The sequence below is a fragment of the Bacillus sp. RC251 genome, from assembly GCF_044908765.1.
Classification (GTDB): domain Bacteria; phylum Bacillota; class Bacilli; order Bacillales; family Bacillaceae_G; genus Bacillus_A; species Bacillus_A wiedmannii.
Window position 1 is genome coordinate 1 of the sequence record NZ_JBIYDP010000014.1, and the last position, 115,343, is coordinate 115,343.

The following is a 115,343-nucleotide window of genomic DNA, read 5'->3' on the forward strand; positions in this document are numbered from 1 at the left end:
TTTTTTAAGTTTCCTAGAACCGAGCTACTTGTATTCGCCGCACTTCTTACTCGTAAGCTTGTCGCGTTAATTGTTCCTACTTCTTGCGTTCCATTCGTAATGTCTTCCGCTGGCTTTTCTTCTTGTTTTCCTGCTTCTAACTTCACAAACTCTAACGACACATAGCCTTCTTTTCCTTGGTAGCTGATTTTCGCCCAGCCGTTTGCTTTTCCTAGTACTGTTACTTTTTCTCCATTTTTTAAGTTTCCTAGAACCGAGCTACTTGTATTCGCCGCACTTCTTACTCGTAAGCTTGTCGCGTTAATTGTTCCTACTTCTTGCGTTCCATTTTTAATCGTTGCATCTGATGTTTTCGGTTGTTCCGGCTTTTTTATCTCTTCTGTGTTGCCATCAATTTTCACAAACTCTAACGATACATAACCTTCTTTTCCTTGATAGCTTATTTTCACCCAACCATTCGCTTTTCCTAGTACTGTTACTTTTTCACCATTTTTTAGGTTCCCTAAAACCGAGCTACTTGTATTCGCTGCGCTTCTTACTCGTAAGCTTGTTGCATTGATTGTTCCTACTTCTTGCGTTCCATTTTTGATTGTTGGTTGCAGTTGCTTTTGGCCAGAAGTGTCAGGTGTTTGAATTGCATCTCCAAATTTTAAAAACTCTAAAGATACATATCCCTCTTTTCCTTTATATTCAATCTTTGCCCAGCCGTTCGCTTTTCCTAATACCGTTACTTTTTCATTTTTTTGAACATAGCCAATCATTGAACTACCTAGAGCTGGACTATTACGTACATTCAAACGAGTTGCCGTAACAATTCCCTCTTCTTTTTGTCCATTATTAATCGTTAATTGTTGTTTTTGTTCAACGTTTGGATTTCCATTCGAAAATCCTAAAAATTGTAATGTGACGTACCCCTCTTTTCCATCATGAGAAATTTTAGCCCATTCTTTTTCCTTACTTAAAACTTGTACATTTGTTCCCTTTTTTACTGTTCCTATAACTTTCCCTTGAGTTGTAGGTTGTTCACGTATATTTAAGTTTGTTGCATTTACTGTCGCTAAATTATCACTTTCTGCAAAGGCATGCGTCGAAATAAAAGATGTTGCTGTCGCTAGAAATGTACCTGTTATTATTTGTTTTGTTGTTTGTTTCATAATTTTTTATAAGAATATAAGAAATCCTATATTCTTCAGCCCTCCCTTTTTTATTCTTCTTACTATTAATCTTAACATATCATTCCGAAATATTTATTTTGAATATCTAAATATAACCATAAAATTTGTGAACATCTTATCTATATAGTTTTTTGCATAAAAATATATCTCCTATGAAATATTACAAAGGGATGTATTTTAGATGGAATATTAATTTTTCAGGAGGAAATCAATGACAAAAATCTTCATTTTAGCATCAACTCTTTCTTTATCTTTTTTTAGTGGTTTAAATATCGGTAATGCAGCAACAGACAACTTCTCTCCAGTAACAAACGCGATTGTACAAAATAACGATCATTTAGCAGAAGGCAACTCAAAAGATAATAATAAACCACCAGGAAACAATGGTTCTCAGGACGATAGTGGCTCGGGCGGCAATGGCTCTGGTGGCAATGGCTCTGGCGGCAGCGGTTCTGGTGGCAACGGTTCTGATGGCGGTGGTTCTAGTGGCAACAGTTCCGGTGGTAACGGTTCTGGCGGCAACGGCTCTGGTGGCAATGGTTCTGGTGGCAGTGGTTCTGGTGGCAGTGGTTCTGGTGGCAACGGTTCTGGTGGCAACGGTTCTGATGGCGGTGGTTCTAGTGGCAACAGTTCCGGTGGTAACGGTTCTGGCGGCAACGGCTCTGGTGGCAGTGGTTCTGGTGGCAACGGCTCTGGTGGCAATGGCTCTGGTGGCAATGGCTCTGGTGGTAACGGTTCTAGTGGCAATGGCTCTGGTGGCAATGGCTCTGGTGGTAACGGTTCTGGTGGCAGTGGCTCTGGTGACAACGGTTCTGGCGGCAACGGTTCTGGTGGCAATGGCTCTGGTGGCAGTGGCTCTGGTGACAACGGTTCTGGCGGCAACGGTTCTGGTGGTAGCGGTTCTGGTGGCAGTGGTTCTGGTGGCAGTGGTTCTGGTGGCAACGGTTCTGGTGGCAGTGGTTCTGGTGGCAGTGGTTCTGGTGGCAACAGTTCCGGTGGTAACGGTTCTGGCGGCAACGGCTCTGGTGGCAGTGGCTCTGGCGGCAGTGGCTCTGGTGGTAACCGTGTTAAAGGCGATAGCAGTTCTCAAGGTGGTAATGGCTCTCAAGGCGGCAACCGCGTTAAAGGCGATAGCAGTTCTCAAGGTGGCAACGGATCCCAAGGCGGCAATGTAAAAGATAATACGAAAAAACAAGGCGATAAGTTACCTAATACGGCAACACATTATCCTACATCTATTTTAATGGGACTTTCAACATTCCTAATCGGTATGTTACTATTTATTCGCCGTAAAAATGCAAAATAAAAACACATCCTTCCATCTAAAACATACATGAAACAAATTGCAAAACTAAAAAAGACTTTGGATTGCATTTTATTATGCAGCCCAAAGTCCTTTTTATCACCTATCAAAAAAACATTAATACGCTTTTCCCCAATACACCATTTGTTTAGCTTCTTTACCACAACAAATACATTCGTCAGCTAAATGTTCTTGCTCAAAAGGCATACAGCGAGAAGATACTCCAACTTCTTCTTTTAGTTTCTCTTCACAAGCTAATTCTCCGCACCACATTGCCTTAATAAATCCTTGCTTTTCATCAGCTACTTTTTTCATCTCTTCGAAATTCGTCGCACTATACGTATTCTCATCGCGAAATACTTTTGCTTTATTAAATAAAGAATTATGAATTTCCTCAAGTAGTGCTGGAATACGTTTTTCTAATTGATCCATTGATATAAATTCTTTTTCTTTCGTATCTCTTCTAACAAGTACAACTTGATTCTTTTCAATATCTTTAGGACCAACTTCTAATCGAATTGGAATGCCCTTCATTTCATACTCATTAAATTTCCAGCCTGGTGTTTTATTACTAGCATCTATTTTTACTCGTGCAACCTTTTGAATATGTTCTTGTAACTCTGTTGCTTTCGCTAAAACTCCTTCTTTATGCTGAGCAATCGGCACAATAACAACTTGTACTGGTGCGACTTTAGGAGGCATTACAAGACCATTATTATCGCTATGAACCATAATAAGTCCACCTATCATTCTTGTTGATACACCCCAAGATGTTTGGTGTACATATTGCCACTTACCGTTGCGATCTAAAAATTTAATATCAAATGCTTCAGAGAAATTCGTTCCAAAGTTATGGGATGTTCCTGTTTGAAGTGCTTTCCCATCATGCATTAAACTTTCGATCGTATAAGTTGCCTTTGCTCCTGCAAACTTTTCTTTTTCTGTTTTTTGCCCTTTAATTACTGGTATCGCTAAGTAATCTTCACAGAAAGAAGCATATAGATTTAAAATATGTAACGTTTCAGCTTGCGACTCTTCTGCTGTTTCATGAATTGTATGACCCTCTTGCCATAAGAATTCCGTTGTACGAAGGAATGGTCTCGTTGTTTTCTCCCAACGAACTACTGAACACCACTGATTATATAGCTTTGGCAAATCATTATAGGATTGCACAATTTTTGAAAAATGCTCACAGAATAAAGTTTCAGATGTAGGCCGTATACAAAGCCTCTCCGCTAATTTTTCATCCCCGCCATGTGTCACCCATGCTACTTCAGGAGCAAATCCTTCTACATGATCCTTCTCTTTTTGCAATAAACTTTCTGGAATAAACATTGGCATATATACATTTTCATGACCAGTTGCTTTTAACTTTTCATCCATAACTTTCTGCATATTTTCCCATAAGGCATAACCGTACGGGCGTAGAATCATACATCCTTTTACACTTGAATAATCAACAAGTTCTGCTTTTTTTACAATATCTGTGTACCACTGTGCAAAATCCTCTTCCATCTTCGTAATCGCTTGTACTTGTTCTTTTGCCATAGTCAGTCTTCCTCCTTTTGAAAATACAAAAAAGCCCGCGTCCCTAAATAGGGACCGAGCTTTGCCGGCGTTACCACCCTGATTCATGCACAAAAAATTGTGCATGCTCTCTTTTTGATAACGGGAAATTCCCGCTGCATATGCAGAACGCAAAGGTAGGTTCCATATCGCCTTTTTAAGAATCTTTCAGCCTGGCGGATTCTCTCTCTGCTAAAAAGGTTGAACATGTACTAGTCCTTTTTCATCGTTATAACGAAATAAATTTGTTGATTATCATAATACAAATTCTTTTTTTAAACAATAGCTAATTTTCTCATTTTTATATATTCTTTTCATTTTCTGCAGTTTTATACGTAGCTTTTTCGCGAGATTTTTACCAGTTGATGTGCAATCATACCGATAAGTGTACCAAGTAGAACGAAGAAACCAATAAATCCATATCCCATTCCTTCCCATCCACCAATCACCATCATTGTAACCGGAAAGGATGCTAAGCAAAGAAGTATTAAACTAAGTGCAAATATAATATCGAACTGTTTGTTTGGAAACCGTTTCTTTAGTAAATACGAAATAGCAAATACAAGGATAATCGTAATTCCCCCAATGATGTAAAAGATACTAAATCCATCTAGCCAATCCATAGTATTCCCTCCTTCCATTCATTCCCTTATACTTAATTATATGTTTAATTTTTCTGAAAATAAATAATAAATTTTTACCTAGAAATATATTTTTATTACTAGGTATTAATAGTAATATATAAGAATAGGTTTTATATAATCAGGAGGGAACTTTATGGATAAAGCATTAACAAATCACGTCATTATTTTATCTTTCGATTGCTTATCAGCTTTAGATTTTCCTATATTACAAAAACTTCCTAATTTCCAAACATTAATAAACAAGGGCGCGATAGCGAGAAAAGTGGAACCTATTTATCCTTCTGTAACATATCCAAGTCACTCAACAATCGTTACTGGAAACTACCCTAATAAACATGGCGTAGTTAGCAATACGTTACTTCAACCTGGACGCGAGTCACCAGATTGGCATTGGTACCGAAAATCCATTAAAGGCACAACGTTATACGATGAAGCACATAAAGCAAATTTAACGACAGCTGCCCTTCTATGGCCTGTTACCGGCAGAGCAAATATTGATTACAATTTACCTGAAATTTTTCCAAATAGACCGTGGCAAAATCAAATCTTAGTTTCATTATTTAGCGGTAGCCCGCTATATCAATTAGATTTGAATCAGCGTTTTGGTCATATAAGAAATGGCTTATCACAGCCTGAACTCGATGATTTCGTACTTGCTTCTGCTGTGCATACAATCCAGACGAAGAAGCCTAATGTCATGTTTGTACATTTCACCGATTTAGACACTCAAAGACACTATCACGGCTTTGAATCTAACGAAACAATAGCTGCTATCCATAGACATGATGAACGGCTAGGAAAAATTATTCAAGCTTTAAAGGACAGTGACCTATACGAAGAAAGTACAATTATCGCTCTCGGTGATCATAGCGCTTTAAGTGAAAACAAAGCCATTCAATTAAATGTACTATTTCATCAAAAAGGGCTTATATCTATAAATTCAAAAGGAAAATTAGTAGACTGGAAGGTCTATTGCCAAAGTTGCGACGGCTCTGCCTATGTATATGTGAAGGACAAAAATGATACGGATACAATTCGAAAAGTACAACTACTACTTGAAGAGTTACTTCAAAATAAACAAAACGGTATTGAATTTATGCTTCATGATGAAGCTGCAAAAGACTGCGGTGCAGATGGTAATTGTTTATTTATGTTGGAAGCACAAGAAGGATATTATTTCACTGAAAACTATACAGGCGATTTTATAAAAGAAATTACTGAAAAAGATGTTACGCCTAGTAAAAAATATACATTTGGTACGCATGGATACTCTCCAACAAAACCTAACTATGAAACAATTTTTATCGCTGCTGGGAAAGGGATAAAAAGCGGCGTTACCATTCCGTATATGAGACTTATTGATGAAGGTCCAACTATCGCTAGACTACTCGGTTTACACTTAGGTGAAACAGACGGATCAATTGTAGAGGATTTACTTCAATTGTAAAGAACTGTGTATATATGTAAAGATTATGTAAAAATCATCACTGTTTCTCTTTTTATAATTTTTATTTTTGTACACTGTTAGTAGAACAAATTTAAGGGGGAACATTATATGAAAAAAATGTCCAGACAAGAAAAAAGCTGGATATTATACGATTGGGCGAATTCGGTATATTCGCTCGTCATTACCACTGCATTATTTCCAATTTACTTTAAAGCAGCTGCAAAAGAAGCCGGACTATCTGGTGCAACTTCAACGGCATATTGGGGATATGCAAACTCTTTCGCTACACTTTTAATTTCTATACTTGCTCCTATTCTCGGCACAGTTGCTGATTATAAAGGATTTAAAAAACGATTTTTCACATTCTTCTTTGGACTCGGTATCGTATTTACAAGTATGCTAGCAGTCGTCCCAACGTCTCAGTGGTACTTATTATTAGGCTGCTATATGCTCGCATTAGTCGGTTTTGCGGGAGCAAACATTTTTTATGATGCATTTTTAGTAGATGTTACCTCTAAAGATAGAATGGACCGAATTTCTACAAGAGGCTTTGCATTAGGTTATATTGGGAGCACAATTCCTTTTATCGGTTGTATCGCTCTTATTATCCTTGCTCAAAAAGGAACTATCCCTTTATCAGTCGGCATTGCTAGTCAAATTTCGTTCGCAATAACAGCTCTTTGGTGGGGATTATTTACAATTCCAATGCTAAAAAATGTAGAGCAAACACATTATATTGAACGTCATCCAAGACCAATTGCAATGAGCTTCAAACGTCTTGCTGATACTTTTAAAAATATTAAAGAATATAAAACTGTATTTATGTTCCTAATCGCTTACTTCTTCTACATTGACGGGGTCGATACAATTATTACTATGTCTACCGCTTACGGAACAGATCTCGGTATTAGTGCAACGAATCTATTAATCATCTTATTTGTCACACAAATTGTAGCTTGTCCATTCGCCTTATTATACGGAAAGTTATCAGAAACATTTACAGGTAAAAAAATGCTATACGTCGGTATTATTATTTATATCATTATCTGCATATATGCTTATTTCTTAAAAACGACACTCGATTTCTGGATTTTAGCAATGTTAGTTGCCACTTCTCAAGGTGGTATTCAAGCACTTAGTCGTTCCTATTTTGCAAAACTAGTACCAAAAGAATCTGCAAATGAATTCTTCGGATTTTATAATATCTTTGGTAAATTCGCGGCAATTATGGGTCCCGTATTAGTCGGTGTTACAACGCAATTAACGGGAAAAACAAACGCTGGTGTCCTTAGTATTATTGTACTGTTCGTTATCGGTGGATTCTTACTAACTAGAGTTCCCGAAAATGATACATCCGTTACACCACCTAGTCCAAAAACTAAAACGCTATAAGAAAAAGATCCTCTTCGCATGAGAAGAGGATCTTTTTCTTTATTTTTAGCGATAACGTCTTACAATTAAAAATTCTACAGCCGGCTTTACAACTATCGCAGCGCATAACGCAAACAAAAGCGGTATGTTATGAAAATCAATCCATTTATTAAAACCTACCGATGCGAAAAACAAACCAAAAATTAATACAACAAGTACATAATACGTAACATTTGCACTTATTTTTAATACATGTTTTTCTACATCTTCTTTCTCCTCCGTTATCCCTTCCACATTATGCGATGCCAAACTTTTAAATATATAATGTAATGCGATGCTACAAATAAATAGTGCATACCAGTTTACTTGAAGTTCAGTTAACCAATAATAAAGTGCAAACACTAACGTACTTATAGCTACTAATGCCGTAACTACAAGGCTTATTTTCTCTTTCCCCAACAACTACTCCCCCTACAGCTTGTACAAAAATAGTTTATCAACAGTTGTTCCTAATACTTCAGCTAAACGGAATGCTAACGCTAAGCTTGGATCATATTTATTATTCTCAATTGCATTTATCGTCTGTCTAGAAACTTTACACTTATCAGCCAATGCACCTTGTGAAATATTATTTTCAGTGCGTAATTCATAGATTTGATTTTTCACACCATTTCTCCTAACCTGTAAAATCGTTTTTACATCATCAGTATATAGTTGGGGCATTTCATTGTCAAAAGATTGCCACAAGAAAAAGGAGCAATCCTGCTCCCTTACAATGGTTATTTCGAAGCTAACGAATTTATTAGTTCCTCTTTATTAGCGACATCTTCTTTATTTATTTGCATGCGTAGAACTGGCCCTATCGCAAATAAAATAAGTGCCATTGCTATACAAAATACAGTAACTAGTGAGGTCATCTCCTTCAACCCTCCAGCTAGTGAAGTTCCAATTAACATTGCCCCCATGAACAGTGGTAAAATTGTTCCATTTACTCTGCCAATCATATTTTCTGGTACAAGTTGAATCATAAGCGTACCGACAACGATATTAACACAAGCTAAACAAATACCTGTTCCAAACCTCATGAAACTAGTAATCCAAAATGATGTAGATAGCCCTTCTACTAAAAATGACATTGCTAATATGCTCATACCGAATACAAACATCTTTTTCGGGTTCACTTTTGAAGCGAAAACTGCAGCAACAATACCACCGATTAACATACCGATTCCATCAGCTGCAGCTAAATATTGAACTGCTTCCTTTTCCATTCCAAGGCGCTCTATTACAAGAAATACCTCTAATGGATTCGTTAGTCCAACAGCTAAGCCCATAACGGTGAAAGTGATCGTAATCATACGTAAATTTTTCGTATGAAGAACGTATTTCCAACCTTCTTTTATATCATTTTTTAATGAATCTCTCGCCACTTGCTCTTGTTCCACCCATTTTGGTAAAAACGAAAGAGCAATAGCAGATAACAAAAATAAAATGATTAAGCTATATAGTGACGTAAATAAACCAAGTTGTGTATACACAAGCGATCCTACCACTGGTCCAAAAATCATAAATAATGACTGTAATGTTTGGTTAAATGCAATTGCATTTGCTACCTGTTCTTCTTTTACGTAGCGCTTAAATATACGCGAAGATGATGGCTGAGAAAATTGGCCTACAATCGCGGAAATGAGTGTTGCAAAAAATATAGCCTGCCAATAATCCAGCTTTAGCAACAAGACAATTCCTACAATAGACAGTACACTTAATACATCTCCAGCAACCATCGTTCTTTTCGGATTCCAGCGATCAGCTAACGCCCCACCGATAAACGAGAAAATAAAAATAGGTGCATATTCCATAACCGATAACAAAGAAACTGAAACTGGATCATTATTCGTTCGCTCCATTATGAAGTACAAAAGAGCCATATTTCTAATCCAAATTGCAAATTGTTGTAAAATATCAGATGCCATAACGAGCATAAATGCTCGGTTTTTAAATAAAGCGTTCATTTTCATTCCCCTTTCATAAACCGACCGTTCGGTCTAATTTGTTTTGTAAGAAAAGCAACTGACTTATTATTCAGCTGCCATTCCTTTTAACAATACATCTATTGCCTTTTTATAAATACGTTGCAGCTCTTTATAATCTAACTCGTAGTAAAGTACTCCAAGCCCTGATAATAATCCATTCACAATATACATAAGGTCGCGCGTACTATCTTCCCGAAACTCTCCAGACTGTATACCTGCTTCAATTAGTTTCTCAAACATAACATATGATTCTCTAGTTAAAGCCAATAGTTCATCCAAAATCTCTTTACTTACAACTTGGCTCATAGAGAATTCCTCTATTGCATTTGAAATGGGTTGCTGTATGTCCTCGACATGATATTCCGCGAGACCATATAGTTTTTCAGTATTCGTACTATACAACTTCTCTTTTTCATTCCATTTTTCAAGCCAATCATACGTATGCTGTTTCACTACAAATAAAAATAATTCTTCTTTACTTTTAAAGTGATAATAAATGCTTCCTTTACTTCGCTTTGTAATTTCACAAATCTCTTCCATAGATGTAGCTGCATAACCCTTCTGTGAAAACAGACTTTCTGCTTTATATGCAATTTCTTTCTTTATCTCTTCTGCACTTCTTCTCATATTTACACCTCTTTAAACCGACCGTTCAGTCTAACAATAACAAATTAAAAACCTCTATTACAAGAGGCTATATTCCTTATTTAAAAAAACGCACTTTCAAACCACGTTCGAATCATATGTATTATTCCAATTTTAAATCCTAATTTAACAAGAAATACGCCTCCCGCAGCTAATAAAAATAACACTACTTTCCCCTTATTTTTCACTTTCGGTTCCCTTTTCATTTCTATTCCCCTTAGTACATTAAAAATATTAATCAAACGTTTGTTTAACTGTTTTTATGCATATGTAAGCCAACTAATCAAACGTTTGTTTAAAAAGAAATACGCCTATATAAGGCGCATTTCCATCAATCACCGCCACCTCCGCCACCATCGCAGCTGCCTCCGCTATCTCCACCGAAAGATCCTCCACAATCATGTGAACCTCCATGCGAGCTATCATTATCAGATCCAGCAAAGAAAAATAATGGTGACGAACTGTTAGATGAATTATGAATGTTATTTTGTTTCGTAAGATTTACCTTCTTTTTGTTTGATCGAACTGCCGTTACGATCGTTCCAACTACAACAAATAATAGTATGACAATAATAAATTCCATATAAAAGCCTCCCTTAATCTTCGAATAATTGAATGGTTCTCTCTAAATTTTCAAGTGAAATGAAGCGCGATTCACGAAGGATCTCTTTTCCATTATAAAATAATAAAACTGTTGGTCCTGTAAATACTGCATATCGCCCCGCGATCTCTTGCATGTCTTGTAGTAATATTTCTACTTTCTCTACGTAATCATAATTCTCTAATAGACCATTTACTTTTCTTAGCATAACATCACAAACACCACAATTTTCCGTTTTAATAAAGAGCAGTACTAATTGTTGTCCTTCAATATATGTCGCTAATTCTTCTATCGTTTCAAATGTATTCATCTTATCCCTCTTAGCGTAATTTACGAAATACTTTATCCTGATACATACGAAAAGCTGAACTCTCTTTAATCTTTCTCTTTTCCATTACCTGCTGAAAACGCAGCGTTTTTGCCGTTAACTCTTCTTGTAATTTTTTTCTCTCTGCTTCATCATAACAGCACGCAATTAAGTCTTCTATTTTTAATATATCTTTTTGTAGTTCCATTTCTGCTGGAATCATACCCGCATTTTTTAAGATTTTATAACTCATTCTAAGTTCTGGAGGTACCATTGAAAGGTCTTCTAATTGTAGTGGTTTTCCTTTTCCCGGAATATGATCAAGGTCTCCATTCCGTATTGCTTGTCGAATTTTTTCTTCAGCAATGTTCAAAAAGACATCCACACCATTCGCTCCTTTACATATTTTTACTATTATTTTACATGATATTTTCTCATCTTGCTACGCTATTACAAATTGACTTCATACAATTTTTTCTCAAATTTAATTACAAGGAGCCTTTTCCTCCCTAATCAATATTTTATTTTCATGTGTAGTCTGTATTAGAGCCATTTCATATTGAGAAAATCTTTGCGAATCAAATAAAGCGTTTACACCAAATCTTACATTTGCTACGATTTAATCACCCCCAGCTCCCTTGTATAGACTTCGTGATGTCTGATCATTTTTATCCCGCTTTAATGGGCAGTAAGACCCCCACCTCAAAATTTAGCGAAAGCAAAGAAGTTAGGTGGGGGTGGGGCTCCCCATAAAAGTCCGATTGGTGAGGGCTGATAATCAGTGGGGGATGAAGCCCCCCACTGATTAAAGTTTCACTTTATCTAGACGTTTCATACGTCTAGCTTCACTTTGGTTTATTGGCGCATGCCTTTAAATATATCTTTTATTTTGAAAGGAGAAATGACTATGAGCTCCAAAAAATTCACACTGCTATTACTATCCCTACTACTCTTCTTACCTCTTTTTCTTACAAACTTTATTACTCCAAATGTTGCATTAGCAGATTCACCAAAGCAAGGTCAAAAAATTGTTGGGTATTTTCCTTCATGGGGCATTTACGGACGTAATTATCAAGTTGCAGACATTGATGCATCAAAGCTAACTCATTTAAACTATGCTTTCGCTGATATTTGCTGGAATGGAAAACATGGAAACCCTTCTACTCACCCCGATAATCCAAATAAACAAACGTGGAACTGTAAAGAGTCTGGTGTACCACTGCAAAATAAAGAGGTTCCTAATGGCACTCTCGTACTCGGTGAACCATGGGCTGATGTCACAAAATCTTATCCGGGATCAGGTACAACTTGGGAAGATTGTGATAAATACGCCCGTTGTGGAAATTTCGGAGAACTGAAACGATTAAAAGCTAAGTATCCTCACTTAAAAACAATTATTTCAGTTGGTGGCTGGACTTGGTCTAACCGCTTTTCTGATATGGCAGCTGATGAAAAAACAAGAAAAGTATTCGCTGAATCTACAGTAGCTTTTCTTCGTGAATATGGATTTGACGGCGTTGATTTAGATTGGGAATATCCGGGCGTTGAAACGATTCCTGGTGGTAGTTATCGTCCTGAAGATAAGCAAAACTTCACCCTACTCCTTCAAGATGTTCGAAATGCATTAACGAAAGCTACTGCAGAAGATGGGAAACAATATTTACTAACAATCGCATCAGGTGCAAGCCAACGTTATGCGGATCATACAGAGCTAAAGAAGATCTCTCAAATACTTGATTGGATTAATATTATGACATATGATTTCCACGGTGGATGGGAAGCTACTTCTAACCATAATGCAGCACTATACAAAGATCAAAATGACCCAGCAGCGGATACAAAATTTTATGTAGATGGTGCGATAGACATTTATACAAATGAAGGGGTTCCAGCGGATAAACTCGTATTAGGTGTACCTTTTTACGGACGTGGATGGAAAAGTTGCGGAAAAGAAAATAATGGGCAATACCAACCTTGTAAACCAGGTAGTGACGGAAAGCTCGCTTCTAAAGGTACTTGGGATGATTATTCTACCGGTGACACAGGTGTGTATGATTATGGTGATTTAGCAGCTAATTATGTTAATAAAAATGGTTTTGTTCGCCACTGGAACGATGTAGCGAAAGTACCTTATTTATATAATGCGACTACAGGCACGTTTATTAGCTATGATGACAACGAATCTATGAAATATAAAACAGACTATATAAAGACAAAGGTTCTAAGTGGCGCGATGTTTTGGGAACTAAGCGGGGATTGCCGTACAAGTCCAAAATATAGTTGCAGTGGACCAAAATTGCTTGATACGTTAGTAAAAGAATTACTTGGTGGACCTATTACTCAAAAAGATACTGAGCCCCCAACAAACGTAAAAAATATTGCTATTACAAATAAAAATTCAAACTCCGTTCAATTAAACTGGACTGCATCTACTGATAACGTAGGAGTTACAGAATATGAAATTACTGCCGGAGAAGAGAAATGGAGTACAACAACAAATAGCATTACAATCAAAAACTTAAAATCTAATACCGAATACACATTTTCAATAATAGCAAAAGATGCTGCCGGGAATAAATCACAGCCTACTTCTATCATTGTAAAAACAGATGATACTGATACAACACCCCCTGGTGGAAATGGTAATGCTACCTTTTCAGTCACTTCAAATTGGGGAAGTGGTTACAACTTCTCGATTGTAATTAAAAATAGTGGAACGACCCCTATTAAAAACTGGAAATTAGAATTTGATTATAACGGCAATTTAACACAAGTTTGGGATTCTAAAATTAGTAGTAAAATAAATAATCATTACGTAATTACGAATGCAGGATGGAATGGTGAAATCCCTCCTGGTGGATCCGTTACAATCGGAGGGGCAGGAACAGGCACTCCCGCCAAACTTGTAAATGCATCCATTAGCGAAAATTAAGCGTAACCTCCATTAATTATTTCACTAAAGTTTGAATTTAGGTTTGAGTGCTCTATCCTAAATTCAAACTTTTAATTTTATGAAAAATCACAAATTAACATTACAATAACCTATTATAATTATATCTAGTTTCTAATATGAAGTTCATGTGAAGTTCATCTGAATTTTACATGAATTTCCTTTAAGTTCTATTGTCTTCCTATACTAATCACATTATCCTTTACATATAGGAATTATTTTTATTCCACTTCAAACTATCTATATATATAAAGAAAGATAGTCGCCTGTTAGGGAAAGGCATCTAAATATAAACATAACATAAGAAAAAGCACGCTTATAAGCGCACCATAAGAGTGCTTCTTCATACAATTCTCATGTAAGAGTTCTCGAAAATCATGTTAATCACAAAGAAAAGGCATTAGCTTATACAAGCTAATGCCTTTTCTTTATTCATATCGTTCAGCATCCCATTCTTCTATATTCCATACTTTTGTTATCCATGCTTCATAGAAAGAAGGCTCATGTGAGACAAGTAAAACTGTTCCTTTATATTGTTGTAACGCTTCCTGCAAAGACTTCTTTGTTTCTATATCCAAATGATTAGTCGGTTCATCTAAAATTAAAACATTGCTTTTCGTTACGATAAGTTCACATAAACGTACTTTCGTTTGTTCCCCGCCGCTTAATAAACGAATAGGTTTTAATACATGTTCTTCTTTCAATCCACACTTTGCTAATGCTTGGCGTACTTCTTTCTTTGTCATATCTGGTCGTTCTGCCCAAACTTTTTCTAATGGTGTTGTTTCTGAAGCAAACTCTTCCTGCGCAAAATAAGCAGGATTTACTCGTTCTCCAACAGAAATTGAACCGCTTAACGGCTTTATTTGACCTAATAACGTTTTTAACATTGTCGTTTTTCCAATTCCATTATGACCAACAATCGCTATCTTTTCTCCTTTTTTCACTTGCAAATTCAATTCTGGACATAACGGAGAACTATATCCTATCCTTAGTTTTTCAGCCTGTAATATGCGACTCACTGGCTCCTCATAAACATTGAAATCAAAACGGGATCGAGGTACATGACTAACCTTTTCAACCCTTTGCATTTTCTCCAATACTTTCTCTCGACTTTTGGCCTGTTTCGCTTTTCGAATTTTATTTTTTTGAATAAATGTTTCTAACTGAGCAATTTCTTTTTGCTGTTTCGCATGCGCCGATTGTAATTGTTTCCTTTGCAATTGATAACTTTGCACAAATTTTTCATAATTTCCTACGTACCGCTTCACTTTCCGTTCTTCTAGATGATAAATAACATTCGTAATACTGTTCAAAAATACTTCGTCATGTGAAATGATCACATAAGCTTTTTCATACAGTCTCAAATACGATTGCAACCATTCTATATGGGCTGTATCTAAATAATTTGTTGGCTCATCTAGCAATAAAACATCAGCTTTTTCTAAAAGGAGCTTCCCAAGTAATAACTTTGTTCGCTGTCCTCCACTTAACTTTGAAACATCCTTTTTCAACCCTATTTCAAATAAACCTAAACCGATTGCTACTTCTTCAATTTCTGTATGAATTTGATAGAAATTAGAGCTTTCCAATATAGTTTGTAATTCTCCATACTTTACTAACAGTTTTTCTACTTCTCCTGCTCCATTCATTTCTTCAGCAATTTTTAACATTTCGCATTCAATCCTATACAAATTAGAAAATGCACTTTGTAAGTATCCTTCAATTGTTATCCCCTCTTGTAAATCCATATGTTGCTGTAAAAAGCCTATCTTCACATGTGGAAACCATTCAATGTTTCCGTCATCATGTATAAGTTCTCCTGTTAAAATCCTTAACAAGGTTGATTTTCCAATTCCATTTTTCCCAACTAACCCAACATGCTCGCCCTTTAATAGTCGAAAACACGCATTATATAAAATGGTTTTCTCACCATATGAATGACTTAAATTTTCTACTGTTAATATACTCATTTTTTTCTCTCCTCTACTTATGGGTTCATAAGCTAAATAGAGAGCACAGTAAAAATCCTTATTTAATTGTGCATATAAAAAATGGGTAAGGTGAATACACCTTACCCATTACATATTATCGTAAAAAAGGATTAAGGTTCTTTACCTGCTGTCTTCAATTTAGCTTAATCGTTAAAAATGGGCAGACTTCTCCCGTATCAAGCTAAAACCATTTGAAGAACAGTTGATAAAGTCATTTTATCCTTTCACTCCTTTAACATTTGTTATATTAAGAGTATAAACTACTCTGTTATATTCTATTCTCTATTTTTTCTTTTGTTCCTTCTCATTCTTTTCATGTTCTATAAAAAAAGCTCTTACCAGCAATTATATTTAAATCTGGTAAGAGCTTTTTCTATTTTTTCATATAAGGAGCTAATACTCTCAGAATTTCTTCCTTATCCTTCTTTAACTCAAGTGATGTTAACATATCCATCGTTCTTGGTCTAGGTAATTTCACTTGTACCTCTCCAACTATTGATGCTGGTCTTTGAGATAAAATAAATACGCGATCCGACAGTAAGATTGCCTCATCTAAGTCATGTGTAACCATAACAATTGTTTGCTTCTCTTGGTGCCAAGAGTTTAAAAGCCAACTATGTACTTCCATTTTTGTAAAGGCATCTAATTTTCCAAAAGGCTCATCAAGTAGCATAATTGGCTTTTCACATAAATATGTGCGCAGAAAACTAATCCTTTGACGCATACCACCAGACAATTCATCTGGATAATGGTCTGCATATTCATCTAGTTCAAATTGCTTTAATGCTTCCATTCCTTCTGTTAGCCTTTGTTTTTTCGGTTTCCCTTCGATTTCCAATGGAAGAACTATATTTTGCAAAGCTGATCGCCACGGTAGTAATAAATCCTGCTGCGGCATATAACTTACAACATCTTGCTCTTGTACGTGCCTATCCTTATACGTTACATTCCCACTTGTTGGATTTTCAACATTTGCAATCATATTTAATAATGTGCTTTTCCCGCAACCACTCGGTCCTACAAAGGAAACGAACTCTCCCTCTCGTATAGAAGCACTAATATTTGCCAATACATTCTTTCCATCAAAAGCTTTTACGATCTCTTTTATTTGTAATCCACTCATTTTTCACTTGGAAGGAACTCATTTGTAAAGGCATCTTTCACATCAATTTTCTTCTTAATAACTTTGTTATCATATAAGAAATTCATGTAATTCGTCCAAACTTCTTCCTTCTGTACTCCCCACACTTTTGCATCATCTTGATACTTCGTACTTAACCATTTTTGACTTTCTTGTACTAATTCTTTATTCACATCTGGAACTGCTTTAATTAAAATATCAGCAGCTTCTTTCGGTTCTTTAATTGCAAAATTATAACCTTCTGTCGTTGCACTCATAAACTTTTTCACAAAGTCTTTATCTTGCTTCGTATGTTTTTCACTCGTAATAATAACAGGACTATAGAAATCAAGCGCTGGGTCTAAGTCTTTCACCATAATCGTATTTAACTCTTTTCCTTGGCGCTTCGCTTCAATTCCATCCCATCCGTAATATATCCATTCAAAGTCTGCATCACGACCGATTGATTTAAAGAAATCTGTTTGTCCTAAGATGATTTTTTCAACTTTATTAAAATCAGCTTGATGCTTCTCCATGATTGTCTTCAACGTCGCTTCTTCTGCTGGTCCTCCCCAGCCGCCGTAACGTTTACCTTCAAAATCTTTTGGTGACGTCATATTATCTTTTTTAAGTGATGCAAAAGCTGAAGTATTATGTTGGATGATTGCTCCTACAGATACAACAGGAATACCTTCCACACGAGCCAACGTTACATTTTCTTGTGCGCTTATTGCAAAGTCAGCTTTTCCGGAAGCTATCATTTGCTCCGCTGTCACATTATCACCTGGCTGAATAATCTCTACATCTAATCCTTGCTTTTTATAATAATCTTTCGTTTGCGCTACATATAGGCCAGTATGATTCGTATTCGGAAACCAATCTAATACTACTTTTACTTTTTGATCTTTACTTGCACTTTCTTCTTTCTTCGCCGGATTACATCCAGCTACACCTACTGCTAATAAGGCAGCCAACATAACTTTTAAACCTTTTTTCATTTTCTGCCGTCCTTTCTATATATCCATGGTGCTGTTATTCTTGCCATAAACTCCACGATAAAATACAGACATAATGTCACCATAACAATAATTGCTGCCACACCAAATACTCGGGCTGTTAAAAAGGATTTTGTAGCCCTTGTAAGCATAACTCCTAATCCTTCACTTGCACCGAGCCATTCCCCAATAATTGCTCCCATTACGCTATATGTAACTGCAATTTTTAAACCTGAGAAAAAGTATGGCAACACTGCTGGAAACTTTACTTTCTGGTAAACTTGCCATTTCGTTGCCTTCATCGTTTGCAACAACTTCAACATATTTTTATCTACCGTTTGAAAACCTTCTAAAATGCTAAGCGCAATCGGGAAGAAACAAACGAGTATTACTACCATTACTTTCGGTAGCATTCCATATCCAAACCAAATAATAAATAACGGTGCAAGTACAACGATTGGAATCGTTTGCGAAATAACAAGCAACGGATTTATTAAAATACGAAATAAAGGGATAACATCCATAATAATTGCAATACTTGTCCCAATTAAAATCGCAAAAAATAGTCCAATTAGAACCTCTTGTAACGTTTGCATCGTATTCGGTAATAGTAAATCTTTCATTCCAATTAATTCTTGAACAATGGCAGAAGGCTTCGGTAAAATCCACGGTTCAATTTTAAATAATGAAACAGATCCTTCCCATATCGCTATGAGAAGGATAAGCCAAATTGTTGTAATTGTTTTAGATTGCTTCTGGTTTTGCATATTCATCACGGTACTTCCAAACCTTTTCATCTATCGTTACACCAGTACTTGGACGATAATGGATTTTAATAGAAGTAATCACTTCTTCTGCTCCAGCATCCACACAAGCTTGTTGCGCACGTTTAATGATATCAAGAAGTACATCTAATTCTCCTTCCAGCGTTGTTTCCATTGCCCCTACTTCATAACGAACTCCCGATTGTTGTACAACTTCAATTGCTTTATCAACAACAGAATACACATCTTTGTTCTTCGCTTGTGGTACTACTGAAAATGAAATTGTAACTTGTTGTGACATAGTAAAATCCCCCTTATAAAATGAAATATTAAAACAAGAAAAGGCTTTCCTACTGCGTAGGAAAGCCTTGTATGCAAGTTATTATAGAATAACATATGCTACATCACTTTAAGTAACTCCCTACGCTGGCATTATCCAGATCAGGTTGAGGGTCGATGTTTGTTTACATCCTCTCAGCCAATTGGCTCCCCGGTCCTTAATTCGTTTTCATTGTAGCATGATTTATTTTATTGAACAAACAAAAGCACGTATAATCATTTCATTTAACTTTTGAATTCCCCTATTAACTCTTGTAACTCCTGTGAAAGCCAGCTTAAAGAACTAGCTAATTCAGCAATATCTTGTACAGACATTTCCTGCTCTTTCATACTTTCTTCAATATTATTACTACTATTTGCATACGTATTTGCAATAAGTGATAGTTCATTTACAACACGAACAATATTTTGGCTATTTTGCAATATATCACTTGAATTGCTAGAAACAACTCTAACTTGATTTGTAACAGATTGTGCTGATTTTGAAATTTTTTCAAAGAAAGCACCACTACTTTCAACAAGTTTTATTCCAGATTCTACTTCTTTTGAAGCTTTTTGCATTGAAACAACAGCTTCTTCCGTTTCAACTTGTGTTTCCCCTATTAATTTCGCTATATCTTTTGCTGATGCTTCCGTCTGCTCTGCTAATTTACGCACTTCATCAGCAACAACAGCAAATCCCTTTCCGGTTGCCTCAGCACGTGAAGCTTCAATAGAAGCATTTAAAGCTAGGGAATTAGTTTGATTTGAAATACCTGTAATTACATTTACAATATCACTAATTTCTTTTGATCTTGTTTCCAAAGAATGGATGATAGAAGATAAATCTTGTACTGCATTTTGTATTATGTTCATTTGATTAATCGCCTGCTCAATAACACCATTTCCTTTTACTGAATGATACTTTGTACCTTCAGACTCTTTCGCTATTTGTTCTGCAGCATTCGTTATCTCTTCCATCTTATCTTCCATTTCATATACAGCGCCTAAATACTGTGGTGCTGCAGTTTCTTGTAACCGAGCTCCAGCTCTTAACTCAACCATAGAACTTACGATTTCTTTAACTGCCATGCTATTCTCTTTCGTACTCACTGACAATTCTTGTGAAGATGAGGAAACCTGTTCTGCTGTCTGCTTCACTTTATCTATAATTCCTTTAAACTTCTCGATGGTATTATTAAAATACGCATTAATAATACCAATATCATCTGGTCTTTCCTCTAATTTAATACTTAAATCACCTTCACCGACTTTGCGCAATCCTTCACGTAAATCTCGCAATGGAGCAAGTGCGTTACGCACAATTAAGAATTGAATAAAAGTTGCAATTAAAACAGAAATACAAATAAACATTAAACCTTGTATAATGAACTTTTCTTTTGTACTAGGAACAATAGAAGCATCTACATCAGCTGCAACAAGTGCCACAATATTACCTTCTCCATCTTTAATTGGCTCTAATATCGTTACCCATGTTCCTAATGCGTCTTCATATACTTCTGTCATGTTTGCTTTTTTTGTGCTCATTACTTTATCATATGCTTTCATCCAAAGGTCTGGTTGTTTATAATATTCTCCCGGCCTTACTTCAACAACATTTGCTAAACCTGTAGATAAATCAATGATTTGTAGCTCACCTTTTTCATTTTTTTTCGCTCCAACAATATAGGTTTGTCCAACACTGTTCAATTCTTCCGTTGATTCATCTAATTTCTCTGTTAACTTCTCTCTCTTTTCTCTTTCTGCCGTTGGGTCTTTTGCAACATCTCTCAATATTTCTGCGTCTAATTTATGTAATACCGTATCCCCTGTTTCAAAAGAATGCCTTTCAAATATAGACATCATGCTATTTTGAAACATGTTAAAACTTAACGCTCCCATAGTACCGACAAGCGTCAAAATAACTAACACAGTTAACAATACATTTTTTTGAAGAAATGATAGTTTATGCCAACACCTTCTCATTAACATCACCTTTCTTAATTAACTTACTATAAAGTAACGCTATTAAAATATACACCTTATTAATAAACGATAACGGCTCTCATTTGTTTATAAACAAAAAAAAGACCAATGAAAAGAGCATTGGTCAAGACCAACCCTATCCGTCCGGTAACTGGCTAGCATAGCCTTTCGACCTTAGCTCCTGTAGTTTTGCGTCCTAATGTTTCCATCAGTTTGCCTTTCTCGCTGAACGAGTTGAACGATATGGGAGTTCTATGAGAATTAAATTATTCTCTATCAAAGATTACAACATAAGAATTAAAATGTCTACCTATTTAGAGATGCAAATGTAAAGTTTCAATGTATTATTTTTTCGAAATAACTTAACAAAGTTCGTGAATGTTACATTTCTTGTGTTATATAATAAAAAATGTATATAACACAAGGATTATTTTGAGTATTTGTTTTAATTTTCGTTCAAATTAAATTATTCAAATATATCTTAACTAATGAATTTCGGAGGTAGTTTATCATGTTTTGGCTACAATTTCTTACGTTACTACTCTGCATTTTTATTGGCGCACGCCTAGGCGGAGTTGGTCTAGGAGTAATGGGTGGCGTTGGTATGGCAATACTTGTTTTTGTCTTCCACTTACAACCTACAGCTCCTCCTATTGATGTAATGCTTATGATTTTAGCAGTAATTACAGCTGCCGGTGCACTGCAAGCCGCTGGAGGAATGGACTACCTTGTTCATCTAGCTGAGAAAGCATTGCGAAAAAATCCAAAGCGCATTACATTCTTTGCTCCAATTGTTACTTATTTATTTACACTGTGCGCAGGAACTGGTCACGTTGCTTATTCTGTACTTCCTGTTATCGCAGAAGTCTCTCGCGAATCTGGGATTAGGCCGGAACGACCAATGTCAATTGCCGTAATCGCTTCCCAACAAGCAATTACAGCTAGCCCTATATCAGCTGCAACAGTTGCACTTTTAGCAATGCTAGCTGACTATAAAATCACCTTATTGGATATTTTAAAAGTAAGTATTCCTTCTACCTTCATCGCTTGTATGGTAGCTGCATTTGTTGCTAGCAAAATGGGGAAAGAATTAAATGAAGACCCTGAATACTTGAAACGTTTAAAAGAAGGAATGATTCCTAAAATTGAAGAGAAGAAAGAATTTGTTGGTTTAAAAGGCGCTAAACTATCCGTTATCCTTTTCTTAGTGGGAACTTTCCTTGTCGTACTTCTCGGTTCATTTGAAGCACTTCGTCCAGGATGGATGGTTGACGGGAAGTTAATTCGTCTTTCCATGCCAAACACAATTGAAATGGTTATGTTAACTATCGCAGCTCTTATTATTATTTTCTGCAAACCAAATGTAGAAAGCATCGTGTCTGGTAACGTCTTTAAAGCGGGGGCAACAGCTGTTGTTGCTATTTTCGGTATCGCTTGGATGGGAGATACTTTCTTTAACGGAAACTTAAATATGATTCAAGGATCAATTCAGCACCTAGTAACAAGTGCACCATGGCTATTTGCCATCGCATTATTCATTCTATCTATTTTACTATATAGCCAAGCAGCAACAGTACGTGCTTTAATGCCTCTTGGATTATCACTCGGTATTCCACCAGCGCTACTAATCGCAATGTTCCCTGCAGTAAATGGATATTTCTTCATTCCAAACTATGGAACAATCGTTGCTGCCATTAACTTCGATCGTACTGGTACAACAGGTATTGGTAAATATGTTTTAAATCATAGCTTTATGATTCCAGGCCTAATCGCAACATTCACTTCTATCGGAATTGGAATGCTCTTAATTTCAATTATGTTTTAAAGAAAAAGCACAAACCCAAAGTTTTAAAGGGTTTGTGCTTTTTTAATCAAACGTTTGTTTAAATATTTTTAACTGTCCATTATGTTTTTTACTATTTTTGTGAAGTTCCGTTTTCCTACAAACCCCTATTTACTTCCTCAACTAGCTTCTTCGTACTTTCATACGCAGATTCCGCTAAACTAATCGCGGAAATAATAGAAACGCCGTCCGCACCTGCTTCTATAACTGACGCTGTATTTTCAATTGTAATGCCACCAATCCCAACGATCGGTATTGTAATTCCTTGTTCTCTAAAATAAGTTAAACCTTTCGTTCCTTGCACAGCTTTCGTATCTTTTTTCGTACTCGTTGGGAAAATAGGGCCGACACCTAAATAGTCAGCTCCGTTTTCAATTGCCCAGCGTGCTTCTTCAATTGTATGTGTAGATACACCAACAATTTTATCACCCATTTTTTCACGAACAGAAGTAATTCCTTCATCATCTTGTCCAACATGCACACCATCTGCATCTAACTCAAGAGCTAGTTCCACATCATCATTTACGATGAACGGTACACCGTACTCTTTACAGACTGCTTGTAGTTCTTTCGCGAAACAAATACGTTTCTCTCCTGTTAAAGCACCTTCTCCCTTTTCACGAAATTGAAAAATTGTTATACCGCCTTCGAGTGCATCTCTCAATACTTGTAGTGGCTCCTTCGCACAATTGTTACTTCCCATTATAAAATATACTGATAACAACCTGGACATGTCAGCCTTTGTAATACGCGACATCTAGTTCCCCTCCTTACTATATAAGCTCAATCTTCCCATACTTTTCAATATCATCTGAAGTTGTATTCGCTAACTGATTTAAAAATTCAATTTGGAAACTACCAGGTCCTTTTTCCACTGTCTTAGCAGCTGCCAGTTCCGCAGCTACACCATAAAACGCTAATGCCGCTACTGCTGCCTTTACATAATCCTTTTCTACTGCTACAAATGCTCCTATTACAGAAGTTAGTAAACAACCAGTTCCCGTAACCTTCGTTAAAATAGAGTGACCATTTCGAATAAGAATCGTTCGCTCTCCATCTGTAACAACATCTTCTTTTCCAGTAATCACCGCTACTGTATTTAATTCATCCGCTGCCTGCTTTGCAATACTTACGACATTACCATTTCCAGCACCAGCGTCTACCCCTTTAATTTCCCATCTCTCATTAATAACATTTGCTATTTCAGCTGCATTTCCGCGAATAATTGCTAAATCGATTTCGGCCGGAATATGTCTCGCAACTTCTGTTCGATAAGAAGTTGCTCCTGCGCCAACCGGATCAAACAGTACCGGTACATCATTCGTATTAGCCGACTTACCAGCAAGTAACATCGCTTCTACCTCGTCAGGACGAAGTGTCCCCATATTTAATACTAATGCTCCAGCAATGCTAGCCATTTCTGCTACTTCTTCTTTTGCATACGCCATTACAGGCGATGCCCCTAACGCTAACAAACCGTTAGCTGTAAAGTTTGTTACAACAACATTTGTAATATTATGAACGAGCGGATTAGATTCTCTCACCAAATCCACTACTTTACTAATTTCTTTCATATTCATCCTTCTCATCCCCTAACTATAGTGATGGGAGATACACAAAAAGGCACTTTGCGCGTACGCAAAGTGCCTGAACATGTGCTTTTACACTCTCCCTACGCTGGCATTATCCAACAGGTTCAAATGGTCAATGACGGATTAGTCATACTCTCAGTTTGCATCCACAAACTCCCATGTGCTTATTATTCATCTACTTCAAAGTCTACTCTTATTCTAGTAAAATAACAAGTTCTTTACTTTTATAGAATGATAGAGATCATAACTCTTCTGGTTCAACCATTCTTCTCCTTTATATAGGTAAAACTCTCACACTTATATTTCATCACAAATAACTCAAACCGTCAGCAAGACTGAATAGAACAAAGATGTATGCTATATTTAACGTATGGAAATTTGAAAGGATGTTTTTAAATATGGCAAAAAGTATTGTAATTGCTGAAAAACCTTCTGTTGCACGTGATATCGCACGTGTACTGAAATGTGATAAAAAAGGGAACGGCTATCTTGAAGGTAGTAAATATATTGTAACTTGGGCTTTAGGTCACCTTGTTACGTTAGCAGATCCAGAAAGCTATGATGTGAAATATAAACAGTGGAATTTAGAAGATTTACCGATGCTACCGGAGCGTTTGAAATTAACGGTTATTAAACAAACTGGGAAACAATTTAATGCTGTAAAAAGTCAGCTACTTAGAAAAGATGTAAATGAAATTATTGTAGCAACAGACGCTGGGCGTGAAGGAGAATTAGTCGCTCGTTGGATTATTGATAAGGTTCGAATTAACAAACCAATCAAACGTCTATGGATTTCATCCGTTACTGACAAAGCAATTAAAGATGGTTTTGCAAATTTAAAACCAGGTAAAGCATATGACAATTTATACGCTTCAGCAGTTGCACGTTCAGAAGCTGACTGGTATATCGGCCTTAACGCTACTCGAGCATTAACGACTCGCTTTAACGCCCAGCTGAATTGCGGCCGCGTGCAAACACCTACTGTCGCTATGATCGCTAATCGTGAAGATGAAATAAAGAACTTCAAAGCTCAAACTTACTACGGTATCGAAGCACAAACAACGAATCAGTTAAAACTAACTTGGCAAGATGCAAATGGTAATAGCCGCAGTTTTAATAAAGAAAAAATTGATGGTATCGTAAAAGGTTTAGATAAGCATAATGCTACCGTTGTGGAAATTGATAAAAAGCAGAAGAAGTCATTCTCTCCTGGTCTTTACGATTTAACTGAATTGCAACGTGATGCCAATAAAAAATTCGGTTACTCTGCTAAAGAAACATTAAACATTATGCAGAAATTGTATGAACAACATAAAGTGCTAACGTACCCTCGTACAGATTCACGCTATATTTCATCTGATATCGTTGGAACACTTCCAGAGCGTCTAAAAGCATGTGGCGTTGGAGAGTACCGTCCTTTAGCACATAAAGTATTACAAAAGCCTATCAAGTCTAATAAGTCATTTGTTGATGATAGTAAAGTAAGTGATCATCACGCAATTATTCCGACAGAAGGATACGTTAACTTCTCAGCCTTCACAGATAAAGAACGTAAAATTTATGATTTAGTTGTAAAACGTTTCTTAGCCGTTTTATTCCCAGCATTCGAATACGAGCAACTAACGTTACGCACAAAAGTTGGCAATGAAACGTTCATCGCACGTGGAAAAACTATTTTACATGCCGGTTGGAAAGAAGTATATGAAAATCGCTTTGAAGATGATGATGTAATTGATGACGTAAAAGAACAACTTCTACCTCACATTGAAAAAGGCGATACATTAACTGTAAAGTTAATTATGCAAACATCAGGTCAAACGAAAGCACCTGCACGTTTTAACGAGGCAACTTTACTTTCAGCAATGGAGAATCCTACGAAATATATGGATACGCAAAATAAACAACTTGCTGATACGTTAAAGTCAACTGGTGGATTAGGTACTGTAGCGACACGAGCTGATATTATCGACAAGTTATTCAATTCGTTCTTACTTGAAAAGCGTGGTAAAGATATTCACATTACTTCAAAAGGCCGTCAGTTACTTGATTTAGTGCCAGAAGAACTGAAATCTCCTACACTAACTGGTGAATGGGAGCAAAAACTCGAAGCAATTGCAAAGGGTAAACTGAAAAAAGAAGTATTCATTTCAGAAATGAAGAACTATACGAAAGAAATTGTTTCTGAAATTAAATCGAGTGATAAAAAATATAAACATGACAACATTTCAACAAAGTCTTGTCCAGACTGCGGTAAACCAATGCTAGAGGTAAACGGCAAAAAAGGAAAAATGCTCGTTTGCCAAGACCGTGAATGTGGTCATCGTAAAAATGTATCTCGTACAACAAACGCTCGTTGTCCGCAATGTAAGAAGAAGTTAGAATTACGTGGTGAAGGTGCAGGACAAATCTTTGCATGTAAATGTGGCTATCGCGAGAAATTATCCACATTCCAAGAAAGACGTAAAAAGGAATCTGGAAGCAAAGCTGATAAACGCGACGTTCAAAAATATATGAAACAGCAGAACAAAGAAGAAGAACCATTAAACAATCCGTTCGCAGAAGCTTTAAAGAAATTAAAATTTGATTAAACAAAAAGGTTCCTACCACTATCAGTAGGAACCTTTTATTTTTAATGAATAATTTTACTTCCTTTTGCGTTCTCAACAAACTTTTCACTTGATTTGTTAATTGGTGTTTTCAGTAATAATGCAGCAACAATCATAACTACTACGAAAGCACTTAACACAAGTAAATCTCTAGTTACTATATCCCAAAGCATTCCACCCACTGTTTCACGAATTGCACTAATTGCGTATGTGAATGGTAAGAACGGATAAAGTGCTTGGAAAAACGCTGGTGTCATTTGAATTGGGAATGTTCCGCCCGATCCCGCTACTTGCAGTACAAGTAAAATGATCGCCATCGATTTCCCAACGTTTCCGAAAATAGAAACGAGTGAGTATACGATACAAACGAAAACTCCGCCAATAAATAAACTAAATAACACAAACCAGAATTTATCGACTACGTACGTACCGAGTAAGAATATATCTCCCATCGATACAATAAACGCTTGTGAAAGACCTATCGTTAAGAATGTTAATAAACGTCCGAAGTAAACTTCATGACTCTTATAATTCGCGCCTTCTTCATGCACTTCTACCGTTAATAATGAAACCATTAATAATGCGCCTACCCATAATGCAAGCACTGTATAGAATGGTGACATCGCTGAACCGTAGTTTGGCATCGCAAATAACTTATTCTCTTTTAAATTTACTGGATTCGCGAAGTAATCACTTTGCTTTTCAACATCATTTTTCAATAAGCGTATGATGTCTTTTATATCCTCTTCAGATTCAAAATCACGAATTTTATTTGCTAAGTCTTTAATCTTTTTCTCAGTCTCCGGCATGTCAGCCTTAATGTCTGTTAATTTCTTTTTACCGTCTACTAAGCCTTTTGATGAATCTTCTAGTAGCTTTTTAACATCTGGAAGCTTTTTGTCTGCTTCTTTTAAAATTTGAGATGTGTTTTTCGACATCTCTTTTGTACGAGCAATTGCTTCATTAAAGTTTGGAACGATTTCTGAATCGTACTTAGCTAAGATGTCACCTATTTGACCCGAAACATTTTTAGATACTTCATTAATACTCTCAATAACATCTGCCGCTGGTTTTTGACCTTTATTAATAGCGTCAATTCCTTTATCAGTTAAATCGATTCCTTTTTGAAGACCATCTTTTACTTTATTCAATTTAGAAATCATGTTATTCGTGTTCTTATCACTATTTACATCTGCTAAAACTTTATTCGTATTTTCCATAACAGGAATCATATCGTTAACTAAATTTAGCCCGGCTTTGAACTGGCCATTTAAATCATTTAAAGCTACTTTTGTAGAATCTAGTCCGTTAACACCTTTATTACTTAAGTCTTCTCTAGCTTTTTCAAGCTCTGTTTTTAATCTGCTGTAATTATTTACAGCCTGATCATAGCCTTCTCTACCATTGTCTAATATCTCGTTAACTTTTTTTATTTCTTGATTTAAATTCTGTTGTGCATTTCCAGCTTTATCTTTTAATTGTTCAGCCGTACTTACCGCTTTTTCAAAATCCGCTACAAACGTCGCATTATAATCTGCCTCCGCTTGGTTTACTAAATTATTTATTGCATTTAACTTTTGATTAGTAGCATCTCTTACATCTTGTTTCACTTCTTGCCCTGTACCTATAATATTAGCGATATCTTTAACGCCGCCATTTGCATTTTCGATAGCTGATTTAAGATTCGTTAATTTATCTATTCGTTTTTGGAAGAAGTCTTTTCCAGAATCAGTTGGTGCGGATTCTTTAAATTTAGTAAAGATATCAATTACATATGAAACACTATCCACACGACCTTGAAGATTCTCAGAAACCTTATTAAGATCTTGTTTCGCTTTTTCTGGATCAAAATTACCATTTTGTAACCCGTTTATGACTCCCTGTGCATAAGTTGTTCCAACACGTATTGAGCCGAATACATTATTTACAGTTTGATCAATATTTTTAGCTATATCTTTATATAATTGACCATTCACCTGCGGTAATTCTGGTATCTGTGGAATAGTTATATTAGGTAACACTGGGAATTTAGATGGATCTGGAAGTGCCATATTGAAATCAAAAGATGGATTTTTTAAGAAATCCGTAATCGCCGCCGCACTATTCAAACCTGTTTGCATTGCGATTAAATTATTCTTAATAGTTCCTGGAGCACGATTCAATGTTTCATCGTTTCTCGCAAAGAATGCATCTAAGCTCTTAAGTGTATCCTGACCATCATTAATAACACTCTCTACAACCGGCAATTCTTTCTGCGCTACTTTTACTACATCCTCTGCTCGAGTCGCATCATCTAACGCCTTATCCATCAGTGTATTCATTTCTGGGAACTGCGCTTCTAACTTAAAGACAAGGTCTTTTACTTTCTCGATACTTGGTAAGTTTGTTTCTAAATCGATTCCAAGGTCATTGAAGATTTTAAAAATCTCACCGTTCGCTGTTTTAACGAAGTTTTTACTAATTTCTTCCGTAATACCTGATGCACCTTTTGCTGTAATTTTCGGTGCAATCGCATTTACTTTTTCATTTACATAGTAATCAAGTTCTGGCTTTTGTGGATTTTCATCCAGAACAGTTGCAATTTTTTCAGAGAAGTCTTTTGGGATTGTAATACTTGCATAATAATCCCCACGCTCAACTCCGTAAATCGCCTGCTTTTGGTCTACAAATTTCCAACCAAGATTCTTGTTTTTCTTTAGAGAATCTACAATCTCGTCCCCGATATTGATATCTTTCCCTCTTAAATTAGAGCCTGCATCTTGGTTAGAAACGGCAATGGGAACCTCTTTTGTATTTCCATAAGGATCCCAAGAAGCTTTAATGTTAAACCATGCATATAACGATGGTAAAATCATTAACCCTAAAACAATAACAATTGCAGCCCAATGTTTAGCTACATTCCGTAAATCTGTCTTATAAATACGCCAAATTTGTTTCATAGAAGTTATCACCTAATTATATATTTTTCCTTCTTTAGAAAATGATACATACATTTTGCAATTATATCACTTTCTACATCGTGGATTAACCAAAAACGAACTATTTTTTCCCATTAACTTTGACTTACTACATTATATAACGAAGTCAGTCAAAGTATGAATACAAAATGACCAAATCGGTTTTACATTCAATAATAACAAATATATAGGAAATGTCATAAAAAATACAAGTATTTTCTCTTGGAAATACTTGTATTCCTCAAAAAAATCCTCACAGCTTTTCATTATCTGTGAGGATTTCTTCTATTATATATCTACTTGTACTTCTACACCGAAATGATCTGAAATTACATTTCGGTTTTTACCATTAAAAATGACTTTTGAAGAACGAACTTTTTCACTTTGGTTACACAATATTAGATCGATTCGTAGATTATGTTTATTTTCATCCCAACCAGCAATCTCACCTTGGACAGTTGTTCCTTCATCCTTCTCTATTGCTAGTTCATATGTGTCATACAAACCTTTTTGCATCATATATTCATAACCCTCACCTTGCAAACGGGCGTTATTATTAAAATCACCCATTAAGAAGGATAGTTCATTGCTATCTACACGCTCCATCAAACGATTGACTTGATCTTTGAATGATTCTTCTTCATCATTCCACCAACCGAGGTGGCAAGAGTAAAACGTTATGTTCTTATCATTATAAGCAATTGTCGCACCTACAATTTTGCGTGTTTTCCAATACGTTGTATCCTTATTTTCTGAAATAAAGAACGTATCTTCCTTTACAACATTATGCTTCGTTATAATCGCTAATCCTTCTTCATACACATCATAACCAATATGAGAGAAATCCCAAGTAATATTGTAATCTTTTACATGTAACGCTTTTAACTCTTCTAATAGTAAAAGTCCAAAATTATCTTCTTTCTTGTTACCGCATACATTTTCAGCTTGTATCGACTGACTTACTTCTTGCAATGCGATGACATCGTACTCTTCTTCTTGAATGACTTTAGCAAGATATTTTATCTTTTCCATTTGATTCTCTTCTTGCCAAGAGTGACAGTTTAAAGTTAGCAATTTCATCTTATTACGCACCTAACATATCTTGAATGTCTGACTTTAATACGTCAGCTTTCGGACCATATACTGCTTGTACACCTTTATCTTTTACGATAAGTCCTAAAGCACCATTTTGTTTCCACTGTGCTTCCGGTGCAACAACATCTAAATCTTTTACTGTTACACGTAAACGCGTCATACAAGCATCTACGTCAGCAATATTTTCTTTACCACCTAATAAATCAATAACTTTTGTTGCTAATGAACCATCCTGTACATTTCCTGTTCCTTCTGATGACTCATCTTCATTATCAATATAGTTACCTGCACGTCCTGGTGTTGGTAAATTGAATTTTTTAATTAAGAAATTGAATAATGTAAAGTTCAGACCGAAGAACAATAATGAAACGATAACGAAATTGATTAAATCTCTTGTTAGTCCTGCATTAACCATCATCGGTGTACGAGTAATTAATTCAATAAATCCAAATGCGTGAACACGTAAGTTAATTAAATCTGCTAATGCGAATGCAAGTCCTGTTGTAATTGCATATACAACATATAATACTGGAGCAATAAACATGAACATGAATTCAATTGGTTCTGTTACACCTGTTAAGAATACTGCTAATGCAGCCGATAAGAACATTGGTTTATATTTTGCACGTTTTTCTTTATCAACATTACGGAACATCGCGAAAGCAATACCCATTAACGCTGCTGTTGAGCCAATAACTTGTCCAGCTTTGAAACGAGCTGGTACAACGTTATTTAATAAATCGTTATATGCTTTCGTATCTCCATTTGCTAGTAAATTATTTAAGTCTGTAATCCATGCAAGCCATAAAGGATCTTGTCCTGCTACAATTTGTCCAACTTTTGAGCCAGTTAACATCGTATATGTTCCGCCTAGCTCTGTGTAGTTCATCGGAATCGTTAACATATGATGTAAACCAAATGGTAATAGTAAACGCTCTAACGTTCCATATACAAATGGTGCAACAACTGGTGCACTATCTTTAGATGCTGCAATCCAGCGACCGAATTCATTTAATCCACTTTGGATGAACGGCCATAAAAGTGATAATACAATTGCAGTGACTGTAGACCAAACAATTACAACGAATGGTACGAATCGTTTTCCGTTAAAGAATGCTAATGCCTGTGGTAGTTTATTATAGTTATAATATTTGTTATATAGAGTAGCTCCTAAAAAACCTGTGATAATCCCTACGAAAACTCCCATGTTTAATGCTGGTGCACCAAGTACAGAAGTAAAGTAATCTTTTACAACTAAATCTCCTGCTAATACTGAAGAAACTGTCGCTTTTGAATCCGCTAACATTTCAGCGTTTACGCCAAATATAGCTCCTGTAATTCTGTTTGTTAAGACGAATGCTAATAGCGCTGCAAATGCACCACCTGCGCGATCCTTCGCCCAAGATCCCCCAATTGCTACTGCGAATAAGATGTGTAGATTTGTAATGATTGCCCAACCGATGTCTTCCATTACGCGAGCGATTGTATGAACTGCGTTAATATCCCCAGCAGACATCCCAATTAACTTACCGATAGAAATCATTAAACCAGCTGCTGGCATTACAGCTACAACAACTAATAATGCTTTCCCGAACTTTTGCCAAAAATCAAAAGACGTAATTTTCATCTGTTCTTCCTCCCCTTTATTTATAACAACATAATGATTTAAATGATAATTTCTGTTTCTCTTATGAAAACGATTCCTTATGTTACTTTATTTTTTACGCAACCGTTTTCATAAATCTATTTTAATAAAAGCGTTTTCACTTTGCAATAGAAATTTATTTTTTTTCATAAAAAAAGATGCTCTAAGAGCATCCTTTTTTATTATGAAATGCGATAAACCCTTGTTTCATAAGGTTTTAACGTGATTGAAGTTACTTGTTCATTTTCCACAACTTTATAGTTATTTAAAAGCAAACGTTTGCGTTCTAGTGCAAATGAACCTTCATTATACACAGCTACCTCTTTTGAGATATTACTAATTACAACGATTTTTTCATCGTTTAATGTACGAGTATATGCATAAATTTGCGGATCATCTTCTAAAAGTAAATCATACGTACCGTAATTCAGTACATCGTGCTCTTTTTTCAAGGCAATCATTTTCTTATAGAAATTGAAAATAGAGTTCTCTTCATTCTTTTGCTTTTCAACATTAATTTCTTTATAGTTTGGATTCATACCAAACCAAGATGCACCTGTTGTAAAGCCAGCATTCATTTCATCGTTCCACTGCATAGGTGTACGTGAATTATCGCGGCAAGAAGCCCATATAATTTCCATCATATCTTGATGTGATACGCCCTCTGCAATTTTCTCTCGATATAAATTTTTAATTGCTACATCATCATAATCTTCAATATTTGGGAATTGAACATTTGTCATCCCAATTTCTTGTCCTTGATAAATAAACGGTGTACCGTGCATAAAGAAATACATTGCTCCAAGAGCTGTTGCACTTTCACGCCAATATTGTTTATCATCTCCCCAAGTTGAAACGATACGTGGCTTATCATGATTCTCAATATATAAAGCATTCCATCCTTTATTTTCTAACCCTTTTTGCCATTTCGTTAATACCTTTTTCAATCCTACAACATCAAGATCTTTCTTCTTCTCTGCATCCCATAAACTTAAATGCTCGAATTGGAATACCATATTGAACTTACCTTGCTCTTCTCCAACCCAAAACTCAGCATCTTCAATCTTAACGCCATTCGCTTCACCAACAGTCATAATATCGTACTTAGAAAACGTATTTTCTTTTAACTCTTCTAATAAAGGTTGAATACCATCCACATTCATATGTTTATCAAAAGATGGTACATACTTTAATTCTTTTGGATTTGGCATATCTTTGAAACCATCTTCTTTTTTAATATGGCTGATTGCATCCACTCGGAAACCATCAATTCCTTTATCAAGCCACCAATTAACTGTATCGTATAACACTTCGCGAACTTCTTTATTCTCCCAGTTTAAATCTGGTTGTTTACGCGAGAATAAGTGTAAATAATATTGTCCTGTTACTTCATCATATTCCCATGCCGAACCATTAAAAATACTTTCCCAGTTGTTTGGTTCCGCACCATCTTTACCATCATGCCAAATATACCAATCACGCTTCTGATTGTCTTTAGATGAACGTGACTCAATAAACCATGGATGTTCATCACTCGTATGATTAATAACTAAATCAATAATAAGCTTCATATCACGCTTATGAACTTCATCTAGTAAAGCATCAAAGTCTTCCATCGTACCAAATTCATCCATGATATCTTGATAATCACTAATGTCATAGCCATTATCATCATTAGGTGACTTATACATTGGACAAATCCAAATTACATCTATACCTAAATCTTTTAAATAATCCAGTTTTGCAATAATACCTTGTAAATCTCCAATACCATCACCATTTGAATCCATAAAGCTACGCGGATAAATTTGATACGCAACCGCTTCTTTCCACCATGTCTTTTTCATAGTCATTCTCTCCTTTTGCATCCCATCAGAATTTTATGCAAACGTTTTCGTAACACTATCATAACAAAATATGAATAGTTTGCAACTGTTTTCATTGAACTCTATGTAGATTCCTTATTCTTATGCTTTATTTATTTCTCACAAAAGCAAATCTCATTCCTCACCTGCTCTTGTCCACGCACGTTACATACACTTTTCATATATTAATAAAAAGCACTGCTTGTTTTAGAAAGGAGTGATAAATTGAAACAAACAAAATTAACAGGTCGTATCGTCGTTCCTTCAGACCCGGACTATGACGTAGCCCGAATGAATTTAAATTTAAGCATTCCAAAACTCCCTTACGTTATTGTTTTTTGTCAAAATCAAAATGATGTCTGTAACGCCTTAAAATGGGCACGCGAACGTCATGTACCATTTCGCTTAAGAAGCGGACGTCATAGCTATGAAAATTTTTCTCTTTTAAATAGAGGACTTATTATTGATGTGAGTGAAATGCATCGTATTACTGTTAATACAGATAAATTAACAGCAACAATTGAAGCTGGTGCAAATCTTGGCACTGTTTATAAAGAGCTTTGGAATTTTGGTGTGACAATACCGGCTGGTACAAGTGCAAGCGTTGGAATTGTTGGATTAGCCCTTGGCGGTGGCATCGGTATGCTTTCACGCTTATTTGGATTAACATGTGATCAATTAGTAGAAGTTGAAATAGTACAAGTGTGTGGTAAATTTGGAGCAAAAATCCTTCGCGCAAACGAACATGAAAACCATAACTTGTTTTGGGCGTGCCGCGGTGGTGGTGGTGGAAACTTTGGAATTGTTACTTCTTTAACTTTTCGAGTCCATCCTATAAAAAATGTATCAATCTTCTCAATTACATGGGAATGGGAAGATTTTATCGCTGCATTTCAAGCGTGGCAAAACTGGGCACCTTATATAGGCAAACGTCTCACTTCATCAATTGAATTATTCGCAAAGCAACGAAATAAAATTGAAGTAAAAGGTGAATTTGTTGGCTCTCCCTCTGAACTCCATTCCTTATTATCTCCTCTTCTTGAAACTGGTACCCCCTCTCTCTTTATAGATGAAGTTCCTTATATAAAGGCTGTTGAATTTTTTAATAGTGGTAACATCCCTGAAAACTTCAAGCGCTCCGGTTCCTATGTATATAAACCGATTCCCCTTAAAGGAATTCAAATCATGCAACATTTTCTTTCTCATGCTCCAAATAAAGATGCGAGTATTTGGCACCAATCGCTTGTAGGTGCTGTTGAAAATATTCCCCCTACTGAAACAGCTTATTTCCATCGTAAAGCAATTATTGCGCAAGAATACATTACCTCTTGGAAATGCGATGATGAAGAAAATCGCAATATACACTGGGTTAAAGATTTACGAGAAAGCTTAGATCCTTATACACTAGGTGACTATGTCAATTGGCCCGATATCGACATTAAAAATTGGCAAACTAGTTATTACGGCCCTAACTTTCAAAGATTGCGTAAAGTGAAAACCATATATGATCCTTGCAATGTTTTTCGTTTTCAACAAAGTATCCCACCCTTTCATACGTAAAAAAAGGAAGAACAGAATGCTGTTCTTCCTTTTTACATTGAAAATCGTTCAATTGTTTGTTTCAAGTCTGCTGCTTGCTTTTCTAAATCCTTTAACAATTGATCGATTACTACCATATTTTTAGATTGTTGCAACGTCACACGTGCTACTTCTTGTGAACCAGCTGATGTTTCCTCAGCAATTGCTGCTACAGCCTTCGTCTGTGCTCCGGTTTGATGAATGTGACTCACTTGTTCGTTCATATAGCCACTAATTTGCTTCGTTGCATCGGCAACTTCCATAATACTTGATGACATTTCTTTTAAAATTAATTCAGTAGCTTCCCCACGTTTCGCCTCTTCTTTAGCCGTTTTCACTTGCTCTGTCATTTTCAATGCGACTTGTTGCACTTCTTCTTGCATATTCCGTAATAAATGCGATATATTTCTTGCAGAATGATCGCTTTCATCGGCAAGTTTACGTACTTCTTCAGCTACAACTGCAAAGCCCCTTCCATGCTCTCCAGCACGAGCCGCCTCAATAGAAGCATTCAGTGCTAATAAATTCGTTTGACTAGCAATCTCACTCACAACAGAAACAATATGTTCTACTTGTTTCATTCGTTCTTCTAATTTCTGTACATTTTGCATCGAATTTTCATTTTCTTTTGCCAATGTTTGAATACCTTGAATTAAAGAAGTAAAGACTCGTGTACTTTGCCCTAAAGCTTGAACCATTTCTAAAGACAGCTCGTCAGACTGTTTTGCTTTTTCTTCTACTTCACTCGCAATAGAAGTTGTTGTATCAACAGCAGAAACAATCGCCTGAATGGAAGCTGCTGATTGCTCGGCGCCAGAAGAAATCTCTGCAAGGGTTTCAGACACACCTCGTGCTTGTTTTGTTGCTTCCCCTGTTTGCCTTCTAATTTGCTGAACTTGATTATTTGTATACGAAAATGTAGTATCAATATTTTTTACCATACCTCTTAAGTTCCCTAGCATCATATTAAATGCAACACTTAAAGATTTAATCTCATCATCTGTTTTTGGTAACGGGACATCTTCACGAATATCGCCATCGGCCGCTTTCCTTGCAGCCTCCTCCAACTTTCGAAGTGGTTTAATTAAAAAGATTGCTGCTCCATACGCTAAAATTCCAGACCATACTACACCTAATAACATAACGATAATATTATAAACAGTTTGACTTACATAACTTTGAAAATAATCGTATATCACGTAAATAAAAAATATACTTGTTGAATATGTAATAAAAGCTAAAACTGTAGTAAATAGCATAAGTTGTGTACGTAAGCCAAAGGAAAATGTCTTCCTTTCTTTTTCCATCTCTTCTTTCCTCCTTTTTATAAGTAATATAAGTACTACCTATATATTATTATCCATATTTTCGTTATAGAAAGATATAGGGATTTTAAAAATCATTATTCCCTTGAATATCAAATTACCCGAAAAAAATAAAGGATTCTGACAATTTATGACTAATAACAGAAATAAGGGGCAACATTTGTAAAATATATTTTGACTGGGGGTTTTGTATGATTCAGGTTCAAAATCTAGTAAAATCATTTGGCTCACTTGATGTTTTAAAAGGAATTGATTTAGAAGTAAAAGAAAAAGAAGTTGTTGTTTTAATTGGTGCCAGTGGTTCCGGTAAAAGTACATTACTTCGCTGTCTTAACTTTTTAGAAATGTACGATGAAGGTGAAATTCATTTACAAGGTGAACGAATTGATCCACAGCATTCAAATTTAAACAAAGTCCGTGAAAATGTCGGAATGGTTTTTCAGCACTTTAACCTCTTTCCTCATATGACCTCACTAGAAAACATCATAGAAGCACCTATCCATGTAAAAAAATTAGAAACAACAAATGCAAAGGAAATTGGAAATCAGCTTTTGCAAAAAGTCGGTCTACAAGATAAAGCAGATGTAACTCCCCACCTCCTGTCAGGTGGTCAAAAGCAGCGCATTGCCATTGCACGAGCTCTTGCCATGAATCCTAAAATTATGCTATTTGATGAACCTACCTCAGCCTTAGACCCTGAACTTGTTGGAGAAGTATTGCAAGTTATGAAAGAACTTGCTGAAGAAGGAATGACCATGATTATCGTTACTCATGAAATGAATTTCGCAAGAGATGTAGCTGATCGCGTCATATTTATGGATGACGGAAAGATTGTAGAGGACGCTCCGCCAGCTCAATTCTTTTCAGCTCCATCACATGAACGAGCAAAACAATTTTTACGCAACGTTTTATAATGTAACTTCTGTTTCAAATGAAAAGAAATACATTCATACGGTGCACAACTAATTGTCCAAATAAAATATCTCAGTAACATACTTAAAACCATCCGTATGATCAATATATAGGAGGGGTTTTATGAAAAGAAAACTATTAACCATTGTTGCGAGTATTACATTATGTACATCCTTCATACTAGGAGCCTGTAGTAAGGAAAGTGCTACTACTTCTTCAAATGGTGAAAAAGAATTTCGTTATGCGATGAGTGGCTTATATAAACCTTTTAACTATAAAGAAAATGACGGAAAGCTTGCTGGTTTTGATGTGGAAATTGGTGAGGCACTTGCGAAAAAAATGAATATGAAACCCACTCCTATTACAAATCCATGGGAAACGCTAATTCAAGGTCTACAATCGAAAAAATATGATGCTATATTGGGCAGTATGGCAATTACAGAAGAACGCTTAAAAGCTGTTAGTTTCTCAAATCCTTATTATCGTTCTGGTGCCCAAATTTTTGTGGCTAAAAAGAATACATCTATCTCTTCTCCAGAAGATTTGAAAGGTAAGAAAATTGGTGTTGTAAAAGCTAGTACCTTTAAAGACCTTGTTGCAAAACATACAGATCAAATCACAGAATATGACAGCGATATTACTGCACTTATGGACTTAGAGCCTGGGCGTATTGATGCAGTAATCACTGATCAAATGGTCGGTTTACGTATGATCAAAGAAGGTAAATCAAATATAAAAGAAGCTGGAAAACCATTAAATCTTGATGAAATGGGAATTGCTATTCGTAAAGATGATAAAGAAATGGTTGAGAAAGTAAATAAAGCTTTAGATGAAATCATTAAAGATGGTACGTATGAAAAGATCAGTAAAAAATGGTTTGGGCGTAATATTCTCGGTGAAGAAGAAAAAACGAAGTAAATTAGCTAGTCAAATGTTTCATACATTATGCCCCACTTTTTATGTGGGGTATTTCATTCCCTACCAAAATCCATACAATATGAGGTGACACATATGTTTGAAATTTTTATGTCTACTTATCCCACACTCTTAAAGGCTACTATTGTCACATTACAATTAACACTAACATCCTTATTACTTGGTTCACTAATTGGATTACTATTCGCTTTTTTTCGAATCTCTAACAATAAGATTTTAAATAGTATTGCTCATGTATATATCGCCATTATTCGTGGTACACCTTTAATTGTTCAAATTGCCATTCTCTATTTCGGTATTACATCGATTATTGTCTTCACTCCTTTTTGGGCAGGAGCAATTGCTTTAGCAATCCATAACGGTGCATATATTACTGAAATTTTCCGCGGTTCCATTCAATCTGTCGACCGTGGACAATTGGAAGCCGCTCGTTCTTTAGGTATGCCTTATCCTTTAGCAATGCGCCGTATTGTATTACCGCAAGCATTTCGTCAATCTCTTCCTCCTTTAGGAAATCAGTTTATTATTGGATTAAAGGACTCTTCTCTCGTTGCATATGTAGGGTTGTCCGAATTATGGGGATCAGGTTTATCAATTGCTGCAAGTAACTTCCAACAATTAGATACATACATAATCGTTGGTTTATATTACCTCGTACTTGTTCTTCTATTTACTTATTTTGTTAATCTTTTAGAGAAACGATTACAAAGAAAAGAAACCAATTCAGTTCAATTTAGCAAAAAGAATAAAAAAGAAGTCTCTTTATAAAAAAAGCAAGCCTGAAATGGCTTGCTTTTTCACTGCAAAATATATCAATTTTTACTGATTTACTTTTTTAATACTCTCTTCTTCCTCTATATGTTCCTCACGATATGAAATATTATGAGGATCTAGTCCATTTCCTAAAGAACCATAGAAATGCTCTCTATGCGGATCCACTAATTCACTTCCTTGATAATACACACGTGGTGTATTCCATAGCGCTGCCAAAGCTTTTGTCATTGGCATCTCATGATAGCGTTCCGGCCACATTTCTTTAATTTTCTCTTTTACTAACGGATAGTATTTAGAGCTCATAGCAGGGAACAAATGGTGTTCTGTATGATATGAGAAATTGAAATGTAAAACGTCTACCCAGTGCGGCACTGTTACTGATAAACAGTTCGCTAACGGATCATTTACTGGAACAATTGGATTTAATCGATGATTTGTTGCGATATATGCCATTACAATAAAGTTAGCAATTAACAATGGAATTACATATGCAAATAACCATTTTCCAGGTCCCATAATAAACAATAAACTAATCCAAACAGTCCAAGGCAAAAGAAGTTGAAGCCATACAGATTTTTGATTGGATGACTTAAATTCCTTTATAAAATGAAAGAACATTCGAGTCGAATGTAACGTAAATTGAATGGTTAGTGACAGAAAACTAAAGAATGAACGAACATGAAGAGGCATGCGATATACCCACCTTAAAAACTTACTCTTTTTCAGTTTCTCAAGTGTAGGCCATGCATCTGGATCATTTTCTTCATGTTGTGTATGAACATGATGCGTTGCATTATGCCACTTTCTCCAAAGCTTCGGGCCAGTTGATAATGGCATAAATGCTATCGCGCCTAAAAAATCACGAAGCCATGCTTTTCTTACAACAGTTCCATGTAAAATTTCATGTCCTAAAAATCCAAGTGAAGCAAAACATAATCCAAGAACAATCGCAATTCCTAGATTCGCCCACACATTCAATTCAAATACACCAATCGATATTAACCCCGCCAATGCCACAAGCAAATAAGCCAGTCCACCAAATAAACGTGTAGGAACTGGTTTAAATGCTTTTTTCGGCAAATGTGGTGATACACGTGCTGCATACCACCCAAACGTATGAAGCTCCTTCATCCTTTTGCCCCTTTCTTATGCCGCGTCTTGCGCAACTTACATATATCAATTCTTGCTTCCAGATTGATTTTACTAGCTGATTAAAAAGCATCTATGTATAAGGAAAATATACTCACTCTATCGTCACTTATCTTTTCGCTTTTATTATCAATGAAAAACATTTCTCTTTTTACTCTCTATCAACCTTTCCACATGATGAATCATATCAATAGAATTTCCATATTGTCAACAACTTTTATGACCTAGTAATAAAAGTTGGTTATGTTTTTATAATCATACTTTATTCCACTAAAGAAAAAACATAGATTTTATAGGGTTTTATCCATTATGCATATATATATGCTGACATACTATAGACTCTATCTTATTCAAGAACTCTCTGTGTACACAACAAATAAACTCACCTGAATCTAGCTTTGCACAACTCCTATCTCTTCATACCGACAACACCAAAATTATATTAAAATAATTTTATCTTTCTTTTAATAAAAATAGACTCCTTCTAAAACAGCACACATGAATTTCCTATCATATGGAAATATTAAAAGGAAAATTGTTCTAAAATCAGGAGGTTTCTATAATGACAAGCGATACATTTCCACAATTTCCATTATCTTATTGGATTGAATCTACTCAAGTCCCTGCTTTTCCTCATTTATCTGAAGATACAAAAACTGAAGTTGCTGTTATCGGAGCTGGTATTACAGGCATTACAACTGCCTATTTACTTGCAAAAGAAGGTATGAACGTTGTTTTAATTGATTCTGGTCTTATTTTAAATGGAACGACTGGGCATACAACAGCGAAGGTAACAGCACAACACGATCTTATTTATGATGAATTAATAAATCATTTTGGTTTGGAAAAAGCGAGGCTTTACTATGAATCAAATAATCATGCTCTACAATTCATAAATGAGACGGTGAAAACATATAAAATTGACTGTAATTTCTCAAATGAAGATTCATATTTATATACAACTACTGATAATGGATTAAGAAGTTTATCGAAAGAATATGAAGCCTATCAAAAATTAAATATACCTTGTGACTATGTTCAATCTCTATCGATTCCGATTCCAGTACAATCTGCACTTGTCATGAAAAACCAAGCACAATTCCATCCCCTCCTTTATTTGAAAACACTTTTAGAAAAGTTTGTGGAGATGGGCGGAAAAGTTTATGAACAAACAACAGCTATTGATGTGGAAAAAGGTGATTATCCACAAGTCATTACAAAAGGCGGGCATCGCATCACTTGCAAATATGTTGTCTCTTGTTCACATTTTCCTTTCTATGATGCGAATAGCTTTTTCTTTACGCGAATGTATGCCGAACGCTCTTATGCTCTTGCAATCAAAGCAAAAACGGATTATCCAGGTGGCATGTATTTAAGTATTGATGACCCAAAACGTTCCTTGCGCTATACAACAAATAATGGGGAAAAATTAATTTTAATTGGCGGAGAAAGTCATAAAACAGGACAAGGAATAAACACGATGCTTCATTACGAAGCACTGTATTCTTTTGCGGAAGCAACGTTTGGAGTAGATGAAGTTCCCTATAGATGGTCAGCACAAGATTTAATAACGCTAGATAAGCTTCCTTATATCGGACATATTAACGAAAGAAATCCAAATATATTTGTTGCAACTGGATATCGTAAATGGGGAATGACAACTGGAACTGCTGCCGCTCATTTACTGAAGGACTCCATTCTAAAAGTCCACAATCCCTATAAGGAACTGTATGCACCATCACGCTTCCATGCAAATCCAGATATAAAAACATTCCTCTCCCAGAACATTGATGTTGCGAAACATTTAATTGAAGGAAAGATTGAAACCACATTACGTAAGCCAGAAGATCTCGAAGTTGGTGAAGGATCTGTCGTACATGTTAATGGGAAACGAGCAGGTGCTTATAAGGACAAAGATGGGAAATTACATATTGTCGATACAACTTGTACACATCTCGGCTGCGAAGTTGAATGGAATAATGGTGATTGTACTTGGGACTGCCCTTGCCATGGTTCCCGCTTTTCAATTGAGGGAGATGTTATGGAAGGTCCAGCAGATCAACCGTTAAAACGAGTTGATCATGAGTAAACAAATAAAGAAGTTCAACAGGATTCCTGTTGAACTTCTTTATTTGTTATAAAACCTTTTCAGATAAACTCCGACATAAGAAGGGAAATATTAACATCAAATAAAATAATATATTTATCTATAAATAAAAGGAGGGAATACTATGCAAACTTCAGCTCCACCTCATCTAGAATCTACAAAAACTATCTTTTCAAGCTCTATTACAAAACTTGTTGTTTTTATTTGTTGGCTAGCCATTCTAGCTGATGGATATGATTTAGGTATTTACGGTGCCGTTCTGCCAAAGCTCCTAGAAGACAAAAGCTGGGCACTTTCACCAGCACACGCTGGTACAATTGCTAGCTATGCTTTATTTGGGATGTTTATTGGTGCTATTCTAGTTGGAACCATTACAGATCTAATTGGACGAAAATGGACGCTTATATGCTGTTTAGCACTTTTCTCCATCACAATGGGCCTTGCTGCACTTGCCCCTTCCTCTGAACTATTTGGTTTATCTCGATTTATCGGAGGAATCGGATTAGGCGGTGTTATCCCAACAGCTTCAGCACTTACTGTTGAATATTCACCAAAAAAGCGACAATCTTTTATTTATGCTCTTATGTTTACTGGCTATCCTTTAGGTATCGTGTTAGGTGCTATTTTGTCTATGTTTATGTTAGAAGATTTCGGATGGAGAATTATGTTTGGCATCGGAATGATTCCACTACTCCTCATTCCTTTCATCATTCGTTATTTACCTGAATCCATTCAATTTTTGTTATCACGTAATCGACAAGAAGAAGTGGAACAAATCCTTAATCGTTTTCAAATTGAATTCAATGCAAAAGAGGAAACTCATCAAGCCCCACCTAATATACGAAAGAAAAATGGATTTCTTACGTTATTCTCAAAAGAGTACATAAAAGCGACGCTGCTTTTTTGGATTACTTATATAATGGGAATGTTTTTAATATACGGTTTAAACACTTGGTTACCGCAGATGATGCGCCAAGCAGGATACCCTCTTGGATCTAGTCTATCATTTTTACTTATGCTAAATGTTACTGCCGCTATCGGTGCATTATTTGCTGGAGCAATCGCGGATCGTATAGGGGCTAAATTTGTTATTAGCATCTCCTATCTTATGGCAGCTATATGTATTGGACTATTAACAATTAAACCATCTGTTACAATCATTTATCTTTTAATCGGCCTTGCTGGAATTGGATCAGTCGGTATTACTCAAATATTAAATGCATATGTAACACAATACTTCCCATCCCATATCCGAGCTACCTCCTTAGGCTGGGGACTTGGACTTGGCCGAGTTGGTGCGATTGCTGGTCCTATTCTTGTCGGTATTATTATGACAATGCAATATGACTTAGCATGGAATTTTTACTTATTCTCATTCGCGGGTCTTCTTGCAGCTATATCTGTTTTCTTTATTCCTACAAAATAAAAAAAGAGCACAAACTCACTTGTGCTCTTTTTCATATACTTCAAACAACATATCTCGAAACAATGTATTTAAACTCTCAATATCAATTCCTGATCCCTTTTCAATTCCTTTTACATATTGCTGATAGTAATGAATTTGTTCCTCTAAAAATTGATTCAACACCTCAATTTTTAATCCAACATCTAATTCAGTACCTGCCTTTTTCTTTATTAACAACTGTTCAATTTCATCTAATACGCTACGTTCTAACGATAATTCTGTAATCAATCGACCGAATTCTACAGGTGGTAAAGTTGTTTTCTCCTCTAGCCACTTACAAGCTAAAATAGGACGCAATACATAAAAGTATTTTTTCAATTTTACGTTCTCACCTTGCAAAAATTCACGATAATTTTTTGAAGCCATATGTAAGTAATGATATATCGTTGCTTTCGGATCAAAGTGCTTATCACTCATTTGCTGAAGCTGTTCTGGAAAATGAGAGTTTTTCGAATAGAAAATCGGTGATCGAATCCATTCGAGTAAAGCTGGGTTTGACTTTGCGAATAACTGTAACGCCTTTTTAATATCCCACCCGCTTATATCTAAATCATCACTAATCGGATACTCAATTACATCTCGTTTATCATGAATTGATAAATACCACTCTACCGGATGCATATAAACAAATCTAACATCATAATCACTATCTTTCGATGGAAATCCCCAAGCACGACTCCCTGATTCCACTGCAAATAAAATTTTCACATCATTCTCTTGTTCAATTCTTGCTAACTCCACTCTAATTTTCTCTCTCATTTCATACCCTCTCCATTTTTTGATTATTTCCTTGGAAATTCGACAAATATACTCCTAATTTTACTACATACTAAAATAGCTGTCAGAAAATTCCCGACAGCCTACCAAAATCCTTTATTTTTTACTTGTTCTTTTCTGTTACACTAACCGCAATTCGTTCAAACTCTTTTCGAATCTCCTCTTTATATGCATCTACTTTTGAAAAATCCATAGCAGCAATATATATTCGTTCTAATTTATCACGAACTGATTTCGCTTTCGCTAAGAAAGACATCGCCTCATTCATTTTTGCTTTATATTGAATCGACACGTCACGAATTTCTGTCGCATACTTCTCATCTGTCCCTGGTGTCACAATCAAGGCATACATATCTATAATTTCATCACCTTCGCGGCTCGGAAAATATTCATGTGGTGCGGTGCTATCAAAAATTGCAAACCCTAATTCTCTTACGATAACCATATCAAGACTATTTGGATCAAATCCACAATGATATACTTCAACTTCAAATCCTTTTTCTTCTGCTGCCTTAGCTAATTTTTTAAGCATTGTTGATTTCCCAGATCCTGGGCGTCCTTTTATAAAATAACGATGTGGTAATCCCTCTGTTAAATTAGGAACAAAATCAACTGCTCCTTTCGGTGTAGCTGCCCCTAAAAACCGATGTTTCACAAGCGATTGTTTCCCGCCTTTATCTGTAAATAACTTCTGAATCAGCTGATCGGTTAGTTCATTTGCTTTATTAAAATCAATATTATTAATATATATTTTCTCCCACTCGTCATGTATAACTAGTGCCTCGTTAAAACAAGCGTAAGCAGTTTGAAAAGCCTTGCTTGCTTCTGAAACAAATCGTTCAATTTCCACCTTCTGCTTTCTTAATTTATCTGAGTCCCAAGCAACCCCTAAATTAATATACTCTTCCACAACTCCTGGCATTTTCGGCTCAATAACATGCGGTGATGTTCCATCAACAATTCCTACTTTTAACTTCGGGATAATTACACCATCAACCGATTTATTATCAGAAGAGCAGTGTAAAAATTCAATATCATATCCTTTTTCAACCCACTCGCGACCTATTGCTTTGATTAAAGAAGATTTCCCGGTCCCAGGACCACCCTTTAAAATAAATAACCTGTTTAGCCCTTTTAAATTCTCATCGTATAAATTATGAAATCCTCTAGCTGTATTTCCACCAGCGTAATAATTCAATACATTCCCTGTCACTGCACTCACTCCTTCGCAGCATTCTATTTACATAAGCTACAATATGCGAGCAACTTTATTTGGGTGAATACCTATTTTGTATTGCACGAAAAAAGGAAATGAATTACAATTTAAAGGTAGTGAATATTCAGAAATGAAAACTTAATATGTCTTTATCAAGAGAGGCAGAGGGACCGGCCCTTTGACGCCCAGCAACCTCAGTTTATACAAACTGAATAGGTGCTAATTCCTGCAAAATGCATTGCATTTTGAAAGATAAAACGTAACTATTGTGTACAAAACTCATCTTTCTTGATTATGAAAGGTGAGTTTTTTTATTTCAAAACATATATTGGAGGTATTTAAAATGAAAGTAATTGACCTATCACAAACATTTGAAAACAATATGTCCCAATTCCCTGGAACACCAAAAATCAATTTAGGAGCCATTACAAGCGTTGAAGAGACAGGCTATCAAGTTACAGACTTTCATTCTGTCGTTCATGTTGGCACGCATTGTGATGCTCCTGCTCATTTCATTTCAGGCGCAACGACTATTGATCAATTACCCCTAGATCAATTTGTAGGCGAAGCTGTTCTTATTGATGTAACTCATGTACAAGAACGAAAACTACCTAAAGAAGTATTACACAACGCTGACATAAAAGAAGGAGATATTGTTATTTTCCATTCCAATCTATCTACTAAATGGAATACAGAGGCATATGAGCAAGAAGCTTTTTATCTTTCTGAAGAATTAGCTGAGGAATTAGTTCAATTAAAAGTAAAATCGGTCGGCCTAGATTTCATTTCTCCTGATGAAGTAACGACAGAAACATCACCAATTCATCACATACTACTTGGGAATAATATTTATTTAATTGAAAACTTAACAAACTTAGATGCCATTCACACGAAACGTTTCTTTTTCTCAGCGGCACCTTTAAAAATTAAAGATAGCGACGGTGCTTTTGCAAGAGCATTCGCTGTAATTTTTTAAACAAACTATACAAAAAAGCAAAGATCATCATTGACCTTTGCTTCTATTTTTTTTATTTAAACTAAGAAAGAATTGCTCAACACGAGGACGTAACCAAGCTAAATAATCTTTCTCTTTCTTCTTTGTACAAGCTATTTCTTCCCCATCTACCATTCCGACAAGCTCTAGCTCTAACAGTTGCCTCGTAAATGCTAACATATTTATTTCTTCTTCTGGATACTCTTCTTTTAATTTCTCCTCAATTTCCCCCAATAAAAAACCGTCACGCATCATTGCCAATGCATCAATCCAAAGTGGCGGCATTTCATATTTTTCTCCTGTAATTGTATCTTTTACAATATAATTCTTTTGCTCTTTTCGAAATTGAATCGTGTGTAAACATACAGTCGAATTTAATGTTAATTCCATCATACCACCTCTTTCATAATATCTGCATAGAAAAAAGGATGCGCGTGCACCCCTTCTTTCTCTAACACTACCGAACCGTTACATGAATAACAAATCTCATGTCGATATTTTCCTCCATTATAAACGAAGTATTTTATAAAAAAAACCCTTCTTGAAACATTTTATAAAATGTTTATATTTACACAACAAGAACACTTTTCTGAAAAATATTTTTCTCTAGCACATTATGCTGTCGGTAAAAAAATTCTACTTTCGTCCCTATTCCCATGCTACTTTGAATCGCGATACTTCCTTGATGTTCCTCAATAATTTTATATGTAATCATTAACCCAAGTCCCGTACCATTCTCCTTTGTTGTGTAAAAAGCATTTCCAATCTTCTCTAGCTTTTCCTTCTCTATACCAAAGCCTTGATCTTCAACAGGAATACACAAATGCCTTTCAGTTTTTTGATATGCACGAATATGAATATCTCCACCTTCTGGCATTGATTCCATTCCATTTTTAATAACACTTGTTTTAATTTTTTATCATCATCATTTATAACAGGTAGATTTCCATCTACTTGCAAATGAAATCTCACTCTATATTGCGCTGCATAACTTTCCATTAGTTGTACAACATATAAAAGGATTTCCTGTATCAAGCTTTTAAATTTGTTCATATAAATATTCCTCATGATCCATACAAAAACTCTACGTGTTACCTCCTTAAATTCTAAGTATGAAATTGCTTTCAGGGCAATATACAACCTTATCATACGAAAAGGAAGGAGACCTCCCCTTCCTTTTCGCTATAACTTATATCCACCTTACCCTATCATGTAGCAGACCATCCGAAAAATTATTATGTCCTATTATAAAATTATTCATATATAAATTTAGATAGTCGCCGTACTTACTTTCTGTATTTAATAATAATTCCTCGACATAGTAAGCACCTTGTCCAAAGTGGTCTAAAAGCAAACTGCACAAGCCTGCATAAATCCCGCACCCTACTTGAAAGTAAGTTGCATTCGTTTTATATTTATGAAAAACTTGGCTACTATTCATTACATTGTACATATACGTCTCGCTATTTTCATAAACGAGTAGCACACCAACCAGATCCTCCCCGGCGATTTCTTCTTCCGCTGGATTAAATACTTTACGATTCCAATTCCATAAATCTTCTACTCGATCTAAGTTCTGTCTAATTACATTGGTCGTATACTCATTAATTCGGTAGAGAAAACCCACTTCCATGTTAAAGTTTTTTCCTAAAATTAAAACTTCCTCATGTGGCATTAAACAACCATAAAACTCTTTCTCTCCTAACTTTACTTTATACTCTGAAGCATATACATCTTCATAAAAATAAAGGGGACGATGATGACTCATATACATCGGATAACTCCATATTGCTTCATCTAGAAATCGCTCTACTGCCCATGAAGCATAAAGTGTATGAGGCTTTATCAGTGCTGTATCATTCAAAAATGACGTATCATGTTCTACTATATAGCATGCTCTTGGCTTTTCCTGTGGACGTTCCTTCATAAGTTCAACGACCATCCATTGAACAACACCTGGATTCATACCTGAGCCTATAATTGCTTTTGTATTTGTAAATTTCTCTTTCTCCTTCTCAAACCTCGTATATCTTTCCGTAAGCTGAAAGCCGATTAAACTATCGTCCTGATCTACTGCCTCATTTTCCAAAGCTGAATTAATATAAAAAATTCCAAGTTCATTACAACAGCTTAAGACTCTGATCGTATCTGCACCCGAAACATCAATAACAACACCCGTACTTTTTTCTTTCAAATGTTGCTTGAATTTCACTACATCTTGAAGGTCGATTTCATATAAAAACAATTGATCTTTCAAATTTGGAAACAACTCATCATAATAAGTCCTATCTTTTTGTTTTATATCAACCAAATGAAATGTAACATTCTTTATCGCTTCATAAATCGGGTCTTTTTCATTTACTATCGCTTGATTTAAAATTGCTAAAACTGCTTTTGCTGCTCCACCAGCACTACCAAGCAATGTAATCGATAACGAATTTGAAAACTGTTCCACCAACAAAACCCCTTTAATATAGTAGTTGAACAGTTCTCCCTCCAAAAAATAAATTGAATATATGAAAAAATGGCTCGTATATATTTTTTATAATTTTGCACAAGATTAGCTCTTCATAGATCTGGCTAATACATTTATATTCAATTCATTTTTCCCCTCACATCCAAATCAAACTAAATAAATAGGCTCGACCTTTTCTTCTGCATATAAAAGAAAAAGCCAGCCCTTTCAACTAGTCTACGGACAATGGACAGATTTCACATGTTGAATATTCACATACATTTTTGCATCACGTGCTTTTAATATTTCAATATGCCCTTCATCAATCTTTGCCATCTTTCCGATTTTATTAGATTCCTCACCTAAATCGAACACCATGATTTTGCCGGACATTTTAATTAGCTGTTCTTCAAATGTTCTAGCTAACGTAATATTTAATGGATTCACGGGGAGTTCATTTTTATTGAGGGCATACGGGACTTGATTTTCTTTATACGGAATTAACCATTTCAAATGCTTTAAAGATATATATACTGTTTTATAAACTGGACTATAAAAAACAATATAATCGTTCATTACACTTGTAACATAACCATGTATTGGAGCATTTCCTGCTACATAAACTTCTGTAAAAATCCCTTTAGAAGTACTTAATACTTTTCTCAAAGAAATGGAAGGTGATTCCCTCTTAATTACAGAATCAACATCTGGTTTTGATATTTCTTCATCATGTGGTCTTAAAAATTTATAATATTGTACATGGTATAAAGATATATATACGTAGTCTTGTCCATTGTAAAGAACAACAATATCATTTCCTACGTCTATTAATACACCTTTAAATCTTTTTTCACCGATTAATTTAACATATATATTTTCTCCAATACTTTTGTTTAACTCATTCATCTGTATCCTCCTTCCTATGGATTTCTTCTTTCCTGTCTTTCATTTCTAAAAAAATAATCAGGGCAAAGTTCTGTTTTAATAGTAAGTAATTCCTTTTCATACTATCGAAATAAGAAATTTTTCTTCTCTTTCCCTCATAATGCCCCTCTTATTTATTAAACATTATTCATCTTCATTCTTTTTACATTTAACTACTTGACTCACACTCTTAATATGATAGTTAATGATATAAATGACTTCATCACAGTTTACTAGTGTAATACATTCTTCATGCACTTCACTTAATAAACCTTCCACGCACTCTGGGCCACCGCGATTAATCTTTACCCACTTATACTTCAAGTCACGTAATACATCGACAAAAGTATCATCATCAGAACAGAAGCATGAAACATAGCAATCGCCACATTTACTTTCTTTCACTTTCTTAACTAGACTTTTCACGTGTTTCAATTGGTAATATACTAATTCACCAAGAGGTAGTTGTAATGTAAGATAATCTCTCCCTAACGATACAAGTACCCCCACTCGACTCTCTGGTCCACGGAGATTTACTTTTACAGTCTCACCGACTAAACATTTAATTTGCTCACAGCATAATACACTCTCCAAATTTATATCCCCTTTCTTATTATCTTCCTCTACTTGATTGTCTTTGTGCACGAGCGCGACCTGAATTATTGCTACTTTCCTTACTATCGTCGCTCTCGTCGCTCTCATCGCTCTCTTTACACTCTACTGTGACACTCTTAATATGGGATACCGCAACTAATATAACTTCTTCTTTTACAATTAATGTAACAAATTCACAAGAAACATCTTGTAAAATACCTTCAACTTTCTCTGGACCGCCACGATTAATTTTCACCCAGCGATATTTGAAGCTTTGAAGTAGCTTTTCAAAGTCATCTTCACATTCACATTCAAACCATCCGCAATCATCTGCTTTACAATCTTTCGCATTTTTTGTAACACTTTTCAGATGACGAATCTGATAGTAATAGAGCTCTCCTTTTTCATTCTTTAATACAAAGTAATCCGAACATACTGCGACTATTGTCCCTTTTTGAGATTCTGGACCACCCCTGTTTACTCTTACAAAAGATCCAATTAAATCTTTCAGAAAATCACAATGAAATAAACTCACGAGAAAACCCCTTCCATTAATTTATAAGCTTTTGCACTGATAGTATATGTATCTGTACAGGTTACGTTCTCTATGTTTGTCCTAGCTAGAAAAAAATATGCTTTTAACATGGTAGACTACTACCTATCAAAATTCGAATAAATGCTAAACGCTCCTTAGGCTTTTAATATCTTCAAACAAAAAAATCCCGTATGAAGATACATTTCTGCATATCTTCATACGGGATCTCCCATAGTTTAATCTTCGTCTTTAACATCCATATCTTCTGGAATTGGTTCGTTCAATATATCTTCCACTAATTGCTTATATTTCTCCATTTGTTCTAAATGTGTATTGAATTGTTCTTTATTTAATAAATATTGCTCTCCATCAAATAATGCACGAATTTTCTTTTGCTGAATTAGCTCTTCAATATACGACTTTGGTAAATTTAAATACTCCGCAGCTTCTTCTACTGTTATATACAACGCGTTCATTCCTTTATTATTTTTTCCTATATACTGTATCTTACTTTATTTTTGTAAACAAATAAAAAAGATTTTGTAAATGCAATTTAAAAAGAAGGTGGATGCATTCCATATATTGTATAATAATATAGTAAGGATTTTTTAAATATAGAATGGTATTACCCATTTACACAAAGGAGAGTTAACATATGGCTACTCGTCACATCATTACAATGTTAGAAAAAACATTACAGGTTGAAACAGAAAACACAATTTCTCATTTAACTACATCTTTATCTGATCGTATTCTTTCTCAAAGCTCAGTAATGCCTGAAAACAATTGTTACCATACAATTGGGGAATGGTACAAAAATCATTTTTTATTCCAACAAGATGATTTCCTTTGGGCTAAATACGCTTTCTATGACGCATATTGTGAAGCTATAAAGGGACAAGGACATCTTACAAAACGCGTCCGTCAAATATTAGAATCATTAGCTCGAATGCATGGAAAACAGTATATTGCGTCTATATTAAATATGCCATTTCCTAACGAACGAGCTAAAGGGACAGCGTAATGTAATACTGTTCTGCGTCAGCAAAACATAGATTCATTGTTTTCTAGGAAGATTTACAAATAAAACGTTCATATCACATGAACTGATGAAACCGGTGTCATTATAATGATTGAAAATATAGTAAACAGGAAAACCCCCATTTGCCTCTCTTATCACTCGAATAGAGAAGTAAATGGGGGTATACTTGTTTTTTTATTATTTCATCATCTGCTTGATCAATTCACGATTTCTCTTCTTAAATACTTCATTATGCGACGAAACCATTCCATACTCACTTGCATCTGGTTGAATAAATTGTTTCGCTTTATTTACAGCATTTCCAGCATCTTGGAATGCTCCCGCGATTAAGTGTAATTTCCCTTCGTGCTTTAAAATATCTCCCGCAGCATATAATCCATCTACAGAGGACTCACTATTCGCATTACCTGCAATATAATAATTATCTATAATCGCAACGTCTAACTCACTATTTTCTAATAACGTAATGTCACGTTCATATCCATGGTTAATAATCACTTCATCAATAGGTAAATGTGAAAGTTCACTTGTTTCATGATTTGTTAATTCTACATATTCAATTGCTTCATGATTATCACCAGCAATTAATTTTGTAATAGAGGTATTAAAGAAACACTCCGCTGAGCTGTTCATAAGTTGCTTCACTTGCGCTTCATGACCAGATAACTCTTCTTTTCTATATGTTAAATAAACCTTTTTCGCAATTGGTTCTAACTCATTTGCCCAATCAATTGCCGAGTTACCTCCGCCTGAAATAATGACCGTTTTATCTTTGAAACGTTTTAACGATTTAACTGTATAATTTAAGTTTGATACCTCAAATCGCTCCGCACCTTCAATTGATAACTTTTGTGGATTCAATATACCACTTCCAGTTGCAACAATCACTGTTTTTGAAAAATGTTCTTCTCCAGTGCTTGTTTTTAATGTGAAAGTGCCATCTTCGTTACGAATAATCGATTCTATTTTTGTATCCAATACCACTTCAGGCTGAAATGTTAAACCTTGTTGTACCAGTTGCTCAATTAATTTTTCACCAGTAACCGGTAATAGTCCGCCAATATCCCAAATCATCTTCTCCGGGTAAACATGTATTTTTCCACCTAACTGTGGTTGAAATTCTATTATTTTCGTTTTCATCTCTCTGAGTCCACTATAAAAAGCTGAATAAAGCCCTGCAGGTCCTCCGCCTATCACAGTTACATCAAACAATTCTTCTTGATTCATTCGTGTCACTCCTCAGCTACTAGTTATTGATTATCATTCTCAATAAAATATAACCTGTTTCCGCAAAATTTACAATCAAAATCACTATTGACAATACACCTATATAAAATTATAGTATTTAAAGAATCAATAGTGATAATCATTATCATTTTGTTAATAATTAGCAAATTTGAGATTACATCTTCTTTCACTAATATGGTTAATACTATATTGTAAAATCTCATATTCAAGATTTTTAATAAGCATTTTGCATTACCACTACTCTTTCAAACAGATTGCAGTTAAACAAATTATTGTATACACATATCATCTATGCTAAAGGAGAAAGACTATGAAGAAGTTATTTATTTCACTAACAGTTCTTTTCGTTCTTGTTATGAGCGCTTGTAGCAATGGCTCTACAGACAAAAAGAACGATGCAAAAGGTAGTAAATCAGAAACAATTACATACCAATCTGAAAATGGTAAAGTAGAAGTTCCTGCAAACCCAAAACGCGTTGTTGTTTTATCATCATTCGCTGGTAACGTAATGTCATTAGATGTAAATCTTGTTGGGGTAGATTCATGGTCTAAACAAAACCCACGTTTTGATAGCAAACTGAAAGATGTTGCTGAAGTATCAGATGAAAACGTTGAAAAAATCGCTGAACTAAATCCAGATTTAATCATTGGTTTATCAAATATTAAAAATGTCGATAAGTTAAAGAAAATCGCTCCTACTGTAACATACACTTACGGAAAAGTTGATTACTTAACACAGCATTTAGAAATCGGTAAATTATTAAACAAAGAAAAAGAAGCAAAAACTTGGGTTGATGACTTCAAGAAACGTGCACAAGACGCTGGTAAAGAAATTAAAGCAAAAATCGGTGAAGATGCAACAGTTTCTGTTGTAGAAAACTTCAACAAACAGCTTTATGTATACGGCGAGAACTGGGGCCGTGGAACAGAAATTCTGTACCAAGAAATGAAATTAAAAATGCCTGAAAAAGTAAAAGAAAAAGCATTAAAAGAAGGTTACTACGCATTATCTACTGAAGTATTACCTGAATTTGCTGGTGATTACTTAATCGTAAGTAAGAACAAAGATACTGATAACTCATTCCAAGAGACAGAATCATATAAAAACATCCCAGCAGTAAAAAATAATCGCGTATATGAAGCAAACATGATGGAATTCTATTTCAATGATCCACTTACATTAGATTTCCAACTAGATTTCTTCAAGAAGAGCTTTCTTGGTAAATAATACAAACATGAGGAATTCTTAATTTAAGAATTCCTCTTCCTTTATTCTATGAACAGAAAAGATGTGAAACGAATGACAAAAGATCACGACAATCCACGTTCTATAGCTTTTACATACAAACTCATTTTGAGCTTAATTGCATTCTTTCTTATTTTTATGGTGGCAATGGTATTAGGTGCCGCAGATACTTCAATAAAAGACGTATGGTTAGCGCTCACATCCTCCGCTAAAGGGGACAAAATATCTATTATTCGCGAAATTCGTTTACCACGTGAAGTAGCTGCTATTTTTGTAGGAGCTGGACTTGCTGTTTCTGGAGCAATTATGCAAGGATTAACACGAAATCCACTTGCAGATCCTGGATTATTAGGGCTATCTGGTGGAGCAAATGCTGCACTAGCGTTAACGCTAGCCTTCAACCCTTCCATCAGCTATCTTTACTTAACATTTGCTTGCTTTATCGGTGCTGCAATTGGCGCGATTATGGTATTTGGAATTGGTATGGTGAAAAAAGGCGGGCTGTCCCCTCTTCGAATTGTATTAGCTGGTGCTGCCGTTTCAGCATTTCTCCTTGCAATTTCAGAAGGCGTTGGCATTTACTTTAAAATTTCACAAGAGGTATCACTTTGGACTGCTGGCGGCGTAATTGGAACAACTTGGGGCCAATTAAAAATTATTATTCCAGTCATTTCAATTAGTATCTCTATCGCTATCTTACTAGCAAAAAAATTGACAGTTCTTAGCTTCAGTGAAGAAGTGGCTATTGGACTAGGTCAAAAAATTATTGTTATTAAAACCATTCTATTTATCATTATTATCTTACTTGCTGGTGCTTCTGTAGCGCTTGTCGGAAATATGGCATTTATCGGTTTAATGGTACCTCACATGGTACGCCCAATTGTCGGTCCAGATTACCGATTTGTTATACCGATGTCAGCAATTGCTGGAGCTTCCTTTATGCTACTTGCAGATACAATCGGACGTACTATTAACGCTCCATACGAAACACCAGTTGCCGCTATTGTCGCAATTGTAGGGCTGCCATTCTTCCTATTCGTTGTACGTAAAGGAGGAAAAACATTCTCATGATGCAATCTATTCTAAGAAAACAACGTCTTATTATACTCGCTTTACTAATACTGACCATCACCACCATTGTAGTTGGAATGGGACTTGGTGCAGCATCTTTATCTTATGATCGACTACTCCCAACATTAATGGGACAGGGGACTTTTAAAGAGGAGTTTGTTTTATACTCTTTAAGACTACCTAGAATTGTTATTACATTATTAGCTGGTATGGCTCTCGCTTTATCAGGGGCTATTCTGCAAGGAATTACTCGAAATGATTTAGCTGAACCTGGTATTCTCGGAATCAACTCTGGGGCCGGTGTTGCTGTCGCTATTTTCTTTTTATACTTTCCAATAGATGTAGGTTCATTCCTTTACTTACTACCTGTCGTTGGATTTATCGGGGCTTTTCTGACAGCTATTCTAATTTACGTATTTTCATATAGTAAATCAACTGGACTTCAGCCGGTGCGATTAACATTAACTGGTATCGGTTTTTCATTTGCACTATCTGGAATGATGATTGTCCTTATTTCATCCGCTGATCGTATGAAAGTGGACTTTATTTCAAAATGGATTGCCGGAAATATTTGGGGAGATGACTGGATCTTCGTTTTAGCAATGCTCCCATGGTTAATCGTATTAATTCCGTTCGTTTTCTATAAAGCAAATCGATTAAACATCCTAGCATTAAACGAGCCAGTCGCAATCGGTGTTGGAATTGAAATTGAAAAAGAACGCAGATACTTATTAGTTGCAGCCGTTGCGCTTGCAGCTGCAGCTGTTTCCGTAACAGGAGGAATTAGCTTTATCGGACTAATGGCTCCTCATATCGCGAAATCTTTAGTAGGTCCAAGACATCAAATTTTCATGCCTATCGCCCTTTTAATCGGCGGATGGCTATTGCTATTAGCAGACACAATCGGACGAAACATCGTTGATCCTAATGGCATCCCAGCAGGTATTGTCGTTGCTTTAATTGGTGCTCCTTACTTTATGTATTTGTTGCTTAAGAAGGCATAGAAACACCCTCAAGAGTGAAATCTTGAGGGTGTTTCTTCATTTACTGCTGCCCATACCCTTCAAACTTCTTCGCCAAATTCGCCATCTCATCTTCTGGCAATAGCTTCGGCTCTCCGACGCTTTTCGTTTGATAATAAATTTGCGCACAAAACTCAATTTCTTCTGCAACAGTAAACGCCATTTTTATGTTATTTGCACCTGCAATTAAACCGTGGTTCTCAAGTAAAACGGCACGGCGATCAATCATGCCTTCAAAAGCAGCATCTGCTAATTGCTTCGTACCAAATGTTTCATACGGTGCACAGCGTACATTCGGGCCTGCGAAAGCAATTAAATATGATACAGCAGGAAGCTCCCACCCTAATGATGCAATTGTCTTCGCATAAGGTGAATGTGTATGCACAAGCGCATTTATATCTTCACGATTTCTATAATAAATAAGGTGCATATCGAGCTCGCTTGACGGTTTTCTCTCTCCCTCTACCACTTCACCATCTAAGTTTAATATAACTACATCTTCAGGTTTTGTTTCATAATACTCTAAACCACTTGGGCTAATCGCAACAAGACCTTGTTCACGATTGAAAATACTAATATTACCGCCAGTCCCCTTTGTTAAACCACTAGAAATCATTTTCTTTCCGTACGCTACAACTTCTTCTCTTTCTTTTTGCAGTAACATATACATCCCCCTAGTAAGAAACTTATGATGACTATTTTTCTAAAAACTATCTACTTATTGAAATAGCTTTTTTAAATTCTCCATAAACGGTGCTTTTACAATCCCTTTTTCCGTAATAATTGCTGTTACATTTTCATATGGCGTGACATCAAATGCCGGATTGTATACTTTACTTTCTTGCGGAGCAGAGTATTGTCCGAAACGATTGATCACTTCAGAAGCATCTCTTTCTTCAATTGGAATTTCTTTTCCTGTCAGTGTTTTCAAATCAATTGTCGGCGTTGGTGCTGCTACATAAAACGGAATGTTATAATATTTAGCCAAAATCGAAACACCTAATGTTCCAATTTTATTTGCTACATCCCCGTTTGCTGCTACACGATCACATCCAACGATTACTGCATCGATTTTCCCTTGTGACATGACCATTGCCGCCATATTATCTGTAATGACCGTTACATCAATTCCCGCTCGCTGCAGTTCTAATGCCGTTAACGTTGAACCTTGTAATCTAGGGCGTGTTTCATCGGAATAGATTTTTAAGTCCCATCCTTTTTCTTTCGCTAAGTACATTGGAGCTGTCGCAGTGCCATACTTAGTCGTTGCTAACGCACCTGCATTACAATGCGTTAATACCCCCATGCCATCATGGAATAATGTTAATGCGTGTTCTCCAATTTGACGGTTAATTTCTTCATCTTCTCTATGAATCTCTTTTGCTTCTTCTAATAATCTATCTTTCAACTGCGCAATTGATAAGTGAGCATTCTCTTTCGCGACACTTTCCATTCTTTCAAGCGCCCAAAATAAATTTACTGCCGTCGGTCTTGATGTCGCTAAGTATGCACATACCTTTTTTACTTCCGCTATGAATTCTTCCGCCGAACTTTCCGCAACTTCCTTTACTCCTAAATACACACCGTAGGCTGCTGAAACACCTATTGCAGGCGCTCCTCGTACTTTCATTACTTGAATCGCATCCCACACACCCTCAGCCGTTTTAAAAGATTCATAGACTACTTCGTTCGGTAATACGGTTTGATCCAATAACACTAAAGCATCATCTTTCCACTGAATTGGTATTAATTGCTCTGCCATCATCTTCTCCCCTTATTTCGCACTATGCATTGACTGTTTTTTTAACGTTTCTACAAAGCTGCTACCTGTTTTATATTGATTCGCTTGTAAAATAAACTTCTTCGCTGTCTGAAGACAAATTCGCTCCGCTCTAGCACGCGCCTCTTCATTCTCAATACAAGTCATATCCTTTACCTTTGCTAGACCAACAATACGACGAATTAACTCAAGACCCGTCACTGCAGCTGTATCCTCTAATACAGATTGTAAATAAACTCGGTTAAAGCCTTCTTCCTTCGCCATAATCTCTGTCACATGAATATCCCAAGCATCTAAAAACTTCTTCTTAAATAAATCAATTACATCTATCATGGTAGATTCTATCCAGTTCATATATGTATCTTTCTCAATACCAGATTGCATCACTGCATCTGCATTCACCCATGCAAACATTAAATTCGCCATTATATTCCCAACGTCATATCCCATAGGTCCATAAAAAGCAAATTCAGGATCAATAACCTTTGTAGAATCACTTTTTACAAAAACAGAACCAGTATGTAAATCACCGTGAAGTAGCGCTTGTGCATTCGTCATAAACGAAAACTTAAGTTTTGCTACTTCCATACGAAGCTCTTTATCACTATAAATATGCTCCCTAATCCATCCTTCATTTAATTGAAACAATTCGTTGCGTTTATTATGGTTTGTGAATGGCTCTGAATATACGAGGTCCTCTGTAATCTCACATAACTCAGGATTTATATAATTTTTCACGAGTTCCTTCTTCTCTTTATGATTCATTACAACATCTGATGTTAATAGAAGGGTATTTACCATAAAAGTAGTTAAATCATCAGCAAGCCTCGGAAACATTTGATGATTTATGAGTGCTGTACGCAATATTGTGTGATCTGATAAATCTTCCATCACGCAACAATTCATCACACTATCAAACAAATATACATTTGGCACGAGTCCAGATGCTAACTCCTCCTCTAACTGCAAAACATCTGATTCTATACGAATACGATTCGTCGACAACTTAAACTCATCTGAAATCCTTGCTGTATCCCCAGCTTGTTTTACAATGACAGAAATGTTCTTCTGTTCATCCCAAACGCGGAATACATAATTTAAATTACCATCGCCTATTTCTTTACACTGTAACCCCTTTGCATCCTCAAACTTACATAATTTCTCTTTCACATATACAATCACATCATTAGCTTCCATTAAAAAATACTTTGTGAACTTAGACATGGTTTCCCCTCCACACTAATTGTAAGCGTTTTCTAAAAGCTATAAAAAATAATAGGGTGAAATTTTTTCATCCTATATTATATCTTCTTCTTTTTGAAAGGTATATCTAGGTTTTATTATATCTTGTTAACATCTTGAGTCAATGTTTCTCTATCATTGCAATATACTTCCTAATTATATATTTGAGATGACAAAAATTTTTCAAAAAGATTTTAATTCATTTTATTTTATTTATCACACAATTCTTTGTAAAATAGAAATAAGCAATCCTTTTCAACTCCACAACTTCTAAGAAGTATTCTCTTCCTAACAATTTATACTTACACCATGTCTCTAACATACACACTACTCTTTTACATACTCATTGAAAATCGATTACATGAAAACTACCTTTTCATTCTCTAACACCCTTAATTGAGAATAAATATTAATTAAATTGATATAAAGTTGGTTTATTCTCTTGACAAAATAACCACTTCTATATGATAATTAATATCGAATTAGAATTATTATAGTTAATTAAAAAATATATTTTATGAGCACACTATTTTTTGATGCTCAAAACCAACATTTAGGAGGAATTTTAATATGTTATTAATCGGCACAGAAGTAAAACCGTTTAAAGCTAATGCTTACCATAATGGAGAATTTATCCAAGTTACTGACGAAAGTTTAAAAGGAAAATGGAGTGTAGTTTGTTTCTACCCAGCTGACTTCACATTCGTTTGTCCAACTGAACTTGAAGACTTACAAAACCAATATGCAACTCTTAAAGACTTAGGCGTTGAAGTATACTCTGTATCTACAGACACTCACTTCACTCACAAAGCATGGCATGATAGCTCAGAAACTATCGGCAAAATCGAATACATTATGATTGGTGACCCAACTCGCACAATCACTACAAACTTCAACGTTTTAATGGAAGAAGAAGGTCTTGCTGCTCGTGGTACATTCATCATCGATCCAGACGGCGTTATCCAATCTATGGAAATCAATGCTGACGGTATCGGCCGTGACGCAAGCATTCTTGTTAACAAAATTAAAGCAGCTCAATACGTACGTAACAACCCAGGTGAAGTTTGCCCAGCTAAATGGCAAGAGGGTTCTGCAACACTTAAACCAAGCCTTGACCTTGTAGGCAAAATCTAAGGAGTTCGATCAAAATGATACTAGATGCAGATATAAAAACACAACTATCCCAATACCTTCAGTTAATGGAGAACGATATTTTACTTAAAGTAAGCGCTGGAGACGACGACGTATCTAAAGATATGTTAGCTCTAGTAGACGAATTAGCTACTATGTCATCTAAGATTACAGTAGAAAAAGTTGAATTAGAGAGAACACCAAGCTTTAGCGTAAATCGCCCTGGTGAAGACACTGGTGTAGTATTCGCTGGTATTCCATTAGGACACGAATTTACTTCATTAGTGTTAGCTTTACTACAAGTAAGTGGACGCGCTCCAAAAGTTGAACAAAAATTAATCGATCAAATTAAAAACATTCAAGGCGAATATCATTTTGAATCTTATATCAGCCTAAGTTGTCATAACTGTCCTGATGTTGTACAAGCTCTTAACGTAATGAGCGTTCTAAACTCTGGTATTACACATACTATGATTGATGGCGCTGCATTCAAAGAGGAAGTAGAAAGCAAAGACATCATGGCAGTACCAACAGTTTTCCTAAACGGCGAATCTTTCGGAAGCGGTCGTATGACACTTGAAGAAATTTTAGCTAAAATGGGTAACGGTCCAGATGCATCAGAGCTTTCTGATAAAGATCCATACGATGTTCTTGTTGTTGGTGGCGGCCCTGCTGGTGCAAGTGCAGCAATTTATGCAGCACGTAAAGGTATCCGCACTGGTATCGTTGCTGAGCGCTTCGGTGGTCAAGTAATGGATACTATGGGCATTGAGAACTTCATCAGCGTAAAACGCACTGAAGGTCCTAAGCTAGTAGCAAGCCTTGAAGAGCACGTAAAAGAATACGACATCGATGTAATGAATCTACAACGTGCGAAACGTTTAGAGAAAAAAGAACTTATTGAAGTGGAACTTGAAAACGGCGCTATTTTGAAAAGTAAAAGCGTAATCGTTTCAACAGGTGCTCGCTGGCGTAACGTTGGCGTACCAGGTGAAGCTGAGTTCAAAAATAAAGGTGTAGCATACTGCCCACACTGTGACGGTCCATTATTCATCGGAAAAGACGTAGCAGTTATCGGCGGAGGTAACTCTGGTATTGAAGCAGCTATCGACTTAGCAGGTATCGTTAAGCACGTAACTGTTCTTGAATTCATGCCAGAATTAAAAGCTGATGCTGTATTACAAGAGCGTCTTAACAGCTTACCAAACGTAACTGTTCTGAAAAACGTTCAAACGAAAGAAATCACTGGTACTGATAAAGTAAACGGTATTTCTTACATCGATCGTGAAACTGAAGAAGTTCATCACGTTGAATTACAAGGTGTATTCGTACAAATCGGTCTTGTGCCAAACACAGACTGGTTAGGCGAAACAGTTGAACGCGCTCGCGGTGAAATCGTAACAGACAAGCACGGAGCTACAAACGTACCAGGAGTGTTTGCTGCAGGTGACTGTACAAATAATCCGTACAAACAAATCATCATCTCTATGGGTTCAGGTGCAAACGCAGCTTTAGGTGCATTTGATTACTTAATCCGTAACTAATTATATAGACGTGAGTAAAGAAAAGCAGGTGCCTCGGCACCTGCTTTTTTATAATCTTAATGTATAAACTAAAAACCTCTCATTCCCATTCTTCTCATAAGCCCCAGGCAACCTTACTTCCCTCTTCAGCTCAAACGCAGTCTGATTCTCCAAGAAGAAAATATAATCTTCAGAAGGATAGTATAAAATAATATCAACTTCTCTCTCCGCCTCTTCTACCGAAAGTAAAATATTATTTACTACGTTCATAAATACTTGTATAGAAAATGGATTAAAGAAATAAAACCGGTTATCACGTGGATCAATCTCATATTCCTGCGCTAAACAGCATTCAAACCGAATTTTATCTTTACTGTTTCTTACCTTTCGTGCATAGCGCTCTAGATTATCCATTGCTTCTTTATAAAGCTCTTCATTCATTTCAATTCCAACCGCTGAAGCGCCACACTTATGGTGCATGTAAAAGTTTAATCGTCCTTTTCCGCATCCAAAATCTACAACCTGGTCGCTACTTCTTATTTCATATTGATTCAATAACTCATCTAATCCGCTATACGGCGTCGGTTCATAACGATGATAATGCATAGACTTGTTAAATCCTTTTTGCTCACCGACTGTTTTTATATTTAAAACTGCATCATAATATTGTTCGTTCATTCGTTTTCTCCTATTAAAAAATGGTACTTATTATTATACACCATGTACCGGAGAGGGATTTTTTCTTGAATTAATTGGTACGTGAAATTATATTAACGATTTTTTCAATATATCGACGTTTCGGTAAGGAATATCGACTTAACGACGCATTCCTACAAAAAAACAGGAGCTATCTAGCCCCTGTCCTCTAATACTTTCAATACAGTTTGTTTCAATATTTCTACTCCATCCATAATACACCTATGATCGAACTTCATATATGGATGGTGTAATCCAGGTTGTAGGTTTGCACCTAGTCCAAGCATGACAGCTTTTAAATGTGGTCTCTTCACTGTGTAGTAATGAAAATCATCGCTTCCTGTCGTATACAGCGGTCCAGTGCATCCCTCTTCCCCGTATACTTCAAGAATTCCTTTTCGCATAAAGCGCTCAGCTTCTTCTGACACTTCAGCTCCTGGTGCAAGGTCGATCCATTTGTATGAGGTTTTCGATCCCATCGATGCGGCCGATTCTATTACATGCTCTATTTTTTTCTTCAATTCTTCTAATAATGTATTACTCTCTGCCCTAACATCTAAGCTAAAATGGCCGTTACCCGGAATAATATTTAAATTATCTCCGCCAGCTTGGCACCTTGTCATCTTCACTGAATAGGAACTTTGCGGTGGTAACCATATATTTTTTAAACCGATATTAATCATAGAAATGACATCAATTGCATTTATCCCTTGATGCGGACGTGCCCCATGTGCATCATCTCCATGAATCGTTCCTTCTAAAAATCCTGCCGCTCCGTGACGAATAGATGGGGCAGCTTGTTTCAAAGGTAGTTCTTCAATCGGTCTTAAATGAACACCAAATAAGAAGTCAGCATCATCCACGGCACCCTTCTCTACCATCTTTAAAGAACCATTTCCTTTTTCCTCTGCCGGCTGAAAAATAAATCTAACCGTTCCACTATCCCATCTCATATTTTTCAATTGTAAAATAAGCCCCATCACAATTGTCATATGAGCATCGTGACCACATGAATGATTCGCTTTAAACTCTCCGTTCACTTCTTGCCAAAGTGCATCCATATCGGCACGAATTGCAATAACTGGATTTCCGCTTCCAATTTCAGCAATCACGCCTGGGCAATCATCAAATATTTTATATGAAATTCCTTCTTCTTTTAAAAAGTTAGTAATATACGCTGTCGTTTCATGCTCTTTCCAACTCACTTCAGGGTTTTCATGTAAATACTGAAAAATTTCAGTTAACCGCTCTTGTAGTTCTAATGTTTTCAAAGCTACATTCTCCTTCCCAAATTCCAAAACCATTCAGGTTAATTATACTTATGAAAAACAGATGTTTTTATGAACATATTGAATTTTAAGAAAAAAGTCAATTGTTTATTTTTAAATGCAATCGACAACTCACTTCATAACGATAGAACATTCCTTATTTTCTGTTTTTTATTGACGCTTATATCATTTTTTAGTTATTATAACTTAATAGCGTCTATTTTGCGACAATTCTAAAAATATAAACATACATAATGAGGAGGCAGTTTATGAAAAAAGAAATACCTTTTGGCGTAGCAATAATCCCTATTATCATTACAGTTGCAGTTATGATGGTTACAATTGTTGTATTAAAACAAAGCCCTCACGTCCCACTTATTATCGGTACAACCGTTGCTTCTATCGTCGCTTGGCGTTACGGTTACAAATGGAACGACATTGAAGAAGCAATGTATAAAGGAATTCGCCTCGCATTACCCGCTATCGTTATCATTATTCTAGTAGGTTTAACGATCGGTGCTTGGATTGGCGGCGGAATCGTCGCAACAATGATTTATTACGGTTTAAATCTTTTAACTCCATCACTATTTTTAGTTTCAATTACAATTATTTGTTCTATTGTTGCATTAGCTATCGGTAGCTCTTGGTCTACAATGGGAACAATTGGTGTTGCAGGAATGGGAATTGGCCTAAGTATGGGAATCCCAGCTCCAATGGTTGCCGGTGCTATCATTTCCGGTTCTTACTTCGGCGATAAAATGTCACCGCTTTCAGACACAACAAACTTAGCCGCAGGATTAACAAATACAGATCTATTCACACATATTCGTCATATGTTATTTACTACAATTCCAGGTTTAATTATTACTCTTATCGTTTATGCGTTCTTAGGAAGAAGCTTCGGCGCTAACAATATTGATGCAAAAGGTATCGATCAAACATTACAAGTATTGCAACAAAACTTTGTTATCTCTCCTTTCCTACTAATCATACCTGTAGTCGTTATGGTATTGGTCGCTAAAAAAGTTCCTGCTATACCAGCTATTCTCGTAGGTATTATTTTAGGGTTTTTATCACAAGTCTTTATTCAAGGTGGTTCTGTCTCCGCATCTGTCGGTGCACTCCAAAATGGATTTTTCATAGACACTGGCAACAAGCTAGTAGACGAACTCTTTAACCGCGGTGGCTTAAATTCGATGATGAATACAGTTTCGATGACAATTGTCGCTATGACCTTTGGAGGAGTATTAGAACATACTGGTATTCTTCGCGCAATTGTAAATCAAATTTTAAAATTAGCGACATCAGCAAAAGGACTTATCGCTTCTACTATCGCATCTTGCTTTGCAACCAACCTTACTTGCTCTGAACAATATATTTCGATTGTTGTTCCTTCAAGAATGTACGCAAATGCTTACACAGAAAAAGGACTACATTCTAAAAATTTATCCAGAGCATTAGAAGATGGCGGAACATTAACTTCTGTTTTCGTACCTTGGAATACATGTGGTGTATTTATACTCGCAACACTTGGAGTTGGCGCATTCGAATATGCTCCTTATGCTATATTAAATTTCATCGTACCTATTATTTCAATCATTTACGGCATAACTGGTCTCACAATTACGAAACTATCAGACATTGAAAAAGCGGAACTACTAAAAAAACAAAAAGCTCAACTAGAAGCTTAAAGATACCGGTAAATTCATTTCATATATTGCGCGAGGGCGCCCTTGTTGATAGGGCATTTCCTCGCCGCAAATATGAGCATACCCATAATCAACTAGTTTCTTTAATAACCTTTCTGTTGATCGGCGAGTCACTTGTAAGTATTCAGAAAGATCTGCTGCTGTAAACTTCAATGATGGATGTGATTGACTAAATTGAATAATTTTTGACAAGTTGGCTGGACTAAGTTTCGTTTCCTTCGCTATTTTCATGAGTTCTGGGTTGTCATTCTTCAAGCTTTGTACCCTCTGTTCTTTCGGGAACGGACCAAATAGTTCTTTATCACTTGTTAGTATATAAAAACAGTGGTCTATTGGATTATTCTTCGCGAAACTTTGAGCAATTTTAGCATTTTGCTCCGCTTCTTTCACAGTTTTTCCGTAACCAAATCCAATAGCTATCGTTCCTTCTATACTCGCAAATAAATGATTTATCATATTCGTTTTTATAATTGATTCAATATCACCACGAGTCGTATACAAAATGAACGTCATTTCATCAACTTTTTTAAATGAACCACGTAGTTCTTTTGAAATAGCATCTAATTGCTCAAGCAAACCTTCTCGTAATTCTAAAGAAGAAATCGTACAAGCACCAACAGTAGCTGAATGGCTTTTTGCTAACTCAGCTTTTATTTTCGCATCTTTTAAACCATGTATAATGGATTGCTTCGGATCTATCATACGCTCTGAAGGAATACCTATTTTTTGAAGTTCATCATAGACAGCGTGAATACTAGTTAAAGCTAAATGAGCATCTCCAGATTGATATTTAGCTATGTGAAAATCAATAACTCTATTTATTTCATCTTTACTCCACAGCATATTTTCATAATCAAACACTTGTGGATTTTCTTTTATACCGATATCATGGAACACATTTGTAATGAATGAGCGGTCTACTAAATCAATTGAAATTTTATGTGGTTGAATACCTTGGTGATACATGACAGAAAGAATGGAAGATGCGACAGTTGTCTCGTCTTGCTGTAAGTACGTACTTGGAATTCGTAATTGTTCTCTTATTTCTTTTGCCATATAATAAGGTAAAGCACCTGAGAAAAAGATGAAATCACACGGCTTTAAACGCTTTAAAAGTTCAGAAGATTCCGCTGGATGAAGGTAAATATATGGATCAATCTCTATTTCTTCTAGTTTATGAGCAATAGGTAAAAGATTCTCCATAAACTCTTTTGAACCGACAACTGCAATTTTTATCATCATTTCTTTAACTCCTTATCATTAATTAACGACTATTTAACGTCAACTATATCAAATGTACAAAACTATTGTAAACAGGAAGGGGTCTCTACCTAATGAAAATTACAGCTATTCATCTTTACGCAATTCGTTTACCACTTCGCGATCCGTTTGTTATTAGTTATGGTTCTTATTCTGATATGCCTTCTATTATCGTCAAAATGGAAACAGATGAAGGCATTATCGGATACGGTGAGGGCGTCGCTGATGATCACGTTACAGGCGAATCATGGGAAAGTACTTTCCATACTTTAAAACATACGCTAGCCCCCGCTCTAATTGGACAAAATCCAATGAATATCGAAAAAATACACGACATGATGGACGATACAATTTACGGTGTTCCAACAGCGAAAGCGGCAATTGATATTGCTTGTTTTGATATAACGGGCAAAAAACTAAATCAACCTGTATATCAATTAATTGGCGGACGCTACCATGAAGACTTCCCTGTCACTCACGTCTTAAGTATCGCCGAACCTGAAGACATGGCTGAAGAAGCTGCTTCCATGATTCAAAAAGGTTACCAATCTTTCAAAATGAAAGTTGGTACGAATGTAAAAGAAGATATAAAAAGAATTGAAGCGGTACGTGAACGTGTAGGAAATGATATTGCGATTCGCGTTGATGTAAACCAAGGATGGAGAAATAGCGCCAACACATTAACAGCACTTCGTTCATTAGGTCATTTAAACATCGACTGGATTGAACAGCCTGTTGTCGCAGACGATATTGACGCAATGGCTCACATTCGTTCTAAAACAGACCTTCCGCTTATGATTGATGAAGGATTAAAAGGTTCTCGTGAAATGCGCCAAATCATTAAATTAGACGCGGCTGATAAAGTAAATATAAAACTAATGAAATGCGGCGGCATATATCCCGCTGTAAAACTCGCTCACCAAGCAGAAATGGTCGGCATTGAATGCCAAGTTGGATCCATGGTCGAATCATCCGTTGCCTCTTCCGCAGGATTCCATGTCGCTTTCTCGAAAAAAATCATTACGAGCGTTGAACTTACAGGTCCATTAAAGTTCACGAAAGACATCGGAAACCTACATTACGACGTACCATTTATTCGCCTAAACGAAAAGCCAGGACTCGGCATTGAAATAAATGAAGATACATTACAAGAACTAACCGTCTTTCAAGACGTTGTACGCTAAAGGAGGACTAACACATGACAGTTCTATACAAAGGATCATTAAAACAAAATAACGCGTCATTTCACGTTACTTTACTATCACTAGAGAACATCGAACAAATCTTATCACTACAAAACGTCGTAGTTGAAGCGCTAGAGGATAAAAGTCGCTTACAACCACTCTCGCTAGAAGAATTTCAATACATTCTAGAAGGAAACGGCATGATGATCGGTGCTTTTATCGAAAACGAACTCATCGCATTTCGTGCCCTACTCGTCCCTCCTATTGACGATGAACATTTAGGACTTGATATTGGCATACCAGAAAGCGAACTACATCGCGTCATTTATCAAGAAATCTCAAATGTTCACCCGAACAGCCGAGGAAATGGGATGCAAAAAATATTAGCGACAGTCATCATGGACGAATTACAAAACGAAGATAGCAAATACGATTACGTTTGCTGCACCGTTGCTCCTTTTAACATTCCAAGTTTAAAAGATAAGTTTGCGCAAGGAATGGAGATTGTTGCATTGAAGGAGAAATATGGCGGGAGTATGCGGTATGTTTTTGTGAAGGAATTGCGTGGAGGTAAGGAAAGAAACTGGACGGATGTTAAGAGTGTTCCGATGAGTGACGCTGTTGGACAGCAGGCTTTACTTTCGAACGGTTATCGTGGGTATGGAATGGAGAAAGTGGACGGAGATTTTGTTGTGAAGTTTGGACGATGATTTATATACCTGAAAAAAGGAGATGTCTGCCGTGACATCTCCTTTTACTCTCTCTTCATTAAATAATTCATTGGCAAATGAAATTATATGAGCGATTTTTGAAATATATCGACTTACCGACAAGTATTGATAATAATCGTAACCTATATAAAGTTCAGCATTAAACCGTCATCTTCCAACTAGATAACGCTAACCAATTTTCCATTTCCTTATAATCGGGCATTATTTTCCCGACAAGACGCCAAAAAGATCGATCATGATTTAAATGAACCATATGGCACATTTCATGAACAACTACGTAATCAATTACTCGCTGTGGTGCCATCGCTAGCTTCCAATTGAATGTTAGTTGTAGATTTGAATCACAAGTTCCCCACGTGCGACTACTATCTGTAATACGAATAGAACGCGGTTTTGTTTTGAAGTTACTTTGATGCACTTTAATACTCTTCTCTACTAATGACTTACACTGCTTATAGTAAAATCGTTTTAACGCTTGTTGTATTTTCTCATCCTTAAGCTCTTTCACATAAATATGTAGCTTATTCCCTTCAAACACTGCATTGTCTTGCGTAATACTTGCATCTTGAGAAATCTGTATCGGATACGTACTTCCTAAATACAGAAATCCCTCTCCTTGATCATAATCCTTTTCCTGTGGTCCAAGCGCTCGCTCTTGCATTTCCTTACGTGTTTTCTGAATCCAATCCCACTTCTCCTCCAGCAGCTGGACTAAGTATTCAACATGTGTACCTTTCGGAGCTTGCACTTCCACATTTCCGTACGAATCTACAAAAAGACGTACCGACTTTTTCTTCTTATAAGTTATATGAAAATTAATTGTCTCACCTAAATATGTATGTACCATTTCATCACCTAGCATATTATTTTTACAAATAAAAAAGAGTAGGATACAAACGCCCTACTCTACCTATTATATCATTTGCTGCTTTAACAAACTCATTACCCTCTATACTTTACACCTAATCCCTTAATGAAATTCCTTGCGTATCTATCGCCGCACTCTTTGTAATTTTTATGGCCTTTCTTTCTTAATAGGGCTCCTAATTCTCCCTTTGTTACCGTAACGCCTACGCTATCTAATATATCAAGTACATCCTCACTCGTTAAAGATAGTGCAATTTTCATTTTCTTTAGCAGAAGGTTATTCGCACTCTCTTTGCTTTGTACAGGTGCCGGTTGTCCTGGTTTCAGATCTTGCTTCCCTCTTTTTAAAGTAATAAATCCATTGAAAAATGCCTCTAACATCATCATATCGCATGTTTTTACGTACTCATCTTCGATTACATCATCATTTTCAGCTTCATGCTGAGGAGCTCTCTTTATTTTTGTAAGCATATCAACTACGTCTTCTTTCGTTACTTCCATACCACCAAGTTTAAAGATTTCTACCATATCTATATCTCTTATATCTAAAGCGTACCTTACTCTTTTTAATATATCGTTGTTGCTCATTGCCATTGTTTTGCCTCCTGAAATGTTGATTATCTTAATGCTTTTAGCATGTGTAAATGAATGTCGTTAAGTTACTACTTTAACATTTTAGGGGGAGGTTTTGTAGTCTTAGGTGGATTAATGCTTGTGGGGATGATTTTAAAACAGCAACATATGCTGTTTAGCCGCTTAGAATTATCTATTTAAAACCAGTTGGATTATAATGATACTAGAGTTCATATAGGAGGGAATCAATAATGAATTATCTAATTGGTTATAAAGATGCTGAACGAAATTTCGGACATGAGGACCCGATGCTAACAGAATATACATATGGAGAGTCAGGGGCTAATACCGACAAACTCCAAAAAGTACAAAAGGGAGATTTTCTATTCTTTCATAAAACAATACATAACAAGCGCTATATAACCGCATATTATCTGGTCGAAGAAGTCGTGATTGTAAAAGATATCAAACAGAATCGTTTAATCATGAATAAATATGATAATCCCCACCTAAAGAAAGAGATACAACAACTAACACCAAGCGAATGTATTGCGTTTGGAAATCCTATTCAATCTAAAGTCCTTCAAGTTCCTTTGGAAATTACCCCTGAATTATTGAGTAAATTATCCAGACCTGCGAACCTTAATCCTAATCAATCTTTATTAAGTGCAATTTCTTCTGCTCTTCGTACTTGGAAAGAATTGAATCCATCTGATATCAATTTATTGTTAGATTTAATTGAGCAAAATGAGTCCAAGGGTAGACTTACTAATAGAGTTTTAACCGCTGAAGAAGTATTTCAAATTTTAGAAAGAGATATCGAGAAATTCATCATTTCTAACCCTTCAATACTTGATGTAAACTATACAATTGAAAAATCACAACATATCTTCTCAGATGAATCACGTTTAGATTTGTTATTAAGAGATACTACTAACAACGAATTTATTGTAGTAGAAATTAAGAAGGGAGCTATTGATAGAAACGCTTTAAATCAAATTAAACATTATATTAAACTATGTAAAGAAGAATTAAAATTAAATACTGTAAAAGGTATTTTAGTTGGTAGTGGGATAGCGCCTTCCTTTGAGGATGATATTAATAAAGCAAAACAGGATGGGATAATCGTGCGAAATTACGGATGGGGATTTACTATTAATTAACACACTTAAAAATGGACAAATCTAATATAGGTTTGTCCATTTTTTATACTACTCAAATATAAATATTTTTGGTACAGTTCAACAAAACTAATCTAAATAAGATTAGTTTTCATTATCTTGATAATCGAATTTAACAAAAAAGGTAGTGCCTTCTGATCCCGTTTGAATTTCTATTTTTGCATTATGACGTGCAGCAATGGCATAACATACACCTAACCCTAATCCAGTTCCATTATGTTTTGTCGTGTAAAATGGCGTACCTAGTTTCTCTAATACTTCAGGCCTGATACCTTTTCCTTGATCACGCACTGCAAGCACGACACAATCTCGACCTTCTTTATAGGTGCTAATGGTTAGAACTTTCTCTTTGTCCATCGCTTCTAAGCCATTACGATATAAGTTTATCAATAATTGTCGTATCTCATTACGATTTAAAAGTAATTTTGGAATGTCATTTGTATCGACTTCAATATATTTATTTTGATTATACGTATCAATCTTTATTAAAGGAATAATATCGCGGATAATTGAATTTAAATCTAACATCTGCAAATCCGATTTCCTTGTATTACCCATTGAGAGAAATTCAGTAATGATAGAATTGGCACGGTCAAGTTCTTCAATCATTAAATTAAAGTGCTTATTATGTTTCTCATAGGTGGGCTCTTCTTTTAATAACTGCAAAAACCCTCGTACTGTTGTCATTGGATTTCTAATCTCATGGCTGATACCAGCTGCCATTTGCCCTATTAAATCTATGTTGGATAATCTTTTCAATTCCTGCTCATATTGCTTTTTTTCCGTTATATTTTTACAAATACAACAAATGCCATCATCATACGGATATGCAATAACTTCATACCAATATTCATCAGAGGTAGAAAGAAATTCGAAATGAACTGTATTTCGCCCTGACATTACACGATGAAGCTCCTTATATATAACTGTATCGATGCTATTTGGGAAGACCTCCCATATATTCTTACCTAATACATCTTTTGCTGTTTTTCTTTGCGGGAAATGTTGATGCTTATTTACGTACGTAAATTCCCATTTATTATTCAAAGTCAAGAATCCATCCGTAATACTTTCAATCACACTTGTAACTTTTTCATTAGCAACAGCTAGTTCTCTCGTTCTTTCTTCCACCATACTTTCAAGTTGATCCATATATAACAAGTTTGAAAACGTAGGAGCTGTAGCATCAACGATAGATTTTGCCAGTTGAATTCGGGAAGCATCGTAATTATGAGCTTTTGCCCCTTTACCAACGACGATTACCCCTAATACTTCTCCCATCGAAACTAATGGCAGCATCAGTAGGCCCTTACTATCTATATTTTTTGTTTGAATAACCTTTCGAAGCTTGGCTTCATAGGTTTTCTCCATCCAGTCAGTTTCTGCCCAATCACAGTCCGCGCTTAATTTCGTTGTTTTAATCGTTGTTTTATCTAGCCGGCCTAAAAGGTGGGCAGCCATGTTCTTACTCTCTAAAATCTGTCCTAAGTAAAAAAAACATTTATCAAAAATCTCCTGTACCGAGGAACACACTGATAAATCACGGGTAACATTTAGTAACAGCTGCTTCTCAGCAATAAGATTTTCTTTTTGTGTTAAAATTTTTGCGTTTTGAATGGCGACCGCAGCCATATTGACATAAGCTTCAACACTTTGAATTTCTGAATCTGTTAAGTTCATTGGAACTCCATAATCAAATAAAAAAACAAGACCAAACAACTCTTGCCCAAATGAGATAGGCAGAGCTAATAAAGACTTAATTTTGAATGCATTAACTGGTCTCCGATCCGGTCGATAATCCTTTGAGGTGTCAGGGATATAGATGGTTTTTTTAGTTTCAATAACTTCTTTTGCCAGTAAGTCTACTTCGGGATCAATTACCTGAGTATCGAGCGTTACGCCATTTATGGTCTCTGGTTTTCCTGCAAACCCTCTAAATGTTCCATCTTCCTCAGGTAAATAAATTCCAACAGCGTCACACCTAACAATCTCCTCTGATATCGCCATTGTTACACGCTGCAATACTTCACGTAGTTCTAATTTTGTATTTATTATTTTTGTTATATTCGCGAGCCTAGAATATCTCGTCTGATCACTTAACATTTACATAGCCTCCAATTATAGGCGTAATAAAATGAAACTTTAATAAGTGGGGGTTTTCTTCATCCCCCACTTATTATTAGTTGAACCAATCGGGCTTTTATGGGCAGCCCGACCCCCACCTAACTTCTTTGCTTCCGCTGAATTTTGAGGTGGGGGTCTTACTGCTCGTTAATGCGGGATAAAATTGCTACACTCCATCCCTTCTAACGTTCAAAAGTTACACAGTTTCACTCCCCTGTGTCTCACTAACACTCGCCTCAAACTGATTAAGCAATGTACGCACTTCATCCGTCGACTTCGTGCTCATCAATTGATTTCTCAATTCAGCAGCTCCCGGGAAGCCTTTTACATAAATTTTGAAGAAGCGATGTAGTCCTGTGATAGAGCGTGGTAATACTTCTGCATATTGATCTTGAAGATCGAGTTGTAGTCTTAAAAGATCTAAATGTTCTTTACTGCTATGCTCTCTTGGCTCTTTTTCGAAAGCAAATGGATTTTTAAAGATACCTCGTCCGATCATTACACCATCAATGCCGTATTTTTCAGCAAGTTCCAGCCCCATTTTACGATCAAGGATGTCTCCATTGATTGTTATTAACGTATTTGGTGCAATACGATCACGCAATTTTTTAATTTCCGGAATTAGTTCCCAGTGCGCATCGACTTGGCTCATTTCTTCTCTTGTACGTAAGTGAATAGAAAGGTTTGCGATATCTTGTTTGAAAATATGCGTTAACCAATCTTCCCATTCGCTTAACTCTTTAAAGCCCAGTCGTGTTTTTACGCTGACAGGTAGTCCGCCTGCTTTTGCTGCTTGAATAAGTTCTGCCGCAACGTCTGGACGTAGAATAAGACCACTACCTTTTCCTCTTGATGCTACGTTCGGTACAGGGCAACCCATGTTAATATCAATACCTTTAAATCCTAACTCTGCCATACCAATACTCATTTGACGGAAATATTCAGGATTATCTCCCCAAATATGCGCCACGATTGGTTGTTCATCTTCTGTAAAAATTAAACGGCCACGTACACTTTTCATACCTTCTGGATGACAATAGCTATCCGAGTTTGTGAACTCTGTGAAGAATACGTCTGGGCGACCTGCCTCACTTACTACGTGACGGAAAACAACGTCTGTCACATCTTCCATTGGTGCAAGTACGAAAAATGGTCGTGGTAAATCACGCCAAAAATTATCTATCATTTCAAATTCAAATCCTCTCACTATGAATACAATTTCAAACTCTCAATTTATAATTTATGAAAATCAGCAATATTTATTTTAACTAAAATCGCTTATAAATGGTATTTTTGTAAACCAAAAAGCAGATGGTATAGATTCTCCTATATCAACTGCTTTCCTATTATACCAACTTAAGCCAAGCTACACACTCCACATGAGTCGTATGCGGGAACATATCAACAGGTTGTACTTCCTGCGTTTTATATCCGCCTTCTTCTAGTACTTTTAAGTCACGTGCTAATGTTGCTGGGTTACATGATACGTATACGACGCGTTTTGGTTTCATGTCGATGATTGTGTTTAGTAGTGCATCATCACAACCTTTACGCGGTGGATCTACGACCATTGTGTCGGCGATTATGCCTTCTTTGTACCATTTTGGAATAACTACTTCTGCTTCTCCTACGCCAAACTCAGCGTTTGTCATGTTGTTTAGTGCTGCGTTTCGGTTTGCGTCTTCGATTGCTTCTGGGACGATTTCAACGCCGTACACTTTTTTCGCTTTTTGCGCTAGGAATAAGGAGATTGATCCAATTCCACAATAGGCATCAATTACTGTTTCGTTACCATCTAGTTTTGCATATTCTAACGTTTTATCGTATAACACTTTCGTTTGCTCTGGGTTTACTTGATAGAATGAACGTGCTGAAATTGCAAATTTAATGTCGCCGATAAAGTCATAAATGTATTCTGATCCGTACAGTACTGTCGTCGTGTCTCCAAAGATTACGTTTGTACGTTTCGTGTTTACGTTTTGAACAATCGATTTTACTTCTGGGAATTTCGCAGCAATTTCTTCAATGATTGCTTTTTTGTTTGGTAATTCTGCTGTACGAGTAATGAAGACAAGCATGATTTCCCCTGTTACTTGTCCGTAACGAGCCATTACGTGGCGAAGTGTTCCTTTGTTACGCTCTTCGTTGTATGCCGAAATACCGTGTTTTTCACAAATACGTTTTACTTCCTGGATTAATGTATCGTTTTCTTCTGCCTGAATTAAACATGATTCCATATTAATAATGTCATGTGTTCCTTGGCGATAGAAACCAGCGACAAGTCCACCTTCACGTTCTCCAATTGGTACTTGTGCTTTGTTACGGTATACCCATGGGTTCTTCATACCAAGTACAGGGTGCACAGGAACATCGCTTAATCCGCCAATGCGCTGCATAACGTCACGTACTTGTTTTTCTTTCGCTTGTAATTGTCCTTCATATGTTAAGTGCTGAAGCTGACAACCGCCGCACTGATTGTACACTGGGCATTCTGCATCTTTACGATATGGGCTCTCTGTATGAAGCTTCATTAAACGACCGAATGCGAAGTTTTTCTTCACTTTAATAATTTTAATTTGTGCTTCTTCACCTGGTAATCCGTTTTTAACGAAAATAGGATAGCCCTTTACTTTCGCAACACCGGCACCATCATGGGTTAAATCTTCAAATACTACATCTATAAAATCATTTTTTTCAACTGGTGGCGTCATTTTTGTACTCATTTTCCGACCTCTCTTTTTCATAACACTGCGTTACATTTTATCATACTTATATGGTCTATTTCTATCGGAAGAAAAAAAGCTATTGACGATAGTTCTCTGTTAATGTTACGCTACTACTAATTTAATACGGACGATGTTACCTCATATATATTCGATAATATGGATCGAGAGTTTCTACCCGGCAACCTTAAATTGCTGGACTATGGGGAAAACTAATGAATATTAGCCTATGTGCAAAAAAGGACTCATATTGATTAGCTTTCTCTCATAGATGAAAGTGAATCCATATGTGTCTTTTTTTATTTTCATTTTTCTAAAAGGTCAGACATCTTACGTATGACATAAAACCTCTTGTTTTATTTTTAGTAATATAACGAGCGTTTTATGTACAAACTTTATACGAACTTCTGAAAGGGGCAACTACATGCAATATGTAATGAGCATTATCAGTATTCTTGTCGTTTTAGGTTTATGCTTTGCTTTGTCAAACAATAGAAGTAAAATCAACTTCCGTGCAATTGCTATTATGATTGGTTTCCAAATTTTAATCGGTTGGTTTATGTTTGGCACAAAAATTGGTCAACAAATTATTATCTTCATTAGTAAAGTTTTCAACAAACTAATTAAACTTGGTACGACAGGTGTCGATTTTCTCTTTAATGGAATTCAAAGAGATTTTGTCTTTTTCTTAAATGTATTATTAATTATCGTATTTTTCTCAGCACTACTTTCTATCTTTAGTTATTTAGGTGTTTTACCATTCATCGTTCGCGTTGTCGGCGGTGCAATTTCAAAAATTACTGGTTTACCACGCGTCGAGTCATTCCACGCAGTAAACTCTGTATTCTTCGGTTCAAGTGAAGCGTTAATCGTTATTAAAAACGATTTACAGCATTTTAACAAAAACCGTATGTTTATTATTTGTTGTTCTGCAATGAGTTCCGTTTCTGCTTCTGTTACAGCATCATATGTAATGATGTTAGATGCGAAATATGTACTAGCAGCTCTTCCACTAAACTTATTCTCAAGCTTAATCGTTTGTTCGCTATTAACACCAGTTGATACGAAGAAAGAAGATGAAGTGATTCAAAAATTTGATAGAACTTTATTCGGAGACAGCTTTATCGGCGCAATGATTAACGGTGCGCTTGATGGTTTAAAAGTAGCTGGTATCGTTGCTGCATTAATGATTGCCTTCATCGGTGTGATGGAAGTTGTAAACTACGTAATTAGCGCAGCTTCAGGTGCAATGGGATATGCTGTTACTTTACAACAAATCTTCGGTTATATACTTGCTCCATTCGCATTCTTAATGGGTATTCCAACTCAAGATATTATCCCAGCTGGTGGAATTATGGGTACGAAGATTGTATTAAACGAGTTTGTAGCAATCCTTGATTTAAAAGGTGTTGCATCAACATTATCTCCACGTACAGTCGGAATCGTTACAGTATTCTTAATTAGCTTCGCAAGTATTAGCCAAATTGGTGCGATCGTTGGGACAATCCGTGCTCTTTCTGAAAAACAGGGAAGTGTCGTATCTAGATTCGGTTGGAAAATGTTATTTGCATCAACACTTGCTTCTATTTTATCTGCAACAATCGCTGGATTATTTATTTAATAAAAAACTCCACCTTACTTCTCCTTTTCTAAAGGAAGTTTAGGTGGAGTTTTTTCATCTTCTAAATGTATTTTTATGTAAACCTCACCAGAAAAATATAAGGTGTTTTTCCGAATTATTCCAAAAATGTATTCCCCTCTATATTCTATAGTGATATGATGTACAAGGGTATAACTCAAATTTTTAAAATCAAAAATTTGAGTTAGTGTCACTTATACGAATGATAATTTCAAGACATAAGTGATGATAATTAAAACACAATAGAAGGATGATAGAATGAAAAAATATACATATATCGCTTTACTTTCTTCTGCTATTCTCGTAGGTTGTAACACTAGTAGCACTAGTGATAAACAAATAAAAGAAGCAACGGCGAAACAAACAGTTGAACAAAAAAAAGCGAAAGCGGTTGAACTGCCTTTAACACAAGGGATTATTACATGGGATCCGTATGAATATAACGCACAAAATACCACGCTTTATACAAAGGATTTAAGAGATTCATTCACACAAGTACGTTACAATATTTGGCGTACTGCTGATGGTCCTGAAAACAAACAAACTTTTACTTCACAAGAAAAAGAACGTGACTTTGCCCTCCCACTACACTTAAAATCATTTCATTTAAAACGTGGCGAATTTCAAATTGAAACAGTAGGAATCAAAGAAGATCATACTGAAACAAATCTAGTAACATCTAAAATTACATTCCAGCAACATGTACCCGTATTAATGTACCATGCGATTGAAAAATACCCTGGACCAAGTGATGGGGATTACGGCTTATACGTACCACCTGAGCAATTCGAAAAACATATGCAATACTTAAAAGATAACGGTTATACGATGCTTACATTTGAACGTTGGAATGATATAAATCGTGTAAATAAACCTGTTTTTGTAACGATGGATGATGGTCGAAAAAATAATATGAACGCTCTTCATATTTTACAAAAATTAAAGGATGATAGATTTCAACCTACGGCTACTGAATTCCTTACTTCAAATGAGATAGACAAACCAAATCGTCTATCAACAGATGAGATAAAACAAATGATGGATTCAGGCATTTTTTCTATTCAATCACATACTGCTAATCATACGATGATGGCTCATTCAAGCAATTATGATGAGGAATTACGTAGTTCGAAAGAAAAAATCGAAGCCCTTACTGGTAAAAAGGTCATAGCTCTTGCCTATCCAGTAGGTTCTTATAATGATCCAGCTGTTGAAGAAACAAAAAAATATTATGAGTTCGCAGTAACTACTGATCACGGTAATCACATTACAAAAGGGATGCCAAACGAACAGTACTTAATTAAACGCCACTTTGTAGGGCCTAATACATCAATGGAAAAATTCATATCTCTTATAAAGTAAACTTTACTAAAAAACAGTCGAAATGGCTCTATTAAAAACCTGTCTCATTACTAAAATGATATGATGTACAAGGGTATATCCCCACCTCTCTTACAGCGGTGGGGATTTTAAATATGAGTATGCAACATAATACACAATAGAAGGTGATTTCATGAGAAAATACGCAGCAATTGCTTTATGTACATCTGCCATTCTAGCAGGCTGTAATACTAGCAATGTAAACCAGGAACCTAAAAAAGAGAAAAAGGTTCAAGAAGTTAAGAAACAAGAAGAGACTGTGCAAGAACAAGGTAAAATTTCTTATCATCCGATTACACACGAATCTACAAACACTACTATTCATATGACAGATATAAAGGATACTTTAAGTGAGGTACAATATAAAATTTGGCGCACAGCTGATGGGAAGGAAAGTGCTAAACCTTTTTCTTCTAAAGAAAAGGAAAAGCAATTTTCACTTCATTTTGACATAAAAGAATTTGAAGGAAAACGCGGTGAGTTCCAAATTGAAGCAATAGGAATGAAAGAGGATGGGAAAACCATTCCACTCACAAAATCTGCTATTACTTTCGAGCAAAAGGTTCCCGTTCTTATGTACCATGCAATCGATGATTATCACGGACAAGGCATTAAAGATTTATTCGTATCACCTGCTAATTTTGAAGCCCAAATGAAATATTTAAAGGACAACGGCTATACATTACTAACTTTTGAACGCTGGGGCGATATAAATAAAGTTAATAAACCTATCTTTGTTACATTTGATGACGGTATGAAAAATAATATAAATGCATTTCATATTTTACAAAAGCTAAAAGATGATACGTTTAAACCAACAGCAACAGAATATATGATTGTTAATAATGTCGATGCTGAAGGATCACTTTCTACATCTGACATAAAAGAAATGGTTGATTCCGGCATTTTCTCTATGCAATCTCATACTGCAACACATGCAGACTTGCCGAAAATTACAAACTATGAAGAAGAATTAAAAGAATCAAAGGAAAAGCTAGAGAAAATAACAGGTAAGCCTGTTACTGCAGTTGCTTATCCATTCGGTCATGTGGATGATAAAGTTGTTGCAGAAACGAAGAAATATTATCAATTTGCGACGACAACAAAACCCGGAAAATTCATTACGAAAGGTGAACCCGATGAGTTGTTAAAAATGAAGCGTGTTCGCATACACCATACGACGACCGTAGAACAATTTGCTTCTTCGATTAAATAACGATGAGAGCTCAATATATTTTGAGCTCTCTTTTTACGCTATATTTATATATATTTTTTGAATTTTCTTGTATTATATATAGTAAGAAATCTTTCAAATTAAAGGAGATTATACATATGTCATTTGAACAAACGTTAGAGAAATATGCTGCTCTTGCAGTCAATGTTGGTGTTAATATTCAACCAGGACAAACATTATCAATTAGTGCACCTCTTGAAGCTGTACAATTTGTGCGCCTCGTTACAGAAAAAGCATATAAATCTGGTGCAAAACACGTATATGTGGACTGGAATGATGAGACGTTAACACGCTTAAAGTTCGACCTAGCTCCTGAAGAAGCATTCGCTGAGTTCCCATCTTGGAAAGCACACGCTCGTGAAGAATTAGCAAAAGAAGGTGCTGCATTTATGTCTATTTATGCAGAAAACCCTGATTTATTAAAAGGTGTAGAATCAACGCGTATCGCAACAGCTCATAAAGTAGCTGGTGAAGCAATGAAAGTATACCGTGATTACGTACAAGCTGATAAAGTAAGCTGGTGTGTCATTTCTGTTCCTACGAAAGAATGGGCTGCGAAAGTATTCCCTGACGTTGCACCAGAAGAACAAGAAGCAAAACTATGGGATGCTATTTTCAAAGCTACTCGTGCGGATTTAGAAAATCCTGTGGAAGCATGGAAAGAACACGATGAAACGTTACATACAAAAGTTGATTACTTAAACGAAAAACATTATAAAGCCCTTCACTATACAGCTCCTGGAACAGATTTAACGATCGAACTTCCAGAAAAGCATGTATGGGCTGGTGCTGGTAGCTTAAATGAAAAGAACGTACCATTTATGGCGAACATTCCAACTGAAGAAGTATTTACAATGCCACTTAAAACAGGTGTAAACGGCCAAGTATCTAGCACAAAACCGTTAGCATTTGCAGGTAATATTATCGATAACTTCACGTTAACATTTGAGAACGGACGTATCGTAGATTATAAAGCTGAAACTGGTGAAGAGGCTTTAAAACATTTAGTAGAAACAGATGAAGGTTCTCACTTCTTAGGAGAAGTAGCTTTAGTACCTCATGATTCACCAATTTCAAACACAAATGTTTTATTCTACAATACGCTGTTTGATGAAAACGCATCTTGCCACCTTGCAATCGGAAGTGCTTATGCTTTCAACTTAGTTGGTGGAAAAACAATGTCTAAAGAAGAACTTGCTGAAAATGGTGCGAACACTAGTATTACACACAATGACTTCATGATCGGATCAGCCGAGCTTGATATCGATGGTATTACAGATGATGGCAGACATGAGCCTATCTTCCGTAAAGGTAACTGGGCATTTTAATAAAAACAAAAGGCTATCTTCCACACCGGAAGATAGCCTTTTATGATGCCGATGAAACCTTAAGCCCAATTACTCCTAAAACAATAAAAAGAATACAAAATGCTTGGAATAAGCTAATGTGCTCTTTAAAGAAATACACACTAATGATTGTAATAAGTAATGTTCCTACACCAGACCAAATGGCATAAGCGATACTTAAATGAATTTTTTTGACAACGATAGCAAATACGCTAAAACAAATTCCATAAAATACGAAAATCAGTACACTTGGAACGAGCTTTGTTAAACCGTTTGATAATTTCATCGCAATTGTTCCAGCTACTTCAAAAATAATTGTTACGAGTAATAATAGCCAATATACCATACTAGAATCTCCTTCTCTGTTACCTTATAGAGATTCTAGTATACTACTTATAGTCCTAATGAAATATATTTAATTTCTAAATATTCCTCGATACCGAAATGGCCTCCTTCACGGCCAATACCACTTTCTTTAAAACCACCGAATGGTGCTTGTGCAACTGATGGAAGTCCATCATTTAATCCGATAATACCGTACTCTAATGCTTCGCTAACTTGGAATGCTTGACTAATATCTTTTGTGAAAATATAAGCAGCTAAGCCATATGGTGTATGATTTGCTCGTTCGATTACTTCTTCAACCGTTTTAAATTTCGCAACTGGTGCAACTGGACCGAATGTTTCTTCATTCATACAAAGCATCGTATCGTTCGCCAATCCAATTACAGTTGGTTGCATAAAGTGTCCATCTAGCTCTGCAACCTTATGACCACCAAATAAAACTGTTCCACCCTTTTGGATAGCATCTTCAATATGTTCCTGTACTTTCGAAACTGCATTCTCGTCAATAAGTGGTCCTACAGTCGTTCCGTCACCGAAACCGTCTCCTACTTTCAACTGCCCTACTGCCTTTTGGAACTTCTCTACAAACACTTCATACACTTCTTCCTGAACAAATACTCGGTTTGTACATATACACGTTTGTCCTGCGTTACGGAATTTCGAACCGATTACCGCCTCTACCGCTTTATCTAAGTCCGCATCATTCATAACAATAAACGGCGCGTGACCACCTAACTCAAGTGAAACCTTTTTCATCGTTTGTGCAGCACTGGCCATTAATTCCTTCCCAATTTCCGTTGATCCTGTAAAGGAAACCTTTCGAACACGTCCATCTTCCATCCACGTATCAGCAATTGCTTTCGCACTGCCTGTTACAATATTTATTACGCCTTTTGGAATGTCTGCTTCATGGGCTAATTCAGCTAATTTCAAAGCAGTTAACGGCGTTTGGCTTGCCGGTTTTACAACTGCCGTACATCCTGCTGCAAGTGCCGGGGCTACCTTTCTCGTAATCATAGCAGCAGGGAAGTTCCAAGGTGTAATAGCTGCCATAACTCCAACTGGTTGCTTCATAACTAAAATACGTTTATTCGGATGAGAAGCAGGAATCATTTCACCATATACGCGTTTTCCTTCTTCTGCATACCATTCAACAAAGCTATTTGCATAATTCACTTCACCAAGTGCTTCTGCAAACGGCTTTCCTTGTTCTCTCGTCATGATCGCTGCAATCTCTTCTTTATTTTCATCAATAAGTGTGAACCATTTTTTCAACTTCACTGCACGGTCTGCTGCCGTTAACTTAGACCATGATTTAAAAGCTTCATGGGCCGCATCAACAGCTTGCTTTGCCTCTGTTACTCCGCCCTTTGGTACCGTCGCAAATATTTCCTTCGTTGCTGGATTATTTACTTCGATTTGTTCTTGTAATGTAATCCACTCACCATTTATATACATCGCCTTTTTTTCTACATTTACAAACGTCGCTTTTTTATCCAATGTTTTCTTCCTCCTCTATAAGTTTCTTTATTTTCCTAGTGGCAGCAGATTGACTTATTTTTAAAAACTCCGCTACTTTATAACTCGATCCATATGTTTTATATGCTTTCAAAATAATATTCCGTTCTACTTCTTCTAACATTTTATAGAGACTTTGACCGGACTGTTCAACCGTTGATTCTTGCATCGCTATTGGCAAATCTTCTATCGTAACGATATCGTCAGCAGTTATAACAATTCGCTCAATCACATTTTCAATTTCTCTATTATTTCCTTCCCAAGGGTAACCAACAAATATTTGCAATGTGCTAGGTGCTAATTTTACATTCCGGCCATATTTTTCATTAAAGTGCTGTAAATAATGATAAATGAGTGGCAAAATGTCTTCGGTTCTTTCCCGGAGTGGCGGAATTAAAATTGGAATGACATTTAGACGATAATATAAATCTTTCCGGAATGTTCCTTGTTTCACCATCATACTTAAATCTCGATTTGTTGCCGCTACAATTCTAACGTCCACCTTTTTTAATTCCCTTCCGCCTATAGGGCGAAACGTTTTTTCTTGCAACACTTGCAAAAGCTTCGCTTGAATTTCAAGCGGCATTTCGCCAATTTCATCTAAGAAAAGAGTTCCTTTATGCGCGGCTTCTAATAGTCCCTTTTTCCCTTCACGATTCGCACCTGTAAAAGATCCACCTGAGTATCCAAAAAGCTCTGATTCAATTAAATTCGTTGGCAATGCCGCACAGTTAATTTCATAGAAACTTTCATTCTTCCGGTTACTCACTTCATGTAAATGACGTACTAATCGACTCTTCCCTACTCCTGTCTCACCTAAAACGAGAACTGTACTATCTACCACAGATACTTTCTTAATTGTCTCGACTATTTTTTGCATAGCGATACTTTTAAAAATAAGTCCTTCATGCTCATACGTTTCTCTTAATTCTTTTTTATATGTTTTTAACTGATTATCCATTTCCTCTACCTTTTGACGTAATTGGTAGAGTTCTGTAAGATCACGAGAATAACTAATTACTCTTCTTAAATTCCCCTCATCGTCAAAAACAGGCCTTGTACGAACATGTAAATACTCTCCTGATTTTGTCGTTTGAACGAGTTCAATCGGTCTCTTTTTTTCAATTACTTCTAACGTTGCCGATGGATAAAAGATACCATCCTTCTGCAACTCTTTTACATGCTTACCTACTAACTCTTTAGCAGCTAATTGATAGTGCCCTTCACATGTACTATTTACACGCACAACGATTCCCTTTTCGTCAGTTACAAAAATTTCGTCAAACGCATATTCAAATACATCTTGTAAATCCATTAACACTCGTTCCTTTTCTCCAACCATCCTAGCCACCCCTAACTTTCAATCCATCGATTCACTTCACTACCTTTATTATAAAGTGAATTTTCTGCATTTTATATAGAGTCAGCTAGAATGTTTGCGATTTATTATTTAGCTTTTAAACACGAGCAGTATTTGCTTTCTCATAACAGACTTGCAATGATTCTTCAATTATTGTTAATCCTTCTTCAAGTTGCTCATCTGTAATAACTAATGGCATTAACACACGAATAACATTACCGTATGTCCCTGCTGATAGTAGGAGTAATCCGCGTTTATTTGCCTCTGCGCACAAATTAGCTGTTAACGTTTTATCAGGTGCTTTCGTCTTCCGATCTTGAACAAGCTCGAATGCACACATTGCTCCTAAACCACGCACATCACCAATGCAATTATATTTATTTTTCATCTCTTCAAATCGGTTCATTACGACTTTTCCTAATTCTATTGCTCTATCATTTAAATTCTCTTTTTCTATTACATCAAGTACTGCCAATGCTGCTGCACATCCTAGTGGGCTTCCTGCATACGTTCCACCGAGCTCTCCCGGCGCAGACTCATTCATAATTTCCTTGCGCCCAATAACACCACTAATCGGTACACCAGCGCCTAATGATTTAGATACCGTAATTAAATCTGGAACGACATCATAATGATCAATGGCAAAATATTTTCCTGTACGACTAAATCCTGTTTGAATTTCATCCGCTACAAATAAGATGCCGTGTTCTGAACAAATATTGCGTACTTCTTGCACAAACTTCTTACTTGGAACGATAAATCCGCCTTCCCCTTGAACAGGTTCCATTACAACGGCTGCAATTGTTTCTGGTGCTACTTCTGATATGAAGAAATTCTTAAACTCTTCAATCATAAAGTCATCGTACTGCTCTTCCGTTAATCCTTCTGGGCGGCGATATTCGTACGGGAATGGTGCTTTATAGACTTCAGGCGCAAATGGGCCAAATCCAAATTTATATGGTTTTACTTTACTTGTCATCGTCATTGTCATTAATGTACGCCCGTGGAATCCTTTAGAAAATGCAATAATACCAGGTCTTTTTGTATATTTACGAGCGATTTTCACTGCGTTTTCAACCGCTTCTGCACCACTATTTAAAAATAGTACTTGCTTATCAAAACTTCCCGGCGCTAATGCCGCAAGTTTTTCTGCTAATTCAATATATGGCTCATACATCATGACATTAAATCCAGTATGAATGTATTGATCTACTTGTTTATGGAGCGCCTCTTTAACAGCTGAATGACAATGCCCTACGTTAATTGTTCCGATTGCTCCCGCGAAATCAATGTACTGATTGCCATCAACATCTGTTACAAGAGAACCATTTGCAGATTGTACAAACGTTGGGATGCCGTTACTTACTCCTTTTGGTACTATATTTTGGCGGCGTTCTAATAAAGACGCTGCTTTCGGTCCAGGAATTTGTTCATTTACTTTAGCAAATTTTTTTGTGTTCATTACGTACCCCATCCTTTTCTTTACATTGTTTTCTCTTTTCATTGCAAAATGTATGCCAACGTTCTTTCCCAGCATTCATCCTGCATACCTTCTATGTCGACATAAAAAATAAGTCTATAAAGACTCATTAAGAGTCCTTATAGACTTATTTTTCTTACACAATAGACTTTCCTTGTTCCCAAATCAACTCACCCGAATGAGAAATAAACTCCCCAACAGATTGTACTACTAAATCTGCAAGTGGTTCTAACGTTTGACGATCTCCTGTACCAGACAGTACTCCAATTGCATAGCAATCGCCGCCATTTTTCGCTAAATATAAATCAGTTGGTGTATCTCCAACGACGGCTACTTCACATGCTTCTAAATGAAACTTCTCACAAAAAGATTCTACAATTCTTTTATCTGGTTTTTGTGCCGGAAATGTATCTGAAGCTACAACATAATCAAAAAAGGACTCTAATTGATATTGTTTCAAAAATAATTCTGTTGGTGCAAAATCATCAGCTGTCACAACACCTAAAATAAATCCTCTATCCTTTAAACCTTGTAAAATCCTCGGTAAATCCGCCGTCATTTTCATATAGGAGCGGTGTTCATACATAAGAGAAAATAATTTTTCACTTACCCACTCATGCATTTCCTCTTCCTTAGATGACATAATATACTTACAAAGCCCCTTTGCAACATCAAGGCTTGTTCCTGCCGCTATTGCGCTATGAGGGTTCACAAATACCCCATTCACACCGATCTCTTTTAATAAATCTTGCTGCATTGACTTTGGAAGTTGATATAGATTTATACATTCCGCCACAAGTTCTTCAGCTACTTTTATCCAAATTGAATGAAAATCCATTAATGTCCCATCTTTATCAAATAGTATTGCTTTTACCTTCTCCATAGCACCCTACCTCTCGTTTCTTATCTCCTCCAGTGTATCAATAAAGTATGGATATAAAATAAACGAATTGTAAAAATACCATAAAAATCAAACTAACTTCCAATTTACAATTCCTCTATATAATAAAAAGGATGCCTTTACAGGGCATCCTCTTGTTGTTCAGGAACAAATAGTTCAAGACAATGATATATATTTTCGAATTCCATCGGTGCATCTCCACCGTATTCACCGTCTAAGTTAATCATTAGTTTATCTGGTGAATGCACTTTAATTCGATTTGCTTGTGTGTATAGCACTTTTGGGTTATTAATATGTTCACCACGCTGCGCTTGTGTTGCTGCTTTAATTAAGTCAGCAATAGAACCTTTTTTCAGTACTAATAAATCAAATAATCCATCGTTAATCGATGCATATGGTGCTACCTTTTCAAAGCCGCCCACTGAACGAGTATTCGTAATTAAAAACATCGTAATTTCTTCTTGTAGTAATTTCCCATCATACTCAATTTCAACATATGTTGGATGTAATGACGGTAACATTTCGATTCCTTTTAAATAGTAAGCAAGTTGGCCTAATACCGTCTTTAGCTTGCTTGGCACTTCATATGTTAATTCTGTAATACGGCCGCCACCAGCGATATTAATGAAATATGTATCATTCGCTCTACCAAGATCTAACGGAACTGTTTTCCCTTCACAAATAATATCCGCAGCCTCTTCAATAGCACGAGGTACACCGATCGCACGCGCAAAATCATTTGTCGTTCCAACTGGAATAATTCCAAACTTTGGACGATGTTCATGTCCTACTAAGCCGTTCACCACTTCATTTAATGTACCATCACCACCAGCTGCGATAACAACATCAAACTTACGATCCGCAGCTTGCCTCGCTGCCACAGTCGCATCTCCAGGACCAGTTGTCGCATGACAAGACGCTTCATATCCAGCTTGTTCTAATTTTTGTAATACTTCCGGTAAGCTCTTCTTAAATAGCTCGCGCCCAGAAGTAGGATTATAAATAATTCTTGCTCGCTTCATCATTTATTAGCACAGGAAATTTCTTTATATATTGAAAAAGAACATACCGAACTTCTATTCAGTATTCCCATGCCTACCTCCTCTCATCTTCCTATCCTTCTTTTATCTCGCTCAAACAGGCAGTAAGAACCCGATTCGTGTAGTCCATCAAAAGTAAATATTCATTTCAATGGTTTTGTTTTATTTGACAAAAAATTTATGTCCATCTATTTCCTCACAACAATTTACATATAACGAATAATAATTATCTATTATTTCATGAGATGAAAAAAACCTCTATGTCTAGATTTATCATTATTCCCACCTTTTTGCAACTATCATACCATAGTTGCTATACAAACATTTTTACACTTTTGACAGTTAATCAAACGTTTGTTTAAACGATCTTCTCTCATTTAAACAAACGTTTGATTAACCTAGAAAAACACCCATGTACGGGTGTTTTTCTGCTTAATCTTTACAAGTTACTATTATTATCGCTTATTAATCTCTTCAAGTAAGATTTTGTTAACAAGCGGCGGATTTGCTTGTCCTTTTGTAGCTTTCATAATTTGACCAACTAAGAAGCCAATTGCACGGTCTTTACCGTTTTTAAAGTCTTCGATAGATTGCTCATTATTATCAAGAATTTCTGTTACAACTTTACGAAGTGTACCCTCGTCAGAAATTTGAACAAGACCTTTTGCTTTAACGATTTCCTCTGGGTCTCCACCTTTTTCAATTAACTCGTTAAATACTTTCTTCGCGATTTTAGAAGAAATTGTACCTTTTTCAATTAATTGAACCATTTTAGATAAACCAGCAGGCGTTAATGCAACGTCTTTTAATTCTTTTTGTTGTTTGTTTAAGTATGCAAGCACTTCACCCATTAACCAGTTTGATGTTAGTTTCGCATCTGCTCCATCTTCAATTGCTGCTTCAAAGAAATCAGACATCTCTTTCGTTAATGTTAATACGTGTGCATCATAAGCTGGTAAGCCAATTTCTGCAACGTAGCGAGCTTTACGTGCATCTGGAAGTTCTGGAATCGAAGCACGAATTTCTTCTTTCCATTCATCATCGATGTAAAGTTCAACTAAGTCTGGCTCTGGGAAGTAACGGTAATCGTCAGATCCCTCTTTCACACGCATTAAGATTGTTTTCTTCGTTGCTTCATCATAACGACGTGTTTCTTGTTGGATGATACCACCAGATAACAATTCTTTCTCTTGGCGCACTTGCTCGTGCTCAAGACCTTTTTGTACGTAAGTGAATGAGTTTAAGTTTTTCAGTTCCGCTTTTGTACCGAACTTCTCTTGTCCAACTGGACGAAGGGAAATGTTCGCATCACAACGCAAGGAACCTTCTTCCATCTTACAATCAGATACGCCAGTGTATTGAATGATTGATTTTAACTTCTCTAAGTATGCATATGCTTCTTCTGGCGTACGCATATCTGGCTCAGATACGATCTCGATTAAAGGCATACCTTGACGATTGTAATCTACTAATGAACCATCAGCTGTATGCGTTGATTTACCAGCATCTTCTTCTAAATGAAGACGTGTAATACCGATACGTTTCTTTTTACCGTCTACTTCAATTTCAATCCAACCATTTTCACCAATTGGCTTATCGAATTGAGAAATTTGGTAAGCTTTCGGATTATCTGGGTAGAAATAGTTTTTACGGTCGAACTTCGTTTCCGTTGCGATTTCACAGTTTAATGCCATTGCAGCTTTCATTGCAAAGTTAACTGCTTCTTTATTTAAAGTAGGAAGTACCCCTGGGTATCCTAAGTCAATTACACTTGTTTGTGTATTTGGCTCCGCTCCGAATTCTGTTGGACTCGCAGAGAAAATTTTCGAATTTGTTTTTAACTCAACGTGAACCTCTAAACCAATAATTGTTTCTAAATTCATTTATTCTCGCCTCCTTACAGACTTGCTTTTTTTGTATGATAGTCTGTTGCTTGCTCAAACGCATGTGCAACGCGGTAAATTGTCGCTTCATCGAAGTGTTTACCAATGATTTGTAGACCAAGTGGCATGTTATTAGCACCGAATCCACATGGAACAGAAATCGCTGGAACACCCGCTAAGTTTACTGGGATTGTTAAAATGTCATTTGCATACATTGTCATTGGATCATCAACTTTTTCGCCCACTTTAAATGCCGGAGTTGGCGTTGTTGGTCCAATAATAACATCGTAGTTAGCAAATACATTTTCAAAGTCGTTTTTAATTAATGTACGTACTTGTTGTGCTTTCTTGTAGTATGCATCATAGTAACCAGAGCTAAGTGCAAATGTACCAAGCATAATACGACGTTTTACTTCATCACCAAAACCTTCGCTACGTGTGTTTTTGTAAAGGTCTAATAAATTATTTACATTATCAGAACGAACACCGTAACGTACGCCATCAAAGCGTGAAAGGTTAGCAGATGCTTCAGAAGAAGATAATAAGTAATACGTTGCTAGAGCGTATTTAGAGTGTGGAAGAGATACTTCCTCCCAAGTTGCGCCCATACCTTCTAATACTTTTAAAGCAGCTAGTACTGACTCACGAGCTTCTTCGCCAACACCTTCTCCTAAGTATTCTTTCGGTACAGCAATGCGTAAACCTTTAACGTCGCCTGTTAAACCAGCTAAGTAGTTTCCTACTTCAACGTTAGCAGAAGTTGCATCCATACGGTCAATACCTGAAATAGCTTGTAATAAGTATGCATTATCTTCTACTGTACGTGTAATCGGTCCGATTTGGTCAAGTGAAGATGCGAATGCTACTAATCCGTAACGAGATACGCGTCCGTAAGTTGGTTTTAAACCTACAACGCCGCAATATGCAGCTGGCTGACGGATAGAACCACCCGTATCAGAACCTAGAGAGAATAATACTTCTCCTGCTGCTACAGCTGCTGCAGAACCACCACTAGATCCGCCTGGAACGTAATCTAAGTTCCATGGATTTTTCGTAGCGTAGAAACCTGAGTTTTCATTTGAAGAACCCATTGCGAACTCGTCCATATTTAACTTACCGATTGTAACTGTGTCAGCAGCTTTTAGCTTTTGCACAACTGTTGCATCATAAATTGGATCAAAGTTTGCTAACATTTTGCTCGCACAAGTTGTACGAAGACCGTTAGTTACAATGTTATCTTTTACACCAATTGGCATACCGAATAATAAACCATTATCTTCAGCACCAATTTTCGTGTCTAATTCTTTCGCTTTCGCGCGTGCGTTTTCTTCATCTAATGTAAGAAAAGCTTTTACGTTATCTTCAACATCCGCAATACGTTTGTATGATTCTTCTACTAAATCCGTAACGGAAATTTCTTTGTTGTTTAACTTCTTATGTAACTCTGATACGGAATGATCAAATAATGACATCGAAATTCCCCTCCTCTATTCTAATACTGCTGGAACACGGATTTGATTATCTTTGTGATCCGGTGCATTTTTTAATACTTCTTCGACTGGTAAACCTTTTTCTGGTACATCTTCACGCATAACATTTTTCATAGTTAATACATGAGTTGTTGGTTTTACATCAGTTGTATCTAATTCATTTAACTGTTCTGCAAATGTAACAATTGCATCTAGTTGTTTTTGAAATTTTTCAGCTTCTTGATCAGTAATTGCAAGACGTGCTAAATGTGCTACGTGCTTTACATTCTCAACGGAAATTCTTGACACGGCTAGGCCACCTCCATAATATATCGTTCAATCTACAATACTATTGATGATACCAAATTTTCAGTACTTCAAGCAAGTCAACACACGGCACTTACTGCATTTTTACATAAAAAAAGAAAGGCGAATGCCTTTCTTTACGATTTACTCTTTATCTAACGGTTTATTTTTCGGAAATCTCTCGTTATCTTCTTCATTATCACGAATTGTTTTTTGTAATACAAAACAAGACATCGTTAAAAATAATGTTCCAATTAAATAATATCCTTTTACACTAAGCGTTTCATCTAACGTATAAATCCCAATTAGCATACCTGAAAGTGCACAAACAAATGAAGTCCATGCTAAAAACGTGAACGCTTGCGTATTACGTCTTCTCATCGTTCTCCCCCTCGTTAGCTATACATCCATTATAGATAAGTATATTTACCATGATGGATTTTTATGTAAGTTCTAGTTTTATATTTATACATCTATCATAAAAGAATACTATTTTAAAATACATTTTCTGACTAATCTAAAAAAACAATTAAAATTATTGACATTTATTTCAATTCTGTATAAAATAAAAACAAATATTACGAACCTCGAAATATACGGGAGTGGAAATAATTGTTGCAATATGAACATTTTTTAGACTTACTGCTAGATAACGCCAAGAAACTTTTTTATCCTGAAGAATGGGTAAGCCTAGATTTAACACTTTCTAAAACAGAAGTATTTTGTTTACTTTGGATGGAGCGAAATACAGATATTACAATGACAAAAATCGCTGACCTTCTTGATATACCGATGAGTACAACGACAGGTGTTGTAAATCGCCTCGTAAAAAAGGGATATATTGAAAGGTACCGTGATGAAAACGACCGACGCATTGTATTAATTCGTTTAACAGAAAACGGCGTAATGCTCGTTCAAGAAGTAAAACAAAATGCAGCCCATTACTTTAACCTAGTGACAGAAGCATTATCAGAAGAAGAAAAAGCATTCTTACTACAAATCTTCCAAAAGATCATGAATCACATTGCTACGTCACAGCAAAAAACAGAAGAAAAAGTTTCTACACCTAAAATGAAAAACATTCCGATTGAATAAAACCCTAGTTGGGTTTTTATTCAACATTTTATTTCGTTACTCGTAATATTCGACACTCGAAACAAAGGGGATAGAATAATGAGAATTATTTTGTATACAGGTAAAGGCGGCGTAGGAAAAACTAGCATTTCAGCAGCAACAGCACTTCAAAGCGCAAAACAAGGATTAAAAACATTAGTAATGAGTACAGATCCTGCTCATAGTTTAGGAGATTCATTTGGTATAAAGCTATCTTCTGAGCCATTAGCAATTCGTGAAAATTTGTGGGCACAAGAAATTAATACGATTTATGAGATGGAAAAAGGCTGGGGGAAATTACAGAAATATATTACGCTACTCTTCACCTCCAAAGCAGCTGATGATATTACAACAGAAGAATTAACGATGTTTCCTGGTATGGAAGATTTAATTAGCTTACTTCGCGTACTCGATTATTATAAACAAAACACATATGATGTTATTATCATTGATTGTGCTCCAACAGGAGAAACATTAGCAATGCTCAGCTTTCCAGACATGCTCGGCTGGTGGATGGAAAAATTATTTCCTATTAAAAGAAAAGTTTTAAAAGTTGTTCGTCCTGTAGCTCAACCACTTCTTGGTGTCCCCCTTCCAACCGATGATATTATGGACGAATTAACGAATACACTTGAACAACTTGGAGAAATGAGAAATATTTTATCAAACCGAGACATAACAAGTATCCGCATCGTTGTAAATCCTGAAAAGATGGTCATTAAAGAAGCTCAGCGTAGCTTTACGTATTTAAATTTATACGATTATAACGTGGATGCCATTATGATTAATCGCGTCATCCCTAACACTGTCACCGATCCTTATTTTCAAGCATGGAAAGATACTCAAAAGAAATATAAAACATTGATTCAAGATAGTTTTCAGCCGCTTCCTATTTACGAAGCTCCTATGTTTGAACAAGAGGTTGTCGGTTTGTCTATGTTAGAGCGTGTAGGAGATGCTTTATTTAAATCAGATTCTTCTCCTACGGAAGTGAAATTTAACGGTCGCACTCAATATGTAAAAAAAGATGGCGATGAGTATATTTTCGTTCTCTCCATTCCCTTCTCAAACAAAAGTGAACTTGCATTAAATCAAAAAGGTGATGAGCTTATCATTCGTGCTGGTTCTGTTAAACGGAACATCACATTACCAAAAACGTTAACACACCTTTCTATTCAAGGAGCAAAATTCGAAGATGATGTACTAAACATTCGATTTGGAGGTGTAGTGCATGCGTGAGGAACTACTAAGGAAGGTAATTCGTACAAAAATAAAAGTCGGTATGAATATATTAGAAGAGTTACCTGCCCCAATCCAGCAATCAGCTAAGCAAGCACTAAACATTTTGCAAGAGGAACTAGCTACTTATCCGAAAAAACAAGAGCATCATGAGGATAATTTAAAAAGTATCATAATTGAATAACTATCCCTGTATAGAGGGCCTTTTTTAGGCTTTCTATATTTTATTGGAGTGATGTAAGTTGATGAAAAAACATTCCACTATTATACTCTGGATCATTCCTTTATTATTTTTCGTTCATAACCTTGAAGAATCTTTTCAAATGCCACAATATCTTGCTAATCAATTTTCAATTTATTTTATAACAAGGCGACAATTTTTCATTGCGATTTTCGTATTAACAATCTTTGTCTTACTTATCGTCTTTCTATATCAACTAAACTTTTTGTCTTCTATATACTGGATTATTTTTATACAGGGGGCGATATTCTTCAACTCTGTTCAACATATTATTTTGTTTTTTATTTATCGTTCATATAATCCTGGCGTAATATCAGCCGTTTTCATTATGATTTTTTCTATTTTCTTTTTTTCATTCGAAAAACACCTCATTCATAAAAAACAATTCATAATTACACTCATTTTCAGCTTATTTGCTTACCCTTTTATAATTTGGATTACCTTACTATTCGCTAGCTACTTTCATTCATAAAAAAAGACCAGGAAAACTCCTGGTCCATCACTCTACTTAACAAACATTGGATTCTACGTTATACAGAATTGGAAGGTACAGAATTAGGGTTTTGTTTGTTAAGTAGATTATATGTTGAACGAGCTAACAGCGGAGGGGTTCCTACTGTTAATCGTTAAACCCGATAATTATTTTACGATTTTTTCAAGCTCCTCAAGTGAAAGATCTACTGAAATGGAACCATCATTTGTTTCTTTCTTAATTGCATCTGTTACTTCTTTTGAATGATATAGTTCAATTACTTTTTTCAGTGTTGGATCATCTTTATCTTTTGTACGAGCTGCGAAAATATTAATATATGGCTTCGCATTTTCATTCTTTGGATCTTCTAAGAAAATTGGATCCTTCGCTGGATCTAATCCAGCTTGACCAGCAACACCGTTATTAATAACTGAAGCTGCAACATCTTTTAATACACGAGGTGTTTGCTGTGCGATAACCGGTGTAATTTTTAACTTCTTCGGATTTTCAGCAATGCCACTTGGATCTCCGAATAAGCCAAAGTCTTTCTTAAGCTTTAATAATCCAGCTGCATCAAGAAGTTTTAATGCACGAGCTTGATTCGTTGGATCATTTGGAATCGCAATTTCTGAACCATCTGGAATTTCATTTGCCTTCTTATATTTTTCAGAGTATAAGCCCATTGGTGCAATTTGCGTTGTACCGACAGCTGTAATATCTAACTTATGCTCTTTTTTAAATTGCTCTAAGAAAGCAACGTGCTGGAATGAGTTTAGTTCAATATCTCCATCAGCTAACGCTTTATTTGGCGTTGTGTAATCAGAGAACTCCACCAGTTTAATTTTAATTCCCTCTTTTTCAGCTTTTTTCTTTAAAATTTCCCAAGCGTCTCCATCTGTTCCGGTTACGCCAACGCGAACTACTTTCTCTTTTGCTCCTGCCCCCGTGTCTCCACTTGAGCAGCCGCTTAACGCTGAAATTCCTACAATCGCTGATAATGCAAATGCTAAAATTTTCTTCATTTTCTTTTCCCCTCTTCCTTTTTATGATCTGCGTAAAAAGACTTTCGCAAAGTAGTTTCCTAAATTTTGAGCTACCTGTACGAGAATAATAAGTAAAACGACCGTTACGAACATAACTGATGTATCAAAACGTTGATAACCATATGTCATCGCTAAGTCACCAAGACCGCCACCACCGACAAGCCCAGCAACTGCAGAAAATTCAATTAAACCAACTGTCATAAACGTAACACCTAAAATTAATGGCGCTAACGCTTCTGGTACAAGAATTTCAAAAACAATTCTAAATGGTGAAGCACCCATCGCTTGAGCTGCTTCAATGACTCCCTTTGGAACTGAAACAAGATTTGTTTCAACCATTCTAGCAATACCAATTGACGCAACTAACGTCATTGGAAAGATTGCTGCCGCTGTTCCAATCGTCGTTCCGATAACACTTCTTGTTAGTGGGCTTAAAGCTACTAAGAAGATGATGAATGGAACCGGACGAATTGTATTAATAATGATATTAAGAATAGAAAAGACCCATTTATTTTCTAAAAAGTTCCCTTTTCTCGTTACATATAAAAGTAAACCTAGAGGTATACCGAGAATTGTAGCGAATATAAGGGTTACAATTACCATTAAGAGGGTATCCCCCGTCGCATCTACTATGCGGGGCCAAAATATACTCCAATCAACTCGCATGAGCTTCTACCTCCTTCAGCTGCACTTGCAGTCTTAGATGTTGTAATGCTTTTTGAATTTCTTTCTGCTCACCTTGCAGTTCTACAAGTAGATTTCCAAATAGCACATTTTGAAGTTCAATAATATTTCCGTACAGTACGTTTACATCGACGTTATAGTTTTTCGCGATATATGATAGTACCGGCTGCCCTGTCTCTTCCCCAGTAAATGTTAAGCGATAAATCTGTCCACCATTTTGAATTTTCCCTAGAACACTTTCCGGTAAATGATCATTAATAATGGAGCGTACAAAGTTTTGAGTTGTCTTTGTTTTTGGTTGTGTGAAAACATCAAACAGTTTTCCTTCTTCAATAACCTTTCCCTTCTCCATTACAGCTACACGGTGACAAATTTCTTTCACAACATGCATTTCATGTGTAATAAGAAGAATTGTTACATTGTATTCTCGATTTACTTTCTTTAATAAGTTCAAAATTTCTGTCGTTGTTTCTGGATCTAAAGCTGATGTTGCCTCATCACATATAAGAATGTCTGGCGATGTTGCAAGTGCTCTTGCAATGCCAACACGCTGCTTTTGTCCGCCTGATAGTTGCTCTGGATAATAGTTTGCTTTATCTTCTAATCCTACAAACTTCAGCAGTTCATTTACTCTTTCTTTTATCTCATTCTTTGGTACTTTCGCTAACCTTAATGGATAAGCAATATTCCCAAACACTGTTCTTGAATTAAATAAATTAAAACTTTGAAAAATCATCCCGATTCTTTGTCTTAGCTTCCGTAATTCTTTCGTCGATAAAGATGTAATATCTTTATCATCTATTGAAATCGTTCCTGCCGTTGGTCTCTCTAACATATTTACTAGGCGTAATAACGTACTCTTTCCAGCGCCACTAAAACCGATGATACCAAAAATTTCGCCCTTCTCAACTGATAATGTTACATCCTCCACCGCATGAACAGATTGCCCACCTGATTCATATACTTTACTTACGTTGTTAAAAGAAATCATTTTCTTCCCTCCTATATGCTGTAAAAACTTGAAGTAGAGCTTTTGAGGTAAAATAAAAAGTGCTCTCCTTCTTATCAACCGTAAAGATAAGAAGGAGAGCACTTATATGTACTCGTTCACATCTTCTCATCTTCCAAGCCTTTTATAAGGCTTGCTGGAGTTAGCACGGTATTAAAAAACCCGTTGCTGAGGTATCGTAGGGCCAGTCCCTCCACCTCTCTGGATAAGAATGTATCGATTTAATTGTCGTTTAATTAATTCTCATTATAGAACTCAGAATAATAAGAGTCAATACATTTTTTAGAAAAATATTAATTATTATTCTATTAAAATTTTCAAATAAAAAAATCACACTACAATAGTGATTTTTAAAGTTATGTAAAATTCTTTTCCTTCATATTTTTTAAAAGGAGAATCCTCTCTATAAAGTGAAACTATAATCAGTGGGGGGGTTTTGTTCATCCCCCACTGATTATCAGCCCTCACCAATCGGACATTTACGGACAGTTGATCTCCCACCTAACTTCTTTGCTCCAGCCGAATTTTGAGGTGGGAGTTTTACTGCCCGTTAATGTCGGATAAATTGAATACCATTATTTGAATATGAAATCGGAGGAAGATAAATATATGAAAACAGCTCTTTTACTCGTTGATATTCAAAATGATTATTTTCCACATGGAAAGATGGAGTTGCGTAATCCAGTAGAAGCAAGCGAATACGCTAGTCAGCTACTACAATTCTTTAGAACGAAAAACGAACCTATTTTTCATATCCAACATGTAGCAATTAAAGATGACGCTACTTTTTTCCTACCCAATACAGAAGGTGTACATATCCATGAAAGCGTACGTCCACTTAGAGAAGAAACTGTTATACTCAAACATTATCCAAATAGTTTTCGCGAAACTGATCTTCTAGAACAATTACAACGTTTAGACATTGAGCACGTCGTCATATGTGGGATGATGACTCATATGTGTATTGATGCTACCGTAAGGGCTGCTTTTGATTTCGGCTTTCCATGTACCGTTATACATGATGCTTGTGCTACAAAAGATCTTTCCTTTAAGAATGCTACTATACCAGCCGTTTATATTCATAACACAATTTTGGCTAGTTTAAATGGAGTATATGCAACTGTAATGAGTACAGAGGAGTTTTTGGCTACAAAAAAACACTCCCTTCAGTGAGCAAAACCGAAAAGAGTGTTTCTTGTCAAACCATAGATTTTCTTTCAAATTGTATTATACAGGAAATCCTTAAAATGAATACTAAAAAATATGACTAATAAGTCAACTTTTCTCGTTGTTTTGTTTCTATTTACATGTTTATCCCGATATTAATAGGATTTAGCTAGTTCTAAGTACCGAATAGTAATATATGGTAATTAGAACTAGTTTCTCCTATCAAAAACGTAACATATTATTTATCTGTTTATTTTTGCTTCTTTTTCAAATACTCCGCACGCAATTTTTCAATTTGCTGCTTTTTATCAAATTTGGCAGGCGTCTGTTTTTCATGAAACTTTGCCACGGCTACCTGACTTTTGTAATCCAATTGATATTTTCCCACTTTGTTCACCTACTTTTCTTGTCTTTAAAGAGAATCTATTCAACAAATATAGTATACCTTATTTACTGAAGTAAACCTTATTACATTATTAGTTTTTCTACTTATATCTATCTTAATCCATATATAGAAACTTTTTCAAAAAAAAAAAAAAAAAAAGAGATCTTCGCAGACTGCGAAGATCTCTTCTACTATTTCTTATAAAGTTTCAGAAGTAGTTTTTGCTTGCATGTGAAGTGCTAAGTAGTCAGGGCCACCAGCTTTAGAGTCTGTACCAGACATGTTAAAGCCACCGAATGGTTGGTAACCTACGATTGCACCAGTACATCCACGGTTGAAGTATAAGTTACCCACGTGGAATTCTTCACGTGCTTTTTCAATATGGTCACGGTTGTTAGTAACAACAGCACCTGTTAAACCGTATTCTGTATTGTTTGCAATTGCAAGTGCATGATCAAAGTCTTTTGCTTTACAGAATGCTACTACTGGTCCGAAGATTTCTTCTTTCATTAAGCGAGCATCTTCTGCAACGTCAGCAACGATTGTTGGTTGGATGAACCAGCCTTTAGAATCGTCTCCTTCGCCACCTGTTAAGATTCTACCTTCTTCTTTACCAATTGCAACATAGCTCATTACTTTATCGAATGCAGCTTGGTCATTAACAGGACCCATGTTTGTACCTAATACAGCTGGGTTAGCAACTGTTAATTCTTTCGTTAATTCAACAGCACGATTTAATACGTGGTCGTATACATCTTCATGGATTACTGCACGAGAACATGCAGAACATTTTTGTCCTGAGAATCCGAATGCTGATGCTACGATAGATTTAGCTGCTAATTCAAGATCTGCTTCTTTATCAACAACGATTGTATCTTTACCACCCATTTCAGCGATAACGCGTTTTAACCAAATTTGGCCTGGGTTTACTTTCGCTGCACGCTCATAAATACGGATACCTACATCACGAGATCCAGTGAAGCTCACGAAACGTGTACGAGGGTGATCTACTAAGTAGTCACCAACTTCAGAACCATTACCTGGAACGAAGTTTACTACGCCAGCTGGTAAGCCAGCTTCTTCTAATACTTCCATGAATTTTGCAGCTACTACAGGAGTTGTACTAGCTGGTTTTAGTAATACTGTGTTACCAGAAACTAAAGCAGCTGTTGTCATACCTGCCATAATTGCGAATGGGAAGTTCCAAGGAGAAATGATAACACCTACTCCTAATGGAATGTAAGAGAAACGATTATATTCAATTGGACGGCTTTCTACTGGAATTCCGTCTTTTAATTTTAACATTTGACGACCATAATATTCCATAAAGTCGATTGCTTCTGCTGTATCAGCATCTGCCTCATTCCATGGTTTACCTGCTTCTTTTACAAGAATAGCAGAGAATTCATGCTTTCTGCGACGAACGATTGCTGCAGCACGGAATAAAATGTCTGCACGCATTTCTGGCTTTGATTTTCTCCAAGTTTGGAATGTTTCATCCGCTACTTGCATTGCTTTTTCAGCTAACTCACGGCTTGCTTTTGAAACGCGACCAACAAGTTCCTCTTTATTTGCAGGGTTTACAGAAACAATTTTGTCTTCTGTAGTGATTTTTTCTCCCCCAATAATTAATGGATAGTCTTGTCCAAGATAAGATTCTACTTTCTTTAAACCTTCTTCAAACGCTAATTTGTTAGCCTCCACTGAAAAATCTGTAAATGGCTCATGTTTGTATGCTACTACCATTCTTTTTAGCCTCCCCTTAGAAAAACGTTTACATTTTACAACATTATTCTACACGATAATTTAGATTTATTCAAATATTCCTAGACTTATATTTTAAAAATTAATTAATTTTTAAAATATAATAAAAAAAATAGAGTTATACATACGTATAACTCTACAAAATATGAGTATATTCCAAAATGTTTTTTCCAATCAATAAAATAGTTACTAACAAAAATAAAGTTCTTACATATCCAACACCTTTTTGAACTGCAAACTTCGATCCAAAATAAGCGCCAAAAATCATCGACAATCCCATAATAATACCGTATTCAAAATGAATTACGTCTAAAAATAAAAAAGTAATTAAAGATACGATATTACTAACAAAGTTCAAAAGTTTTCCAGATGCTGCCGCTTGAATAAAATCCAAACCCACTAATAAAAATGCAAAAATTAAAAAGGATCCTGTCCCTGGTCCAAAAAATCCATCGTAAAACCCTATCATTAAAATAACAAAGAAAAATATTAATGTTTTTCTTTTCGTCATCTTCTTATAGGTAGATACACTTCCCCAATCCTTTTTTGCAATAATATAAATGGCAATAAACACCAACATCACAAGCACTAACGGACGTAAAATATCCGGCGGAATAAACTTTACTACTAAAGCGCCTGCGACCGCTCCTATAACAGTTAACGGGATTAACTTTCCTACAATTTTAAAATCGACCTTTCCTGATCGAATAAAATAAACTGCACTCGTAAACGTCCCCATCGTTGCAGCTAATTTATTCGTTGCAATTGCCGAAGCTGGTGGTAAACCAACAAACATAAGTGCTGGAAGCGAAATTAATCCTCCACCGCCAACAACTGAATCAATAAAAGCTGCTAAAAAGCCGAATGCAATTAATAAAATAATGACTTGAAAACTTAATTCGTCCATGTGCTTTACCCCTTACCCCCCCATTATTTATAACATTTTAAATTATAACAAAATTCCTCAAGAAAAAAAGCCGTTCCATAAAGGAACAGCCCTCCTATTTAATCTAAAATTTTCACAAATGGTTCATCTTGCTTCGCTTCACGTATAATAATCGCTTCTGGACGTTCTACAGATTTAATCGTTACTTGTACTTTCATATAATTCGGGAAGTATTCCATAACAAGCCCAGCTACATATTGTGTAAAACCAATTATTTCTGCTTTCCCATTAAACTGGACAGGAATATCAAGCTTTATTTCTCTTAATTCATCATCTCTATACATACCAGTACCGATAACAGCTGTGTAGTCGCCTTGGAAATAATCGCTTAGTTTTGATTTAAAGTTCGATACTCTCGCCAGATCTTCACGTTTATTATCTGTTTTCGCTTGTTCAGATGGGAACAAATAATATTTCTCATTAATTTGTTTCCAATCCTCAACCGTTTCACTGCCTTTTTCAACATTCGCATAAGAAACAAAGTTACCTGGCACGAGTGAAGCCTTTGGAGCCTGACGATAAATTGCAAATGTTATCGGAAGGTTTTTTGTTTCAGGCTGTTTTTGATGCATAAATTTCAAGACTTCTTGCGCCATTTTTTTCCCTTCAGCTACCATTTTTTCTTGCTCAATTTTAGCCTCACGCGGATAACCATGCTCTTCCTCGTAATAATGAACCGAGTTCATCGCTAAACCAATTACAATGCCTTGGCGCTCATCTGATTCGCCTTTTTTCACATAATAATCATGCTCTAAAATATTTGAAATATATATTGGATTTTTTTTATTCTTTTCCTCTAATGATTCAGATCCTCCACCTAACGCTGGGTTTAACCCAATGTTTGGAAATTTAACTGCATCTTTTTTTAATTTGTCCTCTAGTTCCTTTTGTTCAGCATCTGTACGCTTTCTTTTAACAAGCATCTGCACATTTTGAGTATCTAGAGTACTTCCACCTTTAAAGAAATGATCTTTCGTACTAAAGGATTCTTTCGCAATACGCATTAATCCTGTTTCAAATTCATCTATATCAAGACGATTACTTACTCCTTGTACAACTAAACCACGTGCAGCTCCTGCTTGAAATGGAATAGTCGCCTTATAGTATTCATCCGAAATAGCGTACTTCGGAACGATTGCTTGCTCTTTTGCTTTCCCCGATTTCTCAACCACTTTTTCATCTTTATCGGCACCTGCACTACACCCACTTACGAGTAGGCCAAGGCTTAATACCGCTAATGCTATTTTTTTCATGGTAAGTTTGCACCTCTTACTTATTTAGCTCTTGTAAGAACCTCTCTTCATTCCAAACCTCAACATTATGCTTCTCTGCTTGTGCTAATTTCGAACCTGCTGCTTCACCTGCAACAACTAAATCCGTACTTTTACTAACACTTCCTGTTACTTTTCCACCTAATGCCTCAATCTTTTTCTTCGCTTCACTACGTCCCATAACTTCTAATTTCCCTGTTAAAACGACAGTTTTTCCTGCGAAGTACGACTCAATATTTTGTAAATCAGCAATTTTTATGCCTTTGTATGCCATATTCACGCCATACTCTTTAAATTGTTGTAATAACTCTAATACGTCTTCATTATCAAAATACGTCACGACGGATTGAGCCATTTTTTCACCAATTTCATTAATTGCTTTTAGTTCTTCTTCCGTTGCTTTCACAAGCGCATCCATCGTTTCGAAATGCTCGGCAAATGTACGTGCTGCTTTCGCTCCAACATGGCGAATACCAAGACCAAATAATAATCGTTCTAATGAGTTTTCTTTAGAATTCTCAATTGCTTGTACTAAATTCGTTGCTGATTTTTCACCGAATCGTTCTAGCTGTAATAATTGCTCTTTCGTCAACGAATATAAATCAGCGAATGTACGAATATAATCAGCATCAAAGAGTTGTGTAATGACACGTTCTCCAAGTCCATCAATATTCATTGCATTTCTTGAAACGAAATGGATTAATCCTTCTCGAATTTGAGCCGGACAAGTTGGATTTATACAGCGAAGTGCTACCTCTTCTTCTAAACGAACTAGTTCACTCTCACATGCTGGGCAATGCGTTGGCATATGATATTCTTCTTCCTCACCAGTACGCTTATCAAAAATAACGTTCACAACTTCTGGAATAATATCTCCGGCCTTCTTCACAACAACATAGTCACCAATTCGAATGTCTTTTTCACGAATTAAATCTTCGTTATGTAAAGAGGCACGACGAACGATAGTACCAGCCACTCGCACTGCCTCTAGCTCTGCAGTCGGTGTTACAACCCCTGTGCGACCAACACTTAATTCAATGCCTGTTAATCTTGTTACAACTTCTTCAGCCGGGAATTTATAAGCAATCGCCCATCTTGGACTCTTTGCTGTAGTTCCTAAACTTTCTTGAAGAGCAACATCATCTACTTTTATAACGATTCCATCGATCTCATAATCAAGATGCGGACGTTTTTCTTGCCATTCTTCTACATAAGCTATAACTTCTTCGATTGTTTCACATGTACGACGATTTGGATTTGTTTTGAATCCAAGTTCCCCTAAGAAATCAAGCGATTCACTATGTGATGGAATTGTTTTTTCCGCTACATTCGCAAGACCGTACACAAACATAGATAAGTTACGTTTCGCTGCAATTTTTGGATCAAGTTGGCGTATTGAACCTGCTGCCGCATTACGCGGATTCGCAAATACATCTTCACCATTTTGCTCTTTTTCTTCATTTAGCTTAACGAATGAACGCTTCGGCATATAAGCTTCGCCTCGTGCTTCTAACGTTACTTCTTCATTTAAACGGAGCGGGATCGCTTTAATTGTTTTTAAATTTTGGGTAATATCTTCCCCTGTTACACCATCACCACGCGTTGCCCCTTGAATGAAGCGTCCTTTTTCATAATGAAGTGAAACAGCAAGTCCGTCAATTTTTAATTCGCATATATATCTTACATTCGCATCATCAATTCCTTGGCGTACTCGTCGGTCGAAATCACGTAAATCTCCTTCGTTAAATGCATTTCCTAAACTTAACATCGGTGACTTATGTGTTACTTTTTCAAATATATCAAGAACCGTTCCTCCAACGCGAATGGAGGGAGAGTCTTCACTCATAAACTCTGGATTCTCTGCTTCTAATTTTATAAGCTCCTGCATATTACGGTCATACTCCGCATCAGAAACAGAAGGATTGTCTAATACGTGATACTGATAGTTAAATGTATTTAACAAATCACGCAGTTCTTCTATACGTTGTTTTGCTATCTCTTTTGACATACCCTCATTCCTTTCCTATTGTTTCGTCACAGGTGCAAATTTTGCTAACAAACGTTTAACACCAATCGGGCTTGGGAACGCAATATCTAATTCTTTTGCATCACCTTCACCTTTTACACTGACAACTGTACCGACTCCCCATTTTTGGTGGGAAGCTTTATCGCCTACTGCCCAGCCAATTTGCTCGCCACCTGTCGTCTTAGCTGCAGGACGCGCGAAAGCTGAACGAGAGCGTGTTGTGGTTGTAGTTGTCATTCTACTTGTACTTGTCGTTCTTCCTTTTGCACCAAACGAAGTTTCACGCTTTGGCGCTGTTTCATTTAACGATTCTACTAGCTCTGCCGGAATTTCTGTAATAAATCGAGAGGCAGCGTTCATACTTGTTCTACCAAATAAAGTACGCATTTGTGCGTTAGATAAATATAACTCTTCTTCTGCACGAGTAATACCTACATAAGCAAGGCGACGCTCTTCCTGCATTTCATCTTCTTCCATTAGAGAACGAGTATGCGGGAATATTCCTTCCTCTAAACCAACAATAAAGACAACTGGGAATTCTAATCCTTTCGCTGAGTGCATCGTCATTAAAATAACTTCCTCACCAGCAGTTGGATCTTCATCGACACGATCAATATCAGCAACAAGCGCTAAGTCTGTTAAGAATGCAACAAGGCTCTTATCTTCGCTTTGAGATTCAAATGTTTGCGTAACAGATAAAAACTCATCTAAGTTCTCTAAACGACCTTCTGCTTCTAAAGTACGCTCGTTTTTCAACATATCGCGATAGCCTGTTTTTTCAATAACTTCCTCTACCAACTCTGTAACAGATAAATACTCTTGCATATTTACCCAGTTGTGTAATAAACCTGCGAATTCTTTTACTGCCTTTGTAATTTTTGCACTTACTCCAACATGCTCAATCTCATCGAATACAGCCGTTAATGAAATTCCATTTTGTACACCGTAATTAATAATTTTATCGATAGAAGTCGCACCAATCCCGCGCTTTGGCATGTTTATAATACGCGCGAAACTAATCTCATCATCTGGATTCCCAATTAAACGTAAATACGCCAAAATGTCTTTAATCTCTTTACGATCGTAGAACTTCGTACCGCCGACAATTTTGTAAGGAATATTAGATTTCAGGAAAATCTCCTCGACCATACGAGACTGCGCATTTGTACGATATAACACTGCAAAATCAGTATATTTTCGTTTTCCCATTTGAATATCGTCACGAATTTTTTTCGCAACAAAGTATGCTTCGTCTTTTTCCGTCGCAGCACGGTAATATGAGATTTTGCTTCCAACTTGATTGTCTGTCCATAATTTTTTCGGTTTACGGTTTGAATTTTTTTCAATAACAGCATTCGCTGCATTTAAAATATTTTGTGACGAACGATAGTTTTGCTCTAACAGAATAACTTGCGCATTCTCATAGTCTTTTTCGAATGACAAAATGTTAGAAATGTCAGCCCCGCGCCAGCGGTAAATAGACTGATCTGAGTCACCTACAACACATAAATTTTTAAAACGTGCTGCTAAATGTTTTACAAGAAGGTACTGTGCTTTGTTCGTATCTTGATACTCATCCACGTGAATATATTGGAACTTACGCTGATAAAACTCTAGTACTTCTGGAACACGTTCAAATAGCTGAATCGTTGTCATAATTAAATCATCAAAGTCTAATGAGTTATTTTTCAGAAGACGTTTTTGATATTCTGTATATACATCGCTCGTTAATTTTTCATATGGATCAGCGATGGTAATTTTTTTCGCATATTTATCTGCAGATAACAATTCATTTTTCGCATTACTAATACCAGCTAAAATGGAGCGTGGCTCAAATTTCTTCGGATCAATATTACGCTCTTTCATAATTTTTTTGACTACAGTTAACTGATCGCCTGAATCTAAGATTGTAAAGTTACGATTAATACCAATACGATCGATATCACGTCGTAAAATACGTACACACATAGAGTGGAACGTAGAAATCCAAATATCTTCTGCTTCTGGTCCGACAAGTGTATCAATACGCTCGCGCATTTCACGCGCCGCTTTATTTGTAAAGGTAATAGCTAGTACATTCCATGGCGCTACACCTTTTTCACCAAGTAAATACGCAATACGATGTGTTAACACACGTGTTTTACCACTACCTGCACCTGCCATTAATAGAAGTGGTCCGTTCGTTGTTTGTACTGCTTTTTGTTGCTGCGGATTTAAACCATTTAATAACTTATCTGTCTTACTCATATACGCCTGCACCTACTCTCCTTTTACTGCTTTAACTGTTTTTAACGCGGATTTTATATCATCATAAATAATATTTCCAACAACTACTGTATCAGCGTATTGTGCCATTTCCTTCGCTTGTTCAGCATTAGAAATACCGCCGCCATAATATAACTTCGCTTGTTTTAATTCTGCTTTTACATTTTTAACAAGTTCAACGTCTCCATACGTACCGCTATATTCTAAATAAAATATCGGTAAACGTAATAGCTTGTCTGCTAAACGCGCGTATGCAATTACATCATCTTCTGTTACATCACATTTCGCATCTGTAAGCTGAGCTACTTTCGCTTCCGGATTTAAAACACAATACCCTTCCATGAAAATTTCATCCCAGTCCATAATATCCCCAAATTCTTTCAAAGCCTCATGATGAACACCTGTTACCCATTCTACCTTTCGGCTATTTAAAACGCTTGGGATATAATAAAAATCAAATCCTGGTGTAATTGCTTCCACATCAGAAACCTCTAACACACAAGGAACTGCATATCTACGAATGCTAACTAGCATGTGTAATACATTATCAATTGTAACTCCATCACTTCCGCCTACAATAACAGCATCTGTTCCAGACTCACAAATCATTTCTAAATGTTCGTCACTTAACTCCTTATTTGGATCAAGCTTAAATACATGTTTCCACCCGGAAATATCGTACATGAAAACACCCTTTCTTTTCTCTATTTATATATATTTCTGTTCAAAATAACAGTTTATTTTCATCAGGATTTTTTTAACTTCATCTTAAATATTTGTTTAAAACGGAGAATTAAGTTTGGAATTCCCTCTTCCATAGTTTTTCAAACGAGAGGATTTAACTTTGAACTTCCTTTTGTGCATTCTTTCATTATAACAAAAAAAGCTACTTACACACACGCACATTCCAACATCTTTTTCAACGTCAAATGTTGGATTACATATCCCAAAAATCACAAGGGATACTAATAAGAGAAATAGTATTATCTATTTCAACTTTCATAAAAAGGAGTGTTTTTCTAATGAAGCAAAACATCGGTACAATAAATGCCCTAATTCGAATTACGCTCGGACTTATCCTCTTCGGCTGTAGTAGCGCTAAACTTGTACGCAAGCCGTGGTGCACTTGGTCTAACGTCTTGCTATGGATTGGTGCAATGAAAATTGCAGAGGGAATTGTTCGTTTCTGCCCTGTTGTTGAAATGTGGAAATTCGGAAAATACATGAATATGGGGGCATTTAAAATGCCTAGCATGAATGTCGCTGAAAAGGGACATTCTAAAGAAGAAGTGAACCAAACTTCCAATCACGACAAACCAAAGTCAAATGGAAGTTATGACACTTCTGACAAAGAAATTGAGTCAGCGATTGAAGATATAATCCTGGCAAAACCGCTTTGAATCATTTGTCACGATGCAAGATGCTCTCAAAGGGACTTAGCTGCTGCAGTGGGCGGTTAAGTCTTCTTTATTTTACCATAAGACAGAACGTATATTCTCGTTTCAAACCTCAAAATATACATAAGAGATACTTAATCATTAATTTCAGAAAATTAGGTGTAAAGCCCTTGCATAAAATGATATAAAAGTGATATCATTTATATATCAGGAGGCGATCATATGAAAGAAAAACAAGTTTTTTATGTAAATGGTTTTCTCGGTATTATCGGGATTTTAATTTTAGCCGCTATCGGTGTATTTTTCCTTGTACAAGAAATTTTCATAGGAGCGGCATTAACTATTATTTTAGCCGCAGTTCTTGCTACAGGTATTGGTATTGTTCAACCAAACCAAGCAAAAGTCATTACGTTTTTCGGTAATTATTTAGGAACAATTCGTCAAAACGGTTTATTTTTAACAATTCCATTCGCATTCCGTCAAACTGTATCGTTACGTGTTGAAAACTTTAATAGTAAGAAGTTAAAAGTAAACGATATTGAGGGAAATCCAATTGAAATTGCAGCCGTTATCGTATATAAAGTTGTTGATTCTGCAAAAGCAATGTTCGGTGTTGAACATTACGATCGATTTGTAGAAATTCAAAGTGAAACAGCAATCCGCCACGTCGCAACAAAATATCCTTATGACAATTTCCAAGATGAAACTTGTATCACGTTACGCGGAAATACTGAAGAAATCTCTGAAGAATTAAAACGTGAGTTAGAAGCGCGCCTTGAAATCGCTGGCGTAGAAGTATTAGAAACTCGTTTAACACATTTAGCTTACGCAACAGAAATTGCCCATGCAATGCTACAACGTCAACAAGCAAAAGCAGTATTAGCTGCTAGAAAAGAGATTGTTGAAGGTGCTGTGAAGATGGCGAAAGATTCAATCCATATGTTAGATGAGGAAGGCGTACTTGAATTAGATGACGAGCGTAAAGCAAATATGGTGAACAACTTATTAGTTGCCATCGTTTCAGATAAAGGTGCGCAACCAGTTATTAATACAGGAAGCCTATATTAAAAGGTTGTAATCATTATGGCTAAAAAGAAAAGCTTTCCATTACGTATTGATCCTGAATTACACGCAGTCATCGAAAAATGGGCGAATGATGAGTTTCGTAGCGTCAATGCACACATCGAGTATTTACTTCGAGAAATGGCAAAGCAAAAAGGAAAATTGAAAAAAGATAAAGACGCATAAAAAATCCCGCTGAGAAATCAGCGGGATTTTTACATATTAGCTTCTCGTCATCTCATGACCAATTGCACGATATCCTATATCACTTCGGTAAAATAGACCATCACTCTCAATTTTACCAATTGCTTTATACACCTTATCTTTCGCTGCTTGTAAACTGTCCGCCTTACAAGTAACAAATAGTACACGGCCACCATTTGTTACAAAGTCACCGTGCTTCATAGCTGTGCCTGAATGGAAAACAATTACATCTTGCAATGTGTCTAATCCGTTAATAATTTCACCTTTTTTATATGCTTCCGGATACCCTTTCGAAGCAAGTACAACACCAATTACCGCTTCCTCTGACCACTGTAACGTTAATTCACTTTCATCTAATACAGCGTTACATACATCAACTAAATCATTTTCTAAGCGAGGTAATACTACTTCCGTTTCAGGATCACCAAAGCGTGCATTAAATTCAATTACCTTTGGGCCATCATTTGTTAAAATAAGTCCCGCATATAAAATTCCTGTAAACGAACGGTTTTCTGCAATCATCGCCTTGGCAGTTGGATGTAATACCATTTTTATTGCCTCTTGAACTGCTGATCCTGGAATTTGTGGTACGGGAGAATACGCACCCATTCCGCCTGTATTTGGACCTTTATCACCATCAAAAGCTCGTTTATGATCTTGCGCAATTACCATCGGATGCACAGTTGTTCCATTTACAAATGCCATTAATGAAAATTCTTGTCCATCTAAAAACTCTTCAATAACGACCTTCTTGCTCGCTTCGCCGAACTTCACATCTTGTAGCATCTCTTTCACAGCTTGTAATGCCTCTTCAAGCGTCATTGCTACCGTTACACCTTTACCAGCAGCTAGGCCGTCAGCTTTAATAACGATTGGCGCACCAACTTTTTGAATATACTGTACTGCTTCTTCATAGTCTGTAAAAGTTTCATATGCCGCAGTTGGAATATCATATTTTTTCATCAATTCTTTCGTAAAAGCCTTACTACCTTCAATAACAGCAGCCGCCTTATTTGGGCCAAATACACGAAGTCCCTCTTCTTTAAAGCGATCAACAATTCCATTCATAAGCGGAATTTCGGGTCCAACGAAAGTTAATTCAACCTTATTCTCTTTAGCAAATAACACTAATGCATCAAAATCATTTTCATCAATATCAACTGGTGTTGCAACATCGCGCATACCTTCATTACCCGGTGCTACATATACCTTTTCCACCTTTTCAGATTGCGCAAACTTCCAAGCTAAAGCATGCTCACGCCCACCGCGGCCAATTACTAAAACATTCATATTTCATCCCCCAATACTTAAATAAGTACAAACTAGAAGCTCTGCTCCTAGTTTGTTTTCATATCAATAAAAGTTTAAAAAGGAGGATCAAGAGCAACGACGACATGCGACAGTTATCTTGACCGAACCTTTTAAATATCCATATCAATAAAAGTTTAAAAGAGAGGATCAAGAGAACCGAGCAGGTCGAGGCGCATTTGACAGGAGGACACGGAATGTAGCTTTCCTACATGAGTACCGCACTGGCAATGCAACGACGACATGCGACAGTTATCTTGACCGGACCTTTTAAATATCCTCTATTAGTGTTTGAAATGACGTACGCCAGTGAACACCATCGTAATCCCATACTTATCCGCCACTTTGATAGAATCTTCGTCACGGATTGATCCGCCTGGTTGAATGATTGCTGTAATCCCTGCTTTTGCTGCTTCTTCTACTGTATCTGGCATTGGGAAGAAAGCATCAGATGCAAGTGCGCTACCTTGTGCCTTTTCGCCAGCTTGTGTAATTGCGATTTTTGCAGAACCTACACGGTTCATCTGTCCCGCGCCTACACCAACTGTCATGTTATCATTCGCTAAAACAATTGCGTTTGATTTCACATGTTTTACAACTTTCCAAGCTAGTTTTAAATCTTTCCACTCTTGCTCTGATGGTTCACGTTTTGTCGGAATTGAAATTGTACTTTCATCTAATGATAACGTATCTTCCTCTTGAACGAGAAGACCACCTTGTACAGAAGTTAGTTTTTTGCTTGCACTTGTCGCTTTTTCAATATTTACAGTTAGTAGACGTAAGTTTTTCTTACTTTGCAATACTTCTAAAGCTTCTTTTGAGAAAGAAGGTGCAATAATGATTTCTAAGAAAATTTCGTGTAACTTTTCTGCTGTAGCTTTATCAATTTCACGATTTGCTGCAATAATTCCACCAAAGATTGATATTGGATCTGCTTCATAAGCGCGTGTGTATGCTTCATGAATATCAGTACCCACTCCAACACCACATGGATTCATATGTTTTACTGCTACTACTGCTGGCTCTGTAAATTCTTTTACAATACTAAGTGCTGCATCTGCATCATTAATATTGTTGTAAGATAATTCTTTACCGTGTAATTGTTCTGCGTATGCAACAGAAGAAGTTACAGCGAATGGTGCTTTATAGAAGGTTGCTTTTTGATGTGGATTTTCTCCATAGCGTAAATCTTGTTTTTTCTCAAATGTCACTGTTAATGTTTCTGGGCTTTCTTCCCCCATTTGCTCTGTTAAGTAGTTAGAGATTAACGCATCATATGCCGCTGTATGACGGAATACTTTCGCTGCTAATTTACGTTTTGTTTCTTCTTTTACTTCACCGTTCTCTTTCAGTTCTGCTAATACAACATCGTAATCTACTGGATCTACAATTACCGATACAAATTTATGATTTTTCGCAGCAGAGCGAATCATTGTTGGACCACCGATATCAATATTTTCAATTGCATCAGCAAATGTTACATCAGGCTTAGCGATTGTTTCTTTAAATGGATATAAGTTAACAACAACAAAATCAATTGCTTGAATACCTAATTCATTCATTTGTGCTACATGCGTTTCATTATCACGAACCGCTAATAGACCACCATGAATATTTGGGTGTAATGTTTTTACACGTCCATCCATAATTTCCGGGAAACCA

102 protein-coding genes, 2 pseudogenes, 6 riboswitches and 1 other annotated feature (1 of these 111 running past the window's edge) are annotated in these 115,343 nt (G+C 36.1%); of the genes and pseudogenes, 35 read left to right on the plus strand and 69 right to left on the minus strand.

What is annotated here, in order from left to right; translation table 11 throughout:
• Positions 1–1,154 (minus strand): SH3 domain-containing protein (locus ABH961_RS26005; protein ID WP_404520354.1); only part of this gene is annotated, 1,154 nt, incomplete at its 3' end.
• Between the two features lie 232 nt (positions 1,155–1,386).
• On the opposite strand from ABH961_RS26005, the gene ABH961_RS26010 reads away from it, so the two are divergent.
• Entirely contained in the window at positions 1,387–2,481 is a 1,095-nt protein-coding gene (locus ABH961_RS26010; RefSeq protein ID WP_098078481.1) for a cell wall anchor protein, read from the plus strand.
• A gap of 114 nt (positions 2,482–2,595) precedes the next feature.
• Here the strand turns inward: ABH961_RS26010 and proS are convergent, their stop codons facing one another.
• On the minus strand, positions 2,596–4,026 hold the full coding sequence (gene proS, locus ABH961_RS26015) for a proline--tRNA ligase (protein WP_048560111.1): 1,431 nt from the start codon (positions 4,024–4,026) through the stop codon (positions 2,596–2,598).
• 46 nt (positions 4,027–4,072) lie between these two features.
• Positions 4,073–4,280 (minus strand) — a binding site (T-box leader).
• A gap of 93 nt (positions 4,281–4,373) precedes the next feature.
• The gene (locus ABH961_RS26020; protein WP_000383868.1) at positions 4,374–4,667 is read right to left on the minus strand and encodes a YesK-like family protein; all 294 of its coding nucleotides are present in this window, start codon (positions 4,665–4,667) and stop codon (positions 4,374–4,376) included.
• Positions 4,668–4,821: 154 nt separating this feature from the next.
• Between ABH961_RS26020 and ABH961_RS26025 the strand changes: the two genes are divergently transcribed.
• Positions 4,822–6,135, plus strand: a complete 1,314-nt coding sequence (locus ABH961_RS26025) for an alkaline phosphatase family protein (protein WP_098078478.1) — start codon at positions 4,822–4,824, stop codon at positions 6,133–6,135.
• Between the two features lie 108 nt (positions 6,136–6,243).
• A complete protein-coding gene (locus tag ABH961_RS26030; protein ID WP_000738835.1) occupies positions 6,244–7,527 on the plus strand; it encodes an MFS transporter in 1,284 nt (427 codons plus the stop codon).
• Between the two features lie 45 nt (positions 7,528–7,572).
• On the opposite strand, the gene ABH961_RS26035 is transcribed toward ABH961_RS26030, so the two are convergent.
• The 8 genes from ABH961_RS26035 to ABH961_RS26070 form a co-directional block, all read right to left on the minus strand.
• Positions 7,573–7,965, minus strand: coding sequence for a hypothetical protein (locus ABH961_RS26035; RefSeq protein WP_098078476.1), 393 nt, complete (start codon positions 7,963–7,965; stop codon positions 7,573–7,575).
• Positions 7,966–7,977: 12 nt separating this feature from the next.
• A complete protein-coding gene (locus ABH961_RS26040; protein ID WP_002070345.1) occupies positions 7,978–8,229 on the minus strand; it encodes a helix-turn-helix transcriptional regulator in 252 nt (83 codons plus the stop codon).
• A 56-nt stretch (positions 8,230–8,285) separates the two neighbouring features.
• The gene (locus tag ABH961_RS26045; protein ID WP_098078473.1) at positions 8,286–9,518 is read right to left on the minus strand and encodes an MFS transporter; all 1,233 of its coding nucleotides are present in this window, start codon (positions 9,516–9,518) and stop codon (positions 8,286–8,288) included.
• Between the two features lie 66 nt (positions 9,519–9,584).
• Positions 9,585–10,166, minus strand: a complete 582-nt coding sequence (locus ABH961_RS26050; protein ID WP_048541915.1) for a TetR/AcrR family transcriptional regulator — start codon at positions 10,164–10,166, stop codon at positions 9,585–9,587.
• 80 nt (positions 10,167–10,246) lie between these two features.
• Positions 10,247–10,390, minus strand: a complete 144-nt coding sequence (locus ABH961_RS26055; RefSeq protein WP_048541918.1) for a hypothetical protein — start codon at positions 10,388–10,390, stop codon at positions 10,247–10,249.
• Between the two features lie 125 nt (positions 10,391–10,515).
• Positions 10,516–10,767 carry a hypothetical protein gene (locus ABH961_RS26060; RefSeq protein WP_060486913.1) on the minus strand — a complete coding sequence of 84 codons (252 nt, stop codon included), beginning with the start codon at positions 10,765–10,767 and terminating at the stop codon, positions 10,516–10,518.
• Positions 10,768–10,780: 13 nt separating this feature from the next.
• Positions 10,781–11,095 (minus strand): thioredoxin family protein, encoded by a 315-nt coding sequence (locus ABH961_RS26065; RefSeq protein WP_048541922.1) that lies wholly within the window; start codon positions 11,093–11,095, stop codon positions 10,781–10,783.
• Positions 11,096–11,105: 10 nt separating this feature from the next.
• A complete protein-coding gene (locus ABH961_RS26070; protein ID WP_098078471.1) occupies positions 11,106–11,477 on the minus strand; it encodes a DnaJ family domain-containing protein in 372 nt (123 codons plus the stop codon).
• 522 nt (positions 11,478–11,999) lie between these two features.
• On the opposite strand from ABH961_RS26070, the gene ABH961_RS26075 reads away from it, so the two are divergent.
• Positions 12,000–14,024: a glycosyl hydrolase family 18 protein gene (locus ABH961_RS26075; RefSeq protein WP_098078468.1), complete on the plus strand. Its 2,025-nt coding sequence runs from the start codon at positions 12,000–12,002 to the stop codon at positions 14,022–14,024.
• A gap of 446 nt (positions 14,025–14,470) precedes the next feature.
• Here ABH961_RS26075 and ABH961_RS26080 read toward each other — a convergent pair whose 3' ends face one another.
• The 6 genes from ABH961_RS26080 to ABH961_RS26105 all read right to left on the minus strand — a co-directional run bounded on the left by ABH961_RS26080 (position 14,471) and on the right by ABH961_RS26105 (position 21,219).
• Positions 14,471–16,015, minus strand: a complete 1,545-nt coding sequence (locus tag ABH961_RS26080; protein ID WP_098078466.1) for an ABC-F family ATP-binding cassette domain-containing protein — start codon at positions 16,013–16,015, stop codon at positions 14,471–14,473.
• A gap of 394 nt (positions 16,016–16,409) precedes the next feature.
• Complete coding sequence (locus tag ABH961_RS26085; protein ID WP_000016074.1) at positions 16,410–17,159, minus strand: ABC transporter ATP-binding protein; 750 nt, start codon at positions 17,157–17,159, stop codon at positions 16,410–16,412.
• Positions 17,156–18,154, minus strand: coding sequence for an ABC transporter substrate-binding protein (locus tag ABH961_RS26090; RefSeq protein ID WP_048541931.1), 999 nt, complete (start codon positions 18,152–18,154; stop codon positions 17,156–17,158). The genes ABH961_RS26085 and ABH961_RS26090 overlap by 4 nt, the downstream gene beginning before the upstream one ends.
• A complete protein-coding gene (locus ABH961_RS26095; protein WP_048541932.1) occupies positions 18,151–18,924 on the minus strand; it encodes an ABC transporter permease in 774 nt (257 codons plus the stop codon). Before ABH961_RS26095 ends, ABH961_RS26090 begins: the two co-directional genes overlap by 4 nt.
• The gene (locus ABH961_RS26100) at positions 18,896–19,216 is read right to left on the minus strand and encodes an MTH1187 family thiamine-binding protein (RefSeq protein ID WP_000082897.1); all 321 of its coding nucleotides are present in this window, start codon (positions 19,214–19,216) and stop codon (positions 18,896–18,898) included. The genes ABH961_RS26095 and ABH961_RS26100 overlap by 29 nt, the downstream gene beginning before the upstream one ends.
• A gap of 100 nt (positions 19,217–19,316) precedes the next feature.
• Positions 19,317–19,418, minus strand: a riboswitch (TPP riboswitch).
• 61 nt (positions 19,419–19,479) lie between these two features.
• Positions 19,480–21,219 carry a methyl-accepting chemotaxis protein gene (locus ABH961_RS26105; RefSeq protein WP_098078070.1) on the minus strand — a complete coding sequence of 580 codons (1,740 nt, stop codon included), beginning with the start codon at positions 21,217–21,219 and terminating at the stop codon, positions 19,480–19,482.
• A gap of 143 nt (positions 21,220–21,362) precedes the next feature.
• A riboswitch (cyclic di-GMP riboswitch) is annotated at positions 21,363–21,447 on the minus strand.
• Between the two features lie 283 nt (positions 21,448–21,730).
• On the opposite strand from ABH961_RS26105, the gene ABH961_RS26110 reads away from it, so the two are divergent.
• Entirely contained in the window at positions 21,731–23,044 is a 1,314-nt protein-coding gene (locus tag ABH961_RS26110; RefSeq protein ID WP_000498712.1) for an anaerobic C4-dicarboxylate transporter family protein, read from the plus strand.
• A 115-nt stretch (positions 23,045–23,159) separates the two neighbouring features.
• Here ABH961_RS26110 and thiE read toward each other — a convergent pair whose 3' ends face one another.
• Positions 23,160–23,819, minus strand: a complete 660-nt coding sequence (thiE, locus tag ABH961_RS26115) for a thiamine phosphate synthase (RefSeq protein WP_098078463.1) — start codon at positions 23,817–23,819, stop codon at positions 23,160–23,162.
• Positions 23,820–23,835: 16 nt separating this feature from the next.
• Positions 23,836–24,642 carry a hydroxyethylthiazole kinase gene (gene thiM, locus ABH961_RS26120; protein ID WP_098078461.1) on the minus strand — a complete coding sequence of 269 codons (807 nt, stop codon included), beginning with the start codon at positions 24,640–24,642 and terminating at the stop codon, positions 23,836–23,838.
• A gap of 72 nt (positions 24,643–24,714) precedes the next feature.
• Positions 24,715–24,824, minus strand: a riboswitch (TPP riboswitch).
• 228 nt (positions 24,825–25,052) lie between these two features.
• Between thiM and topB the strand changes: the two genes are divergently transcribed.
• Positions 25,053–27,242, plus strand: a complete 2,190-nt coding sequence (gene topB, locus ABH961_RS26125; protein WP_098078458.1) for a DNA topoisomerase III — start codon at positions 25,053–25,055, stop codon at positions 27,240–27,242.
• A gap of 41 nt (positions 27,243–27,283) precedes the next feature.
• Here the strand turns inward: topB and ABH961_RS26130 are convergent, their stop codons facing one another.
• From ABH961_RS26130 to ABH961_RS26145, 4 genes are all read right to left on the minus strand, one after another.
• A complete protein-coding gene (locus ABH961_RS26130; RefSeq protein WP_098078455.1) occupies positions 27,284–30,199 on the minus strand; it encodes a YhgE/Pip domain-containing protein in 2,916 nt (971 codons plus the stop codon).
• A 306-nt stretch (positions 30,200–30,505) separates the two neighbouring features.
• Positions 30,506–31,297, minus strand: a complete 792-nt coding sequence (locus tag ABH961_RS26135; protein WP_098078452.1) for an endonuclease/exonuclease/phosphatase family protein — start codon at positions 31,295–31,297, stop codon at positions 30,506–30,508.
• A gap of 4 nt (positions 31,298–31,301) precedes the next feature.
• Positions 31,302–32,939 (minus strand): PTS transporter subunit IIBC, encoded by a 1,638-nt coding sequence (locus ABH961_RS26140; protein ID WP_098078449.1) that lies wholly within the window; start codon positions 32,937–32,939, stop codon positions 31,302–31,304.
• Between the two features lie 200 nt (positions 32,940–33,139).
• Positions 33,140–34,804 (minus strand): glycoside hydrolase family 13 protein, encoded by a 1,665-nt coding sequence (locus tag ABH961_RS26145; protein WP_098078446.1) that lies wholly within the window; start codon positions 34,802–34,804, stop codon positions 33,140–33,142.
• A gap of 243 nt (positions 34,805–35,047) precedes the next feature.
• On the opposite strand from ABH961_RS26145, the gene ABH961_RS26150 reads away from it, so the two are divergent.
• Positions 35,048–36,382 (plus strand): FAD-binding oxidoreductase, encoded by a 1,335-nt coding sequence (locus ABH961_RS26150; protein ID WP_098078444.1) that lies wholly within the window; start codon positions 35,048–35,050, stop codon positions 36,380–36,382.
• 32 nt (positions 36,383–36,414) lie between these two features.
• Here ABH961_RS26150 and ABH961_RS26155 read toward each other — a convergent pair whose 3' ends face one another.
• Both ABH961_RS26155 and ABH961_RS30110 read right to left on the minus strand, forming a co-directional pair.
• Positions 36,415–37,365: a methyl-accepting chemotaxis protein gene (locus ABH961_RS26155; RefSeq protein ID WP_431097990.1), complete on the minus strand. Its 951-nt coding sequence runs from the start codon at positions 37,363–37,365 to the stop codon at positions 36,415–36,417.
• Positions 37,357–37,707: pseudogene (locus ABH961_RS30110) on the minus strand (HAMP domain-containing protein); the annotation flags it as partial. The pseudogene ABH961_RS30110 and the gene ABH961_RS26155, both read right to left, overlap by 9 nt.
• 209 nt (positions 37,708–37,916) lie before the next feature.
• Between ABH961_RS30110 and ABH961_RS26160 the strand changes: the two are divergent.
• The 3 genes from ABH961_RS26160 (at position 37,917) to ABH961_RS26170 (ending at position 40,341) form a co-directional block, all read left to right on the plus strand.
• Positions 37,917–38,639 (plus strand): amino acid ABC transporter ATP-binding protein, encoded by a 723-nt coding sequence (locus ABH961_RS26160; protein WP_098078438.1) that lies wholly within the window; start codon positions 37,917–37,919, stop codon positions 38,637–38,639.
• Positions 38,640–38,760: 121 nt separating this feature from the next.
• Positions 38,761–39,555, plus strand: a complete 795-nt coding sequence (locus tag ABH961_RS26165; protein WP_002016697.1) for an ABC transporter substrate-binding protein — start codon at positions 38,761–38,763, stop codon at positions 39,553–39,555.
• A gap of 93 nt (positions 39,556–39,648) precedes the next feature.
• Complete coding sequence (locus tag ABH961_RS26170) at positions 39,649–40,341, plus strand: amino acid ABC transporter permease (RefSeq protein WP_000461606.1); 693 nt, start codon at positions 39,649–39,651, stop codon at positions 40,339–40,341.
• A gap of 51 nt (positions 40,342–40,392) precedes the next feature.
• On the opposite strand, the gene desB is transcribed toward ABH961_RS26170, so the two are convergent.
• The gene (gene desB, locus ABH961_RS26175) at positions 40,393–41,478 is read right to left on the minus strand and encodes a Delta(10) desaturase DesB (protein ID WP_048541961.1); all 1,086 of its coding nucleotides are present in this window, start codon (positions 41,476–41,478) and stop codon (positions 40,393–40,395) included.
• Positions 41,479–42,058: 580 nt separating this feature from the next.
• Here desB and ABH961_RS26180 point away from each other — a divergent pair.
• Both ABH961_RS26180 and ABH961_RS26185 read left to right on the plus strand, forming a co-directional pair.
• Positions 42,059–43,585 carry an FAD-dependent oxidoreductase gene (locus tag ABH961_RS26180; protein WP_098078435.1) on the plus strand — a complete coding sequence of 509 codons (1,527 nt, stop codon included), beginning with the start codon at positions 42,059–42,061 and terminating at the stop codon, positions 43,583–43,585.
• A gap of 142 nt (positions 43,586–43,727) precedes the next feature.
• Positions 43,728–45,029 (plus strand): MFS transporter, encoded by a 1,302-nt coding sequence (locus ABH961_RS26185; protein ID WP_098078433.1) that lies wholly within the window; start codon positions 43,728–43,730, stop codon positions 45,027–45,029.
• A gap of 15 nt (positions 45,030–45,044) precedes the next feature.
• On the opposite strand, the gene ABH961_RS26190 is transcribed toward ABH961_RS26185, so the two are convergent.
• Both ABH961_RS26190 and ABH961_RS26195 read right to left on the minus strand, forming a co-directional pair.
• Positions 45,045–45,827, minus strand: a complete 783-nt coding sequence (locus ABH961_RS26190) for a nucleotidyltransferase domain-containing protein (protein ID WP_098078430.1) — start codon at positions 45,825–45,827, stop codon at positions 45,045–45,047.
• Between the two features lie 121 nt (positions 45,828–45,948).
• Positions 45,949–47,058 (minus strand): PRK06851 family protein, encoded by a 1,110-nt coding sequence (locus ABH961_RS26195; protein ID WP_098078428.1) that lies wholly within the window; start codon positions 47,056–47,058, stop codon positions 45,949–45,951.
• Positions 47,059–47,207: 149 nt separating this feature from the next.
• Positions 47,208–47,320: riboswitch (SAM riboswitch) on the plus strand.
• Positions 47,321–47,404: 84 nt separating this feature from the next.
• Here ABH961_RS26195 and ABH961_RS26200 point away from each other — a divergent pair.
• The gene (locus ABH961_RS26200) at positions 47,405–48,037 is read left to right on the plus strand and encodes a cyclase family protein (RefSeq protein ID WP_000862971.1); all 633 of its coding nucleotides are present in this window, start codon (positions 47,405–47,407) and stop codon (positions 48,035–48,037) included.
• 27 nt (positions 48,038–48,064) lie between these two features.
• Here ABH961_RS26200 and ABH961_RS26205 read toward each other — a convergent pair whose 3' ends face one another.
• The 7 genes and pseudogenes from ABH961_RS26205 to ABH961_RS26235 form a co-directional block, all read right to left on the minus strand.
• Positions 48,065–48,445 carry a hypothetical protein gene (locus ABH961_RS26205; RefSeq protein WP_000424112.1) on the minus strand — a complete coding sequence of 127 codons (381 nt, stop codon included), beginning with the start codon at positions 48,443–48,445 and terminating at the stop codon, positions 48,065–48,067.
• A 178-nt stretch (positions 48,446–48,623) separates the two neighbouring features.
• Positions 48,624–49,087, minus strand: a pseudogene (locus ABH961_RS26210) (ATP-binding protein); the annotation flags it as partial.
• Between the two features lie 157 nt (positions 49,088–49,244).
• On the minus strand, positions 49,245–50,510 hold the full coding sequence (locus tag ABH961_RS26215; protein WP_098078423.1) for an S-adenosylmethionine decarboxylase related protein: 1,266 nt from the start codon (positions 50,508–50,510) through the stop codon (positions 49,245–49,247).
• A 237-nt stretch (positions 50,511–50,747) separates the two neighbouring features.
• The gene (locus ABH961_RS26220; protein WP_064477203.1) at positions 50,748–51,416 is read right to left on the minus strand and encodes an LSm family protein; all 669 of its coding nucleotides are present in this window, start codon (positions 51,414–51,416) and stop codon (positions 50,748–50,750) included.
• Between the two features lie 162 nt (positions 51,417–51,578).
• Positions 51,579–52,028, minus strand: a complete 450-nt coding sequence (locus ABH961_RS26225; RefSeq protein WP_061678057.1) for a hypothetical protein — start codon at positions 52,026–52,028, stop codon at positions 51,579–51,581.
• A 19-nt stretch (positions 52,029–52,047) separates the two neighbouring features.
• Positions 52,048–52,563, minus strand: a complete 516-nt coding sequence (locus ABH961_RS26230) for a hypothetical protein (RefSeq protein WP_048541983.1) — start codon at positions 52,561–52,563, stop codon at positions 52,048–52,050.
• Between the two features lie 236 nt (positions 52,564–52,799).
• Positions 52,800–53,039, minus strand: coding sequence for a helix-turn-helix domain-containing protein (locus ABH961_RS26235; RefSeq protein WP_002006755.1), 240 nt, complete (start codon positions 53,037–53,039; stop codon positions 52,800–52,802).
• A 179-nt stretch (positions 53,040–53,218) separates the two neighbouring features.
• Here ABH961_RS26235 and ABH961_RS26240 point away from each other — a divergent pair, with 179 nt between their 5' ends.
• On the plus strand, positions 53,219–53,587 hold the full coding sequence (locus ABH961_RS26240) for a hypothetical protein (RefSeq protein WP_098078420.1): 369 nt from the start codon (positions 53,219–53,221) through the stop codon (positions 53,585–53,587).
• Positions 53,588–53,782: 195 nt separating this feature from the next.
• Here the strand turns inward: ABH961_RS26240 and ABH961_RS26245 are convergent, their stop codons facing one another.
• Positions 53,783–54,832, minus strand: coding sequence for an NAD(P)/FAD-dependent oxidoreductase (locus ABH961_RS26245; RefSeq protein ID WP_098078417.1), 1,050 nt, complete (start codon positions 54,830–54,832; stop codon positions 53,783–53,785).
• Positions 54,833–55,163: 331 nt separating this feature from the next.
• Between ABH961_RS26245 and ABH961_RS26250 the strand changes: the two genes are divergently transcribed.
• From ABH961_RS26250 to ABH961_RS26260, 3 genes are read left to right on the plus strand one after another with little or no spacing between them, the layout of a single operon-like run.
• Positions 55,164–56,081, plus strand: coding sequence for an iron-hydroxamate ABC transporter substrate-binding protein (locus tag ABH961_RS26250; RefSeq protein WP_000732569.1), 918 nt, complete (start codon positions 55,164–55,166; stop codon positions 56,079–56,081).
• 48 nt (positions 56,082–56,129) lie between these two features.
• The gene (locus tag ABH961_RS26255; protein WP_141520008.1) at positions 56,130–57,170 is read left to right on the plus strand and encodes a FecCD family ABC transporter permease; all 1,041 of its coding nucleotides are present in this window, start codon (positions 56,130–56,132) and stop codon (positions 57,168–57,170) included.
• Positions 57,167–58,174 (plus strand): FecCD family ABC transporter permease, encoded by a 1,008-nt coding sequence (locus ABH961_RS26260; RefSeq protein WP_098068502.1) that lies wholly within the window; start codon positions 57,167–57,169, stop codon positions 58,172–58,174. Before ABH961_RS26255 ends, ABH961_RS26260 begins: the two co-directional genes overlap by 4 nt.
• A gap of 40 nt (positions 58,175–58,214) precedes the next feature.
• On the opposite strand, the gene ABH961_RS26265 is transcribed toward ABH961_RS26260, so the two are convergent.
• The 3 genes from ABH961_RS26265 to mtnK are packed head-to-tail and all read right to left on the minus strand — an operon-like array spanning position 58,215 to position 61,196.
• Positions 58,215–58,856: an L-fuculose-phosphate aldolase gene (locus ABH961_RS26265; protein ID WP_098049312.1), complete on the minus strand. Its 642-nt coding sequence runs from the start codon at positions 58,854–58,856 to the stop codon at positions 58,215–58,217.
• Positions 58,857–58,910: 54 nt separating this feature from the next.
• The gene (mtnA, locus tag ABH961_RS26270) at positions 58,911–59,954 is read right to left on the minus strand and encodes an S-methyl-5-thioribose-1-phosphate isomerase (protein ID WP_033708738.1); all 1,044 of its coding nucleotides are present in this window, start codon (positions 59,952–59,954) and stop codon (positions 58,911–58,913) included.
• 12 nt (positions 59,955–59,966) lie between these two features.
• Positions 59,967–61,196 carry an S-methyl-5-thioribose kinase gene (gene mtnK / locus ABH961_RS26275; protein WP_098642492.1) on the minus strand — a complete coding sequence of 410 codons (1,230 nt, stop codon included), beginning with the start codon at positions 61,194–61,196 and terminating at the stop codon, positions 59,967–59,969.
• 588 nt (positions 61,197–61,784) lie between these two features.
• Here mtnK and ahpC point away from each other — a divergent pair.
• Positions 61,785–62,348, plus strand: a complete 564-nt coding sequence (gene ahpC, locus ABH961_RS26280) for an alkyl hydroperoxide reductase subunit C (RefSeq protein WP_000924420.1) — start codon at positions 61,785–61,787, stop codon at positions 62,346–62,348.
• Between the two features lie 14 nt (positions 62,349–62,362).
• Complete coding sequence (gene ahpF, locus ABH961_RS26285; RefSeq protein WP_000599491.1) at positions 62,363–63,889, plus strand: alkyl hydroperoxide reductase subunit F; 1,527 nt, start codon at positions 62,363–62,365, stop codon at positions 63,887–63,889.
• Between the two features lie 48 nt (positions 63,890–63,937).
• Here ahpF and ABH961_RS26290 read toward each other — a convergent pair whose 3' ends face one another.
• Together ABH961_RS26290 and ABH961_RS26295 are read right to left on the minus strand one after the other, a co-directional pair.
• Positions 63,938–64,546: an SAM-dependent methyltransferase gene (locus ABH961_RS26290; RefSeq protein WP_098642493.1), complete on the minus strand. Its 609-nt coding sequence runs from the start codon at positions 64,544–64,546 to the stop codon at positions 63,938–63,940.
• Between the two features lie 173 nt (positions 64,547–64,719).
• The gene (locus ABH961_RS26295) at positions 64,720–65,835 is read right to left on the minus strand and encodes a M20 peptidase aminoacylase family protein (protein WP_098078404.1); all 1,116 of its coding nucleotides are present in this window, start codon (positions 65,833–65,835) and stop codon (positions 64,720–64,722) included.
• Between the two features lie 266 nt (positions 65,836–66,101).
• Between ABH961_RS26295 and nhaC the strand changes: the two genes are divergently transcribed.
• Positions 66,102–67,523 carry a Na+/H+ antiporter NhaC gene (nhaC, locus tag ABH961_RS26300; RefSeq protein ID WP_098068508.1) on the plus strand — a complete coding sequence of 474 codons (1,422 nt, stop codon included), beginning with the start codon at positions 66,102–66,104 and terminating at the stop codon, positions 67,521–67,523.
• Here the strand turns inward: nhaC and ABH961_RS26305 are convergent.
• Positions 67,512–68,783, minus strand: a complete 1,272-nt coding sequence (locus tag ABH961_RS26305) for a transcriptional regulator (RefSeq protein WP_098078401.1) — start codon at positions 68,781–68,783, stop codon at positions 67,512–67,514. The genes nhaC and ABH961_RS26305 overlap by 12 nt on opposite strands.
• A gap of 92 nt (positions 68,784–68,875) precedes the next feature.
• Here ABH961_RS26305 and ABH961_RS26310 point away from each other — a divergent pair, with 92 nt between their 5' ends.
• Both ABH961_RS26310 and ABH961_RS26315 read left to right on the plus strand, forming a co-directional pair.
• The gene (locus tag ABH961_RS26310; protein WP_098078400.1) at positions 68,876–69,985 is read left to right on the plus strand and encodes a mandelate racemase/muconate lactonizing enzyme family protein; all 1,110 of its coding nucleotides are present in this window, start codon (positions 68,876–68,878) and stop codon (positions 69,983–69,985) included.
• 14 nt (positions 69,986–69,999) lie between these two features.
• The gene (locus ABH961_RS26315) at positions 70,000–70,695 is read left to right on the plus strand and encodes an N-acetyltransferase (protein ID WP_098642494.1); all 696 of its coding nucleotides are present in this window, start codon (positions 70,000–70,002) and stop codon (positions 70,693–70,695) included.
• 160 nt (positions 70,696–70,855) lie between these two features.
• On the opposite strand, the gene ABH961_RS26320 is transcribed toward ABH961_RS26315, so the two are convergent.
• Positions 70,856–71,563, minus strand: coding sequence for a M48 family metallopeptidase (locus ABH961_RS26320; protein WP_098078395.1), 708 nt, complete (start codon positions 71,561–71,563; stop codon positions 70,856–70,858).
• A gap of 95 nt (positions 71,564–71,658) precedes the next feature.
• On the minus strand, positions 71,659–72,177 hold the full coding sequence (locus ABH961_RS26325) for a YehS family protein (protein ID WP_098078392.1): 519 nt from the start codon (positions 72,175–72,177) through the stop codon (positions 71,659–71,661).
• A gap of 230 nt (positions 72,178–72,407) precedes the next feature.
• On the opposite strand from ABH961_RS26325, the gene ABH961_RS26330 reads away from it, so the two are divergent.
• Positions 72,408–73,319 carry an endonuclease NucS domain-containing protein gene (locus ABH961_RS26330; protein ID WP_098077995.1) on the plus strand — a complete coding sequence of 304 codons (912 nt, stop codon included), beginning with the start codon at positions 72,408–72,410 and terminating at the stop codon, positions 73,317–73,319.
• A 102-nt stretch (positions 73,320–73,421) separates the two neighbouring features.
• Here the strand turns inward: ABH961_RS26330 and ABH961_RS26335 are convergent, their stop codons facing one another.
• The 3 genes from ABH961_RS26335 to rlmD all read right to left on the minus strand — a co-directional run bounded on the left by ABH961_RS26335 (position 73,422) and on the right by rlmD (position 78,184).
• On the minus strand, positions 73,422–75,440 hold the full coding sequence (locus ABH961_RS26335; protein ID WP_098049323.1) for a GAF domain-containing sensor histidine kinase: 2,019 nt from the start codon (positions 75,438–75,440) through the stop codon (positions 73,422–73,424).
• A gap of 217 nt (positions 75,441–75,657) precedes the next feature.
• Entirely contained in the window at positions 75,658–76,647 is a 990-nt protein-coding gene (locus ABH961_RS26340) for a tRNA dihydrouridine synthase (protein WP_098078389.1), read from the minus strand.
• Positions 76,648–76,807: 160 nt separating this feature from the next.
• The gene (gene rlmD, locus ABH961_RS26345) at positions 76,808–78,184 is read right to left on the minus strand and encodes a 23S rRNA (uracil(1939)-C(5))-methyltransferase RlmD (protein ID WP_016133496.1); all 1,377 of its coding nucleotides are present in this window, start codon (positions 78,182–78,184) and stop codon (positions 76,808–76,810) included.
• 121 nt (positions 78,185–78,305) lie between these two features.
• Positions 78,306–78,407, plus strand: a riboswitch (purine riboswitch).
• A 201-nt stretch (positions 78,408–78,608) separates the two neighbouring features.
• Here rlmD and ABH961_RS26350 point away from each other — a divergent pair.
• From ABH961_RS26350 to ABH961_RS26365, 4 genes are all read left to right on the plus strand, one after another.
• The gene (locus ABH961_RS26350; protein ID WP_404520366.1) at positions 78,609–79,805 is read left to right on the plus strand and encodes a NupC/NupG family nucleoside CNT transporter; all 1,197 of its coding nucleotides are present in this window, start codon (positions 78,609–78,611) and stop codon (positions 79,803–79,805) included.
• Positions 79,806–80,081: 276 nt separating this feature from the next.
• Positions 80,082–81,185: a polysaccharide deacetylase family protein gene (locus ABH961_RS26355; RefSeq protein WP_098078387.1), complete on the plus strand. Its 1,104-nt coding sequence runs from the start codon at positions 80,082–80,084 to the stop codon at positions 81,183–81,185.
• 151 nt (positions 81,186–81,336) lie between these two features.
• Positions 81,337–82,419, plus strand: a complete 1,083-nt coding sequence (locus ABH961_RS26360; RefSeq protein WP_048542035.1) for a polysaccharide deacetylase family protein — start codon at positions 81,337–81,339, stop codon at positions 82,417–82,419.
• Between the two features lie 116 nt (positions 82,420–82,535).
• Positions 82,536–83,765, plus strand: a complete 1,230-nt coding sequence (locus tag ABH961_RS26365; protein ID WP_046958891.1) for an aminopeptidase — start codon at positions 82,536–82,538, stop codon at positions 83,763–83,765.
• 40 nt (positions 83,766–83,805) lie between these two features.
• On the opposite strand, the gene ABH961_RS26370 is transcribed toward ABH961_RS26365, so the two are convergent.
• The 10 genes from ABH961_RS26370 to ABH961_RS26415 all read right to left on the minus strand — a co-directional run bounded on the left by ABH961_RS26370 (position 83,806) and on the right by ABH961_RS26415 (position 94,466).
• Entirely contained in the window at positions 83,806–84,129 is a 324-nt protein-coding gene (locus tag ABH961_RS26370; RefSeq protein ID WP_000263262.1) for a DMT family transporter, read from the minus strand.
• A gap of 47 nt (positions 84,130–84,176) precedes the next feature.
• Complete coding sequence (gene gabD, locus ABH961_RS26375; protein WP_098078384.1) at positions 84,177–85,628, minus strand: NADP-dependent succinate-semialdehyde dehydrogenase; 1,452 nt, start codon at positions 85,626–85,628, stop codon at positions 84,177–84,179.
• Complete coding sequence (locus tag ABH961_RS26380; RefSeq protein WP_098049460.1) at positions 85,621–86,988, minus strand: sigma-54 interaction domain-containing protein; 1,368 nt, start codon at positions 86,986–86,988, stop codon at positions 85,621–85,623. Before ABH961_RS26380 ends, gabD begins: the two co-directional genes overlap by 8 nt.
• A 115-nt stretch (positions 86,989–87,103) precedes the next feature.
• On the minus strand, positions 87,104–88,468 hold the full coding sequence (gene gabT, locus ABH961_RS26385; RefSeq protein WP_176519565.1) for a 4-aminobutyrate--2-oxoglutarate transaminase: 1,365 nt from the start codon (positions 88,466–88,468) through the stop codon (positions 87,104–87,106).
• Positions 88,469–88,622: 154 nt separating this feature from the next.
• The gene (locus tag ABH961_RS26390) at positions 88,623–89,369 is read right to left on the minus strand and encodes an HAD family hydrolase (protein ID WP_098078379.1); all 747 of its coding nucleotides are present in this window, start codon (positions 89,367–89,369) and stop codon (positions 88,623–88,625) included.
• Between the two features lie 137 nt (positions 89,370–89,506).
• Positions 89,507–90,412, minus strand: a complete 906-nt coding sequence (locus ABH961_RS26395; protein ID WP_000977669.1) for a diacylglycerol kinase — start codon at positions 90,410–90,412, stop codon at positions 89,507–89,509.
• 470 nt (positions 90,413–90,882) lie between these two features.
• Positions 90,883–92,310 (minus strand): Asp-tRNA(Asn)/Glu-tRNA(Gln) amidotransferase subunit GatB, encoded by a 1,428-nt coding sequence (gene gatB, locus ABH961_RS26400; protein ID WP_001047688.1) that lies wholly within the window; start codon positions 92,308–92,310, stop codon positions 90,883–90,885.
• 14 nt (positions 92,311–92,324) lie between these two features.
• Positions 92,325–93,782, minus strand: a complete 1,458-nt coding sequence (gene gatA, locus ABH961_RS26405) for an Asp-tRNA(Asn)/Glu-tRNA(Gln) amidotransferase subunit GatA (protein WP_048542045.1) — start codon at positions 93,780–93,782, stop codon at positions 92,325–92,327.
• Between the two features lie 15 nt (positions 93,783–93,797).
• Positions 93,798–94,088 (minus strand): Asp-tRNA(Asn)/Glu-tRNA(Gln) amidotransferase subunit GatC, encoded by a 291-nt coding sequence (gatC, locus tag ABH961_RS26410; protein WP_000086999.1) that lies wholly within the window; start codon positions 94,086–94,088, stop codon positions 93,798–93,800.
• Between the two features lie 141 nt (positions 94,089–94,229).
• Positions 94,230–94,466: a YiaA/YiaB family inner membrane protein gene (locus ABH961_RS26415; protein WP_001254393.1), complete on the minus strand. Its 237-nt coding sequence runs from the start codon at positions 94,464–94,466 to the stop codon at positions 94,230–94,232.
• 231 nt (positions 94,467–94,697) lie between these two features.
• On the opposite strand from ABH961_RS26415, the gene ABH961_RS26420 reads away from it, so the two are divergent.
• From ABH961_RS26420 to ABH961_RS26435, 4 genes are all read left to right on the plus strand, one after another.
• The gene (locus ABH961_RS26420) at positions 94,698–95,180 is read left to right on the plus strand and encodes a MarR family winged helix-turn-helix transcriptional regulator (protein WP_000942477.1); all 483 of its coding nucleotides are present in this window, start codon (positions 94,698–94,700) and stop codon (positions 95,178–95,180) included.
• Between the two features lie 75 nt (positions 95,181–95,255).
• A complete protein-coding gene (locus ABH961_RS26425) occupies positions 95,256–96,437 on the plus strand; it encodes an ArsA family ATPase (RefSeq protein WP_088110123.1) in 1,182 nt (393 codons plus the stop codon).
• The gene (locus ABH961_RS26430) at positions 96,430–96,621 is read left to right on the plus strand and encodes a DUF3926 domain-containing protein (RefSeq protein WP_087982231.1); all 192 of its coding nucleotides are present in this window, start codon (positions 96,430–96,432) and stop codon (positions 96,619–96,621) included. The genes ABH961_RS26425 and ABH961_RS26430 overlap by 8 nt, the downstream gene beginning before the upstream one ends.
• Before the next feature lie 61 nt (positions 96,622–96,682).
• Positions 96,683–97,150, plus strand: coding sequence for an HXXEE domain-containing protein (locus ABH961_RS26435; protein ID WP_141520009.1), 468 nt, complete (start codon positions 96,683–96,685; stop codon positions 97,148–97,150).
• A 167-nt stretch (positions 97,151–97,317) separates the two neighbouring features.
• On the opposite strand, the gene ABH961_RS26440 is transcribed toward ABH961_RS26435, so the two are convergent.
• The 3 genes from ABH961_RS26440 to ABH961_RS26450 are packed head-to-tail and all read right to left on the minus strand — an operon-like array spanning position 97,318 to position 99,868.
• Entirely contained in the window at positions 97,318–98,172 is an 855-nt protein-coding gene (locus ABH961_RS26440) for a MetQ/NlpA family ABC transporter substrate-binding protein (RefSeq protein WP_000721587.1), read from the minus strand.
• 21 nt (positions 98,173–98,193) lie between these two features.
• Positions 98,194–98,859, minus strand: a complete 666-nt coding sequence (locus tag ABH961_RS26445) for a methionine ABC transporter permease (protein ID WP_001261880.1) — start codon at positions 98,857–98,859, stop codon at positions 98,194–98,196.
• The gene (locus tag ABH961_RS26450) at positions 98,849–99,868 is read right to left on the minus strand and encodes a methionine ABC transporter ATP-binding protein (protein WP_046953719.1); all 1,020 of its coding nucleotides are present in this window, start codon (positions 99,866–99,868) and stop codon (positions 98,849–98,851) included. Before ABH961_RS26450 ends, ABH961_RS26445 begins: the two co-directional genes overlap by 11 nt.
• Positions 99,869–99,991: 123 nt before the next feature.
• Positions 99,992–100,098, minus strand: a riboswitch (SAM riboswitch).
• Positions 100,099–100,495: 397 nt separating this feature from the next.
• Here ABH961_RS26450 and ABH961_RS26455 point away from each other — a divergent pair.
• Positions 100,496–101,059, plus strand: coding sequence for a cysteine hydrolase family protein (locus tag ABH961_RS26455; protein WP_048542051.1), 564 nt, complete (start codon positions 100,496–100,498; stop codon positions 101,057–101,059).
• Between the two features lie 244 nt (positions 101,060–101,303).
• On the opposite strand, the gene ABH961_RS26460 is transcribed toward ABH961_RS26455, so the two are convergent.
• The 7 genes from ABH961_RS26460 to pcrB all read right to left on the minus strand — a co-directional run bounded on the left by ABH961_RS26460 (position 101,304) and on the right by pcrB (position 110,394).
• Entirely contained in the window at positions 101,304–101,441 is a 138-nt protein-coding gene (locus ABH961_RS26460; RefSeq protein WP_000521651.1) for a hypothetical protein, read from the minus strand.
• A 195-nt stretch (positions 101,442–101,636) separates the two neighbouring features.
• Entirely contained in the window at positions 101,637–103,184 is a 1,548-nt protein-coding gene (pruA, locus tag ABH961_RS26465; protein ID WP_000259557.1) for an L-glutamate gamma-semialdehyde dehydrogenase, read from the minus strand.
• A gap of 154 nt (positions 103,185–103,338) precedes the next feature.
• Positions 103,339–104,109: a TSUP family transporter gene (locus tag ABH961_RS26470; RefSeq protein ID WP_048567196.1), complete on the minus strand. Its 771-nt coding sequence runs from the start codon at positions 104,107–104,109 to the stop codon at positions 103,339–103,341.
• Positions 104,110–104,207: 98 nt separating this feature from the next.
• Positions 104,208–105,401, minus strand: a complete 1,194-nt coding sequence (locus ABH961_RS26475; RefSeq protein WP_048542055.1) for a CamS family sex pheromone protein — start codon at positions 105,399–105,401, stop codon at positions 104,208–104,210.
• 16 nt (positions 105,402–105,417) lie between these two features.
• Positions 105,418–107,427: an NAD-dependent DNA ligase LigA gene (gene ligA, locus ABH961_RS26480; protein ID WP_098078373.1), complete on the minus strand. Its 2,010-nt coding sequence runs from the start codon at positions 107,425–107,427 to the stop codon at positions 105,418–105,420.
• A gap of 15 nt (positions 107,428–107,442) precedes the next feature.
• Positions 107,443–109,692: a DNA helicase PcrA gene (gene pcrA, locus ABH961_RS26485; protein WP_002108861.1), complete on the minus strand. Its 2,250-nt coding sequence runs from the start codon at positions 109,690–109,692 to the stop codon at positions 107,443–107,445.
• A gap of 12 nt (positions 109,693–109,704) precedes the next feature.
• On the minus strand, positions 109,705–110,394 hold the full coding sequence (gene pcrB, locus ABH961_RS26490) for a heptaprenylglyceryl phosphate synthase (RefSeq protein ID WP_000272092.1): 690 nt from the start codon (positions 110,392–110,394) through the stop codon (positions 109,705–109,707).
• 338 nt (positions 110,395–110,732) lie between these two features.
• On the opposite strand from pcrB, the gene ABH961_RS26495 reads away from it, so the two are divergent.
• The 3 genes from ABH961_RS26495 to ABH961_RS26505 all read left to right on the plus strand — a co-directional run bounded on the left by ABH961_RS26495 (position 110,733) and on the right by ABH961_RS26505 (position 112,355).
• Entirely contained in the window at positions 110,733–111,110 is a 378-nt protein-coding gene (locus ABH961_RS26495; RefSeq protein ID WP_098078371.1) for a YgaP family membrane protein, read from the plus strand.
• 219 nt (positions 111,111–111,329) lie between these two features.
• A complete protein-coding gene (locus ABH961_RS26500; RefSeq protein ID WP_000660682.1) occupies positions 111,330–112,175 on the plus strand; it encodes an SPFH domain-containing protein in 846 nt (281 codons plus the stop codon).
• Between the two features lie 15 nt (positions 112,176–112,190).
• A complete protein-coding gene (locus ABH961_RS26505) occupies positions 112,191–112,355 on the plus strand; it encodes a type II toxin-antitoxin system antitoxin (protein ID WP_001085171.1) in 165 nt (54 codons plus the stop codon).
• Positions 112,356–112,391: 36 nt separating this feature from the next.
• Here ABH961_RS26505 and purD read toward each other — a convergent pair whose 3' ends face one another.
• Both purD and purH read right to left on the minus strand, forming a co-directional pair.
• Positions 112,392–113,663: a phosphoribosylamine--glycine ligase gene (gene purD / locus ABH961_RS26510; protein WP_098078368.1), complete on the minus strand. Its 1,272-nt coding sequence runs from the start codon at positions 113,661–113,663 to the stop codon at positions 112,392–112,394.
• 302 nt (positions 113,664–113,965) lie between these two features.
• Positions 113,966–115,343: the 3' portion of a bifunctional phosphoribosylaminoimidazolecarboxamide formyltransferase/IMP cyclohydrolase gene (purH, locus tag ABH961_RS26515; protein ID WP_048542062.1), read on the minus strand. It continues 158 nt past the right edge of the window; the window shows 1,378 of its 1,536 coding nt (coding positions 159–1,536); the start codon falls outside the window, past its right edge — the gene reads right to left on this strand; it ends in the stop codon at positions 113,966–113,968.

What these genes read in the sequence shown, in the direction of transcription:
- ABH961_RS26010 (WP_098078481.1), top strand. Translation starts at nt 1,387, where the DNA reads ATGACAAAAATCTTCATTTTAGCATCAACTCTTTCTTTATCTTTTTTT.
- proS (WP_048560111.1), bottom strand. Translation starts at nt 4,026, where the DNA reads ATGGCAAAAGAACAAGTACAAGCGATTACGAAGATGGAAGAGGATTTT.
- ABH961_RS26020 (WP_000383868.1), bottom strand. Translation starts at nt 4,667, where the DNA reads ATGGATTGGCTAGATGGATTTAGTATCTTTTACATCATTGGGGGAATT.
- ABH961_RS26025 (WP_098078478.1), top strand. Translation starts at nt 4,822, where the DNA reads ATGGATAAAGCATTAACAAATCACGTCATTATTTTATCTTTCGATTGC.
- ABH961_RS26030 (WP_000738835.1), top strand. Translation starts at nt 6,244, where the DNA reads ATGAAAAAAATGTCCAGACAAGAAAAAAGCTGGATATTATACGATTGG.
- ABH961_RS26040 (WP_002070345.1), bottom strand. Translation starts at nt 8,229, where the DNA reads ATGCCCCAACTATATACTGATGATGTAAAAACGATTTTACAGGTTAGG.
- ABH961_RS26045 (WP_098078473.1), bottom strand. Translation starts at nt 9,518, where the DNA reads ATGAACGCTTTATTTAAAAACCGAGCATTTATGCTCGTTATGGCATCT.
- ABH961_RS26050 (WP_048541915.1), bottom strand. Translation starts at nt 10,166, where the DNA reads ATGAGAAGAAGTGCAGAAGAGATAAAGAAAGAAATTGCATATAAAGCA.
- ABH961_RS26055 (WP_048541918.1), bottom strand. Translation starts at nt 10,390, where the DNA reads ATGAAAAGGGAACCGAAAGTGAAAAATAAGGGGAAAGTAGTGTTATTT.
- ABH961_RS26060 (WP_060486913.1), bottom strand. Translation starts at nt 10,767, where the DNA reads ATGGAATTTATTATTGTCATACTATTATTTGTTGTAGTTGGAACGATC.
- ABH961_RS26065 (WP_048541922.1), bottom strand. Translation starts at nt 11,095, where the DNA reads ATGAATACATTTGAAACGATAGAAGAATTAGCGACATATATTGAAGGA.
- ABH961_RS26075 (WP_098078468.1), top strand. Translation starts at nt 12,000, where the DNA reads ATGAGCTCCAAAAAATTCACACTGCTATTACTATCCCTACTACTCTTC.
- ABH961_RS26080 (WP_098078466.1), bottom strand. Translation starts at nt 16,015, where the DNA reads ATGAGTATATTAACAGTAGAAAATTTAAGTCATTCATATGGTGAGAAA.
- ABH961_RS26085 (WP_000016074.1), bottom strand. Translation starts at nt 17,159, where the DNA reads ATGAGTGGATTACAAATAAAAGAGATCGTAAAAGCTTTTGATGGAAAG.
- ABH961_RS26090 (WP_048541931.1), bottom strand. Translation starts at nt 18,154, where the DNA reads ATGAAAAAAGGTTTAAAAGTTATGTTGGCTGCCTTATTAGCAGTAGGT.
- ABH961_RS26095 (WP_048541932.1), bottom strand. Translation starts at nt 18,924, where the DNA reads ATGAATATGCAAAACCAGAAGCAATCTAAAACAATTACAACAATTTGG.
- ABH961_RS26100 (WP_000082897.1), bottom strand. Translation starts at nt 19,216, where the DNA reads ATGTCACAACAAGTTACAATTTCATTTTCAGTAGTACCACAAGCGAAG.
- ABH961_RS26105 (WP_098078070.1), bottom strand. Translation starts at nt 21,219, where the DNA reads ATGAGAAGGTGTTGGCATAAACTATCATTTCTTCAAAAAAATGTATTG.
- ABH961_RS26110 (WP_000498712.1), top strand. Translation starts at nt 21,731, where the DNA reads ATGTTTTGGCTACAATTTCTTACGTTACTACTCTGCATTTTTATTGGC.
- thiE (WP_098078463.1), bottom strand. Translation starts at nt 23,819, where the DNA reads ATGTCGCGTATTACAAAGGCTGACATGTCCAGGTTGTTATCAGTATAT.
- thiM (WP_098078461.1), bottom strand. Translation starts at nt 24,642, where the DNA reads ATGAATATGAAAGAAATTAGTAAAGTAGTGGATTTGGTGAGAGAATCT.
- topB (WP_098078458.1), top strand. Translation starts at nt 25,053, where the DNA reads ATGGCAAAAAGTATTGTAATTGCTGAAAAACCTTCTGTTGCACGTGAT.
- ABH961_RS26130 (WP_098078455.1), bottom strand. Translation starts at nt 30,199, where the DNA reads ATGAAACAAATTTGGCGTATTTATAAGACAGATTTACGGAATGTAGCT.
- ABH961_RS26135 (WP_098078452.1), bottom strand. Translation starts at nt 31,297, where the DNA reads ATGAAATTGCTAACTTTAAACTGTCACTCTTGGCAAGAAGAGAATCAA.
- ABH961_RS26140 (WP_098078449.1), bottom strand. Translation starts at nt 32,939, where the DNA reads ATGAAAATTACGTCTTTTGATTTTTGGCAAAAGTTCGGGAAAGCATTA.
- ABH961_RS26145 (WP_098078446.1), bottom strand. Translation starts at nt 34,804, where the DNA reads ATGAAAAAGACATGGTGGAAAGAAGCGGTTGCGTATCAAATTTATCCG.
- ABH961_RS26155 (WP_431097990.1), bottom strand. Translation starts at nt 37,365, where the DNA reads ATGATGCTAGGGAACTTAAGAGGTATGGTAAAAAATATTGATACTACA.
- ABH961_RS26160 (WP_098078438.1), top strand. Translation starts at nt 37,917, where the DNA reads ATGATTCAGGTTCAAAATCTAGTAAAATCATTTGGCTCACTTGATGTT.
- ABH961_RS26165 (WP_002016697.1), top strand. Translation starts at nt 38,761, where the DNA reads ATGAAAAGAAAACTATTAACCATTGTTGCGAGTATTACATTATGTACA.
- ABH961_RS26170 (WP_000461606.1), top strand. Translation starts at nt 39,649, where the DNA reads ATGTTTGAAATTTTTATGTCTACTTATCCCACACTCTTAAAGGCTACT.
- desB (WP_048541961.1), bottom strand. Translation starts at nt 41,478, where the DNA reads ATGAAGGAGCTTCATACGTTTGGGTGGTATGCAGCACGTGTATCACCA.
- ABH961_RS26180 (WP_098078435.1), top strand. Translation starts at nt 42,059, where the DNA reads ATGACAAGCGATACATTTCCACAATTTCCATTATCTTATTGGATTGAA.
- ABH961_RS26185 (WP_098078433.1), top strand. Translation starts at nt 43,728, where the DNA reads ATGCAAACTTCAGCTCCACCTCATCTAGAATCTACAAAAACTATCTTT.
- ABH961_RS26190 (WP_098078430.1), bottom strand. Translation starts at nt 45,827, where the DNA reads ATGAGAGAGAAAATTAGAGTGGAGTTAGCAAGAATTGAACAAGAGAAT.
- ABH961_RS26200 (WP_000862971.1), top strand. Translation starts at nt 47,405, where the DNA reads ATGAAAGTAATTGACCTATCACAAACATTTGAAAACAATATGTCCCAA.
- ABH961_RS26205 (WP_000424112.1), bottom strand. Translation starts at nt 48,445, where the DNA reads ATGGAATTAACATTAAATTCGACTGTATGTTTACACACGATTCAATTT.
- ABH961_RS26220 (WP_064477203.1), bottom strand. Translation starts at nt 51,416, where the DNA reads ATGAATGAGTTAAACAAAAGTATTGGAGAAAATATATATGTTAAATTA.
- ABH961_RS26235 (WP_002006755.1), bottom strand. Translation starts at nt 53,039, where the DNA reads ATGAACGCGTTGTATATAACAGTAGAAGAAGCTGCGGAGTATTTAAAT.
- ABH961_RS26240 (WP_098078420.1), top strand. Translation starts at nt 53,219, where the DNA reads ATGGCTACTCGTCACATCATTACAATGTTAGAAAAAACATTACAGGTT.
- ABH961_RS26245 (WP_098078417.1), bottom strand. Translation starts at nt 54,832, where the DNA reads ATGAATCAAGAAGAATTGTTTGATGTAACTGTGATAGGCGGAGGACCT.
- ABH961_RS26250 (WP_000732569.1), top strand. Translation starts at nt 55,164, where the DNA reads ATGAAGAAGTTATTTATTTCACTAACAGTTCTTTTCGTTCTTGTTATG.
- ABH961_RS26255 (WP_141520008.1), top strand. Translation starts at nt 56,130, where the DNA reads ATGAACAGAAAAGATGTGAAACGAATGACAAAAGATCACGACAATCCA.
- ABH961_RS26260 (WP_098068502.1), top strand. Translation starts at nt 57,167, where the DNA reads ATGATGCAATCTATTCTAAGAAAACAACGTCTTATTATACTCGCTTTA.
- ABH961_RS26265 (WP_098049312.1), bottom strand. Translation starts at nt 58,856, where the DNA reads ATGTTACTGCAAAAAGAAAGAGAAGAAGTTGTAGCGTACGGAAAGAAA.
- mtnA (WP_033708738.1), bottom strand. Translation starts at nt 59,954, where the DNA reads ATGGCAGAGCAATTAATACCAATTCAGTGGAAAGATGATGCTTTAGTG.
- mtnK (WP_098642492.1), bottom strand. Translation starts at nt 61,196, where the DNA reads ATGTCTAAGTTCACAAAGTATTTTTTAATGGAAGCTAATGATGTGATT.
- ahpC (WP_000924420.1), top strand. Translation starts at nt 61,785, where the DNA reads ATGTTATTAATCGGCACAGAAGTAAAACCGTTTAAAGCTAATGCTTAC.
- ahpF (WP_000599491.1), top strand. Translation starts at nt 62,363, where the DNA reads ATGATACTAGATGCAGATATAAAAACACAACTATCCCAATACCTTCAG.
- ABH961_RS26290 (WP_098642493.1), bottom strand. Translation starts at nt 64,546, where the DNA reads ATGAACGAACAATATTATGATGCAGTTTTAAATATAAAAACAGTCGGT.
- nhaC (WP_098068508.1), top strand. Translation starts at nt 66,102, where the DNA reads ATGAAAAAAGAAATACCTTTTGGCGTAGCAATAATCCCTATTATCATT.
- ABH961_RS26305 (WP_098078401.1), bottom strand. Translation starts at nt 68,783, where the DNA reads ATGATGATAAAAATTGCAGTTGTCGGTTCAAAAGAGTTTATGGAGAAT.
- ABH961_RS26310 (WP_098078400.1), top strand. Translation starts at nt 68,876, where the DNA reads ATGAAAATTACAGCTATTCATCTTTACGCAATTCGTTTACCACTTCGC.
- ABH961_RS26315 (WP_098642494.1), top strand. Translation starts at nt 70,000, where the DNA reads ATGACAGTTCTATACAAAGGATCATTAAAACAAAATAACGCGTCATTT.
- ABH961_RS26320 (WP_098078395.1), bottom strand. Translation starts at nt 71,563, where the DNA reads ATGGTACATACATATTTAGGTGAGACAATTAATTTTCATATAACTTAT.
- ABH961_RS26325 (WP_098078392.1), bottom strand. Translation starts at nt 72,177, where the DNA reads ATGGCAATGAGCAACAACGATATATTAAAAAGAGTAAGGTACGCTTTA.
- ABH961_RS26330 (WP_098077995.1), top strand. Translation starts at nt 72,408, where the DNA reads ATGAATTATCTAATTGGTTATAAAGATGCTGAACGAAATTTCGGACAT.
- ABH961_RS26335 (WP_098049323.1), bottom strand. Translation starts at nt 75,440, where the DNA reads ATGTTAAGTGATCAGACGAGATATTCTAGGCTCGCGAATATAACAAAA.
- ABH961_RS26340 (WP_098078389.1), bottom strand. Translation starts at nt 76,647, where the DNA reads ATGATAGATAATTTTTGGCGTGATTTACCACGACCATTTTTCGTACTT.
- rlmD (WP_016133496.1), bottom strand. Translation starts at nt 78,184, where the DNA reads ATGAGTACAAAAATGACGCCACCAGTTGAAAAAAATGATTTTATAGAT.
- ABH961_RS26350 (WP_404520366.1), top strand. Translation starts at nt 78,609, where the DNA reads ATGCAATATGTAATGAGCATTATCAGTATTCTTGTCGTTTTAGGTTTA.
- ABH961_RS26355 (WP_098078387.1), top strand. Translation starts at nt 80,082, where the DNA reads ATGAAAAAATATACATATATCGCTTTACTTTCTTCTGCTATTCTCGTA.
- ABH961_RS26360 (WP_048542035.1), top strand. Translation starts at nt 81,337, where the DNA reads ATGAGAAAATACGCAGCAATTGCTTTATGTACATCTGCCATTCTAGCA.
- ABH961_RS26365 (WP_046958891.1), top strand. Translation starts at nt 82,536, where the DNA reads ATGTCATTTGAACAAACGTTAGAGAAATATGCTGCTCTTGCAGTCAAT.
- ABH961_RS26370 (WP_000263262.1), bottom strand. Translation starts at nt 84,129, where the DNA reads ATGGTATATTGGCTATTATTACTCGTAACAATTATTTTTGAAGTAGCT.
- ABH961_RS26380 (WP_098049460.1), bottom strand. Translation starts at nt 86,988, where the DNA reads ATGGTTGGAGAAAAGGAACGAGTGTTAATGGATTTACAAGATGTATTT.
- gabT (WP_176519565.1), bottom strand. Translation starts at nt 88,468, where the DNA reads ATGAACACAAAAAAATTTGCTAAAGTAAATGAACAAATTCCTGGACCG.
- ABH961_RS26390 (WP_098078379.1), bottom strand. Translation starts at nt 89,369, where the DNA reads ATGGAGAAGGTAAAAGCAATACTATTTGATAAAGATGGGACATTAATG.
- ABH961_RS26395 (WP_000977669.1), bottom strand. Translation starts at nt 90,412, where the DNA reads ATGATGAAGCGAGCAAGAATTATTTATAATCCTACTTCTGGGCGCGAG.
- gatB (WP_001047688.1), bottom strand. Translation starts at nt 92,310, where the DNA reads ATGAATTTAGAAACAATTATTGGTTTAGAGGTTCACGTTGAGTTAAAA.
- gatA (WP_048542045.1), bottom strand. Translation starts at nt 93,782, where the DNA reads ATGTCATTATTTGATCATTCCGTATCAGAGTTACATAAGAAGTTAAAC.
- ABH961_RS26415 (WP_001254393.1), bottom strand. Translation starts at nt 94,466, where the DNA reads ATGAGAAGACGTAATACGCAAGCGTTCACGTTTTTAGCATGGACTTCA.
- ABH961_RS26430 (WP_087982231.1), top strand. Translation starts at nt 96,430, where the DNA reads ATGCGTGAGGAACTACTAAGGAAGGTAATTCGTACAAAAATAAAAGTC.
- ABH961_RS26435 (WP_141520009.1), top strand. Translation starts at nt 96,683, where the DNA reads ATGAAAAAACATTCCACTATTATACTCTGGATCATTCCTTTATTATTT.
- ABH961_RS26440 (WP_000721587.1), bottom strand. Translation starts at nt 98,172, where the DNA reads ATGAAGAAAATTTTAGCATTTGCATTATCAGCGATTGTAGGAATTTCA.
- ABH961_RS26445 (WP_001261880.1), bottom strand. Translation starts at nt 98,859, where the DNA reads ATGCGAGTTGATTGGAGTATATTTTGGCCCCGCATAGTAGATGCGACG.
- ABH961_RS26450 (WP_046953719.1), bottom strand. Translation starts at nt 99,868, where the DNA reads ATGATTTCTTTTAACAACGTAAGTAAAGTATATGAATCAGGTGGGCAA.
- ABH961_RS26455 (WP_048542051.1), top strand. Translation starts at nt 100,496, where the DNA reads ATGAAAACAGCTCTTTTACTCGTTGATATTCAAAATGATTATTTTCCA.
- pruA (WP_000259557.1), bottom strand. Translation starts at nt 103,184, where the DNA reads ATGGTAGTAGCATACAAACATGAGCCATTTACAGATTTTTCAGTGGAG.
- ABH961_RS26470 (WP_048567196.1), bottom strand. Translation starts at nt 104,109, where the DNA reads ATGGACGAATTAAGTTTTCAAGTCATTATTTTATTAATTGCATTCGGC.
- ABH961_RS26475 (WP_048542055.1), bottom strand. Translation starts at nt 105,401, where the DNA reads ATGAAAAAAATAGCATTAGCGGTATTAAGCCTTGGCCTACTCGTAAGT.
- ligA (WP_098078373.1), bottom strand. Translation starts at nt 107,427, where the DNA reads ATGTCAAAAGAGATAGCAAAACAACGTATAGAAGAACTGCGTGATTTG.
- pcrA (WP_002108861.1), bottom strand. Translation starts at nt 109,692, where the DNA reads ATGAGTAAGACAGATAAGTTATTAAATGGTTTAAATCCGCAGCAACAA.
- pcrB (WP_000272092.1), bottom strand. Translation starts at nt 110,394, where the DNA reads ATGTACGATATTTCCGGGTGGAAACATGTATTTAAGCTTGATCCAAAT.
- ABH961_RS26495 (WP_098078371.1), top strand. Translation starts at nt 110,733, where the DNA reads ATGAAGCAAAACATCGGTACAATAAATGCCCTAATTCGAATTACGCTC.
- ABH961_RS26500 (WP_000660682.1), top strand. Translation starts at nt 111,330, where the DNA reads ATGAAAGAAAAACAAGTTTTTTATGTAAATGGTTTTCTCGGTATTATC.
- ABH961_RS26505 (WP_001085171.1), top strand. Translation starts at nt 112,191, where the DNA reads ATGGCTAAAAAGAAAAGCTTTCCATTACGTATTGATCCTGAATTACAC.
- purD (WP_098078368.1), bottom strand. Translation starts at nt 113,663, where the DNA reads ATGAATGTTTTAGTAATTGGCCGCGGTGGGCGTGAGCATGCTTTAGCT.